Origin of the sequence: Streptomyces sp. NPDC102274 (genome assembly GCF_044766385.1) — a bacterium.
Classification (GTDB): Bacteria; Actinomycetota; Actinomycetes; order Streptomycetales; family Streptomycetaceae; genus Streptomyces.
Window position 1 is genome coordinate 1 of the sequence record NZ_JBIWLW010000009.1, and the last position, 109,669, is coordinate 109,669.

Below are 109,669 nucleotides of genomic sequence, written 5' to 3' on the forward strand. Positions count from 1 at the left end.
TGGCGTTGACTTTTGGCACGCTGTTGAGTTCTCAAGGAACGGACGCTTCCTTTGTACTCACCCTCTCGGGCTTTCCTCCGGGCTTTTCCCTTCGGCATTTCGTGTTTCAAACTCTATCAGGCCTTTTTGCTCTTCCTGACCACTCGCTCCACAGGCATACCAAAGGAGAGATCAGGTTGGGATCGAGGCTTGATAGGTGCCGCCGACCCCCGACTCAAAGTCGCGTTGGGGTCAGGCAGGAGTACGACACTACATGCGGTCGGCCGACGCAGGCAAATCGGTTTCGGTGTCCCCCATGGCCCGTCAACCCGCAGCACTCACGCGGAACCGTCACTTCCTATGACTTACCCTTCTGAACAGCACGTTGCCCCCTCACGGACGGTGACGACGGCCCCGTACTTCTCCGCCTCTGGAGGCTCCCCATGACCATCGTGACGGCCCCGCTCGCCGGACGCGCCATTGGATTGCCCGCTGTACCCGACCCGGTGTTCGCCGGTGCGATGGTGGGGCCCGGCATGGCCATCGATCCCGTGCGGGAGCCGGGCGAGGCCGTCTCCCCGGTGGACGGTGTGGTGATCTCCTTGCATCCGCACGCCTTCGTCGTGGTCGACTCGGACGGGCACGGAGTGCTGACGCACCTCGGTATCGACACCGTGCAGCTCAATGGCGAGGGGTTCGAGCTGCTCGTCAACAAGGGCGACACGGTCACGCGCGGTCAGGCCGTGGTGCGCTGGAACCCCTCTGCCGTGGAAGAGGCGGGGAAGTCGCCCATCTGTCCCGTCGTGGCGCTCGAGGCCACCGCCGATTCCCTCTCCGATCTCCGTTTGGACGGCGACGTGAAGACCGGCGACACACTTTTCGGCTGGCAATGACGCCGTCGACGTATGTCAGGGACGGGCGCGGTGCGCTCGTCGTACATCCCTCGCGGCGACCGGGTCGTCGCATAACCGGAGACGGGTGAAATGGAGACAACGCTGCGAGGCGTCGGGGTCAGCCACGGAGTGGCGATCGGCGAGGTCAGGCACATGGGGACCGCGATGCTGGAGCCCCCGGCCAAGTCGATCCCGGCGGAGGAGGCGGAGCGCGAACAGGGGCGTGCTCACCAGGCCGTCGAGGCGGTGTCGGCCGATCTGATCGCCCGCGGCAATCTGGCCGGCGGCGAGGCGCAGGCGGTGCTTGAGGCGCAGGCGCTGATGGCGCAGGACCCGGAGCTGATGGCCGATGTGGAGCGGCGGATCGCCGTCGGGAGCACGGCCGAGCGCGGGGTGTACGACGCGTTCGCCTCGTATCGCACGCTGCTCGCCGGTGCCGGGGAGTATCTGGCGGGGCGGGTCGCGGACCTGGACGATGTGCGGAATCGTATCGTCGCCCGGCTGCTGGGCGTTCCGATGCCGGGTGTGCCGGACAGTGATGAGCCGTATGTACTGATCGCGCGGGATCTCGCGCCCGCCGATACGGCGTTGCTCGACCCGACGCTGGTTCTCGGCTTTGTGACCGAGGAGGGCGGACCGACGAGTCACAGCGCGATTCTGGCGCGTGCGCTCGGGGTGCCCGCTGTCGTCGCGCTGCCGGGCGCCGGTGAACTGGTCGAGGGCACCGTGATCGCGGTGGACGGCAGCACCGGTGAGATCTTTGTCGACCCGAGTGCCGGGAAGCGTGCCGAGCTTGAGGCGGCAGCCGCCGCGCGGAAGGCCGCGCTGTCCGCCTCCACCGGGCCGGGTGCGACGTCGGACGGTCACAAGGTGCCGCTGCTCGCGAATGTCGGCGGTCCCGCGGATGTTCCGGCGGCCGTCGAGGCGGGTGCGGAGGGCGTGGGGCTGTTCCGTACCGAGTTCCTGTTCCTGGATGACAGCAAGCAGGCGCCGTCGGAGGAGACGCAGATCGCCGCGTATCGCGCGGTGCTCGAGGCGTTCCCCGAGGGCCGGGTGGTCGTGCGGGTGCTGGACGCCGGCGCGGACAAGCCGCTGGACTTCCTGACGCCCGCCGATGAGCCGAATCCGGCGCTGGGCGTGCGTGGTCTGCGGAGTCTGCTGGATCACCCGGATGTGCTGCGGACGCAGCTGACCTCGCTGTCGAAGGCGGCCGAGGGTCTCCCGGTGTATCTGGAGGTCATGGCGCCGATGGTGGCCGACCGTACGGATGCGAAGGCGTTCGCTGACGCCTGTCGTGAGGCGGGGCTGCACGCGAAGTTCGGGGCCATGGTGGAGATTCCGTCGGCCGCTCTGCGGGCGCGCTCGATTCTTCAGGAGGTCGAGTTCCTTTCGCTGGGGACCAATGACCTGGCGCAGTACACCTTCGCCGCCGATCGGCAGGTGGGCGCGGTGTCGCGGCTCCAGGATCCGTGGCAGCCGGCGCTGCTGGATCTGGTGGCGCTGTCGGCCGAGGGTGCCAAGGCCGAGGGCAAGAGCTGTGGGGTGTGTGGTGAGGCCGCCGCCGATCCGCTGCTCGCCTGTGTACTGACCGGGCTGGGTGTGACGTCGCTGTCCATGGGCGCGGCGTCGATCCCGTATGTGCGGTCGGCTCTGGCGAAGCACACGCTGGCGCAGTGTGAGCGTGCCGCCACCGCCGCGCGTGCCGCGGACACCGCTGAGGGTGCGCGGAAGGCCGCGCAGGCGGTGCTGTCCGGCGAGTGATCCGAGAGGGCCGGATTCCGGTCCGGGTTCTGGAGGGGCTTCCCGCCGCACAGGGCGGGAAGCCCCTCTGTCGTTGGCTCCGTTCAGTGGTGGGTCCCGGTGCCGTCCGGGCCGAGGTCGAATCCGGCGCAGTACTCCACGCCGGATTCGGGAGAGACCGGCTCTCCCGTGTCCGCGTCGGTGCAGTAGGCGCTGAAGACCTCGCCGACGGTGAGCGGAACGAGGCCGCCGCGCTGGAGGCGCCAGCCGTGCAGCCGGTCGGGGTCGCCGGTCCGGGTCGTACGGAGCACCACTCCCCCGGCGCTCTCCAGGGCGATTCCGACGGCCAGCACGCTCACGAATTCGGTGGCTTGTGAGTCGAACCGGGCGGGCGCGCCACCGGGGTCGTCCGCGCGGTCTGGACCGTCTGGGCCGTCTGGACGGCTTGGGCGGTCCGGACTGTCGTCGGGATTCTCGGGGCGCTCGGTGCGCAGGACCGCGAGGAGTTGCTCGTGGGCGGCGGGGACGCTGCAGACAAGGTGGTGTGTGCCGGAGCCGGCTCCTTCGAGCAGCCGGAGCAGCAGGTGGGAGGCGCGGTCGAAGGCCGCGCGCCCGATGTCCTGTCCGCAGTCGGCGCACTCCCCGAGGTCGGCGAGGACCGTGGTCGCGTACTCCCAGGTGGCCCTGCGGACAGCGGTGCTGATGAGCTGTGGGACGAGACTGTCGAGGGGCTGGCCGGTATAGGCGATGGCGGCGCCGCTCCCGGGGATACGGGCCGTGAAGCGGCCGCGGCTGTCCGCGGTGTCGGGGTCGAGGCCGGATTCCGCGCAGTACTCGGCGTACTCCTCCGGGTCGAAGAGGGCGACGGTGGTGTGGACACCCCGGGATGCCAGGAATTTCAGCAGCCCGTCGATCTGTCGCAGATAGACGGCGTGGTCCTCGAAGGTGAAGGTGCGGTAGCGCCGCATCGCGGTGAAGTCCCGCTCGTCGGCCAACAGGCCGACGGTGCTGGGGACTTCGCGGCGCAGTCTGCGTCGCGAAGTCCTGGCCGTCCCGTGTGGTGTGCGGTGTGGTGTCCGGTCGCTGTGGTCGGTGTGCGCCATGGCTCCCCCTGAGCACGGTCGATCATTGCTCACTCAGAGTAACCAGAGGGTCTGACAACGCGGTCAGTGGCGCTCGCGGGCGAGATTCTCGTAGAAGCGGAGGAGTTCGAGATTGTCCACGGACCCCGCGTTGACCGCTTTGTCGAGCGCCACGCCCTGGAGGAGACGCTTGACCGGCACTTCGATGCGCTTGCCGGTCAAAGTGTGCGGAATGCCGGGGACTTCGATGATCTCGTCCGGCACATGGCGTGGCGAGAGCTGTTCGCGGATCGTCGCCTTGACGCGGGCACGGAGTGTGTCGTCGAGGACGGCGCCCGGCGCGAGATGGACGAAGAGCGGCATCCAGTAGCCGCCGTCCGGCTCCTCCAGGCCGATGACGAGGGATTCGCGGATCTCGGGGAGCCGTTCGACGGCTTCGTAGATGTCGGCGGAGCCCATACGCACGCCCTGCCGGTTCAGGGTGGAGTCGGAGCGGCCGTGGATGATGACCGAGCCCCGGTCGGTGAGGGTGATCCAGTCACCGTGGCGCCAGACGCCGGGGAACATCTCGAAGTAGCTGTCGCGGTAGCGGCTGCCGTCGGGGTCGTTCCAGAAGCGGATCGGCATGGACGGCATGGGGTTGGTGACGACCAGTTCGCCGACCTCCCCGATGACGGGTTCGCCCTGCGGGTCCCAGGCCTGGAGGTCCGTCCCCAGACAGGCCGCCTGGAGTTCGCCGATATGGACGGGGAGGGTGGGTACGGCGCCCGCGAAGCAGCTGCACACGTCGGTGCCGCCGCTGACAGAGGCGATCCACAGGTCCTCGGCCACCTCGTCGTGGAGCCAGCGGAATCCGTCGGGCGGCAGGGGTGAACCGGTGGTGGCGACGCACTTCACCCGGGAGAGGTCGTGGTCACGGCCAGGGTGCGCCTCGGCCTTGCGGCACGCCATGACGTAGGCGGCCGAGGTGCCGAAGAAGGTGGCCCCGGTCCGTTCGGCGATGCCCCACTGGGCGTCGACCGCGGGGAAGCCGGGGCTGCCGTCGTACAGCACGACCGTGGTGCCGGTGAGCAGGCCGGAGATGAGGAAGTTCCACATCATCCAGCCGGTGGAGGTGTACCAGAAGAACCGGTCCTCGGGACCGAGGTCGCAGTGCAGGCCGAGCTGTTTGAAGTGCTCCAGGAGGATGCCGCCCTGGGACTGGACGATCGCCTTGGGCAGGCCGGTGGTGCCGGAGGAGTAGAGGACCCACAGGGGGTGGTCGAAGGAGACCGGTTCGAAGACGGGCCGGTCGGTGTCGGCCGCGGCGGTGCCCGCGGTGAGGTCCGCCCATGCGAGGGCGCCTTCGGGCGCCGGGGTGCCGAGGAGCGGGACATGCACCACGGCCCGCAGGGTGGGCAGTTCGCGCCGGAGTTCGGCGACGGTCTCCGTGCGGTCGTGCTCCTTGCCGCCGTAGCGGTAGCCGTCGACGGCGAACAGGACGACGGGTTCGACCTGCTGGAAGCGGTCCAGCACGCTGCGGGCGCCGAAGTCGGGGGCGCAGGAGGTCCAGACTCCGCCGACGGCCGCGGTGGCGAGCAGTGCGGTGACGGCCTGCGGGATGTTGGGGAGATAGCCGCTGACGCGGTCCCCGGGGCGTACGCCGAGGGCGCGCAGCTCGGCGGCGAGTGCTACCACCTGGCGGCGCAGCTCGGCCCAGCTGACCGGGGTCACGTCATATGTCTCGTCGACATGGAGGAGCGCCGGGTCATGGGCGCGCGCCGGGTCCTCCGCGGTACGGAGTGCGTGTTCCGCGTAGTTCAGGGTGGCGCCGGGGAACCACTGGGCGCCGGGCATGGTGCGCTCGCCCAGGACTCGCTCGTAGGGAGTGGTGAACCGTACGTCGAACCAGTCGGCGACGGCGGCCCAGAAGGCGTCGGGCTCGTCGACGGACCAGCGGTGCAGCGTCGCGTAGCCGCCCTCGGCCGGAGCGCCGTACCGGTCGGCGGCCCAGCCCTGGAAGCGGGTGATCCGGGCGGCGGCGATACGGTCGGGATCCGGCTGCCAGAGGGGGGCGGGGCTTGCTGCTGCGGTCATGGGGCGGCTCCCGGGCTGACTCGGCGCTGAGATGATCGACGCTGGTGCACTCGACGCTGGTGTGCGTCGGCCGCGCGCACGTGCGGGGTGTGCGTGTGTACGCGACTGGGACGGACGATGCCATGTGATCGTCTTTCGCACCAGGGTTGCTCCCCCATGGTCGGCCAGGCAGATATGTGCTCCCACCACAGGTGAACGGGAGTTGAACGGAATACCGGAGACTCCGGACGGATGGCAGGCTGAGCAGCATGGACGGTCGTGAACTGGTGCGTTCGATGAAAGTGGTCGGTTCGGTGCAGGGGCTGCGGGCGGTGCGGTCGGCCTGGCGCCAACGACGGACGGACGCCAGAGAGCTGGTGCCGCGCGGTCCCGAGCGGGCCCGGGTACCGGGGCCGGTCACGGGCGCCGAGCCGCTGCCCGGCGGTGGCACCGTACGGTTCGCGCGCGCGGAGCTGCATGTGTGCGTCATGGTGGGCGGCGCCGTCTTCTGGGGATGGGACGGTGCGGAGCCGCTGCCCTCGTACGCGCTCGCCGATGTTCCGCCGGAGCCGGATCCGCGGGCGGGGCTCGAACCCGACAAGGACGGCGGCTGGCGGGTGGTGTCGGAGCGGGTGACGGTCGCGGTCTCGCGCAACGGCGGGGTGGAGGTCCGTACGCCGGGGGGTGTCGTGCTGCGCCGGGAGCTGCCGCCGCGCTGGTGGGAGCCGGTCGCGGGCGGGCCCGCGCGCTGGGTGCAGCGCACCGAGGTCGCCGCCGACGCGCGCTTCTTCGGTCTGGGCGGGCGCGGTTCCGGGCCCCGGCTGCGGGACGCTACGTACCGGCTGTGGAACACCGATCCGGGCGGCGCTTTCGGCCCTGACGACGATCCGCTGTACGTGACGATGCCCGTGCAGTTGGTGGTGGCCGACGCCGGGACGCATCTGGCGTTCCACGACAACTCCTGGGACGGCCGGGTCACGCTCCGGGAGGGCGAGGAGGGCGCGGGCTCGGGGCACGACCGGCCCGGCACGAGCGAGCTGCGGATGGACGGCGGGCCGCTGCGCTGCTGGGTGGTGACCGGTACGCCCGCGCGGGTGCTGCACAGCTGGACGGCGCTGAGCGGAGCGCCCGTACCGCCGCCGTCCTGGGCGCTGGGGCCGCAACACGCGCGCTGGGGGTTCGGCAGCGAGCGGGAAGTGCGGCGGGTCGTCGCGGGGTACCGGGAGCGGGGGCTGCCGCTGTCCGCGCTCCATCTCGACATCGATCACTACGACGCGCATCAGGTCTTCACCGTGGACCGTGAACGCTTCCCCGATCTGCCGGGGCTCGCCGAGGAGTTGCGCGCGGACGGGGTCCGGCTGGTCTCGATCGTCGATCCGGCGGTGAAGGCGGAGCGCGGTAACGATGTGTACGAGAGCGGGCGCGCGGTCGGTCCGGCCGGCGCGTTCGTACGGGACGGGCGGGGACATGAGGTGATCGGTGTCGTCTGGCCCGGGGAGTGCGTGTATCCGGACTTCACGGATCCGGCGGTGCGCGACTGGTGGGGCGGGCTCTACGAGGAGCGGCTGGCGCAGGGGTTCGCCGGGGTGTGGCACGACATGAACGAGCCGGTGTCCTTCGCGCCGTTCGGGGACACGACCCTGCCGCGCTCGGCCAGGCATCAGCTGGAGGGCAGCGGCGGAGACCATCGCGAAGCCCACAATGTGTATGGCCTCACCATGGCGCGGGCCGGTTATGAGGGGCTGCGGCGACTGCGGCCGGACGAGCGGCCCTTCCTCTTCTCACGCTCCGGCTGGGCCGGGATGCAGCGGTACGGCGGCAGTTGGTCCGGCGATGTGTCGACCGGCTGGCCGGGGCTGCGGGCGTCGCTCTCGCTGGTGCTGGGGCTCGGGCTGTGCGGCGTGCCGTACTCGGGCCCGGACGTGGGTGGTTTCGACGGGAATCCGACGCCCGAGCTGTATCTGCGCTGGTTCCAGCTGGGTGCGTATCTGCCGCTGTTCCGTACGCACGCGGCGATCGACGCGGGGCGCAGGGAGCCGTGGGAGTTCGGCCCCGAGGTGCTCGAACACGCGCGGGCCGCGCTGAGCGGGCGGGAGCGGCTGCGGCCGTACTTCGTGACGCTGTCCCAGCTGGCCCGGCTGACCGGGGCGCCCTACGTACGTCCGGTGTGGTGGGGCTCGCCGGAGGACCGGGCGCTGCGTGACTGCGAGGACCAGTTCCTGCTCGGCGACGCGCTGCTGGTGGCGCCCGTGCTGGAGCACGGTACGGACCGGCGGGCGGTGCGGCTGCCGCGCGGGCGGTGGTACGACACGGCTACGGAGAAGGCGTACGAGGGCCCCTGCCAGGTGCTGCTTGACGCGCCCCGGTCACGTATCCCCGTCCTGGCACGGGCGGGTGCCGTGATTCCGGTGCGGGGCGAGGACGGCCGGCCCGAACTGGAGGTGTGGGCCCCCGCCGCCGGGCGCTCGGGGGGCGGTCTGGTGGTGCGGGACCCGGGCGACGGGCTGCGGGAGGCGGAGGTGGAGCGCTACACCTCGCGGCTGGTGAACGGCGAGGTCCGGGTGGAGCGGGTGACGGACGAGGGCGCGGTGGAGCCGGAGTGGACGGTCCGGGTGCGGGGTCGCTGAGCCGGTACCGGTACGGGTCGCTGAGCCAGGACCGGTACCGGTTCCGGTCGCGGGGGGTACGAGTCCGTCGTGGCGCTCCGCGCTCAGGGACGTACCGCCGTGCCCTCCGTACCGTAGCGGCCCGCGAACCAGGCCCGTACGGCCTCCGTGTGCAGCGGGAACGCCAGCTCGGCCGGGCCGCGCAGCAGTTGCCGGCCCGCGGTCTCGTCGGTCGGGACCGAGGGCGGCAGCAGGGCCGCCGGGCGCTCCGGGAGCAGCCCGAAGAGCAGCAGATGACCGTCCGGAGAGCTGAGCGCGTCGGCGAGCCGTACGTCGTGCGCCGCTGCCTCGATGCCGGTCTCCTCCCTCAGCTCCCTTACGACGGCGTGCCGCCAGTCCTCCGTGCGGTCGATGAAACCGCCCGGGAGGGCGAGACCGCCGTACGCGGGCTCGATGGCACGGGTGATGACGACGAGCGCGGTGCCCTCGTCGTCGGTCACCGGTACGAGCGCGACGGCGACAGGCAGCGGGTTGAGGTAGGCGGTGGCACCGCAGGCCCCGCATGTACGGGGCCAGCCGGCTCCGGGCGGGTACGGCGTGCCGCAGCTGCCGCAGTGCGCATGCGCCACCGCGGGCTTCTTCCGGGACTCGGACACGCGCGGACTGTATCCGATCGCTCTTCCGCGCGGTCCCCGGAACTGATAGACGAAGGTGTCCATGACACGTCTGACATCCGCACTGCGCGTCCTGACCGCCTCCGCCGCCGCCCTGCTGACCGTCGCCGCCACCGCGCCCGCCGCGCGGGCCACGCCCGAACCGGTGGCGCCGAAGGAGTTCGTGGCCCTGCGCACGGTCGCGCCGACGATCATCCAGGAGATGCGCTACCTCACACCGCACAACTTCGTGGGCGAGCCCGTGGACGGCTACCGGCAGCCGGTCTGTCTCGTCACCCGCCCCACCGCCGAGGCGCTGCGCACCGCGCAGCGAAGCCTGCTGCGGCAGGGGTATTCGCTGAAGGTGTACGACTGCTACCGGCCGCAGCGGGCCGTCGACCACTTCGTTCGGTGGGCCTCGGATCTCCAGGACGAGCGCATGAAGCCGGAGTTCTATCCGCGCGTCGACAAGTCGCGGCTGTTCGCGGACGGTTACATCGCCGAGAAGTCCGGGCACAGCCGGGGCAGCACCGTCGATCTGACGCTCGTCAGACTGCCGGCCCCGCCGACGCGGCCGTACCTGCCGGGCGAGAAGCTCGCTCCCTGCTACGGGCCGAAGGCAGAGCGGTTCCCCGACAACTCCGTCGACATGGGCACCGGCTTCGACTGTTTCGACACGCTCGCGCACACCGATGATCCACGCGTCCAGGGCGAGCAGCGCGTGAACCGGCAGCTCCTGAAGTCGACGCTGGCCGCAGTGGGGTTCACCAATCTGCCCGAGGAGTGGTGGCACTTCACGCACAAGCCGGAGACCTTCCCGGACAGCTACTTCGACTTCCCGGTGGCGTGGCGTTCGGTCCTGGGCGGCTGAGCGGGACAGCGGGACGGAAGCACGACGGCCGACCGGGGCCACCCCCGTGGGCTCCGGCAGGCCGTCTCCCCGTGGGACGCACGGAACCCGTTTCCGGTTCACGGGAAAGCGGTTAACGTGCCCGTATGGCGCAGCACACAGGCGAGCAGCGAACAAGTGAGCGGCAGACGAACAGGCAACAGCCGCCCGAGCCACTGACGTTCGATTCCTACGAGGAGTTCTGGCCCTACTACGTCGCCATGCACTCCAAGGCGGCGACGCGCTGGATCCATCTCACCGGCACGCTCACCGGCCTCGCGGTCAGTGTCTACGGGCTGGCGCGCGGACGGAAGCGGTACGCGGCGGCCCTGCCGCTGATCGGGTACGGGACGGCCTGGCCCGCCCACTTCCTCGTCGAGAAGAACAATCCCGCCACGTTCGGTCATCCGGCGTGGTCGCTGCGCGGCGACGCGCGGATGATCGGGATGATGCTGGCGGGCCGCGACAGGGAGCTGGCGGAGACCGCCGCCAAGTGGCTCGCCGCGAACCGTCCCTGACCCGCCGGCGTCCGGTCGTGCGGTGCCGGGCTCAGGTCGTGGCCACGTGCTCGCGCTGCCGCGCCGCCAGGGTCATCGCGTGCTCGACGACCGCCACCAGCACTTCCTTGACGGACTCGCGTTCGCGCGCGTCGCACATCACCAGCGGGACCTCGGGGTCGAGATCGAGCGCCGCCCGTACGGTCTCGCTCGGGAAGCGGTCCGCGCCCTCGAAGCAGTTGACGGCGACGGTGAACGGGATGCCGCGCCGTTCGAAGTAGTCGACGGCGGCGAAGGAGTCCGCGAGGCGGCGCGTGTCGGCCAGCACGACCGCGCCCAGGGCGCCCTGGGCCAGCTCGTCCCAGAGAAACCAGAAGCGGTCCTGGCCCGGGGTACCGAAGACATACAGCACCAGGTCCTCGCGGAGCGTGATCCGGCCGAAGTCCATGGCGACCGTGGTGGTCGTCTTGGCCTCGACCCCGTCGACGTCGTCGACCGGCCGGCCGGCCTCGCTCAGTACCTCTTCGGTACGGAGCGGTCTGATCTCGCTGACCGCGCCCACGAGAGTGGTCTTGCCCACTCCGAACCCCCCGGCGACCAGGATCTTCAGCGTCACCGGATCGGCCGGACGCTGCCTGTGGCTAGAGCGCCCGAAGACCATTGATCACCTCGCGGAGAATGCTCACGTCCGGCAGTTCGGCCGGCGGAACGGGACGGGTTACACGCACGATTTCGTCCTCCACCAGATCGCCGACGAGGACCCTGACCACCCCGACGGGGAGATCGAGGCCCGCGGCCAGCTCGGCGATCGACTGGGGGCTGGTGAAGCAGCGTTCGACGATCTCCACGTGCTCGGGGGAGAGCGTCTGGTCCCGGCCGGGGTCACCGGCCGCGGGTTCGCAGACGACGAGCGCGATCAGGTCGAGCCGGTGGCGCGTCGCGCTGCTGGTGCGGCCACGCGTCATCGCGTACGGGCGTACGACCGGTCCGGCTTCGCCGTCGAACCAGTGCTGCTGATCCTGATCCCCTTCGCTCATCGCAGCCCGCTCACCCTCCGGCGGGCAGGCCGGTTCGCGGGGCCGTACCCAGGTGGACGCCGACCCGCTTGACCATGAGCGTCATCTCGTAGGCGACCTGTCCGACATCGGAGTCCGCGTCGGACAGGACGGCCAGACAGCTGCCGTCGCCCGCCGCGGTGACGAAGAGGAAAGCGTCGTCCAGCTCCACGACGGTCTGCCGGACCTTGCCCGCCTCGAAGTGCCGGCCCACGCCCTTGGCGAGGCTGTGGAATCCGGAGGCGACGGCCGCGAGGTGTTCGCCGTCCTCACGTGTGAGGTCCTTGGACGTCCCGGTGGCGAGCCCGTCACCGGAGAGCACCACCGCTTTACGGATGCTGGCGACCCGGTCCACGAGCTCGTCGAGGAGCCAGTTGAGCTCTCCGACGACGTTGGGGTCCAAGGAGTGGCGTGCTGCGGCGTTCGGTGCGGTCATCGACCGTCCCCCTCCGATGTGGTTCCTTGTATCTCGCCGGGGACGGTGGGGTCCTCGGCATCGTTCTGCCGACGGCCACGCTGCCAGCCCCGCTGGAGCGAAGCCATGCGGCTGCGTACTTCGTCCGCGTCCCGCTCGGCGTCCTGGCCCGTGACGGGTGTGAGGTCGGTGCCACGGTCCTGAGCGGTGTCCCTCAGCTGGGGGGCCAGACTGGCCTGCCGGATCCGGCGGGGCAGTCCGTCGATCGTGGGCGGGCCCCCGTCGGACGTCTGCCCGCCCGGTGCCGAGGAGCGTGAGGGCTGCGCCGGTACGCCGGACCAGGTACGGCCCGTTCCGCCAGCCGCCGGATCCGGCGCCGCCGCGGGCAGGGCGCGGCCCGGCTCGTCCACGCGCCGGCCGCGGTCCACGACCAGGATCGGGGGCTTGCGGCGTGGCAGTCCGGCCGGGCGCTCGGACGCGGTGGCGTCCACGGGGCGCCGCGGCTGTTCGTGTCGGCCGCGCGGCGGCGGGACGGGTCGGCCGTCACGCCGGTCGCGGAAGTCCCGGGCGTCGTCCCGCGCACCGCGCGCGTCGTCGCGGCCCAGCAGTCCGTCACGGGCGTCGCCGGTGTCCCGGCTGCCGTACGGGTCGCGTCCGTCGTCGCCGGCGTACGGAACCTCAAGGCTGGAGTCGCGGAGATGTTCCCGCGCGCGGAACAGTCCGCCGCGTTCGCTCTCCGTGTCCTCGATATCGCTGATGCCGTCACCTCCGCCGAGCAGCGGCCCGCTCTCCCTGTCGAGAGCGCGTACCGGAGGTTCGAGTTCGACCGGGCCGTCGAGCACGGACGGGTCGCCGCCGAGTCCCGCGGGGACCTGCGCGAGCGCGGTGCGCCGGCCGCCGCCTCCGCCGTCGGCGCGATGGCGGCCACGCTCCGCGGTGGTCTTGCGGTCGAGCCGGAAGCCGGTGCCCTCGGTCTCGGGCGCGTCGGTGAGCAGCGCGACCGGCAGGAACACGATCGCGGTGGTCCCGCCGTACGGCGAGGGCTGGAGCGAGACGCGTACGTTCTGCCGCTGGGCGAGCCGGCTGACCACGAACAGCCCGAGGCGGTCGGTGTCGGACAGCTCGAACTCGGGGGTCTCCGCGAGCCGCAGATTCGCGTCGAGCAGCACTTCGGGCGCCATACCGAGACCGCGGTCGTGGATCTCCAGGGTGAATCCGTTGGCGACCCGCTCGCCGTGCACCTGCACCGCGGTGTGCGGGGGCGAGAACACCGTGGCGTTCTCCAGGAGTTCGGCGATGAGGTGGGTGAGGTCGGCGACCGCGGGGCCGCCGACACCGATGCGCGGCAGCCTGCGGACCTCGATGCGCTCGTAGTCCTCCACCTCGGCGACCGCCGCGCGCACCACGTCCATGAGCTGGACCGGCTTGCGCCACTGCCGGGAGGGAGCGGCTCCGGAGAGGATCACCAGGCCCTCGGCGTGCCGTCGCATACGGGTGGTGAGGTGGTCGAGCCGGAAGAGGTCGGCCAGTTCCTCGGTGTCCTCCGTACGGCGCTCCATGGTGTCCAGGAGCGTGAGCTGACGGTGGAGCAGGACCTGGTTGCGGCGGGCGAGGTTGACGAACACCTCGGAGACACCGCGCCGGAGGTCGGCCTGTTTCACGGCGGCTTCGACGGCGGCGCGCTGGAGCGTGTTGAGGGCCTGGCCGACCTGGCCGACCTCGTCCCTCTCGTAGTCGAGCCGGGGCGCCTCGGTCTCCACGTCGACCGGTTCGCCCGCCGCGAGCCGGCGCATGACGCTGGGCAGGCGTACGCCGGAGACCTCATGGGCCTCCTTGCGGAGCCGGGACAGGTCACGGATCAGTTCACGGCCGACGCGTACGGACACGATGATGGAGACGAGAAGGGCGACGAGACCGAGCGCGGCGGCGAAGCCGACCCGTACGAAGATGTCGTTGCGTACGGGGTCGATGTGGGCCCGGTACAGCGTGGTGGCCTCGTCGCTCTCGCGGGTCAGGTCCTCCAGGACCGAGGCGGTCATCTTCAGCCAGCCCACGGCGTCGACCGTCTTCGGGCTCTCGGTGGCGCCCGCCGAGACGAGACGGTTCTCCGCCTCGCGCAGAGCGAGGGTGGCGGGGGTACGCCAGTACTGTTCGAGCGTCGCGCGGTCCGAGAGCGGCAGGTCGGCGAGGTTGGACTCGTAGAGCAGCGTGCGGTTGGCGACGAGGTCGGAGGTGGCGCGGACGTCCTCGGGGGTCATTCTGTGCGCGATCAGCGCGGAGGCGACGAGCGCGTCCTCGCGGGAGAGCATCTCCCGCGCGCGGTCGAATCCGATCAGCGCCCGGCCCCAGTTGTCGCCGTCGACATCCTCGTGTCCGTACAGAGAGGACAGAAAGGTGTGGCTGGGGTCGACGAGTCCGTTGTAGAAGGCGAGCGCCTTCTCACGGGTGACCGTGCTCTCGTCCACGGAGCGGCGCATCAGCCCGAGGCCTTCGAGGGAGTCGACGAGCCGGTTGAGCCGCTCGGCCGAGATGTCGTCCAGCCGGTCGCGTACCGCTGATTCGGCTTTCGCGACCGTGGCCAGGGCCCGGTCGGTGTCGCCACGGCGGGCGCGGAGTTCGGTCAGGGAGTCCGAGGCCGTGGGGTCGGCCAGGAAGATGAGTGTCTGCCGTCGTTCGCTCTGGAGAGCACCGGCAGTCTCCTCGACGGGGTTGCCGACGGTTTCGATGACATGTCTGACATCGATGAGCTGCTTGGCCTGGCTGCCGGCGAGCGTGGTGGCCAGTCCCCAGAGGAGGGTCAGCGCGACGAGCGGCACGAGCAGCAGCGCCACGATCTTCCGGCGGATGGATTTCCCGCGAAAGCGCATGGCCTCCCCCAGCTCGATCTCCCGCCCGGTTGCGGGAGATTCTCCGTCAACAAACGGCGCGAGCCTACTACTGTCGCACCGGCAACTCGAAGACGCATCCGGATGTTTTTCGGCCGCCCCTTGGCACCTTGATCATGAGTTGTCCTGGTATTCGGCGAGTTGGCCTCCTTGACGCGCAAGGCCAAGAGCAGACGCGACGGTAGATATCCGGCCGGAACAGATGGCTGAAACCTTATGTCCGTCGGTCGTTCGGGGAATCTTTCCGCGCTCCCATTCGTCCTTGTGTGCGGGGTTCAGGGGTTAGTTGGGAGAACTGCGGGCGGTTTCGCGTATCACATTCGGTTCCATGGCCGGCGTGAAGCGGAGCGAGCCGGGCAGTCACCCTTGAGACGGACACGGGTGGGGAGTGACGGTCCATGGAGACGGACGGGCGGCGGGGCGCGGCGTCGACGGAGGGGTTCACGGAAGTGTCCCGTGGGCTCTGGGTCGAGGAGCCCGCGAAGCGGTATCGCATGCCGGACGCGGTCAGAACGGCCGCTGTACGCGCGGTGATCATCGCCGCGATCACACTGATTCAGGCCACGATCGCGTTTCTCAGCACGCTCGCCGGTTCCTGGCTGGCGTTCCCGATGGTGCTGAGCAGTGTGGCCTCCACGGTGGTGGCGACCTGGGGCGTGCTGGACGTATGGGTGACGCGCCAGATGTGGCGTCAGCGCAACGGCGTGGTGTCCGTACCGAGCAGCACCGCGCGCCAGTTGCGCCGGGAGCGGCGCAGGGCCAGGCGCGCGGCGCGTGCCGCCGCGCGGAGTGCGGACCGCGGAGGAGCCCGGATACGACGCGGGGCCCGGACCGCAGGAGGGTCCGGCGCTCCGGCAACCGGCACGTCGGAAACCGGCGCCCCGGATCCTGGCGCTCCCGGCCCGGTCGCCGCGGCGACCGGGCCCGCGGAGGCCGGCGCCGAGATGGCCGGTGTCACCGCTCCGCGACGGGCTCCGGCGTCCGTTTGAACATCCGCGTCGCGGTGATCTCCCCGTGTACCGTCTCGCCGTCCGGGTCCTGCTGCGGCAGGCCGGGGCGCAGATGCTCCTCCACACTGATGTACTTCAGCCCCGCGCGCAGATCCGCGTCATTGCGCAACCGGATGACCAGCGGGAATTCCGCGAGCGCGGTCGTGTCGAAGAGACCCGTGGTGTAGAGGAGCTGCACCCCCAGGGCATCGGAGACCGCCCGCTGGAGCTCCAGCAGATAGGTGGCGTTGGCGCGGCCGATCGGGTTGTCGAGGAAGAGCGTGCCCGCGTGACGGTGCTTGTCCCGGCCCCGGTCATTGCTGCGCAGGGCCGCCATCGTGCAGTAGAGGGCGATCGCGGCGGTGAGCAGTTGGCCGCCGGAGAAGACATCGCCCATCTGTCCGACCGGGACCCGCTCGGCGCGCAGTACGGCGTCGGGCTTGAGGATCTCGACGACGACGCCCCTGGGCTGGAGCGCCGCCTGAACTCCGCGCAGCAGCAAGGACATTCCGTCCCTGCGCAGATCGGAGTTCTTCTTGAGGGCCGCACGGGTCGCCTCGTCGACGACCTCGCCGAGCCGTTCGGTGAGCGTCGTACGGTCCGGCTCCTCGAAACGGATCCGCAGGAACTCCTGGCCCGACCACTCCCCCAGCCCTTCGGGCAGCCGGGAGAGCCGCTGTGCCGAACGGAGCGTCGTCAGCGCGGATTCCACCAGCCCGCGCAGCCGGTCCACGATGGAGTCGCGGTTGCGCTCCAACTGCGCCAGCTCGTCCGTCAGTACGCGCAGCCGGGGCGCGAACGCCTGGGCCCACGCGGCGGCGTGCTCGGGCAGCGCGGACGCGGGCAGCTCGCGGATCTGCTGACGGGCGGGGGTACGGACCTGCTCGTACCGGGTGGCGTTGGCATGCCGGACGAGCACGTCGCAGGCTTCCCGTACGCCCGCTTCCGCCGCGGAGAGGTCGGCCGCGCAGGCGCGCAGTGAACGGCGGGCCTCGGCCGTGGAGTGCCGCGCCTCCTCCAGCGTGCCGGGGTAGGGCTCGGGCTCCTGGGGCGTCTCCTCGTCGCCGCGCTTCGGGTCGTGGTCGTCGGCCGCGCCGCGCAGCAGATCGCGCAGGAGCGCGGCCGTCTCGTCGAAGCCGCCCGCCCCGTCCTCGGCGGCGCGGTGCGCGTACAGCAGCTCGCCGTGCGCGGACCGCGCGGTCTCCAGCGCGTCGGTCCGTACGGCCAGTTCGGTGGTGGCGGTACGCAGCAGGGTCTGTGCCTGCTCGGCGTCGGCCGGGACCAGCTCGGCGGGCAGTTCGGTGTGCGCGTCGCCGTCCTCGGGGGCGAGCCGCTCGGCCTCGCCGCGGAACCGGCCCAGTTGCTCGCTCGCGGTGGAGGCGCGCGACTCCAGCATCTGGACGAGCGACTCGGCGCGGGCGGCGGCGGCCTGCCGGGACGGGCCGTCGGCGCCGTCCGTGGATTCGAGGAGCTGGGCGGCGCGGGTGCGGACCTTGTTGATGAGCCGGTCCAGCTCGGCGAGGGCCGCGCTCTCGTCGCTCTCCGCGCGCGCCTGCTCGGCCCGCAGATCCGCGCCGACGCCCACCTTCTCGTAGAGCTGGGAGGCGGCGCGGTAGGCCTCGCGCAGGGCGGGCAGCGCGGCGCGCGGGGCGTCCGCGTCCGGCTCGGGGATGTTCTCCGGGGCGCCGGCGATCTCGGCGCGTTCGGCGCGCAGGGCACGGGCGGTGCGGCGGGCGTCGTCGGCGGCGCGCTGGGCGGCCCTGCGGTCCTCGTCGGCGGCGCGCGCCCGTTCCAGGCAGACGCTCGCGCGTGCCTCGAACTCCGTGGCGTCGTCGGCCAGTTCACGGAGCTTCGCCTGCCATCCCGACCGCTCCCGGAGCCGGAACGCGAGACCGGCCAGAGCGTCGGCGGCGCGGCGGGCGCGCTGGGCGGCCTCCTGCCGTTCGTCGCGCACCCGCGCGGTGTCGGCGGCGGCCTCGTCCGCCTCGGCACGCGCCGTACGGGCCTCGGCGAGGCTCGCGGCGGCCGTCTCGGCCGATTCCCTGGCGGCCCCGGCGGCGGCTGCCAGCTCCAGGAGCATGCCGGGCGGGCAGTCGGCACGCCAGGAGCCGAGCCGGGCGGCGAGCGAGCGGTCGCCGGTGAGCCGGGCCGCCAGCGCCCGGATCTCCTCGTCGCGGTCCGCCGCGCGGCCGCGCAGCGCCTGCCGTTCCTCGTCGGCGGCGTGTTCGTCGTGCATGGCCGGGTTCGGCGGTACGAGGAACACCCCGCTGTCGGCCGGGCCTTCGGAGCCGGGGCCCGGTACGGGGGCCAGCAGCGCGGCGGCGGTGCCCACGGCGACGGCGGAGCGCGGCAGCAGGGCGGCGCCCGCGAGGGTCTCGCGGGCGCGGGCGTGCGAGGCGGGGTCGGTGATCACGACGCCGTCGACCAGCTCCGGCCTGGCGGCCAGCACCGCGGCGTGGTCGCCCGGGTCGACGGCCTGCGCCAGATAGCGCCAGCCGGGGAGGGCGGGGATGCCGTGCTCACCGAGGTACTCGACGGTGGCGAGGACATCGGGCCCCGGCGGCAGCAGCCCGCCGTCGCCGAGCGCGCCGAGGATACGGGAGTCGTCGGCCGCGGCGGTGCGCAGATCGAAGAGCTGCCGCTCGGCGGAGGTGATGCCCTGGTCGAGCAGTTCGCGCAGCTCGTCGGCGTACTGGTCGAGGTCCTCGGGGCTCAACGGACCGTCGGCGGGGCGCCGGGAGGGGTGCCGGGCGGAGGTGTGCCGGGCCGGGGGATCGGTCTCCCGGGCGCCCGTGCCGTCCCGTGGCGCGGGGACCACGGCCGGGACAGCGGCCGCCGCGGGCAGGCTGAGCAGTTCGGCCAGGCGCGCGTCCTGGGCGATCGACTCCGCCGCGCGGCGCTCCGTGTCGTACGCGTGCTCCGCGGCCTGTGCGGCGTCGGCGGCGCGGGCGGCGGCCAGTTCGGCGCGGGACTCCGCGGAGGCCGCCTCCCTGGCCCGGTCGGCGGCCGTGCGCGCGGCCTCGCGTGCGGTGTCCCAGCCGGCGACCGCGGACTTCTCCGCGTCGCTCGCGGCCAGCGCGGCGCGGGCCGGATCCGCGTCGGGCGCCGTGTCGTCGAGCCACCCCGCACGTACGGCCTCGGCCGTCTCCTGTCCGACCTCCGCGAGACGCTGGCGCAGATGCCCGGCCTCGCTGCGGGCACGTTGTGCCTCGGTGGCGGCGGAGGTCGCGTCGCGATGGGCGGCCTCGCCCGTCTCCTGGAGCGTGGCGGAACGCTCCTCCTCCTCGTTCGCCAGGCGCTCACCGTCCTCGGCGGCGGCGTGCAGCGCGCGCACGAGATCGGCCGCCGCGGTGGCCCGCGCCGCCAGCGCGGGCGCGGCGTCGCGCTCGGCCTCCCGGATCGCGACGGCCACGCGGGCGGAGCGGTCGGCCGCAGCGCGGTGGCGCAGCACGGCCTCGGCGGCCTGCCAGGCGGAGTGCAGCGTCCGGGCGTCGGTCAGCTCGCGACGCTGCGCGGCGGCGCGCTTCTCGGCGACGGCGAGGGCCAACGAGGCATGCCGGTAGGCCAGTTCGGCGGCGATCAGCGCACCTCGGCCGCGTTCCTGCTCGGCCGAGGTCACCGTATGGGCGGCGGCGGACACCTGCTGGGCGAGGTCGGCGGCCCGATCCCGCTCCTCGGCGGCGCGGGCCGTGAGCCGCCGTACGAGCGTACGGGCCCGGCGCTCGGCGCCCGCGTGGACGTCACGGGCGCGGGCGCGGGTGTCGGCGGCCTCGACGATCCGGCCGAGCAGATCGACCGAGCCTGCTGTGAAGTCGCGCTCCGCGGTGAGTTCGGCGCGGCGGCCGAGCTTGTTGCCGAAACCCCCGACGAGGTCCGCGAGCCCGTCCGTGTCCCGGGTGTCGGTGACGGCCCGCAGCAGCAGATCGGTGAAGTCGGAGTCCTTCTTGACCGCGAAGAGGCCCGCCGCCTCGCCCTCGTCGGCGTTCATCTCGCGCTGGTAGCGGAAGAGTTCGGGATCGAGGCCCAGATCGCCGAGGTGCTCGTTCCAGCGGTCGTGGATCTCCTCCCAGTGGACATCCAGATGCGGATAGAACTTGCCCGCCTCGGTCAGGGCATCCCGGAAGCCCTTCATCGTGCGCCGCCTCCCCCGCGCGCCCGAGGCGCCCTCCACGGGCGGCCGGACGGCGGTGGACTCGGCGACGGGCAGCGAGTCGAGGCTGAGCCCGGGGCCCGGCCGGAAGGAGTACCAGCCCTCAGCGAACTTCCGCGGGTCGTTGGAGACCTGACGGCCGCGCCACTCACTGGCCTTGCCGACCACCACGAGTTCGCCGGTGAGCGTGTGCTGCCACTCCAGCGCGACATGTCCGCAGTCGTCCGCGAGAAGGAACTTCCGCAGCACACCGGAGCTGGCACCACCGAGCGTATTGCGGTGTCCCGGCAGCATCACCGAGAAGATCAGCTTGAGCAGCACGGACTTGCCGCCGCCGTTCTCCAGGAAGAGCACGCCCGCGGGGGCGGGGCGGCGCGGCGGGCCGACCGGCTCCTCCTCGAAGAACTCCGCCTGGGCAGGGGCGGGGTGGGGCACGGGCGCGCCCACTCCGCGCAGATCGAGCACGGTGTCGGCGTAGCGCGCACCGGCGGGGCCGATGGAGTAGAGGCGGACCCGGGACAGCTCGTACATGGCGGGACTCTCGTCGTGGTGGGGGGCGGGTTCAGGCGTGGAACGGCAGGCCGGCGTCGGCGGCCAGCTCCAGATCGTCGCCCTCGGGCGGCGGCAGCAGGGTGGCGGAGCCGTCGGTGACGGGGACGACGCCCAGCTCCAGCAGCTCGGCCATGGCCGCGTGGCCCGCCATGTCGCGGACCTGGAGCTGGTAGCGGGCGGTGGTGCGGTAGGCGCCGCCGGCGTCGTCGCCGGTGCGCTGGAGAAAACCGGAGTCGGTGAGGAACGCGACGGCCTTGCCGACGATGCCGGTGGTGGAACCGGCCAGTCTGCGGGCGTCCTTGGTGGCGCCCGTGGCGCTGCGCCGTGCGTAGATCCGCCACGCGGCTTCCAGGCCCGGTTCGCCGGTCGACGGGTCGGTGTTCTCCCCCTGCTCCTCGGCGCGCACCTCCAGCCGGCGGCACGCCTGGCGTACGAACGCGTCGACGCCGTTGACCGTGATCCGGCCGATGTATCCGTCGTCGGCGAGGTCGGCGGGGCGGGGGAACGCCATGGCCGCGACGGCGAGATGGGCGAGGCCGTGCAGGAAGCGGTCGGCGGAGTCGGTGGCGGCGCGGCGGGCGTAGTCGCCCATCCGGACCGCGAAGACCGAGTCCTCGCCCGCGGTCACGGCCATGCCGGCGCGGGGGGAGACCTCCAGGACGACGAGGTCGAAGCCGGTGGCGATGGCGTCGGCGACGCGGGCGAAGGCGGGGTCTTCGCGGTAGCGGCGGAGGAGTTCGGCGTACTCGGCGTCGCGGGCGGGGAGCAGCTTGGGCTGGAGGCCGAAGGAGACGAGGCGGGCGGCGTCGGCCGCGTCGGCGGGTGTCACGTGGCCGGCGGAGCCGGCGGGGATCGCGGGTGCCGTCGTGGTCGCGACCGTAGCGGTCTCGGCCGTCGCGTCGGCGCCGGTCTCGGTCCACGCGGCGGGGTGCTCGGCGTGGTGGTCGCTCACGGTGTCTCCTCGTGCGGGGCGGGGCGCTGTGCGGGTGCGGGTGCGGGTTGCGGTCGTCGTGGCTGGTGCCGGGGTCCGGGGCCTCCGGAGGTACATGTCCGGACGGCATGATTTACGGCGCGAGTCCGGCCATAGGCAGGATGCGGGCGTTCGCGCCGTACGGGGGTCCGGGGGTGTCCCCCGGGAAAGCACAGCATGCCGTCCCGGGCGCGAGCCCCGGAGCGCCACCTCGCAGCAACCCGCACCGCACCACCCGCTCCGGCCACAACTCACGCGTCCCCGACGCGCACCGCGCCAAGACGGGCCGTGCCCAGTATCAGGTCCGCCCCGCCGAACTCCCGGTCGTCGAGCTGCGTTCCGTCGTCGACCGCGAACAGCACGCTCTCCTCCCCCTGCCGGTACGCCGTCCCCACCGGCGGGCTCGCCGCGTGGATGGCCAGCAGCGCCACCAGATACGGCAGTTCGGGATCGCGACGGCGCGCCTCCGCGAGCAGCCCCGAGAGGCGGCGCGGCGCGTCGTGTTCCAGGTCGAGCAGTTCCTTCGCGCTCGCCAGCTGTTCTTCGCTGAAGCGGCTGTCGTCCGGGGTCGCGATCAGGTCCGGTTCCGGCATCTCCGCGCCCAGGTGTTCCCGCTCGACCGGTGGCGTCAGCAGCAGGTCGACCAGGTCGCCGAGGCGGACGGAGACGGGCGTGCGCAGGCCGGTGCCGCGGGCGAAGAACGCGTCCGTCACGCGTGCCGCCCGCTCGACGGGGAGCGGCAGCAGCGGGGCGAGCAGCTGTCCGTACAGGTCGAGGCCCGTGTGGGCGGTGGGCCGGGCGAAGGCCTGCCGGTCCTGTTCCGCGCGGAAGAGCGGGCCCGCCTCCAGCAGCCGGGACTGGAGCTGGGTGTGCCGGCGGATGCAGTCCTTGACGATGTCGACCAGCTCGGCCGCGCGCCGCTTGTGCTCGGCCGTCTTGGTGTCCGTGCCGGTCTCGGCCTCGTCACGTGCCTTGCGGATGTTGGTCAGGATCGCGTTCTCGTGGCGGTACCGGTCGGCGACATGGTCGAGGGCTTCGTCGATCAGGTCCGGTACGGCGTTGAGCCAGTCGACCGCCCGTACGTTGCGGCGGGTCGCCTCCAGCGTCCTGCGGAGCGTCTCCGCGTACTGGACGGTGCGGTATCTGGCCTGTTCGGCGGCGAGCTGGGCGTCGGCCAGTCTGCCGCGGTTGATCAGCACTTCGAGCTTGACCTCGGCGGCGATCTGCGCGCTGGTCACGTCCGTGTCGAGCGCGCCGACCAGGACGTTGACCGCTTCGTCGGTGGTCCGCAGGTAGACGCTGCCGCCGTGCCCGGGGACCTCTTCGATGAGCTTGAAGTCGTAGTCCCTGCGGGTGTAGACGCCGTCGGTGCCGAACGTGCCGTACACCGCGCGGAATCCGCGGTCCACGCTGCCGACGTTGATCAGATTCTCCAGCACCCAGCGGGCGACGCGCTCATGCTCCGCGACCGGGCGGCGGGGCGCCTGCGCGGCGACGCGTGGCAGCAGTCTGGAGACGATCTGCTCATGGTCGGCGCCGGTGTCGAAGTCCATGTTCAGCGTGACCAGATCGATGGCGGAGAGCGCGACCTCGGCCATCGCGTAGCCGGAGTACTCACCCGCGAGATTGGCCTTGCGGGTGTCCAGGTCGTGCAGCGGCGCGGTGCAGGCGAGCGCGCGCAGCCGCCGCGCGAGCCCTTCGTCGGCGGCCGGGCCCTGTGCGAGCCGCGGCCCCGCGCTGAGCTGGGGCGGAACGAAGTCCGTCGGGGCAGGCGAAGTCACGCTGCACAGATTATGTCCTCGCGCTGACAACGGGCGAAACGGTGCGGAAGCGGCCTCCGTCTCACTCCGTCCCGTCCTCGGTGACGAGCCTCGCGTACACCTCCACGAGCTGCTCGCGCGAGTCGTCCAGATACGAGGCGAGCATCCGTTCCGTGCCTTCCCTGTCCCCGGATCCGAGGGACTCCAGTAGCTGCCGGTTCCGTACGAGGTACGGCTCGTGCAGCAGGCGCGGGTCGTCCACCATGTGGAAGGCGAGCCGTAGTTCGGCCAGTACGGCGCTCATCAGTTCGTCGGTGCGTACGCTGCCCGCCAGCGCGACCAGTTCGCGGTGGAAGTGGATATTCGCCGTCGAGACGCCCTTCCAGCGCCCCTCGCGGGCCGCCAGTAGGCCGTTGGAGACCGCCTTCTCCAGGCCGTCGAGCTTGAACGGGGGCTCGCCGAGGCCGCGTACGACGGCGCATTCGATCAGCCGGCGCGTGCGGTAGATGTCCTCGACGTCCTCGACGGCGAGCACCCGCACGAAGACTCCGCGGTTGAGCTCATGGATGAGCAGCCGCTCGTGCGTGAGCAGCCGGAACGCCTCGCGCAGCGTGTTGCGGGAGACGACCAGCGCCTTGCCGATGGACTCCTCCGAGAGCCGTTCGCCGGGCTGGAAATAGCCCTCCGCGATACGGGTCCGCAGGATGTCCGCCACCCGTTCCGCCGTGCTGGTACGGCCCAGCAGGGGGCGGTCGTCCGCCAGCTCGCCGAGTTCGGTCCCGCTCGTCGCCACAGCGCCCTCTTCCGTCTCCGTTCGCGTACGGAATCCGTCTCCGTTCGCGTACGGACTCATCGTAGAAGCAAGAACGAAACAACAAGAGTCTTGTCGGATCGTTGAACAATCCCCTACGGTCTTCTCAGCTCACGGTCCCAGCACGCTCCCCTTCCTGCGAGGTGCAGATGAGCACGACCCAAGCACGTCTGAGCAAGGACGGACTTCCCGAGGACACCGGTGCGTTCGCCTGGCTGCGGGCCCTGGGGCCGCAGGGGCGCCGGGCCTTCGCCGGCGCGTTCGGCGGCTACGGCCTGGACTCGTACGACTTCTTCACGCTGCCGCTGTCCATGGTGGCGATCGCCGCGTACTTCAGCCTCGACAGCGGCCAGACGGGGCTGCTCACCACCGTCACCCTCGTCGTCTCGGCCATCGGCGGGGCGATCGCCGGGGTGCTCGCCGACCGCATCGGCCGGGTCAAGGCCCTGATGATCACCGTCATCACCTACGCGGTCTTCACCGTGCTCTGCGGATTCGCGCCCAACTACGAGACGCTGCTGGTCTTCCGCGCCCTCCAGGGGCTCGGCTTCGGCGGCGAGTGGGCGGTCGGCGCGATCCTCGTCGCCGAGTACGCCTCCGGCAAACACCGCGGCCGTACGCTCGGCGCCGTCCAGAGCGCCTGGGCGGCCGGCTGGGCGCTCGCGGTCATCGTCTACACGCTGGTCTTCCAGTTCATGGACGCGGACACCGCGTGGCGCGTGATGTTCTGGACGGGCGCGCTGCCCGCCCTGCTGATCGTCTACGTACGGCGGAACGTCCACGACGCGCCCGAGGCCGCCGCACAGCGCCGCGAGAGCACGGAGAAGGGCTCGTTCACCGCGATCTTCCGCAGGGATCTGCTGCGTACGACGTTCTTCGCGACGCTGATGTCCACCGGCGTACAGGGCGGCTACTACACGCTCGCCACCTGGGTGCCGACCTATCTCAAGACAGAGCGCGGGCTCACGGTGGTCGGCACCGGCGGCTATCTGACCTTCCTGATCAGCGGGGCCTTCATCGGCTATCTGACCGGCGGCTATCTCACCGACCGGCTGGGCAGGAAGAAGAACATCGCGATCTTCGCCGTCCTGTCCGCCGCCTCCATCCTGGCCTACATCAATATCCCGGCGGGGGCGGACGGTCTGCTGCTCGTCCTCGGATTCCCGCTCGGCTTCTGCATGTCGGCCATCTTCAGCGGCTTCGGCTCGTTCCTCAGCGAGCTGTATCCGACGGCCGTACGCGGTACCGGCCAGGGCTTCACGTACAACACCGGGCGGGCCGTGGGCGCGCTCTTCCCCACCCTCGTCGGCTTCCTGGCGACCAGCTGGGGGGTGGGGGGCGCCCTGGTCTTCGGCGCGGTCGGTTACGGTCTCGCGGTACTGGCGCTGATCGGGCTGCCCGAGACCCGCGGCCGCGAACTGCTCACACCCGAACCGATCGGAAGGTGACTCCATGACCTGGGCGTCCATCGATCTCAACGCGGACCTGGGCGAGGGCTTCGGCCGCTGGCGGCTGACCGAGGACGAGGAGCTGCTCTCCGTCGTCACCAGCGCCAATGTGGCCTGCGGCTTCCACGCCGGGGACGCGGCCACCATGCGGCGGGTCTGCGGCTGGGCCGTCGAGCGCGGGGTCCGGATCGGCGCCCAGGTCTCGTACCGCGATCTGGCCGGCTTCGGCCGCCGCTCGATGGAGGTGCCCGCGGACGAGCTGGCGGCCGAGATCGCCTACCAGATCGGCGCGCTGGAGGTGTTCGCGAAGGCGGCGGGCGCCCGGGTCGCCTATGTCAAACCGCACGGCGCCCTCTACAACAGGGTGGTCCATGACGCGGAGCAGGCCGAGGCCGTCGTGGAGGGCGTGCTGCTGACCGGCGAGCGGCTGCCGCTGCTCGGCCTGCCGGGCTCCCTGGTCCATGACGTGGCGGAGAAGGCCGGACTGCCCGTCGTCACCGAGGCGTTCGCCGACCGGGCCTACACCTCGGAGGGCACGCTCGTGCCGCGCGGGCAGGAAGGCGCCGTGATCACGGACGTCTCGGCGGTGGTGGAACGGTCCGTGTCCATGGCCCGGTTCGGCGTGGTGACCTCGCTGTACGGACGGTCCGTCGGCGTCCGCGCCCGCTCGCTGTGTCTGCACGGCGACACCCCCGGCGCCGTGGATCTCGCCCGCCGGGTGCGCAGCCGACTGGAGGCGTCCGGTGTCCGGGTGGAGTCCTTCGTATGAGGGCGCTGCCGGTCGGGGACCGGGCGCTCCTCGTCGAACTGGCCGACGGCGAGGAGACCGCGGCGTTCCACGCCGAGCTGCTGCGCCGCCGCGCCGCGGGCGTCCTGCCGCCGGTGCGGGAGATCGTCCCCGCGGCCCGCACCGTACTGCTCGACGGGCTGGACGATCCGGCGGGCTTCGCCACGGGGCTGGACGGCTGGCGGGTCGAGGCGCCGGACGCGCGCGCGCCGGACACCGTGGAACTGCCGGTCCGTTACGACGGTCCGGATCTGGAGGAGGTCGCCGCGCTGTGGGGCGTGCGGCCCGAGGAGGTTGCGGAAATCCACTCGGCGGCCGAATTCCGGGTCGCCTTCTGCGGGTTCGCGCCCGGCTTCGGCTATCTCACCGGGCTGCCCGCGCGGTACGCCGTACGGCGCAGGCCCACTCCCCGGACCGCCGTACCTCCGGGTTCGGTCGCCCTCGCGGGCCCCTACACCGGGGTGTATCCGCGCTCCTCGCCCGGCGGCTGGCAGCTGATCGGGACGACGGACACCGTCCTGTGGGACCCGGCACGGGTGCCGGCTGCGCTGCTCGCGCCCGGGACGCGGGTGCGCTTCGTGCCGACGGCGGCCGGCCGATGACGGACCGGGCTCTCTCCGTCGTACGGTCCGGGGCGCTGACCACCGTGCAGGACCTCGGCCGGTACGGGCACGCCCATCTGGGGGTGCCGCGCTCCGGGGCCCTCGATCCGGCGGCGCTGCGGCTGGCCAACCGGCTGGTGGGCAATCCGGAGGGCGCCGCGGCGCTGGAGACGACGCTCGACGGCTGTGCGGTACGGCCGCGCTGCGCGGTGACCGCGGCGGTCGCCGGAGCGCCGTGCCCGGTTCTGGTCGACGGACGCCCCGCCTCCTGGGGCGCTCCCGTGCGGGTGCCGGCGGGCGCGCTGCTGGAGGTGGGAAGGGTTGTCTCCGGGGTCCGGAGTTATGTGGCGCTCGGCGGCGGGTTGGCGGTGGAGCCGGTGCTCGGCAGCCGGTCGACGGATCTGCTGTCGGGTCTCGGGCCGGCGCCGCTGCGCGACGGCACGGTCCTGCCGCTGGGCCCGATGACGGAGCGAGCGGCCCCGGTCGACGGGGTGCCCACGCAGGCCCCGCCCGCCGAACTGGTGCTGCGGATACGGCTCGGGCCGCGCGACGACTGGTTCACGGGCACGGCCCTGCGCACGCTGGCCACGCGCGCCTACCGGGTCTCGGCCGCGAGCAACCGTATCGGGCTGCGTACGGAGGGCCCGCCCCTGGAGCGTGCCGTCTCCGCCGAACTGCCCAGCGAGGGCATGGTGACGGGGGCCGTGCAGGTGCCGCCCGACGGCCGGCCGCTCGTGTTCCTCGCCGACCATCCGACGACCGGCGGCTATCCGGTGATCGCGGTCGTGGCGGAGCGAGACCTCCCGGCGGCGGCGCAGGCCGCGCCGGGGACTCCCGTGCGGTTCGTCGTGGTACGGCGCCGGTCCTCCGGGTGACGCCGAGAGGGCCGGCGGCCGACGTGAACATGACCGAGATCCCGTGTGCGCGGCGGCACGATCCGGGCAAGTTCACCGTCCATCTCATCAACCCCCGCAAAATCAAGAGTAGTTGTAAGGCTCTCCGATAGACTTGACGGTGTCGCCCCACTTGTGTGGGGCGCATGGCTCGGGGGGGCTGATGCGCGTGGCGGAGTCCGGAGTGCGCATGGGCCTGAGGGGCCGCAACGGCATCATCTCCCTCGTCGGGGAGTGTCTGAGACAGCAGCCCACCGCGGAACGGCCGGTGACGATGCTGCTCGGCCCGCGCGGCAGTGGTGCCAGCGAGGCGCACAGCGCGCTGATGGAGCAGTTCGGCCCTGAGAACCCGTTCGCCTATGTCAATCTCGCCGCCGAGCACGGGCTGCTGCCGCGCTACGGTCTGGCGCTGCTCGCCCGGCAGCTCGAACGGAAGCTGCCGCGCTACCGCCGCTCCCACTTCCCCCGGCTCACCCTCGGGCTGCTCGCCTCCGACCACGATCTGCGGATGACCAGCCTGGCCGAGGGGCGGCGCAATATCCGGCGGGAGCTGGACGCCTTCCAGGAACGGGCCGAGGCGCGGTACGGCGATTATCTGGCCGCCTTCTTCGAGGTGGCGGGCGGCGCCGTGGGAGCCCCCGACGGCGCGTCGACCGCAGCGCTCGCGCTGCTGCGGGACGGCCTGCGGCGCGGCCGTCGCCGGCTGCCCGGCCGCAAGTTCACCGGGAGCGCCGCGTGGTACGGCGGCCATCCGCTCATCCGGAGCCACGACCCGTGGGAGGCGCTGGTCGAGCTGAACCTGTGGCGGCACGACGGCGACGCGGAGGACGAGGAGCGGCTCGACCGCGTGCTGTTCTCGGCGTTCCTGGCGGATCTGCGGGGCAACGCGGACCACTCGTTCATGCCCCGCTCGTATCTGCTGCTGCTCGACAACTCCCATTCGGAGTACGGCCGTCGGTTCCTCGATCTGCTGATCCGCGCCCGGCACGACGACACCGTGGTGGCGGGGCTCTCCTGCGACCCGCTGACCATCGTCGCCAGTTCCAACCGCTGGCTGCCGCGCTGGGGTCCGGCCACCGGCGACCAGTGGCCCTGGCAGCTGCGCGGCCCGGACCGGGCCTCTCTCACGGACTGGAGCGAACACCGGCCGACCCGCGACAGCGACGACACCTGGTGGTATCCGCTGCGGCTGCGGGATCTCAACCTCGACGAGGTCCGTATCCGTATCGAACTGGAGCTGCGCCGCCATCCGGATCTGGCGCCCTTCACCCGCCTCGCGCCGTTTGTGCACCGGCTGACCCGCGGCCTGCCGAGCGCGGTGCACCAGGTCCTGGAGGTGCTGCGGCACTCCGACGTACCGGCGGAGGACGGTCCCGAGCAGGACCGCTGGCTGCGCGGTCTGCCCGACCGGACGCTGCGCGACGGCGAGGAGACGCTCACGCTCGCCGACGCCGCGCTCGACCATCTGCTCCAGGGCATCGACGAGCCGCGGCGCGCCACGCTCGCCGAGTGCGCCGCCGCACGCGATCTGTCGACAGGTACGCGGGTGCTCAGCCCGGGGGACTCGCTCTTCGGCGAGATGCGCTCCCGGTGGCTGCTGCTCGGTCCGGGGGGCATGACACCGGCCCTCCACCCCTGGCCGCGGCGGCTGCTGCTGTGGCGGCTGGCCCGGCGTCCCGACGACTGGGACACCGTGCACGAACTGCTCGCCGAGCACTTCGGATCCGTGGGGCACCCGGTCCAGGAGATGTACCACCGGCTGGCCTGGGGCCGGATCGACGAGGTGACCGCCCATCTGGTCGGGCGTTTCCCCGAGGTGCCCGCGGCGCAGTGGATCAGCGAGTTCAACGCGATCACGGCGGCGCCCAACCGGCTCGTCTCCCTGGGCGGTCCGCTGGACCTGCTCGCCGGGCTCGGTCCCGGCGCGCCCGGCGAGGCGGTCACCACCACGGCGGTGATCCGGGAGCTGATCATCACCCGCTGGGTGTGGAGCGATCCGCTCGCCGACCCCGGGATGCGGCTGAACGATCTGATCGCCGACGGGTTCAACCAGTTGTCGCGGCTGCGCAGGAACGATGTCGTGGCGCTGTTCAACGAGGCGGAGCGCTATCGCCACTGGCGCCATCCGCTGACATCCACGAACGAGGGGTGAGCGGGATGCGCAGACTCGAATGGCCGCTGCACATCGTGCGCCGCGTGGTGATCGGGGTGGTCGTCGCCGCCGTACTCGCGGTGGCGGTCCCGCTGGGCGTCCACTGGATCGGGGACGTCCGGGCGCGGTGCGACGACGGTGTCGTCAAGCGCGGCGACGACAAGGAGTGCGTCGGCGTCACCGACGGCTCGTTCCACTTCGAGGACCATCTGGCCGCCGTGGTGAAGAAGATCAAGGACGAGAACGACCAGGTCAGCAAGGAGGCCAAGAAGGAGCCGTATGTCAGCGTCGCGTATATGACCTCCTTCACGCTCACCAACGACGACAGCAATTCCGAGGATTCGGTGCGGCACGAACTGGAGGGCGCCTATCTCGCGCAGTACCGGCACAACCGCGGCGATCTCGCCTCCTCGCCCAAGATCCGGCTGCTGATCGCCAATACCGGAAGCAGCTCGGCGCACTGGAACTACACCGTGGACGAGCTGATCGCCCGGAAGGACTCCGACGACAAGCTGGTGGCCGTCACGGGTCTGGGCCCCAGCACCGGCCCGAATCTGAAGGCGCTCAAGAAGCTCTCCAAGAGCGGCCTCGCCACCGTCGCCAGCACCATGACCGCCACCAATATCCAGGGCATCCCCGGCTTCGTACGGGTCTCGCCCACCAATGTGGACGAGGCGTACGCCGCGGCGGCCTATCTGAAGCGGTCCACGAAGCTCCGTACGGCGGTGGTCGTCCAGGACGCGGCCAAGGCGAATCTGTACGCCGCCACCCTGGGCACCGCCTTCACCGAGGCGTTCCCCGACGAGAAGACCGGCCACCGGCTGGTGGCGGAGCGGATGACGTTCGACTCGTCGGTGCCCGGCGGCGCCTGGAAGAACGAACTGCGCTATTTCCCCGCGCAGCTCTGTGACACACGGCCGCAGGTCATCTACTTCGCGGGCCGCGGGCGGCACCTCACCAATTTCCTCGACTCGCTCGCCAACCGCAGCTGTACGGACCACACGTTCACGGTCCTCGCCGGTGACGACACCTCGAACCTGGACCGGGAGCAGATCGCCCACGCCGTCGAGAACGACGTCACGGTGCTCTTCACCGGGCTGGCCCATCGCGACATGTGGCGGGCCGATCCCGGGCGGGTCTCCGAACGTTCCGCGCGGTACTTCCAGGAGAACGGCCAGCTGGACAAGTGGTTTCCGGAAGACGACCGCTACGACGGCCAGGACCTCATGGCCCATGACGCGGTCCTGACCGCGGCCGAGGGCGTCCGGATGGCGGCGGGCGGCCCCGGCGCGGTGACCGGGGGCGCGGTGGGCCGGATGTTCCAGCAGATGAACGGGCCGCAGCAGGTGGCGGGGGCGAGCGGATTCATCTCCTTCCAGATCAATGGAAATCCGCGTGACAAGGCCGTCCCGATCCTGAGCTTGAACGCGCGGGGCCGCGCCGAACTCGTCGAGGTCTCCTCCGCCCAGGGCAAGCCACCCGAGGGGCAGTGACGCGGCGTCAGCGGGGCACCGTCCCGTAGCCGCCACCGCCCGGTGTCCGCATGACGAGTACGTCGTCGGGCCCCACTTCCGCCGAGTCGACGCCCCGCAGAGGCGTGACCGTGCCGTCCGCGCGCTCCACCGCGTTGCTCCCGAGCGCGCCGGTCCCGCCGCCCGCCATGCCGTACGGCGGGACCCGGCGGTGCCCGGTCAGCAGCGTCACCGTCATCGGCTCCAGGAATCGCAGCCTCCGTTCGACGCCGTCGCCGCCGTGCCAGTGCCCGCCGCCGCCGCTGCCGTCCCGTACGGCGAACGCGTCGACCCGTACCGGATAGCGCCACTCCAGCACCTCCGGGTCGGTGAGCCGGGAGTTGGTCATATGGGTCTGTACGGCGTCCGCGCCGTCGAAGCCATCGCCCGCGCCGGAGCCGCCGGCCACGGTCTCGTAGTACTGCACCCGGTCATTGCCGAAGGTGAGGTTGTTCATGGTGCCGGAGCCCTCGGCCTGGACGCCGAGGGCCGCGTACAGCGCGCCGGTGACGGCCTGGGAGGTCTCGACATTGCCCGCGACGGTGGCCGCCGGAGGTGCGGGCGCGAGCATCGATCCTTCCGGTACGCGCACGTCCAGGGGCTCCAGACAGCCGCTGTTGAGCGGGATGTCATCGGCGACGAGCGTACGGAAGACATAGAGCACGGCGGCCATCACCACGGACTTGGGCGCGTTGAAGTTGCCGGGCAACTGCGGCGAGGTGCCGGTGAAGTCGAGGACCGCGGCACGCGCTTCCCGGTCGACCCGGACCGTGACCTCGATCACCGCGCCGCCGTCGGTCTCGTAGCGGTACGAGCCGTCGTGCAGCCCGGCGACGATCCGGCGTACGGACTCCTCGGCGTTGCGCCGTACGTGCCCCATGTACGCCTGGACGACGTCGGTGCCGAACTCGTCGGTCATGCGGCGCAGTTCGGCGATGCCCTTCTCGTTCGCCGCGATCTGGGCCCGCAGATCGGCGAGATTGGTGTCCGGGTCGCGGGAGGGGTGACGGGCGGTGGTGAGCAGTTCCCGGGTCTCCTCCTCGCGCAGCCGGCCGTCCCTGACGAGCAGCCAGTTGTCGAAGAGCACGCCCTCCTCGTCGATGGTGGTGCTGAAGGCGGGCATGGAGCCGGGGGTGATGCCACCGATCTCGGCGTGGTGGCCGCGCGAGGCCACCAGGAACTCCAGCGTTCCGCCCTGTTCGTCGAAGACGGGTGTCACGACGGTCACATCGGGCAGATGGGTGCCACCGTGGTACGGGTCGTTGATGGCGTACACGTCGCCGGGCCGCAGCGCCCCCTCGTTGCGCCGGAGCACTTCCTTGATGGATTCGCCCATCGATCCCAGATGGACGGGGATATGGGGCGCGTTGGCGATCAGATTGCCGTCGGAGTCGAAGAGCGCGCAGGAGAAGTCGAGCCGCTCCTTGATGTTGACGGAATGGGCGGTGTTCTCCAGGCGCACGCCCATCTGCTCGGCGATGGCCATGAAGAGGTTGTTGAAGACCTCCAGCAGGACGGGGTCGACGTCCGTGCCGACCGCGACCCGCGTGGGGCGTGGCCGTACGCGCGTGAGCAGCAGATGCCCTCGCTCGCCCGGGGCCGCCTGCCAGCCCGGTTCGACGACGGTCGTGGCGTCGGCCTCCGCGATCACCGCGGGCCCGGTCACGGTGTCGCCCGCGCGCAGGTCCTCGCGGCGGTGGAGCGGGGTGTCCCGGACCCGGCCGTCGGTGAACATCCCGACGGTCGCGTACGGTTCGCACCCGCCGGTCCTGGCGGACGGCGTGGGCGCGTACGGGACGTGCGGGCCCGACGCGCCGACGGCCTCGACCGATACCGCCTCCACCACCAGCGGTTTGTCCATGGTGAAGGCGTAGCGCGAGAGGTGTTCGGCCACGAAGGCCGCGGTCATGGCCGCGACCCCGTCCAGGGGTACGGGCAGGCTCGCGTCCGTACCGGCGTACCGCAGCAGCACACGCGCGCGCGTGGTGATCGCGTCGTCCGGGACGGAGTCGGCGCGCAGCTCGGCGCGGGTGCGCTCGGCGAGGGAGTCGCACAGCTCGCGCACCCGGCGCAGGGCCTGTTCGGTAAGCTCGGCCTCGACGGACCGCTCCCGCATGGCGGTGGCGTCGGCGAGCCCAATGCCGTACGCGGAGAGCACGCCCGCGAGCGGCGGGACGATCACGGTGTCGACGCCCAGCGCGTCGGCGACCGCGCAGGCGTGCTGGCCGCCGGCGCCGCCGAAGCTGCTGAGGGCGTAGCGGGTGATGTCGTGGCCGCGCTGTACGGAGATCTTCTTGACGGCGTTGGCCATGTTCACGACGGCGATCTCCAGATAGCCGGCCGCGACCTCCTCCGGGGTACGGCTGACGCCGGTGGCCTCCCTCACTTCCTCGGCCCGGCGCGCGAAGCGCTCCCGTACGACCTCCACGTCCAGCGGCTGATCGCCGTCGGGGCCGAACACGGCCGGGAAGTGGGCCAGCTGGACGCGGCCCAGCATCACCTGCGCGTCGGTGACGGTGAGCGGGCCGCCGCGCCGGTAGCAGGCGGGGCCCGGCACGGCGCCCGCCGAGTCGGGGCCGACGCGGTAGCGCTGGCCGTCGAAGTGCAGCACGGACCCGCCGCCCGCCGCGACGGTGTGGATGTTCATCATGGGCGCGCGCATCCGCACCCCGGCGACCTGCGTGCCGAGTTCACGCTCGAACTCGCCCGCGTAGTGCGAGACATCGGTGGAGGTGCCGCCCATGTCGAAGCCGATGACCCGGCGGAAGCCCGCCTGTCCCGACGTACGGGCCATCCCGACGACCCCGCCGGCCGGTCCCGACAGCACGGCGTCCTTGCCGCGGAAGTGGGCCGCCTCCCGCAGGCCGCCGTTGGACTGCATGAACATCAGCCGGATGCCCCGGAGTTCACGGGCGATCTCGTCGACGTAGCGGCGCAGGATCGGTGAGAGATAGGCGTCGACGACAGTGGTGTCGCCGCGCGGTACCAGCTTGATCAGCGGGCTGACCTCGTGGGAGCAGCTGACCTGCGTGAAACCCGCCGTGCGCGCGGCGTCGGCGACGGCGCTCTCGTGCGCGGGATGGCGATAGCCGTGCATCAGAACGACGGCGGCGCTGCGGAAGCCGTCCTCGTGGGCAGTGCGCAGGGCGGCGGCGACGGCGTCCGTGTCGAGCGGCCGTACGGTGGCACCCTGCGCGTCGATACGTTCCGGGACCTCGATGACGCGTTCGTAGACTGCCTCGGGCAGCACGATATGGCGGTCGAACAGCCGGGGCCGGTTCTGGTACGCGATGCGCAGGGCGTCGCGGAAGCCCTCGGTGATGAGGAGGACGGTCGGCTCACCGCGCCGCTCCAGGAGCGCGTTGGTGGCGACGGTCGTGCCCATCTTGACGACATCGATCCGGTCGGCGGGCACCGGATCACGGGAACCGAGGCCGAGCAGCAGCCGGATGCCGGCCACCGCCGCGTCCTGGTACCGCTCGGGATGGTGCGAGAGCAGTTTCCGTGTGACCAGCTCTCCGTCGGGGCGCCTGCCCACCACATCGGTGAAGGTGCCGCCCCGGTCGATCCAGAATTCCCAGCGCCCGGTCATTCCCCCATTCTGGCAAGGGGAGCGCCCGGTGACAGCGCGGCGAGCGCGCGGGAGAGGGCGAGTTCGGCGTGCAGATCGAGCCGGGCGCCGGTGCCCCGGGCCCAGTGCGTCACCTCGTTGCCCGCCAGCCTCAGCAGTTCGGGCAGGAGATCCCGGCAGCGGCGCGCCAGCCATCCGGTGCCCGAGGTGGCAAGCCACAGCAGCGTGGCCGCGCGGCTGGGCGGGGGCTGGTCGGCCGCCAGGGAGGGCTCGGGCCCCAGGGCCAGTCCCCGTTCGGCGAGCAGTGCGTGGAAGCGCGCGGCGATCATCCGGTGCCCGCACTCGGCGGGGTGCAGCCGGTCGGCGCTCCACAGGGACCGTTCGGCGACCCAGGACGCCTCCGCCATGTGCAGATGGACGGTGTCGTAGCGTGCCGCCAGGGCGTGGACGACGGCGTTGACGGCGCGCTGCCGGCGGGCGAGTGGCATGGCGAGCGGCGCGGGCAGCCCGAGCATGCTGCCGGGGTCGGGCAGACAGGTGGTCAGCAGTACGGTGCCGCGCGCGGCGAGTGCCCCGCAGGCACGGTCGAGGCGCAGGGCGAGGTCCTGGATGTCGAAGGCGCGCCGCAGGGTGTCGTTGACGCCGACGACCACCGAGGCGATGTCGGGGGCGAAGGCGAGGGCGGCGGGGGTCTGCTTCTCCTCGACATCGCGGGTGAGCGCGCCGCTGACGGCGAAGTTGTGGAACCGTACGCCCGTCCCCGGGTCACCCACACCGGCGCCGAGCAGGGCGGCCCAGCCCCGCCATCCGCCGTCGACGGGGTCGCCGATCCCGGCGCTGAGCGAGTCCCCGAGCGCGGCGTACCGCAGCGCCCGCGGCGGCGCGGCCATGTCCACGTCCACGGCTACGTCCACGTCCATGTCCGGAGCCTGGTCCTGCTCCTCGACCCGTTCCTGGGCCCGCTCCTCAGCCCGTTCCTGGGCCTCGGCAGCGTCCGCAGGCAGCGCGCCGCTGTCCGCCTCCGTCGTCATCTCGCCTCTCCCTCCGGGTGGTGGACCTGCTGGAGCTGCGACGGGACCTTGTTCAGCACCGGTACGTCGAGCGGGACATCATGGGCGGCGAGGAAAGCGGCCACCGCGTTCTCCCAGCTGAAGAGCTCCGCGCGGGCGCGGGCCGCGGCACGGCGCGAATCCTCGGGGCGGGCCAGCAGCTCCTGGATCGCGTCGGCGAAGGCCGTGGCGTTGTCCCGGGCGGCGATGCCCGCGTCCCCGATCACCTCGGGCAGCGCCGACGACGCGCTGGCCACCACCGGTGTGCCGCAGGCCAGGGCCTCCAGGGCCGACAGCCCGAAGGTCTCGGCCGGACCCGGCGCCAGACAGATGTCCGCGGCGGCCTGGAGATCGGCCATCGCCGCGCGGTCGCCGACATGGCCGAGGAAGAGCGCGGGCAGCCGCTCGGCACGGGCCCGGCGGACCAGCCCGGCCCGCAGCGGACCGTCGCCGGCGACGACCAGCACCGCCGGTACGCCCCGCTTCCGCAGTTCGGCGAGCGCGTCGAGCGCGGTGCCAGGACGCTTCTCCACCGACAGCCGGGAGCCGAGTACGAGCAGTGCTTCATCCGTACGCGCGTACCGGGAGCGCAGTTCGGCGTCGCGTCGCTCCGGCGTGCACCGGCACAGATCGACACCGAGCGGTGCGCGCACCACATTGCGGGCCCCGATCCGGAGGAACTCGCGCTCCGCCCACTCCGTGGTGCAGACGATCCGCGAATACGCCCAGGCGGTGCGCAGATTGAGCCGGTCGGCGGCCCGTCCCGCGGCGGCCCCGGGCACGCCCCAGGTGCGCAGCACCCCGTCCGCCGTCTCGTGGGAGACCATCACGGACGGAATGCGGTGGCGGCGTGCCCACTCCCCCGTCCAGCGCAGGGTGGTGCGGTCGGAGACTTCGATCCGGTCGGGCCCGATCTCTTCGAGCAACTCCCGCAGCCGCCGCCGCGCGCTCAGCACCCGGTATCCGCCGGTGCCGGGGAGTACCGGACCGGGCAGGGTGATCACCCGTCCCTGGAAGGTGTCCGCGTGGGACTCCCGCTCCCCCGGCACGATCAGCACCGGCTTGTGCCCGGCCGCGAGATAGCCGCTGCCCAGCTCCTGGAGCGCGGTCCGCAGCCCGCCCGAGGCGGGGGTGACGAAGTTGGCCAGCCGTACGATCTTCAGCGCGCTCACGCGACCACCGCCGTACGCGCGCCGAGCACCTCCGTGTAGTGGCCGAGCAGCTGGTCCCCGACGACGGCCCAGGTCCTGCCCTCGACGGTGGCGCGTCCCGCCTGCCCGTAGGCCGCACGGAGCGCGGGGGCGAAGGCGAGTTCCTCCACGGCGGCGGTGACGGCGTCGGTGTCGTGCGGGGCGACCAGCAGTCCGGTGCGTCCGTGGTCGACGAGGTCGAGCGGTCCGCCGGCGGCGGGCGCGATCACCGGCACCCCGCTGGCCATGGCCTCCTGCACGGTCTGGCAGAAGGTCTCGTAGGGGCCGGTGTGCGCGAACACGTCGAACGAGGCGAAGGTCCGCGCCAGGTCATCGCCGGTCGACCGGCCGAGGAAGACCGCGCCGGGCAGCGCCCCGCGCAGCGAGGTCTCGCTGGGGCCGTCCCCGACGATCACGACGCGGACGCCGGGCAGCCGGGAGACCCCGGCGAGGAGTTCGACATGCTTCTCGGGGGCCAGCCGGCCGACATAGCCGACGATCAGCTCGCCGTTGGGCGCGAGGCGCCTGCGCAGCTCCTCGTCGCGCAGTTCGGGCCGGAACCGTACGGTGTCCACGCCTCGCGGCCAGAGCCGCACCCGGGGGATGCCGTGCTCGGCGAGATCGTTCGCGGCGGCGCTGGACGGCGCGAGGGTGAGGTCGGCGGCGGAGTGCACGGCACGGATCCGCCGCCAGGCCGCGGCCTCGCCCGCGCCCACGTAGGTACGGGCGTAGCCCGCGAGGTCGGTCTGGTAGACGGCGACGGCGGGGACGCCGAGCCGGGCGGCGGCCGTCATGCCGCGTACGCCGAGCACGAAGGGCCCGGCCAGATGGACGAGTTCGGCGCGGTGCGCGGTGATGGCCGCCGCGATGCGCCGGCTGGGGAGCGCCACCCGGACCTGCGGATAGCCGGGCAGGGGGAGTGAGGGCACGCGTACCACGGGGCACGGTGCGTCGATCTCGGCATCGCCGGCGACCGCCGGGGCGATGACGAGCGGATCATGACCGCGGGCGGCGAGATGCCGGGCGGTCTGGAGGGCGCAGTGTGCCACCCCGTTGACATCGGGCGGGAAGGATTCGGTGACGATGACGACGCGCATATCCGTGTTGTCGTCGCACCGAGCGTGTCCCTGCCAACGTGGATCTTTCCGCGTGGGGAACGTCCCGTGAGCATTGGACGCGGGACGTCCCCCGGATACGACGAAGGCGCACAGACCGTACCGACCGGCTCACGGAGCGAAGGTTTCCGGCCGTACGCGACGGTGGGCGGCGGTGGCCGCCGGTCTCACCGCGCGGCGGCGTCCGGGCCCATCCTGCTGCGTACCGCGGTCTGCACCTCGGCCTCCTCGGCCGGATCGGCGGCCAGCCGCCGCAGCCTTTCCGCCACGCGTACATCCCCGGTCTCGGCGTGCAGCGCGGCGACCTCCCGGGTGGTCTCCTCGCAGTCCCACAGACATTCGACGGCGAAACCGGTGGCATAGGAGGGATCGGTGGCCGCGAGCGCCCGCGCCGTCCGCCCGCGCAGATGCGAGGAGGCGGTCTCCCGGTAGACATGGCGCAGCACGGGCGCGGCGCAGACGATACCGAGGCGCCCCGCGCCGTCGACGAGGGTCCACAGCCGCTGGGTGTCGGGGCCCTCGGCCCGTACGGTCTCCCGCAGCGCGCCGAGCACCAGCGCGGTGTCCTTCGTGCCGCCGCGGCAGGCGAGCACGCCCGCGGCGGAGGCGCCGAGCGCGTCGGGCCTGTGCACCCAGCCGCGGGCCCGGTCGACCGCCTCGTCGCCGCACATCCGCTCGAAGGCGGCGACGGCCGCGACGGCGACGGTGCGGTCAGGGCCGCCGGCCGCCGCCTCGATCAGATCGAGGACAACGGGGTCACGAACCTCGGCGAGATAGTGCAGCGCCGCGCTGCGGGCGCCGTCGGGTCCGTTGCGCGCGGCCTCGACGATCAGCGGGCGGTCGTCGGGTCCGGCGACGGCGGTGAGGCAGCGGGCCGCGGGCCCGTGCATCTCCGTGCCACGCTCCAGGGCCTGCTGTGCCCAGTCGAAGACGGCCTGCACGCTCCAGCCGGGGCGCGGGCCGCTCGGCCGCAGCTGCCGTTGCCAGCGGTCGAAGGAGCCCTGTTCACCGGCGGCCCTGATCCGCGCGCCGACCGCGGGCCGTGGATCGTCGGCCCAGAGCCGCCAGGGCCGGGGCTCGAAGGCGTCCCGTACGACCGACGCCAGTTCGGCGTCGCCCTCGGGTCCCGCCGGGAATCTGGCGAGGACCGGCACGGCCAGGGAGCGCAGACCCGTGTCGTCGTCGCGCAGCGCCAGCTCGTCCAGGGCCCAGGCCCAGTTGGCGCCGGTCGCCGCGTACCGCCTGAGCAGGTCGAGCGCGTCGCGCCTGCCGTACGCGGCGAGATGGCCGAGCACGGCGAGCGAGAGCCCGGTCCTGGACTCCTCGGTGTCGAAGTGGTCCTCGACCCGGAAGAGATGGTGGTCGATGGCGTCGAGACCACCGTGGAGATCCAGATACAGGCGTGCGTAGTACAGCGAGCGGTTCTCGACCTGCCAGTCGTGGCGGGGGTCGTTCAGTACGCAGTGGTTGAGGGCGGCGAGCGCCTCGGCGCGGGGTGCCGCGAGCGCGTGCAGCGTGCCGTCGCCGCGGCCTCTCTGCAACAGCCCCAGCAGAGTGCCGCTCGGCGCTATGACTGGATCGAACATGGGGAAAGCCTCACATCAAGCTGTCGACGCAACCGGGGGTGCGACCGGGGGACGTGGCACCCTTCCCGCCCTGGTAGGGCGTGTTGCGAAAGTCCCGCCCGGCTCGCGGTGTCGGACGCCGCGAGCCCCGCCCTGCGGGCGGACGGCGCTACTTTCACCACACGCCCTAGACAGCGCGGCAACATGATCGGCCGACCGTCGTCTTCCGCTTAATGCAGACCATCTTCCCTGCCTCTCGTTGATGACCCGTTGTGGGCCCGACGTCATGATGACCCAGCCATTTCGCCACCGCGACCACATTTACGACGTCTCTCACCCAGGGCATCACTGGGCGCCAAACAGCTCCAGAAGGTCCGTCTTCCCAAACATTCGCGCGGTATCCACCGCGGAGGGGTTTCCTCCGCTTGGATCCGCGCCGCCGGCCAGCAGTGCGCGGATCACGGCGTCCTCACCCTTGAAGACAGCCCCGGCGAGCGGGGTCTGACCGCGGTCGTTGACCCGTCCGGCGTCGGCGCCGCGTGCGATCAGCGCCTCGACCGCCCCGGCGTGGCCGTGGTACGCGGCGAGCATGATGAGGGAGTCGCCCCGGTCATTGGTGAGGTTCGCGGGCACACCGGCGTCGACGTAGGCCGCGAGCGCCTCGGTCTCACCGCGCCGGGCCAGATCGAAGATCTTGGTGGCCAGCTCGACCACTTCGGGATCCGGTGTCTCACTCATCGGTGGACCGCCTTTCAGACCGGCTCGCACGCCGGCTCGCACGCCGTTGACCTGGTCCGTACGGCCTGGGCGCCGTACGAGTAAACCGAAAGGGTACTGCGGACCGCGCCCCGCGCGGGCGCCACCGGCTCCTGGGCTAGCACAGTGAAATACCTGGCATTTCACTCATTTGCACCTTTTATCGCATAGATACTTTCGGTGATCCTGGAAGAACTCATGGTGACTGTCCCCTCAAACCAGGAGAATTCTCATGATTCTGTCCATGTCAGGCGTGGTGCTGCTCGGAATCATCGTCTTCCTCTTCTTCCGGAAGGACGGCCTCAAGCTTTCGCACGCCATGGTCTGCGCCCTCTTCGGCTTCTATCTCGCGGGCACGGCCATCGCGCCGAGCATCACGGCCGGAGGCGCGAGCCTCGCCGGGCTCATCGGCGGGATCAAGTTCTGACGCCCGCCCGCCCCCCCTTCCGCACCATCAGGAGACACACGTGGCCCGGCGACCACTCCCCCGCATTCTGACCAGCGGCAGCGCCCAGATCGCCCGCAGTCGCGAGCTGGCCCGCACGGCCGCCGACAGCGCCACCGATGTTCTCCATCCACTGATCACCGTCTCCCGCGGGCTGCGGATGCTGGCCACCGCGGCACGCCACAAGTGGGCCGGCACCCCGAAGGACCGGCGTGGTCCCGCGCTGTTCCTGGTGGCGGCCTGCGTCCTGGTGGTGGCGCTCATCCCGTACGGGCCGCTGCTCGGCCTGATCACCTTGATGGGTGTGGCCGGCTGGAAGGGGCGCGACACCGCTCCCGTACCGACCGGTCCCGACGACACGGAGGTGAAGCGGCTCCAGTCCCTCTACGAGGCGCTGGTGCCGTACTTCGCCGTACCGGAAGACCCGAATCCGCTCTACGCCCACGGCGGCGCCTGGAGTGCGGCGTTCGACGACCACGCCTTCGACACCGGCGGACGGCTCACCCGGCTCCAGCTGAGATACCCCCCGTACTTCCCCGACAGCGATCCCGATGTGCGCGCCCGGATCGAGCAGCTGCTCCAGGCCAAGTGCGGGCGCGGGCGCGAGTACCTCTTCGAGTGGGAGGAGGAGGCCAACCAGCTCACGGTCACCGTGCTTCCCGCGCTGTCCACCGCCATCGCCGCCCAGTCCTTCGTCACCGCCCCCGGCGAGTCCGTGCTCGGCTTCACGGACGACAGCGCGGTACGGCGCACCATCCCGGTCGTGGCGGACGGCGAGAGCCGGGACGAGCCGCCGGTGCTCTGGCGGACGGGGCCGCGCTCCACCGAGCCGCATCTGCTGGTCACGGGTCTGCCGGGCAGCGGCGCCACCAGCCTGCTGCGCTCCCTCGCGCTCCAGGCCGCCCAGCACGGTGAGGTCCTGATCGTGGAGGGCGGGGGGACCGGAGAATTCAGCTGTCTGGCCGGGCGTACGGGTGTACTGGCCGTGGAGTGCGGACTGGCCGGGGCGCTGACCGGTCTGGAGTGGGCCGCCAGCGAGACGGAGCGCCGGCTGATCGCCGCCAACCGGGCCGGACAGTCGGGCCGTCCCGCGCCCGAGGACACCAAGCGCCCGCTGTGGATCCTGCTGGACCGGCCGAGCGTCTTCGGTCATCTGGCCGCCGCCGAGGGACGGCCCGATCCGCTGGAGCTGCTCAAGGTGCCGCTGCGGCACGGCAGATCAGCCCATGTGACGGTGGTCGTGGCCGACCATCTCGACAGTCTGGACACGCTCGGCGAGGCCGTACTGACCTGCACCCGCGCGCGGGTGATCCTCGGGACCGCCGCGCCCGCGCAGGTGGAAGCGGTACTGGGCGCGCCGCCGCGCTCCACGCCCCCGGCGGACGTCCCGCCCGGCAGGGGGTACGCGCGGCTCGGCACCGGACCGGTCCTCAGGCTCCAGGTCCCGGCGACGCCCGACCCGTACGACGACGCGACGAGCGACGCGCACCGCCGTGCCGTCCTCGGTCTTCTTCCGGAGCGTCAACCGGCGGTCGCGGCCCCCTCCGAGGAGGACCCGGCCGACGCGGAACGGAACACCGCGCGGTCGGTCCCCGACCAGGAGCGCGAGCCGGGTCACGGGCGCGCGCCGGCCGCGGCGGTGGGACCGGTCGGCGCCGTCGTACCCGCCGAGGGCTGACGCCGTCCCGGACGACGCTCCTACGGACTCACTCGTCCAGGCCGTCAGGCGACAAAGGTGCGCGGCGCGTCCGTGCCCGTGCTCGCCCCGGTCTCCACGAGCCGTGCCGCCGCCGCAAGCCGCGCCGCCGCCTCGACGGCGACCGGGCCGCCCACGGTGAACGGCAGCCGTACGTACCCCTCGAACGCCCCGTCGACCCCGAAGCGGGGCCCCGAGGGCACCCGTACGCCGACCCGTTCGCCCACCTCGGCCAGGCGTGATCCGGACAGGCCGCCGGTACGTACCCACAGGGTCAGCCCGCCGCCCGGCACCTCGAACTCCCAGCCGGGCAGCTGTTCACGTACCGCCGCCACCAGCGCGTCACGGTTCTCGCGCGCCTGGGCCCTGCGCAGGGCGACGGCCTCCTCCCAGCCACCGGTCCGCATCAGCCAGTTGACGGCGAGCTGCTCCAGCACCGGGGTACCCATGTCGGCGTACGCGCGCGCGGAGACCAGCGACCGGATCACATCGGGCGCGGCGCGTACCCAGCCGATCCGCATGCCCGCCCAGAACGCCTTGCTGGCCGAACCGACCGTGACCACCGTGCTGCCCGCGGGGTCGAACGCGCAGACCCGCCGCGGCATCCGCAGATCCGCGTCCAGCCGCAGTTCGGACATGGTCTCGTCGACGACCAGCACCGTGCCCGCCGACCGTGCGGCGTCGACCAGCTGCCGCCGCTGGTCCTCGTCGGCCAGCGCGCCCGTCGGATTGTGGAAGTCGGCGACGACATAGGCGAGCCGGGGGGCCGCCTCCCTGAGCACCTGACGCCAGCGCCCCAGATCCCAGCCGGTCAGCCCCTCCGCCATGGCGACGGGCACCAGTCGCGCGCCCGCCTCCCGCATCAGCTGGAGGATATTGGCGTACGAGGGCGACTCCACCGCGATCCGTTCGCCCCGGCCCGCGAAGAGATGGCAGATCGCGTCGATCGCCCCCATCGCGCCGGTGGTGACCATGATCTGCTCCGGCATGGTCGGGATGCCGCGTTCGGTGTAGCGGTCGGCGAGCATCTGGCGCAGCGCCGGCAGCCCGGCCGGGTAGTCGCCATGGGTGTGCGCGTACGGCGTCAGCTCCTCCAGCGCGCCCTGGACAGCCCGGGTGAGCCATGGCTCGGGGGCGGGCAGCGCGGCGGTGCCGAGGTCGATCATCGAGCCCAGCGACTCGGGCGGCAGGGGCTCCAGACCGCGCGCGGGCAGCGGATTGCCCGCCGGTACGGCCGTCCAGCTGCCGGCGCCCCGACGGGACTCCAGAAACCCTTCCGCGCGCAGTGCCTCGTACGCGGCGGCCACCGTCGTACGGCTCACGGTCAGGGCGAGCGCCAGCTCGCGCTCGGCGGGGAGCCGGGCCGCGACGGGGACACGGCCTTCGAGGACGAGCAGCCGGATACCGTCGGCGAGGGCCCGGTAGGCGGGCGGTCTGCGGGTGCCGGGGCCGATGGGCCCGCGCTGCTGAGTCTTGAGCTGCCGGGCGAGCTGAGCCGCGCCGACGGCGGAAGTCCACTGCGCCATGGAAGTCAGTCCACCTTCCCCGAATTGGCCATGGTTGACATCTGCCACCCCGCCACAGAGTGTCATGTATCAGTCCACCATCGCATCAGGGGGCACCACCATGTCCATCACCTCCGGCCGCCGGGGTCCACATCTCACGCGGCGGCTGCTCCAGCTGTACGCGGGACTCGCGCTGTACGGGGCCAGCTCGGCGCTGCTGGTGCGCGGTGGCCTCGGTCTGGAGCCATGGGGTGTGCTGCACCAGGGGCTGGCGGAGCTGACCGGGCTGACGATGGGGGTCGTCTCGATCATCGTCGGCGCTGTGGTGCTGCTGCTCTGGATACCGATCAGACAGCGCCCCGGGCTCGGCACGGTCTCCAATGTCTTCGTGGTCGGCGTCGCCATGGACGCCGCGCTCGCCCTCGTCCCCGAAGGCCACGGCCCGGCCGTCCGTATCCCGCTGCTGATCGCGGGCATCGTGCTCAACGGAGCGGCCACCGGTCTCTATATCGCGGCCCGGTTCGGCCCGGGGCCGCGGGACGGTCTGATGACCGGGCTGCACCGGCTGACCGGCCGCTCGGTACGGCTCGTCCGCACGGGGATCGAGGTGGCGGTCGTCGTCACCGGCTTCGTCCTCGGTGGGTCGGTGGGCATCGGGACGGTCGCCTACGCCCTGGCCATCGGACCGCTCGCCCAGCTGTTCCTGCGTGTCTTCGCCATCCCGGCGGCGGGCAACGGCAGCACGGTGGTCGCCACCGGGTCACCGGAGCAGGCCATACTGCGGCGGTGACTCGCGTACCCCACCCCTATCTGGACCACCCGGCCCCGATCCCGTTCGCCCATCGCGGCGGCGCGGCGGACGGCCTGGAGAACACCGCCGCCGCGTTCCGCCGCGCCGCCGGGCTCGGATACCGCTACTTCGAGACCGATGTGCACGCCACCGCGGACGGCCGGCTCGTCGCCTTCCACGACTCGACGCTGGACCGGGTGACCGACGCCCGCGGCCGGATCGCGGACCTGTCCTGGAAGGACGTGCGCCGGGCGAGGGTGGCGGGGACCGAGCCGCTGCCACTCTTCGAGGAGCTGCTCGAAGAATTCCCCGACGCGCGCTGGAACGTGGACATCAAAGCCGCCCCCGCCCAGCTCCCCCTGGTCGAACTGATCCGCAGGACCGGCAGCTGGGACCGGGTGTGCGTGGGCTCTTTCTCCGAGGCCCGGGTGGCCGGCGCGGCCCGTATCGCGGGGCCCCGGCTCGCCACCTCGTACGGGGTACGGGGCGTGCTGGGCCTGCGGCTGCGCTCGTACGGCATCCCGGCCCCCGTCCGGCGGGGCGCCGTCTGCGCCCAGGTCCCCGAGACCCAGAACGGTGTCCGGGTGGTCGATGAGCGCTTCATACGGACGGCGCACGCGCGCGGTCTCCAGGTGCATGTCTGGACGGTGAACGATCCGGATCGGATGGAGGCGCTCCTCGATCTCGGTGTGGATGGCATCATGACTGATCAACTGGAGACGCTGCGCGCGGTGTTGATCGCGCGGGGAGCCTGGCATTGACCGGGCGGGGCGTCCGCCGGGGAAGGCTGGGAGCAGCGACGGGGAGAGCGAGGACGCACCGGTGACCGCTGACACCGTGGACCGTGCCGACGGTTCGGCCGACGGGGCGACGGAACGCAGACGCGAGCAGCGCGGCTGGTACTTCTACGACTTCGCGTGCTCGGTCTACTCGACGAGCGTGCTCACGGTCTTCCTCGGCCCCTATCTGACCTCGGTGGCGAAGGCGGCGGCGGACGCGGACGGCTTTGTCCGTCCGCTGGGCATACCCGTCCGCGCGGGCTCGGTGTTCGCGTACACGGTCTCCCTCTCCATCGTGGTGGCGGTGGTGGTGATGCCGCTGGTCGGCGCCGCCGCCGACCGCTCGGGACGCAAGAAGCCGCTGCTCGCGCTCGCCGCGTATCTCGGCGCCGGCGCCACGGCGGGCATGTTCTTCCTGGACGGTGACCGCTATCTGCTGGGCGCGCTGCTGTTGATCGTGGCGAACGCCTCGCTGGCGGTCTCGATGGTGCTCTACAACGCGTATCTGCCGCAGATCGCGGGGCCCGAGGAGCGTGACGCCGTTTCCTCGCGCGGCTGGGCGTTCGGCTACACCTCGGGCGCGCTGGTACTCGTCCTCAATCTCGTGCTCTACACCGGCCATGACTCGTTCGGCGTCTCGGAGTCGACGGCCGTCCGTATCTGTCTGGCCTCGGCCGGTGTCTGGTGGGGCGCCTTCACGCTCGTCCCGCTGCGCCGGCTGCGCGACCGCCGGGTGGTGCGGGAGGGCGCGGGCGCGGTCGGCACCGGCTGGCGGCAACTGATCGCGACCCTGCGGGACATGCGCCGCCATCCGCTGACGCTGTCCTTCCTGCTCGCCTATCTCCTCTACAACGACGGCATCCAGACGGTGATCTCGCAGGCCTCGGTCTATGGCTCCGAGGAGCTGGGCCTGGACCAGACGACTCTGATCACCGCCGTGCTGCTGGTGCAGATACTCGCGGTGGCGGGCGCACTGGGCATGGGCCGGATGGCCAGGTCCTACGGGGCCAAGCGGACGATTCTCGGCTCGCTCGCCGTCTGGACGCTCATCCTCGGCGCGGGGTACTTCCTGCCGTCCGGGGCGCCGGTCGCGTTCTACGCGCTGGCCGCGGCGATCGGCCTGGTCCTGGGCGGCAGCCAGGCGCTCTCCCGCTCGCTCTTCTCGCATCTGGTGCCGAGGGGCAAGGAGGCCGAGTACTTCTCCGCGTACGAGATGAGCGACCGCGGCCTGAGCTGGCTGGGCCCGCTGGTGTTCGGGCTCGCGTTCCAGCTCACCGGGAGCTACCGGGATGCGATCATCTCGCTGGTGATCTTCTTCGCGCTCGGTTTCGTCCTGCTGGCGAGGGTGCCGGTGCGGCGGGCGATCGCCGCCGCGGGGAACCCCGTGCCGGAACGGATTTAGGCGTTGAAGTCAAAGGGCGGTAGTGTACGCGTTTGGCCTGCCAGGCGGACCGTTACTGCGTAGTCGAGAAACGAAAACGCTGGGTGACATCTCCCGTTAGATGTGACAAACCGGGCGCTGGTGGGTACGCAATCCTGGAATGACCAGCGGCACAGACGGGCGACGCATGACCCGGAGCGGGAATCTTTACCACCGACCGGACGTTGACCGGATGACGACGACAGCGACACCTGTCCTGTGGGCGACAAGCCCGGGAGGCACGATTCATGAGTGAGCGAGCTCTCCGCGGCACGCGACTCGTGGTTACCAGCTACGAGACGGACCGCGGCATCGATCTGGCCCCGCGCCAGGCGGTGGAGTACGCATGCCAGAACGGCCATCGATTTGAGATGCCGTTCTCGGTAGAGGCGGAAATTCCGCCGGAGTGGGAGTGCAAGGCGTGTGGCGCCCAGGCACTCCTGGTGGACGGGGATGGCCCCGAAGAGAAGAAGGGCAAGCCTGCGCGCACGCACTGGGACATGCTCATGGAGCGGCGCACCCGCGAGGAGCTGGAGGAGGTGCTGGCCGAGAGGCTGGCCGTCCTGCGCTCCGGCGCCATGAACATCGCCGTGCACCCGCGGGACAGCCGGAAGTCCGCCTGACCGCGTAACCACCGCACACGACAAGCGAACAGCACCAAAGCCGCGGGCCGCGTCACATTCCACTGTGTGACGCGGCCCGCGGCTTTGGCGTCCGCCGGCTCCGGTGTCCCCTGCCGGGGAGCACCGGTGTCCCCTGCCGGGTGAGGCTCACGGGGTGAGCGGCGGGCGCGGGCCCTCGTCACCGGGGTGGCGCGTGCCCTCCCGCTCCTCGTCGTGCGTGATGACCTCGCCCTGGACCACCTTGCCGTCCGGCTGGTGCATCCGGGCCTGCTGGAAGGCGTCGCCGAGGGTGCCGGGCACGGCCGGGGCGCGCATCCTGCGCTCCAATGACCGCTCCGCGTACCGGCCGAGGGCCATCCGTACCGGCGGGATGAGCAGGAGCAGCCCCAGCACGTCGGTGATCAGCCCCGGCAGCATGATCAGCAGGCCCCCGAGCATCAGGAACCCATTGCCGGTGCTGCCGGTGCTGCCGGTGCCGGTCTCGGGCGCCTCGCCCGGCTGTTGCTGCTGCTGCCGTTGCAGGGTCTCGGTGAGATTGCGGAAGGCACGGCGGCCGGCGCTCTTGATGACCACCGCGCCGAGCACGACCGCGCCCACGAGGAGCAGCAGGACGGTCAGCCCGCCCGCGACATCGGCCACCACGGTCAGCAGCCAGATCTCCAGCACGAGCCAGGCGGCGACGCCCAGCGGGATGAAGGTGCGGGCGCGTGAGCGCTTGGGAACGGTCCGGGGCGAGTGCGCGGTCGTCATACTCCCAGTGTGCCTGGCGACGCGACCGGATGGCGTATGGGAACGGCCGGAATGATCAAGCGGATCCGGCGGTTCCGGTCCCGTCGGGTCCGGCGGACTTCCGGCCGAGCAGCCTGTTCGCCCGGGACTCGATGCCCCAGGCCGTGACCCGCCACAGCGCCTCGACGAGGATGTCCTTGCTCATCTTGGAGTCGCCGAGTTCGCGTTCGACGAAGGTGATGGGCACCTCGACCACATGACAGCCCGCCTCGACGGCGCGCCGGGCCAGATCGACCTGGAAGCAGTAGCCCTGGGAGGAGACGGCGTCGAGGCCGAGCCGCTCCAGGGTCTCCCTGCGGAACGCCCGGTAGCCGCCGGTGACATCGCGGATCGGGACGCCGAGCAGGACACGGGAGTAGGTGCTGCCGCCGCGGGAGATCAGCTCGCGGGTCCTGGGCCAGTTGACGACCCGTCCGCCCGGCACCCAGCGCGAGCCGAGCACCAGATCGGCGCCCTTGAGCGCGGTCAGCAGCCGGGGCAGTTCCTCGGGTTGATGGGAGCCGTCGGCGTCCATCTCGACGAGTACGCCGTAGTCGTGCTCGATCCCCCAGCGGAAGCCCGCCAGATAGGCGGCGCCGAGCCCTTCCTTGCCCCTGCGGTGCAGGACCTTGACATGACTGTCCTCGGCGACCAGTTCATCGGCGATCTTGCCGGTGCCGTCGGGGCTGTTGTCGTCGGCGATGAGGATGTCGGCCTCCGGCACCGCGGCGCGCACGCGGGTGACGATGGTCCTGATGTTCTCGGCCTCGTTGAAGGTCGGGATGATCACCAAGGCTGTACCGAGCGGGCCGTACCGCCTCTGGCCACCGTCGTTCACTGCTGCCCCTTAATCGCCGTACGCAGGTGCTCCAGCTTAGCGAGCACGCCATGGCCGACGACCACCGTGGTGATCCTGTGTCGGTGGGGATGGGCGGTGATGTCCGGAGATGGAGGACGGAACCGGAGATCTTGTTACGTAACACGTACCGGCGAAGGGAAACCCGAGGGAAACGGAGGGAGACACCTACTGCGGATCGGGACCCGGCGTCCTTCGGGCCGACCTGGGACCCGCTGGCTGCGGGTCGACCGAAAGCCGTTGTCTACTGAACGCCGGGCCCCATCCGGGGTCGCACCTGCCGACCGGCTGAAACCTTCCCCTCGCCCCCGAGACGCGACTGCTGGGCCTGGCTCCCAGTGGTGGTGCGCCGGTGCGGCACACCGCCCCATGACCCAGTGGCGTTCGACGACTGCGTGGAGGCTGCCGGACGGACGTCCTGTGGTGGACCCGGCCGAACCTACCCGCCGGTGGCTGCTTACTGTCAATAGTCGTTTGACCTGCGGTGTTGACCCAGATCACCAGGTCAGTGGAGAAGATCCGCAGGTCGCGGCAGAGGCCGGCGGGCATCGGGTGGCGGCACGAAATGTCCGTACGTCACTCGTTCGGTCGCAGGAAGACCGTTTGCCCGGAGACGACGGTCCGCAGGCATTCGGGCAGCGGGCGGCCGGGCGTCAGATCCGGCAGGCCCGGCGTCCCCGAGCGCGGATCGGTGGACCAGCGGGCCACCCGGTCGTCGGGGGCCTGGACCACCAGCTCCTCCGTCCGCCACACCGCGTAGTCGGCGGGGGCGCCGGGCACGAGCGTACCGGCGTCGTCACGGCCCATGGCCCGTCGGCCGCCACGGGTGTGGGCGGTGAAAGCCGCCCGTACCGAGATCCGGTGTTCGGGGGTGCGGTGGAAGGCGGCGGCCCTGATGGTGCCCCAGGGATCCAGCGGGGTGACGGGGCTGTCGGAGCCGAAGGCCAGCGGCACGCCGGCGCGCAGCAGCGCGGCGTACGGATTGAGGGTACGGGCGCGGTCGGCGCCGAGCCGCTGGGCGTACATGCCGTCGGCGCCGCCCCAGAGCGCGTCGAAGACGGGCTGTACGGAGGCGGTGAGGCCCAGCTCCGCGAAGGCCGCGACGGTTTCGGGGGTGAGCATCTCGGCGTGCTCGACACGGTGCCTGGCTCCCCGGATACGGGCCAGGCCCAGGCGCTCGGCGGCGGCGCGCACGCCCTCGACGACGGTGCTGATCGCGGCATCGCCGATGGCGTGGAAACCGGCCTGGAGCCCGGCCTCGGTACAGAAGGCGACATGGGCCGCGACCGCGGCGGCGTCGAGCTGGGCGGTACCGGTGTGGGCGGCGTCGGCGTAGGGCTCGCGCAGGGAGGCGGTGTGGGAGCCGAGGGAGCCGTCGACGAAGAGATCACCCGCGGCTCCGGCGGCGCCCAGCTCCTGGACGCGCCGGGCGCCCTTCTCGTCGGTGATCCGTTCGGCCCAGTAGCCGTGGATCCGTGGTCCCCGCTCGTCCTCGGCCAGTCGCAGCAGTGCGGTGAAGTCCTCCTCGTCGGAGATCTCCGGCCCGCCGCACTCATGGAGCGCGCCGATGCCGAGCGAGGCGGCGCGGGCGCGCGCCGCCCGCTGCGCCTCGGTGCGCTGGCGTGCGCTGATGGACCCGTGGGCGGCCGCGCGCACGGCGTGGTGGGCGGCGGCCGTCAGCGGCGCGTCCGGGTGGTAGCCGGTCAGTGAGGTGACCCCCGGGACCAGATCGAGCAGTGCGGTGGTCACGACCGCGGAGTGCACGTCGATCCGCGTCAGATAGAGCGGCCGGCCGCCGGCCGCGTCGTCGAGCTCGGCACGGGACGGGGGGCGCTGCTCGGGCCAGCGGGCGGAGTCCCAGCCGTGGCCGAGCAGGATCCGGTCGCCGGGGTGGGCGATGCGGTGGTCCCGTACGAGGTTCAGCGCCTCCGGCAGGGTCCGGGCGCCGGACAGGTCGAGACCCGTGAGCGCGAGGCCGGTGGCGGTGGTGTGCACGTGGGCGTCGGTGAACGCGGGGGTGACGAGCGCGCCTTCGAGGTCGATGACCTCGTCGACACCGGAGGCGAAGGAGTCCGCGGCGCCTTCGGAGCCCACCCAGGCGATGTGGCCGCGTTCTACGACCATGGCGGTGGCGAAGGGGTCGGCGGGGCTGTGGACTTCGCCGCGGCGGAGGAGGGTGGTGCGGAGGTCCGGGGCGGTGCGGTTGGTCATGCGGACAGTGTCGCGCGGTGCGGGGCCGGCCGGGGGCGCGGGGTCGTGGTGCCGGTGGTCGCCCTCGGCCTCCGCCCTGGTGGGGAGCGGGGTGATGCGACTCCGTGGGCGTTCCGGTCAATGATCAGAGCCTCGGTGGGCGGGACTCGTAGGGGGTGGAGAGGACCACCGTGGTGCGGGTGGAGACTCCGGCCAGGCTGCGAATGCGGGTGAGCATGTTTTCGAGCGCCAGGGGGGTCGCCACCCGGACCTTGAGGATGTAGTTCTCGTCGCCCGCCACGCTGTGGCACGCCTCGATCTCGGGGATTTCGGCGAGCCGGTCCGCGATGTCGTCGGGGGCGCTGGGGTCGAACGGTTTGACCGAGATGAACGCGGTGAGGGGGAGGCCGACCTCCTCCAGGTCGACCACCGCGGCGTAGCCGCGGATGACGCCTCGCTGCTCCAGCCGGCGTACGCGCTGATGCACCGCCGAAGTGGACAGGCCGGTGGCCTTGCCCAGGTCGGTGTAGCTCATGCGGCCGTCCTTGACAAGCAAATCCACGATCTGACGATCCAGCTCCTCCATACGGATCAACCTATTGCCCCGGGCCGCTTCCAGCACAGTCGGGAGTGAGCCGAAGCAGCGCGCGGGGGGCCGTGTGACGAAGACCACAGGCCTCTGGGCGGGTCCGTCGAGACCTTACGGTTACCTGGCTCGCGCGACGGGAATTGCTTGCTGTGGTCGAGACCATAAGAGCCTGGTCGGCCCACCCGAGGGGGAATGTCTCCATGCAGAGCCTGAAGCGCGCCGGACGTACCGAACCGGAGCCCGTTGAGCTTGTCGACGCCGACGAGCCCGACTTCTACGACACCTTCGAGATGTACCGGGTCGTCTGCCCGGACTGTGCGCAGCCAATCGCGTTGCTGGCGGACGAGGATGTCCTGCCGGAGCACGCGCTGTGCCCCTCCCCGTGGAATCCGTTCGTGCTCTCGGTGTGTGCCGGTACGGGCCGTTCGGCGTCGGAGGCTCCGGCCGCCGACGCGTCGTCCGAGGCTCAGGAGCAGGACACGGCGCTGCTGCTGACGCTGCCGCAGGGGCTCGACTGGCGGACGCAGCCGTTCTCGCATGTCGGCGGTCCCGGCTCACGTCCGTTCAAGGTGCCGACCCTCCAGCGGCACGCGGCGTAGACACCCACGCACGCTGACGGTCCGTCGGCGTGCGCGCGGTGGTGTTCAGCGGGTTTCCGGGCCCGTCAGATGACGGGCGATCACCATGCGCTGGATCTGGTTGGTGCCCTCGACGATCTGGAGCACCTTCGCCTCACGCATATAACGCTCCGCCGGGAAGTCCGCGGTGTAGCCGTAGCCGCCGAGTACCTGTACGGCGTCGATGGTGACCTGCATCGCGGCGTCCGTGCAGAACAGCTTGGCCATGGCGGCCTGTTGGGAGAACGGGCGGCCCGCGTCGCGCAGCCGGGCGGCGGCGAGGTAGAGCGAGCGGCCGGCCTCGATCCTGGTGGCCATGTCGGCGAGCAGGAAGCGCAGTCCCTGGAAATCCGCGACGGGTCTGCCGAACTGCCGCCGCCCTGTGGCGAATTCGACGGCTTCGTCCAGGGCCGCCTGGGCGAGTCCGACGGCGCAGGCGGCGATGCCGAGGCGGCCCGAGTCGAGGGCGGAGAGCGCGATGGCGAAACCCTGGCCCTCGTCGCCGACGCGGCGGTCGTCGGCCACCCGCACGCCGTCGAAGTGGATTTGGGCGGTGGGCGATCCCTTCATACCCATCTTCTTCTCGGGGAGCGCCGTGTTCAGTCCGGGGACGTCGCCGGGGACGAGGAAGGCCGTGATGCCCCGGGCGCCCTCCTGGCCGGTGCGCGCGAGCACGGTGTAGAAGTCCGCGATGCCGCCGTGGGTGATCCAGGCCTTGGTGCCGGTGATGACCCAGTCGTCGCCGTCCCGTACGGCCTTGGTGCGGAGCGAGGCCGCGTCCGAGCCCGAGGCGGGCTCGGAGAGGCAGTACGCGCCGAGGAGGCCGCCGCCCAGCATGGCGGGGAGGTGCTCGGTCTGCTGGGCCTTCGTTCCGTAGCCGGCGAGGGAGTGGCAGGCGAGGGAGTGGACGCTGACACCGAGGCCGACGGTGAGCCGGGCGGCGGCGAGCTCTTCGAGTACCTGGAGATAGACCTCGTACGGCTGACCCCCGCCGCCGTAGGCGGAGTCATAGGGGAGGCCGAGCAGTCCGGATGCGGAGAGGAGGGTGAAGAGTTCGCGGGGGAAGTGTCCGGCGTCCTCCTCCTCGGCCGCCTTGGGGGTGATCTCCCGCTGGATGATGTCGCGTACGAGGGCGACGAGGTCCTGGGACTCCTCGGTGGGCAATTGGCGTTCCACCGGTCGCGGGGCGCGGTCGGACATGGCGGCGCTCTCCTCCCTGTCGGGCGCTGCGGCGGTCGCGCGCGCAGGGTGTGGCGGCGCCGCCGGCTGGAGTCCGGGGGTGCCCCCGGACGGCAGTGGTGCCCAGCCGATGCTGCCCCTCCGGATCGCGGAAGCGGCTGATCAGTGGCTGTGGCGCGTTGAGTATGCCCGATCGGGCGCCTTTCGTCACGGGTCGGAAGGGTCCGCGGGCACGGTGCAACTTGGTTCGAACCATTGACCTCACTGGTCTAGTCCTTCTAACGTCCACCTCAACGCATTTCGCGTTCATGCCAAGTCAACGCCATGGCATCGCTGTCCCCCCACTCGCTCTTCCTCCCCCACGAGGAGATCCCGTGCTCAGACTCCACCGTCCCCGCGCCCGGTTCCGCGCGCTGATCGCCGCCGCGTGTACCGCCGTCCTCGGCGTGACGCTGCTCTCCGGAGCGGGCAGCGCGTCCGCCGGCGAAGCCTCCCCCACCACGGCTGCCGCGGCCGGTGACAAGGTGATCGGCTACTTCACCAACTGGGGCGTCTACGACCGCAATTACCACGTCAAGAACATCGAGACCTCCGGCTCCGCCGCCAAACTCACCCATATCAACTACGCGTTCGGCAATGTCACCGGCGGCAAGTGCGTGATCGGCGACTCGTACGCCGACTACGAGAAGGCGTACACCGCCGACCAGTCCGTCGACGGCGTCGCCGACACCTGGGACCAGCCGCTGCGCGGCAACTTCAACCAGCTGCGCAAGCTCAAGGCGCAGCACCCCGGTCTCAAGGTGATCTGGTCCTTCGGCGGCTGGTCCTGGTCCGGTGGCTTCACCGAGGCGGCGAAGAACCCGGCGGCGTTCGCGCAGTCCTGCCGCGCGCTGGTCGAGGACCCGCGCTGGGCCGATGTCTTCGACGGTATCGACATCGACTGGGAGTACCCCAACGCCTGCGGTCTGACCTGCGACTCCAGCGGTCGTGACGCGTTCAGGAACCTGGCTTCCGCGCTGCGTACCGAGTTCGGTTCCGACCTGGTGACGGCGGCCATCACCGCCGACGGCTCGGACGGCGGGAAGATCGACGCCGCGGACTACGCCGGCGCCGCGCAGTACCTCGACTGGTACAACCCGATGACGTACGACTTCTTCGGCGCGTTCGCGGCGCAGGGCCCCACCGCCCCGCACTCGCCGCTCACGTCCTACCCGGGCATTCCGACCGAGGGCTTCAACTCCGACGCGGCCATCACCAAGCTCAAGGGGCTCGGTGTCCCGTCCGAGAAGCTGCTGCTGGGCATCGGCTTCTACGGGCGCGGCTGGACCGGCGTCACGCAGAAGGAGCCGGGCGGCACCGCGACGGGTGCGGCGCCGGGCAAGTACGAGGCGGGCATCGAGGACTACAAGATCCTGAAGACCTCCTGCCCGGCCAACGGCACGGTCGGGGGCACCGCGTACGCCTTCTGCGGCAACCAGTGGTGGAGCTACGACACCCCCGCGACCATCGCCGGGAAGATGGCGTACAAGAACCAGCAGGGGCTGGGCGGCACCTTCTTCTGGGAGCTGAGCGGGGACACCACCGACGGTGAGCTGATCAAGTCGATCAACTAGGGCGTGTTGCGAAAGTAGCGCCGTCCGCCCGCAGGCCAGGCGGGACTTTCGCAACACGCCCTGGTGCCGCGATCGGCAATGTTTGCCCGTCGAGGAGCGGCACTAGGCCCGTCGGGGGCGGGGAGCCTCAGCGGCCCCCGCCCCCGGCGACTTCATGCCCCCGGCGACTTCATGCGCCCGGGGGCTCCTGGTGGCTCTCGTCGAGGCCCGTGAAGGGGCGCCAGTCGAGGTCCGGCGGCGGCGCGGGGCACTCGGGGGAGAACTCCTCGATCGTGTTCAGCGTGTGGCGCAGCATCCGTACCAGCAGATCGCGCGGGATCTCCCTGGGCAGGTCGTGCTGGTACTCCAGCCATTCGAGCGTGAGCCACTCGACGCCGCTGAGCCAGCCGAGCAGTGCGAGCCGGGCGATCGGCGGGATGTCGGAGCGGCCGTACGCGCCCTGGGCGACCGTGGAGACCAGCCCCGTCCGTACGGCGTCGCGGATCGCCTGGACCTGGGTGTCGAAGCCGACGCCGCCGGTGATGATGGTGCGGTACGCCGCCTCGTTGTACTGGGCGAAGCTCAGATACGCCTCGACCGTGCGCTGTACGCGCTGGGTGCGCGGGAGATCGGCGCCGCCCGAGGCGAGCGAGACGAGTTCGGCGACCGAGTCCTCGACGATGGCGAGGTAGTAGCCGCGCTTGTTCTTGAAGTAGTAGTAGATCAGCCCCTTGGCGACTCCGGCGTGCTGGGCGATGTCGTCCATCGACAGCGCGTCGTACGAGGTGTCGGCGAACAACTTGCGGCCGATCGCGATGAGTTCGGAGCGCCGGACCTGGGAGCGTTCGGAGCTGCCGCGCTGTTCACTGCGATTCACATTCGCGTCCTGGTCTCCGGCTGCCACGGGGTGTGCGCACGATCGCCCGCAGTATCGCAGAGCACCCCCGGGTCGGCGCCACGGGCGGCCGGAGGAGATCATTCCTCCGGCCGCCCGGGAGGATGACGCGTCAGAGCAGGCCCACCGACCGCAGGGCCCGGCGCTGGGCCGCGTCCGGCACGGCGGGCCAGTAGACGTAGCAGACGCCGCCCGTGCCGGAGGCCACCTGGCCCGAGGCGTTGTACCGCTTGGTCCTGAGCCAGATCGTCTCCCATTCCGGACGCCGGTAGACGCGGCGAACGGCGGGGTTGTCCGGCGAGGCGGGGTCATTGGCGATCACATCGCCGTCGGCCGTGAAACCGATCACGGTCATCAGATGACCCGCGGTGCCGTAACCCGCCCCCGTCAGCTCCTCCTTGAGGAAGGACTGCGAGGTGATCACGGGGATACCCGCGCGGATGAGGGTCTCCACGTCGGTGAGCGAGCCCAGCCGGGTCACGGCCGCGCTCATGTCCCGGTAGGTGGCGGCGTACGCGGCGTTGAAGGGCCAGTTGCCGCAGCCCTCGTACTGGTAGTCGTAGGTGAACCGGGCCGCGTGGCAGACCTGGGGGTCGGCGAAGTCCGGGTTCACCCAGGCGAGATCCCCGGCGGTGGGCCGGCGCCCCCAGTACTCGATGATCATCTGTGAGGAGGTGGGGCTGCACCAGGCCTCGCCGCCGTTGTCGTACTCGGGGTACTGCCCGGCATGGGTGTTCTGCGAGTAGCGCGGCACGATCAGCTCGCGGGCGAGCCCCGGCGTGGACGCGGGGACGGTGAACCGGTCCGGGACGTCGGAGGCCATCGCGCCCGCCCGGTGCACCACCGGTGTGAGCGTGCTGCCCGGCCTGCGGTGGAGAGTGAGCCGCAGCCGGTACGAGGCGAGGCGCAGCCCGCTCGCCGGGGCGTCCACCGAGAAGGTGTCGGTCCAGACGCTGCTCCGCCCGTCGCTCTGGCCGTCGACGGACGTACGCCGGATGTCGCCCGCGCCGTCGCCCGCGGTCCAGCGGCCCATCACGTACCAGGGCGTCTCGGTGCCGTCGGCATACTGGCCGCGCAGTTCGATCTGGAGCCAGGTACCGGCCGGGGTCCGTGCGTTCCAGGAGGCGATCACCTCGGTGGCGGGCACCTTCGAGCGGTGCAGGGGTGAGGTCCAGGTCCCGTACTCCCAGGTGGTGGTCGTACCGGTGTGCGGATCGGCGTAGTCGGTACGGCCCGCGGGGGTGCCGATCACCAGCGAGGGCCGGGCGCCGGACACCGCACGGGTGCCCTTCGCGGTACCGGCGCGCCAGTCGGCGTACGAGGTCCAGAAGGCGTTGTCCACGAGAGGGTTCGCCCCGTTGGGAGCGGTTGAGGGGGGTGGGGCGGGGGTCCGGTCCGGGGTCGGGGCGGAAGCGGCGGCGGCCGGGACCGCGCCCGCCGCACCGGTGCCCGCGACGGCCGCGAGCGCGGCGGCCAGCACGGTTCTGCGTGAGGAGGGGCTGGTCATGAGAACCTCCGGTCGAAGGCGGAGAGAGCGGTGAGAACGGTGGAGAAACGGGAGAGCACGGAGAGATGACGGGCTGTTCGACAGTCGTCCACTATCGCGGTTCACGGTGGGCCCCTGCCAGCGATTCGGACCGCGTCGGCACACCAATATTGGTCTTCACCACTGGCGTGACCTGCGGCGGCGACCGCGCCCGGACGCGTGGGGCGCGGCCTCGTAGGGTGGGACAGATGAACGACCTGACCGAACCGGCCGCGGCGCTGCGCGCTCTGCCGCCCTCCTGCGGCCCCGTCCGGCTGATCGCGGTCGACGGGCACGCGGGCTCCGGCAAGAGCACCTTCGCGACGCGGCTGTCGGCGGAGCTGGCCGGGGCGCCCGTGCTGCGGCTCGACGACCTGGCGACCCACGAGCAGTTCTTCACCTGGGGGGAACGGCTGAGGGCGCAGGTCATCGAGCCGCTCTCGCGCGGCGCGAGCGCGCACTACGCGCCGTACGACTGGACGCTGCGGCGGTTCACCGCGCCGCGTCCGCTGCCGCCCGCCCCCGTGGTGATCATCGAGGGCGTGGGGGCCGGGCGGCGGGCGCTGCGGCCGTGCCTTGCCCGGCTCTTCTGGATGGACCGGGGCCCGGAGGAGTCCTGGGAGCGCGGCCGGCGGCGTGACGGACCCGCGCTCTCGGCCTTCTGGGACGAATGGACAACGGCGGAGACACGCCATTTCGCGGCCGACCCCTCGCGGTCCTTCGCCGATGCCCTGGTAACCGAGCGACAGATGGGGTACGAGATACGCACGGGGCCCCGGACGACCGCGAGAGCGGACCAGACCATCACGCAGCGTGATCAGCTTCGGCCTCCATACTGACCAGTCGGAAATCGACCCCGGGAGAGTGCCCAACTCGGCTTGACCGAGGGGCCGGACAGGTCTTACGTTCTTAATGTGCGGCTTTTCGGAGCCGCCCCAGACGCGAAGCCCCCGGTTGTTCCCCCGTGATCGGGGGCTTCGTTCTGCCCTTCGCACCTGTTCGCCGCCGCCTCCCCCGCGCCGTACGCCTCCCGCGCTCACCCTGGGTCACCGCTCCGCCCACGCTGCGGTGCCCTTAGTCGCACACCCTCTGCGCAGGTACGATGCCTCTCGGTGCGGTCAATTCCCGTCCGCGACAAGGTGGTTCGGCACGCTGCCGGCGGGCGCCCGCCCGGCGGGACATTCCGGGGGCACGGTTTGTGGGGGACCTGATGGATATCGGCACGCAGGGCACGCAAGCCCCGGCCGACCTCGCCTGGGTGCGCGGTGTGGACGCCTACACGATGGGGGCCTATCCCCAGGCGGAGGAAGAGTTCAGGACCGCCGTACGGCTCGATCCCGGGATGGCCGACGGCTGGCTCGGGCTGCACGCGCTGCGGGTCGACACCACCACCGCCCTGCTGCGGATGTACCGCCACCGCGACCGCTTCGGCGAGCAGCGCTCCCGCCACCGCCGCACGCTCAACTCCTGGTACTGGCTCGGCTGGTGGGTGCAGCCGGTGCTGGAGAGCGGGCGCGATCTGTTGCTCGCCCATGCCTCGCACTGGCTGGACGGCCGCCATGTACCGGAGCTGGACCGGGCCCTCGCGGGTCTGCCGCCGGTGGACGCCGATCCGCAGGTGCGCTTCCTGCACGCCTGCCGCGCTTATCTGGTCAAGGACTGGGACCAGCTGGTGCGCCACACCGAACCACTCGTCCAGGACCCGCTGCTGGGGATCGAGGCCGGACTCTTCGGCGGGATGGCGCGGGTGCGGCTGGAGATGTACGGACAGGCGGAGCCGCTGCTGTCCACCGCGCTGATGCGCTGCCGCAGCGAACAGCCGCAGCGCAAGGAGCTGCGGTACTGGCTGGCCCGCGCCCACGAGGGCACCGGCCGCAGCGCCGCCGCGCTGCCGCTCTACCGGGCCGTGCACCGGCTCGATCCGGCGTTCATGGACACCGCGGCCCGGCTCGCCGCGATCACCGATTCCGACGGGTACGAAGGGCCGGACGATCCGGTGGGGATGGCCTCGGTCACGCGGGCGGGGCTCGGCCAGGACGTGGCGGACACGGCGGGCGTGGCGGAGTCCGGGGGCGAGCCGGAGGGTTCGGCCGGCTCCGACGTACGGCTCGGCAACGGGGCGCAGCCCCAGCTGGGCGGTGTCGCCCCGCCTCCGGCGCCCGAAGGCGTACGGGAGAAGTCCCCGCCGCCCCCGCCACCCGCTCCGCCGCGCTTCCCGGACGGCCCGACCGATCCGGCGCTGCTCGCCGAAGCGCTCGCCGAACTGGAGCGGATGGTCGGTCTGGAGCCGGTGAAACGGCAGGTCAAGGCGGCGACGGCGCAGCTGCACATGGCACGGCTGCGGGCCGGCCAGGGGCTGCCCGTCCAGCCGCCGAAACGTCACTTTGTCTTCTCGGGCCCCTCCGGCACCGGCAAGACCACCGTCGCCCGGATTCTCGGGCGGATCTTCTACGCCCTGGGGCTGCTCGGCGGGGACCATCTGGTCGAGGCCCAGCGGGCCGACATGGTGGGCGAGTTCCTGGGCCAGACCGCCGTCAAGGCGAATGAGCTGATCGACTCGGCGATCGGCGGGGTGCTCTTCGTCGACGAGGCGTACAGCCTCTCCAACTCGGGCTACAGCAAGGGCGACGCGTACGGCGACGAGGCCCTTCAGGTGCTGCTGAAGCGCGCCGAGGACAACCGCGACCATCTCGTGGTCATCCTGGCCGGCTATCCGGAGGGCATGGACCGGCTGCTCGCCACCAATCCGGGCCTCTCCTCACGCTTCACCAGCCGGGTCGACTTCCCCAGCTACCGGCCGCTGGAACTGACCGCCATCGGCGGCGTGCTGGCCGCGGAGAACGGCGACGTCTGGGACGAGGAGTCCGCGGACGAGCTGCGCTCGATCAGCGGACATGTCGTCGACCAGGGATGGATCGACGAGCTGGGCAACGGCCGCTTCGTGCGGACGCTGTACGAGAAGAGCTGCGCGTACCGCGATCTGCGGCTGTCCGGGTACAGCGGGACACCGACCCGCGACGATCTGGCGACGCTGCGGCTGCCCGATCTGATGCAGGCGTACGGCGAGGTGCTCTCGGGGCGCGGCCCGGCGAACCGCGGCCCCCAGGACATACCGCCCGTTTAGGTCCTGTCCGGTCGGACAGGACCTAGGGCGTGTCTGATAAATAGCGCCGTCCGCCCGGAGGGCGGGGCTCACGGCGTCTGGTGCGTGCGATCGCAAGGCGGAGGGTCGTCCTCGTAGCGGAGCTACGTGGACGAGCCCGACAACGCGGCGAGCGCGCGTGCCAGACGCCGCGAGCCAGGCGGAATTTGTCAGACACGGCCTAGGGCGTGTTGCGAAGCCCTGCTTTCGCAACACGCCCCCGGAGCTCGGTTCGGCGGAGCCTGGGCGGCCCTGTCAGCGTGCCAGGACCTGGTCCGCCTGGTCCGTGCGCTGCTCACCCACCAGGGCCGCCTTCGGCGCCGTCGCGCGGTGGGACGGGTCGCGTACCTCACCGACCAGCATTTCCAGTACGTCCTCCAGGGCCACCAGGCCGAGCACCCGGCCGGACGCGTCCGCGACCTGCGCCAGATGCGTGGCCGCGCGGCGCATCACGGTGAGCGCGTCGTCCAGTGGGAGTTCCGCACGCAGCGTCGCCATCGGCCGCCAGATGTGCTGCGGCACGGCGCGCTCGCCGGCTTCCAGATCGAGGACGTCCTTGACATGCAGATAGCCCATGAAGGCCCCGCCGCCCTCCGCGCAGACCGGGAAGCGGGAGTAGCCGGTGCGTACCGTCAGCTCCTCGATCTCGCGCGGGGTGACCGCGGGGGTCACCGTCACCAGGGAGGCGCGGGTCAGGAGCACGTCCGTGACCGGGCGGCTGCCCAGTTCCAGGGCGTCCTCCAGCCGTTCCTGCGCCTCCGGTTCGAGCAGTCCCGCCTGGCCCGAGTCCTCGACGAGCCGGTTGAGCTGCTCGCTGGTGAAGACCGCCTCCACCTCGTCCTTGGGCTCGACATGGAAGGCCCACAGCACCAGCCGGGCGCAGGCGCCAAGTCCGGCCGTCACCGGGCGGCACAGCCGGGCGAAGCCGACCAGGCCGGGGCTGAACCAGAGCGCGGTCTTCTCGGGCGCGGCCATGGCGAGGTTCTTCGGGACCATCTCGCCGATGACCAGATGCAGGAAGACGACCAGCGCGAGGGCTATGACATAGCCCAGCGGATGGATCAGCCCCTCGGGCATATGGGCGGCGTGGAAGACGGGCTCCAGCAGATGCGCCACCGTGGGCTCGGCGACCGCGCCGAGCGTCAGGGAGCAGATGGTGATGCCGAACTGCGCGGCCGCCATCATCTGCGGCAGATTCTCCAGACCGTGCAGCACCTGTCTGGCCCGCGCGGAGCCGCGTGCGGCGTGCGGTTCGATCTGGCTGCGGCGTACGGAGACGAGGGCGAACTCGGCGCCGACGAAGAAGCCGTTGGCCAGGACGAGGAGCAGGGCGAAGACGAGTTGCAGGGCGCTCATCGGGCGCCCTCCGCCATCGCCGGGACGCAGTTCCGCTGATCGGCCGGGGTGCCCGCCGGAAGCTCGGCGGTACGTACCAGCCGGACCCGCTCGGCCCGGTAGCGGTCCACCTGGCGTACGGAGAGCCGCCAGCCCGGCAGCTCCGCCCGGTCGCCGGGGGCCGGGATGCGGCCCAGCAGATCCGCGACGAGGCCGGCGAGGGTCTCGTACGGTCCCTCGGGTACGTCGAGTCCGATCCGCCGCAGGGTGAGGACCCGGGCGCTGCCGTCGGCGTCCCAGGCGGGGCGGCCGTCCTCGGGCGCGACGGGGGCCAGTTCCGGCCGTCCGTCGCCCTCGGCGTCGTGCTCGTCGCGTACCTCGCCGACCAGCTCCTCGATGATGTCCTCCAGGGTGACGACGCCGGCCGTACCGCCGTACTCGTCGACCACGATGGCTATCGGCTGCTCGCTGCGCAGCCGCTCAAGGAGCTGCTGCACGGGCAGGGTCTCGGGGACCAGCAGGGCCGGCACGGCGATCCGGCCGGCCGGGGTGCTCAGCCGCCGCTCCACCGGCACCGCGAGCGCGTCCTTGAGATGCACCATGCCCACGATCTCGTCGATGCGCTCCCGGTAGACGGGGAAGCGCGACAGACCGGTGGCGCGGGTGAGGTTGAGGACGTCCGCGGCGGTCGCGTCGGCCTGGAGCGCGCTCACCTTCACCCGGGGGGTCATCACATGCTGTGCGGTGAGCCGGCCGAGTGAGAGGGTCCGTACGAACAGATCGGCGGTGTCCTGTTCGAGGGTGCCCGCGCGGGCGGAGTGGCGGGCCAGGGAGACCAGTTCACCGGGGGTGCGGGCCGAGGCGAGTTCATCGGTCGGTTCCACGCCCAGCAGCCGGACGAGCCGGTTGGCGACGGTGTTGAGCAGGGTGATCACCGGCCGGAACACGGTGGCGAAGAGATGCTGGGGCCCCGCCACGAACCGCGCGACCTGGAGCGGCCGGGAGACCGCCCAGTTCTTCGGAACGAGTTCGCCGATCACCATCTGGACGGCGGAGGCGAGCAGCATGCCGATCACCACCGCGACCCCGGAGACGGCCTCCTCGGGCAGTCCGGTCGCGGAGAGCGGGGCGTCCAGCAGCCGGGCGAGCGCGGGCTCGGCGAGCATGCCGACGACCAGCGAGGTGATCGTGATGCCCAGTTGGGTGCCGGAGAGCTGGAAGGACAGTTCCCGCAGGGACCTGACGACCGTACGGGCGCGGCGGTCGCCCGCGGCGGCGGCGCGTTCGGCGTCGGGACGGTCCACGGTGACGAGGCCGAACTCGGCGGCCACGAAGAATCCGTTGGCGAGGATCAGAAGGAATGCCGCGGCGAGCAGCAGAAGGGGGATGGTCATGCCGCCGCCTCTTCGAAGGGGGCGGCGCAGGTACTACCGGACGATCCGTCCATTGCTGGAGGGAGTCACTCCTCGGGTCGCAGGTGCCCCGCGGGCCGGATACGGCCGTCGAATGCGGAGCGGGGCGCACTCGGCGCCTCCGGCACCAGAGTAATCAAGACAGCGGCGAAGGGGGCAGTGCTGTACGGCCGTGGATGGGGCGCCGTGCGGTCAGCCGTGGTCGGCCGCGGCGGAGCGGGAGTCGGCGAGCGCACGCAGGGCGCGCGCGTCACGGATGGCGTGTGCCCTGGCGATTCCGGGCTGGATGGCCAGAACAGGCAGGCTGCTGCCGTCGCTGAGGTCGAGGAAGACCCAGGGGTCACCTGGCCGCAGATTGACGCGCAGGATCTCCGCCCACTCCAGTCGGCGGGTGCGCGTGATATTGACGACAGTCACTCCTGTGTCGTCGGCCACGGCCTTGGGGCGGCTGAGCAGCGCCAGCACCCCGAGGAACAGCAGGGCCGTGAAGATGAAGCTCATCCGCTCCCCCGCGCTCAGCTGGTCGAGTGCCAGGCCGATGGCCGTGATGACGGCGAACATGACCACGCCGACGGTCAGCAGCACGGCCCGGGTACGGGTCGGCCGGAAGGTGACCGGAAGGGCGGGCGGACCGGACTGACCTGACGGACCGGGCTGGGCGGGAGCGGACATACGTTCTCGGACTTCCGGGAGTGGGTGCGGCGGCCGGGCGACCGGCGCGGGATCAGAGGCGGCAGGCGTGGATGGCCGTGGTGAGGATGGCGCGGGCGCCCAGCTCGTACAGATCGTCCATGATCCGCTGTGCCTCCCTGGCCGGAACCATCGCGCGGACGGCGACCCACCCCTCGTTGTGCAGCGGGGAGACGGTCGGTGACTCCAGGCCCGGGGTGAGGGCGACGGCGCGCTCCAGGTGTTCGGCGCGGCAGTCGTAGTCCATCATCACGTACGTACGGGCCACGAGGACGCCCTGGAGCCTGCGCAGGAACTGCCGCACCTTGGGCTCCTCGCCGTCGGCGTCACTGCGGCGGATGACGACCGCCTCCGAGGTCATGATCGGCTCGCCGACCACCTCCAGGCCCGCGTTGCGCAGCGAGGTGCCGGTCTCCACCACATCGGCGATGACCTGGGCGACACCCAGCTCGATGGCGGTCTCGACCGCGCCGTCCAGGTGGACGACCGACGCGTCGATGCCGTTGTCCGCGAGGTGCTTGGCGACGATGCCCTCGTACGAGGTGGCGACGGTCATGCCGCCGAAGTCCGCGACGCCGCCCGCGGTGCCGGGCTTGGTGGCGTAGCGGAAGGTGGAGCGCGCGAAGCCGAGCGGAAGGATCTCCTCCGCGTTGGCGCCGGAGTCCAGCAGCAGATCACGGCCGGTGATACCGATGTCGAGCCGACCGGAGCTCACATAGATCGCGATGTCACGCGGGCGGAGGTAGAAGAACTCCACCTCGTTGTCCGGATCGACCAGGACGAGCTCCTTGGACTCCTTGCGCTGCTGGTAGCCGGCCTCATGGAGCATCGCCGACGCAGGTCCCGAGAGTGAACCCTTGTTGGGAATGGCGATGCGCAGCATGAGGTCGGATTCCTTTGTGCGAAGGGGCGGTGGTACGGAACAAGTGATACAGGACGAAACGGGACGCGTGCGCCCGGAGGCGGACGTATCGGACTTGGAGGCGGGCGTATCAGAGATGGGCGTACACGTCGTCGAGGGAGATTCCGCGCGCGACCATCATCACCTGAACGTGGTAGAGGAGCTGAGAGATCTCCTCGGCGGCGGCTTCCTTGCCCTCGTACTCGGCGGCCATCCACACTTCGGCCGCCTCTTCGACGACCTTCTTGCCGATGGCATGGACGCCCTTGCCCACCAGCTCGGCGGTGCGGGAGGTGGCGGGGTCGCCCTCGGCGGCCTTCTGCTGGAGCTCGGTGAAGAGCTCCTCGAACGTCTTCTTGGACATGGTGAGGGTCACTTTACGCGGCCGGACGTGGCCCCCTGGCGCCAGGGTTCGGCGATGGTGCGCAGGGTGGTCGCGGTGGCGACGGCGGCGGTGACCGCCTCGTGCCCCTTGTCCTCGTGGGAGCCCTCCAGCCCGGCCCGGTCGAGCGCCTGCTCCTCGGTGTCGCAGGTCAGCACGCCGAAGCCGATCGGCACGCCCGTGTCGACGGAGACCTGCGTGAGGCCCTGCGTCACGCCCTGGCACACATACTCGAAGTGCGGGGTGCCGCCCCTGATGACGACGCCGAGGGCGACGACCGCGTCATACCCGCGGCCGGCCAGCACCTTGGCGACGACCGGAAGCTCGAAGCTGCCCGGCACGCGGAGCAGGGTCGGCTCGTCGATGCCGAGGTCCCGCAGGGCCCGCAGGGCGCCGTCGACGAGACCGTCCATCACCTGCTCGTGCCACTGCGCCGCGATCACGGCGACCCGGAGGTCTCCGCAGTTCTTCACACTCAGTTCGGGTGCGCCCTTGCCGCTCACGTCTCTCCTCGAAGCTGTTCTCTGGTGGTCTTTTGGGATGTTGTGGTTACTGGTTGTCGCAGGTGGACGCGGTGGCCGCGTCCAGCCAGGGCAGGTCGTGCCCCATCCGGTCGCGCTTGGTGCGCAGATAGCGGAGGTTGTGCTCCCCCGCCTGGACGGGCACCGGCTCGCGTCCGGTGACCCGCAGCCCGTACCGGACGAGCGCCGTCGTCTTGTCGGGGTTGTTGGTCATCAGCCGCAGCCCGCGGACCCCGAGGTCGTCGAGGATCCGCGCGCCCGCCGCGTAGTCGCGGGCGTCGGCGGGCAGGCCGAGTTCGAGATTGGCGTCCAGCGTGTCGTGGCCGCGCTCCTGGAGCTCGTACGCGCGCAGCTTGGACAGCAGCCCGATGCCCCGGCCCTCGTGGCCGCGCAGATAGACGACGACCCCGCGGCCCTCCTTGGTGATCCGTTCCATGGACGCCTGGAGCTGGGGGCCGCAGTCGCAGCGCAACGAGCCGAAGATGTCGCCGGTGAGGCATTCCGAGTGGACCCGTACGAGCAGATCCTCGCCGTCGCCGATGTCGCCGTGGACGAGCGCGACATGCTCGACGCCGTCGACCGTGGAGCGGTAGCCGTACGCGGTGAACTCCCCGTAGGCCGTGGGGAGGCGTACCTTCGCCTCGCGGCGGACCGTGGGCTCCGAGGTACGGCGGTGGGCGATCAGATCCTCGATGGAGATGATCGTGAGGCCGTGCTTGCGGGCGAACGGGATCAGCTCGGGCAGCCGCAGCATCACCCCGTCCTCGCCCGCGATCTCCACGATGGCGCCGGCCGGCCGCAGACCGGCGAGGCGCGCCAGATCGACGGCGGCCTCGGTGTGACCGTTGCGTACGAGCACGCCGCCGGCCTTGGCGCGCAGCGGGAAGACATGGCCGGGCCTGACGAAGTCGCCGGGCTCCGCGTCGCCCGCGGCGAGCAGCCGGAGGGTGGTGGCCCGGTCGGCGGCGGAGATACCGGTGGTGACCCCATGGGCGGCCGACGCGTCCACGGAGACGGTGAAGGCCGTACGCATCGATTCGGTGTTGTGGGCGACCATCTGCGGGAGTTCGAGCCGGTCCAGCTCCGCGCCCTCCATCGGGGCGCAGATCAGTCCGCGGCACTCGCTCATCATGAAGGCGATGATCTCGGGGGTGGCCATCTCGGCCGCGATGACGAGATCGCCCTCGTTCTCCCGGTCCTCGTCGTCGACCACCACGACCGGGCGGCCGGCGGCGATATCGCGTACGGCCTGCTCCACGGGGTCGAGCGAGAGGTCCTCGGCATTGTCGGTGGAGTACCAGGTGGGCTGGGCCGGCAGTGCGGTCATGCTGCTGCTCCTTCCAGAGCCGGGGCGTTTGCGCGGGAACGGAGCCACCAGTCGCGCATCCCCCAGAGGACGAGGGCGAGATAGATGACGTACACGAGGCCGGAGAAGGCGAGTCCGCTGCTGAAGGCGAGCGGTACGCCGACGATGTCCACGAGCAGCCAGGCGAACCAGAACTCGACCAGACCACGGGCCTGGGCGACCATCGCGGCGAGCGTGCCGACGAAGATGTACGCGTCGGGCCAGGGGTTCCAGGACAGGTCGGGGACGGCGACGAAGAGACCGCCGACAGCCAGGGTGCCCAGCGCCGTACCGCCGAGCAGGATCCCGCGCTCGCGCCAGGTGGCGAACCGTACGGCGATCGAGCCGTCCTGCGCCTGCCGCCTGCCGCGCTGCCACAGACGCCAGCCCCACAACGCCACACCGATGACCAGCAGTTGCTTGCCGACACCACCGCTGAGGTGGGCGGAGGCATACGCGCCGACGAGGATGACGCCGGACAGGAACTGGGCGGGCCAGGTCCAGATCGAGCGCCGCCAGCCGAGCGCGAGAGCGGCCAGACCGATGGTGTTGCCGATCATGTCGGACCACAGGATGTGCTGGCCGAAGGCCGTGAACGCCTCGCCGTTCAGCCAGGACAGGGTGTTCACCGGTCCAACTCCTCGGTCCGCGCCGTGCCGGTGCCGAGCAGCCGCTCGACGTATTTCGCGAGAACGTCGACTTCGAGGTTGACCGGGTCGCCGGGTCCCTTGATGCCGAGTGTGGTCAGGGCGAGGGTGGTGGGGATGAGGCTGATGGTGAAGTGGTCGGGCCCGGCGTCGACGACCGTGAGGCTGACGCCGTCGACGGTGATCGAGCCCTTCTCGACGACATAGCGCGACAGGGCGGCGGGGAGCGCGATCCTGACCAGCTCCCAGTGCTCGGACGGGGTGCGCTCGACGACGGTGCCGGTGCCGTCCACATGGCCCTGGACGATATGTCCGCCGAGCCGGCCGCCGACGGCCACGGGCCGCTCCAGGTTGACCCGGGAGCCGGTCGCCAGCGCGCCGAGGCTGGAGCGCTTCAGCGTCTCGGCCATCACATCGGCGGTGAACTCACCGTCCGCGAAGTCCACGACCGTGAGACAGACACCGTTGACGGCGATCGAGTCACCGTGCTGGGCGTTCTCCGTGACCACGGGTCCGCGGAGGCGGAAGCGGGAGGAGTCACCGAGGTTCTCGATGGCGGTGACCTCACCCAGTTCTTCGACGATTCCGGTGAACACTCAACGCTCCTTCGTGGTGGGGACATTCGTGGCGAGCGCGGGCGCGGGCGCCGGTCCGGGTTCATGTCCGGGCCCGGGGACCGCGGTGATCCGCAGGTCGGGCCCGATCCGTACGGTCTCCGTCATCCGGAGTCGCAACGCCTCGCCGAGGGTGCTGATTCCTGCGTCGCCGAGGGCCGTACGGCCGGCGCCGAGCAGAACGGGGGCGATATAGCCGACGACCTTGTCGACGGCTCCCGCGGCGACGAAGGAGCCGGCCAGGGCCGGGCCGCCTTCGAGGAGCACGGAGCGGACGCCGCGCTCGTGCAGCGCGGCCAGCAGGGCGGGAATGTCCAGACCGCGTCCGGCCCGCGGCAGCCGTACGACCTCGGGCAACTCCCCCGCGTCGGCGTCCTCGGCGATCGCGATCAGGGTGGGCGCCGCGCCGTCGAGCACCCGGGCGCCGGGCGTCACGGCCGTCGCGTCGGTGTCGACGACGACCCGCAGCGGCTGGACGGCGCCCTCGATGCCGCGTACGGCGAGATGCGGATCGTCGGCGCGCGCGGTGCCCGAGCCGACCACGACCGCGTCGGCCTCGGCGCGCAGCCGGTGGACATCCGCGCGCGCCTCGGCGGAGGTGATCCAGCGGCTGGTGGAGTCGGCGGCGGCGATCCGGCCGTCCAACGTGGCCGCGTACTTCCACAGGACGTGGGGACGGCCCTGGCGTACGGAGGTGAGCCAGGCGGCGTTGCCCGCCTCGGCCTCCTCGCCGAGAAGCCCGCCGGTGACGGTGAGTCCGGCCGCGCGCAGAGTGTCGGCGCCGCCCGCCGCCTGGGGGTTCGGGTCGGCGACGGCGTAGCTGACATGGGCGACACCGGCGTCGATGAGTGCCTGGGCGCAGGGTCCCGTACGGCCGGTGTGGGCGCAGGGTTCGAGGGTGACGTACGCCGTGCCGCCGCGGGCCCGCTCACCGGCCGCGCGCAGGGCGTGGATCTCGGCGTGCGGACCGCCCGCGCGCCGGTGGAATCCCTCGCCGGCGAGGTGGCCCGAGGCGTCGAGTATCACGCATCCGACGACCGGGTTGGGGCTGGTGGAACCGAGTCCACGAGCGGCGAGCGCGATGGCGCGGCGCATGGCATCGGCCTCGCCCACGACGTCGGTTTCCTTGGCCACCGGGTCCTCCTGCCTCTTCGGGCACGGACTCCGGGGCCTGTCGATGACGACAGAGAAGCGGGAACGCACAAGGGAACGCCGAGGCCGAAGATCCGGCTCGTCCGAGGACGAACCACCGACGGCGGCGTACCTGTAAGGGCCCGCCGCGCACTGCCTCCCATCCGGACTTTCACCGTCGGTCCAGGAATCTCACCTGGTCAACCGGCCGCTGGATGCGGACGGGTCGCGGACTATAACCGCCGGTTCGGAATTACACCGACCCCGGAGTGCGCTGCTTCTGGTACCCGACCAGTGTGCCACGGCTGATCGCGGGGCAAGCGGGCGAGGGTTGTGGGCTGACTCACAGGACCTGGGGGGCGAACAGCTCGTCCTGTGCCGCGTCCCGCGCCGTCAGCAGGGCGCCGCGCAGGACCGCCGCACCGCCGAGCGCCCCGGCTCTGACCTCCGTACGCAGCGGGGACATCGCGGCCAGCCGGTCCTCGACCCGGGCCGCCAGCGCCTCGCCGCCCGCGTGGCCAGCCTCGCCGGCCAGCACGATCCGGCCGGGGTCGAGTACGGCACTGACCGCCGCCGCACCGAGGGCGAGCCGGTCGGCGAGGTCGTCGAGAAACGCCGCCGCGGACCTCGCTTCCTCCGCCGCCGCACCGAGGGCGAGCCGGTCGGCGAGGTCGTCGAGAAACGCCGCCGCGGACCTCGCCTCCTTCGCCGGGGCGCCCCCGACGGCTCTCACCGCCGTGCGTACCAGCGCGGCGGAGGGCGGTTCCTGTGGCGCGGGAACGGCCGCGATGCCGTAGCGCGCGGCGAGTTCGGCGATGCCCGTCGAGCCCGCCAGGGTGTGGAAACCGCCGTCGCAGGCGACCGCCGAGGGCAGCCGCGAGGTGCCGGGCACGGGCAGGAAGGCGATCTCGCCCGCTCCCCCGGAGGCGCCCCTGCGGAGCTTGCCGTCGAGCACGACCGCCGCGCCCACTCCGTGGCCGAGCCAGAGCAGGACGAAGGTGTCCTGGCCACGGGCCGCGCCGAGGCGCTGCTCCGCGAGCGCGGCGAGATTGGTCTCGTTCTCGACCAGGACGGTGGCGGGCAGCCGTTCCTGGAGCACGGCGACGAGCCTGCGGTGCCAGGCGGGCAGTCCGCTGGAGTCGCGGAGTTCGCCGGTGACCGGGTCGACCAGGCCCGGGGCGCCGATGCCCACGCTGTGCAGCGGGACGGAGCCCGCCTGCCCGGCCGTACGCTCCAGCAGCGCCACGGCCCGCTCGACGGCGGCTTCCGTGGCGGTGTCGCTGCCGATGGGCAGGACCGCCTCGGTGAGGGTCTCGCCGAGCAGATCGGCGACCACGACGGAGACGCTGTGGGTCCGTACGTCGAGAGCCGCGAGATGGGCACGGTCCGCGACGATCCCGTACAGCCGCGCGTTCGGGCCGCGCCGCCGGTCGCCCGTCTCGCCGACCACCCTGACCAGTCCCGAGTCCTGGAGCCGCTCCACCAGATCGGCGACGGTGGGCCGGGAGAGCCCGGTCAGCGTCTTCAGCTGTCCCGCCGTCAGCGGGCCTTCCTGCTGGAGCAGTCGCAGGGCGAGCCGGTCGTTGATGGCTCTGGCGGTGCTCGGAGACGCGGCCATACCGGAATCCTTCCAGATCGCCGGGGCCGCCCAAGCGTGCCCAGCTCATTAAGGCCTATTTATCAGGCAGGGTTCCTGATAATTTACTCCGGCACCGACGAAGGTGCGTCACCGGGTGCTCGGTGAACGGGCACCCCCAGGGGAGGAACAGGACGCTGATGTCGGCTGAAGTGGTCTACGACAAAGAGAGGTTGCGGCGGGCCAGATTCGCCGTCGCCGCTGTCTTCTGCGTACACGGAGCCGTCACCGGCAGCTTCGCCACCCGTATCCCGTGGATCCAGGATCACGCCGGGATCAGCGCGGGACAGCTCGGGCTCGCGCTCGCCTTCCCCGCGATCGGTGCGTCCGTCGCGATGCCGCTGGCGAGCGGGATCAGCCACCGCTTCGGCTCGCGCAACGCGCTGCGTGCCCTGCTCGCCCTCTGGACGCTCGCGCTGACCCTGCCGTCCCTGGCGCCGAATCTCGTCACGCTGTGCGCGGCCCTGTTCGTGTACGGCGCCGCCTCGGGCCTGTCGGACGTGGTGATGAACGCCCTCGGGGTGGAGGTCGAGAACCGGCTCGACAAGTCGATCATGTCGAGTCTGCACGGTATGTGGAGCACGGGTGCGCTGATCGGCTCCGCGGCCGGCACCCTCGCGGCCCATCTGGGCAGTGACGCCCGGCTGCATCATCTGCTCGCCGCCACCGTGCTCACGGTGCTGGGCCTGCTGGTCTGCCAGGGCGTACTCGACCTGCGCAGCGCACCCGAGGAGGACCCGCCGCCGCGGTTCGCGCTGCCGCCGAAGTCCGCGCTGCTGATCGGCGCGATCGGGTTCTGCGCGGTCTTCGCGGAGGGCGCGAGCCTCGACTGGTCGGCGGTCTATCTCCGGGACGTGCTGGACACCTCACCGGGCGTCGCGGCGGCGTCGACCACGGCCTTCGCGCTCACCATGGCGGTGGCGCGGCTCGCGGGCGACCGGGTGATCGACCGGTTCGGCGCGGTACGGACCGTACGGACGGGCGGCGCGCTGGCCGTGGTGGGCGGCCTCCTGGTGGTCACCGCGCCGCAACCGGTGGTCGCCATGGGCGGGTTCGCGTTCCTCGGGCTCGGCGTGGCCGTGGTCGTACCGCTCGCCTTCGCGGCGGCGGGCCGCGCGGGGCCCAACCCGAGCCAGGCCATCGCGGGTGTCGCCACCATCACCTACACCTCGGGGCTGATCGCGCCCTCGGCGATCGGCGCGGTCGCGGACGCGACATCGCTCGTGGTCTCGTTCGGTCTGGTGACGCTGCTCGCCTGCGGCCTGATGGTGGGCGCGGGGGTGCTCCGCACGGGCGACCGCCGGACCGTGCCGGCCGCCGCCGACCCCACCACCGAGCCCGCACCGGCCCCGGCACCCGAGGCGTGAGCCCCGGGTGCCCCTACGTCCCGGGCGCGGTCTCTCCGATGGGCGAATGACGAGGGACACGGCAAGCGCCCGGAGGCGAACCGAGCGCCCCCGACAAGGAGGGGCTCAGCCCGCGATGGAGTCCAGTTGTTCCGCGGCGGGCCGCAGCGCCCAGAGGTCACCCCCCGGCGGAGTCTCCAGGCGCGGGACCGCGGCGCGGGCCTTACGGTCCCCCGCGTCGGCCGCCGCGTGGACGATGTCGCTCGCCGCGAAGCGCTGGAACTCCAGCTCGGGGTGCGGCCAGGGGGCGGCGCCGGTCGCGGCCGGCAGCAGATAGTCGACCGCCTTGAACAGGCTCTGCCCCTGCGGGCCTTCGTAGGCCCAGAGGTTCACGCCGACCTTTTCCCCGATGGCCGCGAGGCGCGTGTAGGCGACCAGATCGAAGGTCGAGTAGTGCCAGCTGCGCGTACGCGCCAGTTCCTGCGGCTGGCTGCCGTCGCCCGCGATCTGCGGGTCGATGCGCTTCCTACGGGCGTCGAGGACGATCTTCCGCGCGAGACCCCGGTCGCCGGTGGCGAGCGCGAGACCGGCGACCTGCATGTCCATGAACGTGCCGTGGTTGTTCTCGGCGGCCGACTCCTCCTGCCCGAACGGCGAGTTGACCAGCCAGTCCAGGAACTCCTCGTTCCAGGTGCGCATCCCCGCGCGGTCGCCGCCGGTCCACCCCGGGGCGCCGGTGCCGAGGATCGCGAGGGCGTCGAGGACGCTGGTGTACTGCTGTAAGAACTCTCCTTAGGGGTACTTGTTTTCAGTATCGTTCCAACATGCCCATCGCACCTGAGTACCTGCACCTCGTCTATCCCGGCGAGGAGTTCTTCGCGTACCTGTATGGCCGGGCCAGCCACGACCCCACGAAGCGTGGGAACAGCGTGGACACCCAGCTCCAGGAAGGCCGCGGGCTGTGCGAGCAGTACGCGTGGCCGATCGTCGGGGTCTTCGACAAGGACGTGGACCGCTCGGCATCCCGCCACTCGAAGACCGTCAGGTCCGACTTTGAGTCCATGCTCGATGGCATCCGCGCCGGCAAGTGCCGCATCGTGGTGGCCTGGGAGGCGTCCCGCTACTACCGGGACTTGGAGGCGTACGTAAGGCTGCGCGCTGCCTGTCTCGAAGGGAACGTGCTGCTCTGCTACAACGGGCAGATCTTCGACCTGTCCAAGCGGGAGGACCGGAAGGCGACAGCGCGCGATGCCTTGGACGCCGAGGACGAAGGCGAAGGCATTCGGGACCGGAACCTCCGTACGCATCGCAGGCTCGCAGCCGAGGGTCGTCCCGTCAGCCGGATTCCGTGGGGCTACGCACGCCGCTACGACCCCAACACCGGAGACCTGATCGACCAGGTGCCGCACACTGTCCTCGGCCCATACGTTACCGAGCTGTTCGACCGGTTCGTCTCTGGGCAGACCACCTACCGCCTCGGAGCGTGGCTCGACGCGGAGGAAGACACGGCGCTGCCTGATGGCGTCAAATGGGACATCGACCGCGTCACCGTGGTGTTGCGGAACCGTGCCTACGCGGGGCTCCGGGTCCATCAGGGCAAGGTCGTGGGGAAGGCGTCGTGGCCAGCGCTGGTGAAGGACGAAGTGTTCAACCAGGCACAGGTCATTCTGGATGACCCGAGCCGCCAGACAACGCGCGATACGAGCGTGAAGCACGTGTATTCCCATGTCACGTACTGCGGCGAGCACGGCGACGATTTGCCATTCCTGAAGGTGGGAAAAGCCAGCTACGGACGGAAGTACCACTGCTCGGATTCCCCTCACGCGTCGATCCGCAAGGAGTGGTTCGAGGCGTACATGGAAGAGGCGATTCTCCAGTGGCTAAGTTCCCCTCAGGCCGCCGCCGCTTTCCAGGCGGACGGGCAGGACGAGAAGTTGAAGACCGCGAAGGTGCTGGTAGCGCGGCTGAAGAAGCAACTGGACGACGCGCGGGAGTTGGCCGGGGAATTCGATGAGGAGGGAAACCCGCAGCTGACTGCCGCGTCCCTGGCGTCCTTGGAGCGCGGCCTCACGCCGAAAATCAAGAAGGCGGAAGAAAAGGTGCGGTCTCTCTCCCCCACCCTGCCGCCAGCAGTAGCCACGCTTATCGGCGCCCCGGACGTGCAGGCGGTGTGGGATGACCTCGTGCTGGAGCAGAAGCGCACGGTGATCCGATCGATCGTCACCGTGCGCCTGCATAAGGCTCACGCCAAGGGGATCAAGCGGATCGAGCCTGGCCGCATCACGCTCAGTTTCGTGGGCGAGCCGGGTTTCAAGGCTGGCTGACTCCGCGGTCGCGGTCGCAGGCTGCCTCTTCGCGGGCGCGGGCGGCGTGGCTGGGGAAACCGATGACCTTGCCGTGCCCTGCCGGCCGGTCTTCGAAGAGCCCGGCGTTGATCATACGGAACGCGGTCTCCAGGCTTTCGCAGGCCATCTTGGCTCGTTCTTCTTCGAGTTGGGCGCGCATCGCCTGGCGCTCGGTCTGCAACCGGGCTTCTATTCGTGCCCACTCCGCGGCCGCGTCACGCTGGATCCGACTGCGCTCGACCTCCAGGGCGGCTTGCGAGGCAACGCTGCGGCTGCGCTCAGTGTCTGCTTCGCGTTGTGCGTCAGCCAGGCGCTGGCGCTCCTCGCGTGTGTCCGTGGTCCAACTCCGAATGGCCACAAGGGCGATGAGGGTGAGCGCGGTCATAGTGAGGCAGGCTCCCCCGAGACTCCGGGAAAGTTCGTTTTGAGCCACTCCGTAGAGGACTACGGCCATCCCCAGGGCCATAACTACAGCTGCTGCTATGGCGGTTGCTCGTGTGCCGGCCGTGAGATCCATCGCGTACCCCCGCTACATCTGTGCCGCCGTGCCCCCATCGTCGTCAGCGTGGCCAGCAGCGTCCTCGCCTTGTAGACGCTTGAGTCGCTCAATGGTCGCAGTGAGCATCTCGCGCCCGATGGGGTCCGTGATGCCCCACTGGTCCGCTGCCTCTGATGGGGTGATAGGCCGCGAGCCTACCTGTGACCGTCCGGTTTCGGACAGTGCAGTCAGGGAATCGGCCGGAATGCCCATCTCCACGAGCAGGTCGCGCAAGGGGATGCCGAGCTTATCCGCGATCGCGGGGAAGAACTTCGGCTCGGGGATGGACTGTCCTTTGAGCATGCGGGAGACGCTGCTGGGGGACATGCCGGTGTCATCAGCCAGGCGCTGTTGAGAACCGTGGCCTGTGTAGCCGGAGCGCTCGGCCGCGGGTACGACGAGCGCCGCGAACTTTTGCGCTCGCTGGGCTGTGGGGGAATCGGTCATGTCCGCAAACTTTAGCTCCCTAGGTAGGGAGTAGCCAGAAAATCCCTCCCCCGCAAGAGTGGCTATCAGGCCACCCACCTGCGTAGATACTGCTCAGAGCGCAACTCGAACACACGTACGACAGTAAATTCACCCCTCCCTCACAAGCAAGCTCCCTTGCTCGGGAGGGATTTTCATGCCAGAGTCTCCCTCGTGAGCAAGGAACCCCCTGCTACCAGCAACGGGAGGAGTGAGTACATGTTCCGCCTGAACGTCAGCAAGCTGCTGGAGAAGACCCTCAGCCTCGGCGACAGCACCGGGTACGCCATCTCCCGCCGTACCGGAATCAGCGAATCCTCCGCATACCGGATCCTCGCGGGCGAGGCACAGCCTGACCTGAACACGGCCATGCGTCTCGCCGAGGCATATGACTTCGACCTCCGCAAGGTCATGAAGCGGATCGAGATCGAAAGCGTCGCAGCGTGACGCGCGAGGAGCGCCAGCGCCTGCTTGGTGACGACGTGATCGCTCAGATTCACGCCCGGGTCGCGGAGGCTCCGGCCCCGACGGCGGATGTGATCGCGGATCTGCGCCGGATTTTGACCCGGCCGGCTGGCCGTTCGGCCGTGGCTGCGGCGCCTGTTCAGCGCGCGGCCTGATCCCCACATGTAAGCGGGGCCGCCCGGACCGGGCCAGGTCCAGGAAGCCCCTTCGGCACACCTCAACCACTGAAAGAAGAGGTCACCGTGACAACAGAGATTACTGCTCCCGTCAGCGCCTTCCGGGCGCGGCAGGAGTTGAGGCGGCGGAACGAGTCCGCTGTTGAGATCACAGCTGCTGACCACAACTTGCCGACGGCCCGTATGGAGGCCCGGCACGACGCGGTTCGCATTGTCAGCCCGGAGATCGATGTCCTCGCGGCGTGGCTGGACGAGATGGGTGGCACCGTCTCCCGTCTGCCGGTCGGGGATTTGGTGCTGTGGACGCTGCGGACGCAGACGGAGCCGTGGGATGACGGGTCGCGGGCTGTGGTGCTGGTGTCGGTGCTGTTGCTGGATGACGAGTCGGTCATGCCTGAGATCGTTGCGGCGGTGGCGGCATGACGCTCATCGTCCGAGTCCGGTTGGACTCCAAGCAGACGCAGGTGTATGTCGAGATCCCCGACGTGGCCCGCGCCTCGTATCTCCTGCACGCCGACTTGTACGGCCAGCTCCGTGACAAGGAGTGGGGTCACGTCTTGAACGTGGCGCACGCCGAGAGTGCGGGGTGGGTCTCCGACTCAGCGTCGATGGCGGCGAGGAAGGCAGTTCGGGACTGGCTGGCGGTCGATGAGAACGGGGACGAGTTGCAGGCCGCTTGGGAGGCGGACCGGGCTCGTCGGGATCCGGTGTCGCGGAAGCTTTTGAAGGATCGGGAGCGGCTGACCGAGGAGAACGCTGGGCTGCGGGCCCTGCTGAACGCGGAGCCCGCAGAGCTGACGGCTGAGCAGGTTGATGCGCTGGCCGCCGCTGGGAACCGTGCGGTGAACGATGCGAGCCACGAGGACCTGTGCGCGTGTGATGCGTGGCCGGAGAAGTGCCTGTCGTCCGGTCGGTACTTCCAGGGCTATTGGGACACCGGTGTGTTGGATACGGCGATGCCTGCGGTCATCAGCCTGTGGGAGGTCATGCGCAACGGCCGTGACGCGGCGAAGGTGACCGAGCTGCGGGCCGAGTTGGTCGGGCTGCGTGCGGTGGTGGCTGATGCTGCGGTGGGGAATGTGGCGGCGGCGGCTGAGGTGCGGAAGCTGCGGACCCGGGTCGCCGAGTTGGAGGCCGAGCGGTCCGAGCTGAACCGCATGCTCCGCACGGTCAACGCGAGGGCGGCTGACGCCTTCACCCAGGTGGCCGAGCTGAAGGCCGCTCCTCTGTACCTCGCCGAGTTCGACGGTATGGCCCCGGAGTTGCACCGCACGCTCGACGGAGCGAAGGAGTACATCGCCGACGGCGCGAGTGCCGATGGGCATCCCTGGGAGCTGTTTCAGGAAGAGGACGGCTCGTTCCAGATGGTGCTGACGGATCCGGATACGGACCGGCCCAGGTGGGAGGGTCCGGGGCGGATCACGCCGCTGCGTCCTGTGGCGCCCGGCCCGGTCGCCGTGGCGGATGGGATCGCGCCGACGCAGGCCCCCCGCGAGAACGAGGCCGCCGCCCCCGATCCCCTCGCGTACGGCCCGAGTGGCTATCGCTGCGGTTGCGGTAAGAACGCCCACTCGAACCTCGTCCCGTGCCAGGACGAGGCGGTCGAGGCGCCGCATCCGGGTCCGTGCCGGTGGCCGTCGTCGCCGGACTGCGTGTGCGGTCCGAACGGCGGACCCCGCCCGCTGGATGCGCTGCGCTCCGCGTTCGACCAGGGCGAGCCGTGCGACGCCGACGGTAACCCGCTCCCCCCGGGTGGTGGGTCGTGATGTACGGCCCCTGGCTGATCGCCGCCGCCGCTGCCACCGCCTGGGGCCTGGGCTGGGCCGTCGTCCGCGTGGCTCTTGAGGGCCGTGAACACCCGATTGCTCGTCTGCTGAGCCGCCCGACTGGAGGCCACCGTGCCCGCTGACCTGAACCCGAGCGCGAAGCCGCCGCTGTCCGTCCGGCTCCGCTCCGACTGGCTGCGCGGCATTCTCCGCGCCGACCTCATCCGCCACGACACCCTGCTCGGTCTCGTCGCTCACTGGTCCGACGACGACGCCAAGCACGACGTGCTGCTCCAGCTCGACGCGCTTGCTGACGCCATGTCCGGCCCGCGTGAGGGCGAGTTGGACGCGCTGGTGGAGCGGGTGGAGGACGCGGCGGCGCTGGACACCGCCGAGATCGAGATCGGTCTGAGTGATGCGCTGCGGCTGCGGGATGAGCTGGACGCGGTGATCGCCTCGCTGTCCCGGTTCAACCCGCAGCGGGTCCGGCCGGTGGTTGTGCCGTCGCAGCGTGAGCGGAGGACAGCATGAGCGCCCGCGAAACGCTGCACTCGGATCTCCTCACCACCCCCACGGCCGCCGCCCTGCCGCACCCCGAGGGGTGGGCCAGTATCCGGATCGAGCGGTACCGCGACGAGGTCCGCGCTGAGGTGCTGGCCGAAGCGAAGGCCGAGATCGTGGCGTGGCTCGTCAAGAAGGCCCACGAGAGGACCGACATCGGAGTTCTGGCGTCCAAGGTCGACCGGGGCGCCGTCCGTATCTTCCTCGGGACAGGCCACTTCCAGGACGCCAGGGACGCTCACCGCGCCGAGGTGCTGCGCGAGGCCACCGACATGCTCACCCGAGTCGGGCACCCCGCCGCCGCGCTGATCCTCCGCTACGCCGACGAGCCCGGAGAGAAGGCCAGCACCAGCGCGGTGCCGACGGCCACTCCCCAGCCCGATCCCGCGAACCAGTGGACCCCCGAAGAGCGGCAGCACCGCCTCCTCATCGAAATCCACACCCGGTCAGGCCGCTGGCGCACCGCCCGCGTCGAACAGCTCTACCAGAGCTGGGGCGTCCACTACCCCCGCAGCCGCGCCCGCAAAGACCTCAAAGCCTTGGCCACCACCGGCCACCTCACCGTCCACGGCCCGGATGACGGCCGCTTCTACACGCCCAACACCCGGAAGGACGGCCAGCGATGACCGAACCCAAGCCCACCGCGCCGACCATCCCTGCACACACCGCCGCACACGTCCTCTGGCACGAGAACCGGGGCGGATACCCCGCCGGGACCTTCATCACCAAGCTGCTGGAGACCTGGTCCTCGGCCGACGACGAGAACGCCGCCCGGCTCGCGGCGGGTTGGCCCGACTACGCCGCCGCCATGGCCCTGTTCAACCAGCGCGACGGCATCGATCGGCTCCTCGCGATCGCTGCGGGTGGCGATGCCGCGTGACGAACACCGTGCTGGCCGGGGCGACCACCGCCCCGGCCGCCGGCCGCCGCCGCAAGGCCGCACCGGCACCCACCGGACCCGACCGCATCCCCAAGCCCTCCCAGGGCTGGTACCGCGACAAGGCCACCGGCGACAAGCTCCGCCGCGTCACGACGATCCTGTCCCAGGGCTCCACCAAGGGCGACGTCCTCGCCCTCTGGGCCGCGAACCTCGTCGCCGAGACCGCGCTCAACAACCTGCCCGCCCTCGTCTCCGCGTCCCTGCGGACCGAGCAGCGCACCGAGATGTACGACTGGCTGCGCCGCGCCCCGCTCCGTAAGAAGGACGAACGCGCCGACATCGGCAGCGCCGTTCACTCCATCATCGAAGCGCATGTCCTCGGCCAGCCCATCCCGGCCGAGCTGACAGACGACCCCGAGATGGTCCCGTACCTCGACAACTTCCTTCGCTTCGTCGAGGAGTGGCAGGTCACCTTCGAGGCGTCCGAGATGGTCGTCGGCAACCGAACAGCCGGGTACGCCGGCACGCTCGACTACCTGCTCCGCTCGCCGCTGATCGCCGCTGAGTTCAACGTCCCGGCGAGCACGGTCCTGATGGGCGACACGAAGACCGGCGGTGAGCTGGACGTCAAGGGCGTCTACCCCGAGGCCGCGTTGCAGATGTCCGCGTACCGCCGGGCCGAAGTGGCCTGGCTCCGCGACGGGTCGACCGTGCCGATGCCCGCGACCCACTCGACCGGGGTGGTGCTGCACCTGCGGCCGGAGGGCTACCGGCTGATCCCCGTGGCGTGCGGCGACGACGTGTTCGCCGCGTTCCGGATCGTGCAGCAGGCCGCAGCGTGGGTGTCCGGCCTATCGAAGACCGTCGTTCATCCCGCCCTCACCCTCCCGACCACGAACAGCGAAGAGAGGGCTGCCTGATGCCCATCATCGACCTCCAGCGCCGCATGCGTCAGCTCGGCGAGATCCGCATCGGCCACGTCGTGCCGACGGGCAAGACCCGCCGCGACGGTAAGCCCGGCACCCGCCCGGCCAAGCTCAACGAGTTCCGCTTCACGTCGCCCTCACGGGAGATCCTCACCAGCGTCGCCGAGTTGTACGGCGGTGAGGTCAAGCCCTGGACCCCAGCCAACGGCGGCCCCACCGAGTTCGAGGTGTACTCCACCACCAACCGGCTGCCTGTCCTCATCCCCCCGCGCGACGCCGTATCCCAGTGGTACGAGCTGTACGCCGGATCGAAGTGCCAGCGCCGATGCGACGGCGTCACCGAGCACAAGCGGGACCGGCCGTGCATGTGCGACCCGGACAACCGCGAGTGCTCGATCACCACCCGCGTCAACGTCATGCTCCGCGATGTCCCCGCGCTCGGGCAGTGGCTCCTCGTCAGCAAGGGGTTCTACGCCGCGGTGACCCTTCCCCCAGCTGCTGAGCTGCTGGCGCAGGCCGGCGGATACGTCGCCGGGTGGCTCGGCATGGAAGAGAAGCTCGTCCAGCGTGAGCAGGGCCCAGCCCGGTTCATGGTCCCCACCCTGGACGTAGAGATCACCCCGGCCGCGCTGATGGCCGGACAGATCACCGGCGCCCCGGCGGTCGCCCAGGGCCCGGAGCGCGTCGCGATCACCGGCGGGCGCCCGGACTATGCGGCGCTCGCCGCCGTGGCCAAGACCCCGACGGAGGTCGGCGCCCTGTGGAAGCAGGCCGTCGATGCCAAGCACATGGACGACGCGCTCGCCGCCACGCTCAAGGCCCGCGGTGAAGCCCTGCGGGCCGAGGAAGTCTCGGACGCCGCCGGGGAATCCGGCTGGAAGGACGAGCCGCATCAGGACGGCCCGGTCCCCGACGAGGACGGAGCGGTGGAGGCCGAGGTCGTCGAGGACGACGACACCGAGGGCCTGTGGTTCCAGATCATCGCCGCCGCCGGACCCCTCGGCCTCACCACCGACCAGGTCGAGCAGCGCTTCGCCGAGGCCAACGGCGGACTCCACCCCTCCACCGCCAGCTCCGCACTACTGCGCGCCTTCCTCACCGCTCTGAAGGGAGCCCGCGCATGAGCCGCACTCCCCGCATCATCCCCACGGGCGAGCGCCACGGCCGCCTCGTCGTCACCATTCAGCGCAACGCTGGTGAGCGCTACGTCCAATGCCTCTGCGACTGCGGGCAGCCACATGCGGTCCCACTGAGCGAGTGGGGCAAGACGAGGTCCTGCGGATGCTTCCGCCGCGAGGAGACCATCCGGCGCAACACCAAGCACGGCTACAGCGGCACGTCGATCTACATGACGTGGGGCGACATGATCAACCGCTGCACCAATGCCACCCATAAGCGCTGGGCTGACTACGGCGGCCGTGGCATCACAGTCTGCGAGCGCTGGCGAAAGTTCGAAAACTTCCTCGCCGACATGGGCGACCGGCCCGAGGGCCTGACCCTCGACCGCATCGACAACGACGGTCCGTACACCACCGACAACTGCCGCTGGGCCACCGCTGTCGAGCAGCGCCACAACCGTCGTGACTCCCGGAGGTACGCAGCATGAGCTGGCACACCAGCCGCATGTGCGGCTTCGACATCGAGAGTTCCGGGGTCAACCCCGAGACCGCCCGCATCGTCACCGCGTGCATCGTCCAGTGCGGCGGGGGCGCCCCGGTCGACTCCGCGACGTGGCTGTCCGACGTGGACGGCGAGGAGATCCCCACGGGCGCCTCCGCCATCCACGGCGTCACCACCGACCGGGCTCGCGCCGAGGGCGCGCCGCTCCGCGAGGTCGTCGCCGAGCTGCTCGCCGGGCTCGGCCAGGCGGTCGCCGCGGGCCTGCCGATCGTCGCGATGAACGCCCGCTACGACCTGACCCTGTTGAACCGCGAGGCCGAGCGGTACGGCCTCGACCCGCTGCCCGCCGGGCCCGTGATCGATCCGTTCGTCATCGACAAGGCCGTCGACAAGTACCGGCGCGGATCCCGCAAGCTCACTGCCCTGTGCGAGCACTACGCAGTACCGATCGGTGACGCGCACCAGGCCGACGCCGACGCAATCGCCGCGTGCCGCGTCGCCTGGCGGCAAGGAACCCGGTACGAGCGGCTGGCTGGCATGTCGCTGACCGAGCTGCACACCGCGCAGATCGGGTGGGCAGCCGCGCAGGCCGCCTCACTTCAGGAGTACTTCCGCAAGAAGGACCCGGCCGCGGTCGTCGAGGGCGCGTGGCCGCTCATCCCCCGCCAGCAGGACGGTGAGCGCTGATGCCCTGGATCTCCCGCACCCGCCTGGCCGACATGCGCGCCCGCATCGAGCAACTCGCCGAGCAACGCGACGAAGCACGTACAGACGCACGCCGGGCGTTCGGCGCTTCCGCTCGTCTCGCCGGCGGAACTCTCGAACTCGACGAGCAGGTAGCCGACCTGCGATCGCGGCTCACCGCCGCACAGCAGGACCTCACGGCCGAGAAGCGCCGCGCGGACCGCCTCCAGCAGCGCCTGGACGACGCGGTCGGCATCAACGGGCCGGCCGTCGACTCCGGCGCCATGTGGCAGCAACGCCGCGCCGACAAGCCCATCACCGTCAAGGGAGAGCAGCGATGACCGCTCTCATCGATCTCACCGCCGCGCCCGCAGCCTCCGTCCCGGCCCCCGTGGCCGGGGCGGGGGCCACCCCCCGGCCCCTCGTCATCGCTCTCGACGCAGCCACGATCACCACCGGCATCGCAGGCGAAGGCTGGACCGACCACGTCCACGCCAAGGGCAGGGACCTCCACAGCCGCTTCGCTCAGCAACTCGACGGCTGCGCCTCCTTCTACCGCAACGCCGAGTTCGTCGTCATCGAGGGCCCCGCGTTCTCCAAGAACAACCAGGGCGCCGACGCCCTCGCCGCAATGCGGTGGATGCTCCGTCAGGACCTGTGGAAGCGCGGCATCCCCTACGCCGTGATCAACCCCCAGTCCCGCAACGTCTACGCCACCGGCAAGCTCCGCCCGGCCGCCGACCGCCCGGCGAAGGAGCGGTCCGACGTCGCCAAGGGCATGGTCCGTGACGCGGTCCACCAGCGCTACGGACTCCTGACCGAGGGCAAGCACCGGTACGACGAGTCCGACGCGTACATCCTGCTCGCGCTCGGGCTCCATTCACTCGGCCACGTGCTCGCTGACGTGCCGGAGGCGTGGTCGAAGCAGGCGCTGCGCGGAGTCGAGTGGCACAACCTTCCGGCGGTGGCTCGGTGAAGATCCGCGCCGACATCGCCGAACTCCTCCACGCCGGGCTGTCCGACCGGGCGATCTCCCGGCAACTCCAACTCCGCACCAGCCGCATACGGGCCGCACGCGAGATCCTCGGGCTTCCTCCGCACCGGCCCGGCCCGACACCGGCAGCCACCCCCGAAGACCTGTTCTGGCGCCGCGCTGTTCCGACCGACGACGGACACCTTCTGTGGCCCGGGGCTACTCAGGGAAGCGGGGCACGCATCCGCCACGGCCAAGAGCGGTACTCGCCGTACCGGATCGCGTTCCGCCTCCGGTACGGCCGAGAGCCCGTCGGCAAGGTCACGTCGGGCTGCACCCACGCAGGCTGTGTCGCCCCGGACCACGTCGAGGACCGGCCGATGCGCGAGCAATACGCCGCGATCTTCGGGGGTGCCCAGTGATCTTCCGACACGACAGCGATGTCGACTTCACCGACCTGTTCTGCGGGCTCGGCGGATTCGGACGCGGCCTCAGCGAGGCCGGCATGCGCCTGCGCCTGGCCATGAACCACAACCGCGTCCAGGTCGACGCGCACCGTGCCAACCACCCGCACGCCGACCACCTAACCGAGGACATCAACGCCTTCGACAAGCGGTCGCTCCCCCGAACCCGCGTCCTTTCGGGCTCTCCAATCTGCACCGAGATCGCCCCGGCCGGGGGGCGGAAGCGAACGTACGGGCAGATGTGCATCATCGGCCCGGACGGCGAGAAGGTCCGCGTCGACGAGTACGGCAACCCGATCCAGCCCGGCTTCGAGCGGACCAGAGCGACCGCGCTCGACATCATCGCCGCGACCGAGGTCCACCGGTACGACGCGGTCATCTGCGAAAACGTCCCGGAGTTCTTCATCGACTGGGAGCTGTTCGACTGGTGGCTCGGCGGCTTCAAGATTCTCCGCTACAACCACCAGATCGTGTGTGCTTCCAGCGCGCACCTCGGTGGCGAAGACAACGAGTTGGCTCCTCAGCACCGCAACCGTGGCTACGTCGTCTTCACCCGTGAGGGCATCCCACTGCCTGACCTGGAGGTCCGGCCTGACGCGCTCTGCCCGGAGTGCGGGCCCGTGCAGGCACGGCAAGTGTGGCGCAACCCGCGCCGCCGCAAGATGGGCAGCTGGGGCGTCCAGTACGACTATCGCTGCCCCAACCGCCAGTGCGGGCACCTCATCCTCGACCCGACCGTACGGCCCATCGCTGATGTCATCGACTGGTCGCTGGAGGGCACGCGTATCGGGGACGGGCGTCCCGACCGGAAGCGGTTCACCCCGTACGCCGCGTCGACTCGGGCCCGCGTCGCGGCCGGCCTCGACCGGTTCGGGTACGCGCCGCACGTAACGATGCTCCGACGCAACACCACGGCGGTCGCTGCCGCGGGGCCCGTACCGGCGGTCTCGGCGCAGGGCAGGCATCACGCGCTCATCGTGCCCAACGGCCGCAAGGGCGCGGTGCGTACGACGGCGGAACCGCTCACGACCATCGCGTGCAAGCCGCACCACAGCCTGGTCCGCCCGGCGCCGGAGGTCGACGACTGCACACTGCGGATGCTGAACCCGCGCGAGTTGGCGAGCGCGCAGCGGTTCCCGGCGGATTACATCCTGCCAGCCGCCAGTCAGGAGCAGCAGATCCTCGGCATCGGCAACGCGGTGTCGGTCAACGCGGCTCGGTGGATCGGCGAGCGCGTCATGGCGGTGCTGTCATGACGAACCGGGCCTGGCAGGACGCCGCCGCCTGCCTCAATCACGTCCAGGTGTTCTTCCCCCACAAGGACAACGAAGCCGACACCACCGCCGCCAAGAAGATCTGCGGCATCTGCCCCGTACGGCAAGCCTGCCTCGAAGCCGCCATGACCGAAGAACGCGCAGGCGAACACATCATCCGCGCCGGCATCCGAGGCGGCCTCACCCCGCGGCAACGCGCGGCACTCTCCCGCCGCCTCCGCCGCCGGGCCGCAGCGAAGGGGTCGGCGTGAGCACCCGCCGGCCGCGCCCGCAGCCACCGCCTGGCGGACTCCTCGACTGGCGAGACCAGACGCACTGGTCCTGGACCCCGAAGCCGTGCCGGTACTGCGGCCGCGACACGAACCTCCGCGACTCCCGCCGCAGCCCGGCGCACAAGACGTGCGCGGAAGCCGCCCTCCAGCAGCAGGCCGACGAAGCCGCCGACGCCTACCAGAACGGACAACTCTGATGGACCACGACCAGCTTTACCCGCTCGTCATGACCACCATCGGCCACGCCCTCGACGGCAACTCCACAGCCGCCGCCAGCTCGCTGATGGAAATCGGCCAGGCAGTCGACGAGAACGCAATGTACGGCGTCTGCTGCGCGTTCGCCGAGGTCGGCAAAGCCGCGCTGAAGAAGTCCTACGGCGACCAAGCCCCCGACCTCAACCGTGGCGACATGTGGGCCATGGCCACGCTCAAGCCGGAAGAAGCACGCCCGGCGGACGTATTCGCTACCCGCTTCATCGTCGCGTACGCCAACGACGACCGGGACGCCACGCTCGCCCTGTTCCAGTCCGCGCTGGACGCCAGCGACGACGAGTACGTCAGCTCCACGGCCGCTCTCCTCGCCACCGCAGCCGGGCTCGCTCGCCTCGCCTTGGACCAGGCCGCCTCCTGACCCACCCCGCAGCACCGTCCGGGGCGGCCGGCCCCGAGCCCCGCCCCGGACGAGACACCGCACCACCCCGCACTCGTGAAGGAAGACGCACATGCCCTGGGTCCGCCTGGACGACAGATTCCCCTCGCACCGGAAGGTCGCGTTGCTGTCGGATCGCGCGTTCCGGCTATACGTCTCCGCCCTCTGCTGGTCCTCCGAGAACCTCACCGAAGGCAAGCTCACCGACCGCGAATTGACGCTCGTGGCACGCGTACGCGACATGAAAAAGACGGCCAAAGAACTTGAAGACGCTCGGCTGTGGGACCGGGTTGAAGACGGCTGGATGATTCACGACTTCCTTGAATACAACCCCGACCGCGCGAAGGTGAAAGCCGACCGCGAAGCCAACGCCGCACGTCAACAGGCATACAGGGAGCGGAAGAAGGCCGAGCAGGACGCGAAGCGGAACGCCGACAAGATCGAAAGTAACGGCGTTACTAACGCATCACGTAACGCGTCGCGTAACGGGGGGAGTAACGACACCCCGTCCCCGTCCCCGTCCCGTCCGGTTCCTCCTACGGAGGAACCTCCTCCCCCTCCCCCCTCCGTGAACACGCCTGGCACCGACGTAGCCACCGTCAGCGGAAGAGGAGAAGTCCAACCCCTCATCGAAGCCATGGCCGCCCGCCAGATGAACGTCTCCTGGACCTTCAGCGGCCCGGAATGGATCGACCTCCGCGACGCCATACGCCGCGTCGGCGTACCCGCCCTCGTCGACCACGCCGCCCGCGCCTGGACCGCCGCGAAAACCACCCCCTACAGCGCCCGCTACTTCCTCACCGGCTGGACCGGCCTCCAAGACGCGCCCGCCTACACCGGCCCCCGCGCGGTCGGCCCGCCGTCGCCTGCCTCCGAGTACCTCGCCGACATGGCCAACATCGCCGCCGAACTCCGCGCCGCCGAAGACGCCGAAGAGAGGAACGCCCAGTGAAACCCTCCGAACTCCCCCAGCTCCTCGCCGAAATCGCCCTCGCCGACCCCCGCGTCCGCCGCACCGACGAGATCGAACGCCGCGCCCAGATCCTCATGTGGGCCGGCATCCTCACCGACGTCCCCTACGACTACGCCGTCCGCGCCGTCCAAAAGCACTACGCCAAATCGACGTGGCCGATCCTCCCCGCCGACATCGCCACCAAGTGGGCCGCCACCGTCCGCGACCGCATGCTCCGCGACGTCGACCCCACCCCACCCGTCGACCCCGACAACGCCACCGCCTACCGGCACGCACTCGCCGCCCACCGCCGCGCCGTCATCACCGGCCAGCAACCCGTCATCGAACACCAAGCGCTCACCACTGGCCCCGAAGCCGCTGAAGTCGAAGCCCGCATGGCCAAGTTGGGCGACTACCTGACCACCGAAGCCCGCGACGCGCTCGCCGCATACCGCCCGGCCGCAGCCGCCCGTGCCTCCGCGATCCGCGCCGGACAGCCCGACGCACTCGCCGTCGCCTGCCCGGTCGAAACCTGCCGCGCGTACGCCGGACGCCCCTGCACCCGCCCCGGCCGCGGCGGCACCCGCCACACCCTCACCGAGGGAGCTCACCCCTCCCGCACGGAAGCCGCCACGGCGAAGGCGAGAACAGCCGCATGACCCACCGGTGCCCGCCCAACTGCCACCGGTGCCCCGACCTCGACGACGACGTCATGCCCGCCTGCATGGGCACCGCCTCCAACCAGAGCCCCAACACCCTCCAACTCCTCACCTGGTGCACCTGCTCCGCCAACCAGTCACTGCCCACCGAGGACAACACCAACGCCCGCATCGCCGCCCTCGAAGCACGCATCACCGAACTGGAGGCCCGCCTGTGAACCACATCCCCCAGGCCGCCGTCGCCACCATCGCCGCCGCCCTCGACGACTACCGCACCACCACCCCCACCGACCAGCAGACACCCGAAGACGCCGCCCGACACATCAGCGAGTACCTCCTCTCCACCGGCTGGGGACTCCACATCACCGACGAACCAGCCGCCGCCTGACCGGCCAACCGTCCGCCGGGCCAACTGCTGCGCCCCACCTACGCCAATCGTTAGCCAGCCTAAGGAACCCGACATGACCGGCCTGATCTTGAAGCCCCAGACGGAAGACACCCACTACGGCATCCCCGTCGTACACATCGGCGAGGACGGCGCAATGCTCGCTCTCGGCCATCACACCCCGCGCCGCGCCCTTGCCGCGTTCAACCGGCACGCCCGCGTCTTCGTCGGCCTGGCCAACCTCGCCGACGACCGGTCGGTCCGCGCCGCCGACTACATCCCGCTTATCAGCCAGCGGCACGGCATCTTCCGCAAGCCGGACCGGGCCAGCGAGTGGGAGGACCCGGACTGGGAGTGGGTCGTCGTGTGGTCCGTCCCCGAGCACCCCGACGCCCAGCCGATCACCGTCCTCGACATCTGAGCGCAGTACCCGACCTGAGGAGCCCGGCATGCCCGACATGCCCACCCGCATCCAACGCCGCCGCACCAAAGGCTGGCGCAAGCCCGAGAACTGCGTGATCGTCACCCGCCCGTCCCGCTTCGGAAACCCGTTCACGATCAGCGGCGCGCTGGAGAACGGCTACGGCGAGACACCCGAGGAAGCACGCGGGTACGCCTTCGAAGCCTTCCGGTCCTGGCTCAGGGGAAGCGAAACGTGGTGGATGGGCCCGCGGGCCGAGACGACCCGTAAGCGGCTCCTGGACGCGCTTCCGGAGCTCCGGGGCAAAGACCTCGCGTGCTACTGCCCTCTGCCTCCCGAGGGCAAGCCGGACTACTGCCACGCCGCTGTCCTGCTGGCCCTGGCCAACCCCACCCCGTGACCACCCGACCCGAGGAGACCCCGATGCCCGACCAGCCCGCCCGCCCCGCGATGACCATGCGCGAGATCCGTGAAGCCCTCGGACACGTCCAGCCTGGTACGCCGGAGCCCACCATCCAGCCGATCGGATACCTCGTGACCTGCCTCCCCGAAGGCCACGACGACCGGTGGACCTTCACCATCCAGGTCCGCTACAGCGGCCACGGCTTGTGGGCCGTCAAGCACGGCAGCCGCCACTACGGCACTGACGGCACTTGGTCCTACGAACCGGATCACGGCGAAGACGACGGCGCTGAGACCGCGTGGCTGGCGGCGCATCGCTTCGACCACGACACCGCGCTGAAGCTGGCGCGCGAACTGGCGCCGGCGCTGACGTACCGAGGCCATTCCGTCGCCGACGCCCTCGGCAACCCCACCCCGTGACACGCAGTACGCCCCGCCCGGGACTCAGCCGGCGCGCACACCTACCGCACCAACCCACCAGGAAGGCCCAACCATGACTTATCTCGATCGGCGGGAGTGGGCGATTGTGTCCCGCCGCGAGTACGACCACCTCCGCGACTGCTACCTGTCGCCGCTGTCCGGCATGCGCGACCTCGGCGCCGTTCTGGTGCGCGAGTGGGGTCACGACCCCGATGAGCACCCGGAGCTACTGGCGCAGCTCGAAGTCGAACTGTCCGCTGCCCACGTCGAGACTGCGGCCGACCTGATGCGCGAGCACGGGTTGCGGGACCTCCGCGTCGAGCCCTGTGCCGAGCAGCCCATCGCGCCGTGACCGACGCACGCATGGCGGGGCCCGTTCGACCCGGGCCCCGCCACCCCACCACCTCATCACACGAGAGGCCACACCACATGACCCAGCCCACCCAGCCCGAGACCGAGTACACGTACACCGACCCCACCGACGCCTTCGGCCACACCCTCACCGTCATCCCGCTCGACGCCAGCACCTACGACGGCACGATCCCCGTCGTCTCGCTGTCTATCCAGGTGCCGCCGGACGCTACGGATCCGGAGAACCCGATCGTCTACATCCCGATCGCCGATGTGGAGCGGGTGGTGGCCGCGATCCGTACCGCCGCCGACCGGGCCGAGGTGGTCGCCGGGGACGCGGAGCGGTGCGAAAGCCGCTCGATGCCGAACCAGCAACACGGGGTGGTGCACTGCGTGCTGACTGCTGGGCATGCCGGGCAGTGCCAGAGCGCCACGGAATACCCCTACGTGTCGTGGCCCAACCCGTCGGACGCCCGGCGCGCCCGGTACGCGGACCCGCTGTTCGAGATCATGCGGGAGCACGGCGGGTGGGACGGCGTGCGGTCGGAACTGGTTGACCGCGAGATGAACATGATGGTCGACGCAGTCATGGCCGTGGCGGACGAGGAGATCAGCGAGCGCACGTACAACGAGCGGACCGCGACCGTAGACATCGACGTCACTCTGCCCGGCGTCGAGGGGCCCCTACCGATGGAAATCCCGCTCAGCGAGGCGCACATCCTGCACCAGCTGCTCGGCGAGGCCATCGGCATCCGGCCGGCCCCAGTCCAGGAGTGCCAGACGTGCCGGGCGGGCTACACCTACGGGCAGCCGTGCTCTGCCTGCGAGTACCGGGCGCTGATGGCCGTCACCGTACAGCCGGGCCCGGTGTCCGAGGACGAGGCGCAGCAGTGAGCGCCGACCAGCTGGACCTGTCCGCCCTCCGCCCGCTCGCCGAGGTCATCGCCAAGACGGTACGCACCACGCCAATCCGCCTCGGTCCCGGCGGCGCCGACAACCTGATCTCCGACCTGACCATCGCTGTCGCGGTCTACATGGGCCGCGAAGTCATCCCTACTGCCACCCCGAAGGAGAACTGACCATGCCGTACCCGGAGCTCGCCGATGCGAAGACCGCGCTGGGCATTCCGACGATCGTCTGCATCTGCGGCAGCACCCGCTTTATGGCCGAGATGACCGAGGCCGACCTGCACGAGACTGCGGCCGGTCGGATCGTGGTCCGGCCGGGCGTCAACATGAAGGCCGAACACCCACTGTGGGCTGACCCGGTGGAGGCCGAGGCACTCAAGGTGCGGCTCGACGACCTGCACCGGGCGAAGATCCGGCTCGCGGACGAGGTCCTGGTCGCCGGGGACTACATCGGCACGTCCACCACGGCGGAGATCCGGTACGCGCGGTCGCTGGGCCTGCCGGTGCGGTTCACGCACCCCGAGGTCGACCCGGACGCCGAGCCGCGGCAGTGACCGGCATGTCGTCGGCGCCCCGGGGCGAGCACACGCCTCGCCCCGGGGCGGCCTGGGAGGCCGTGCTCGTGCGGGTCGAGACCGTGGTGGAGGACGGGCAGCCGGAACTCAAACCGAACCGGGCGGCACGACGGAGGGCCGCACGCACCCGAGAACGGCGCCAGACGGCCGTCTCCCGCGATAACAACCCGAGTGCGCCCCTCGCCCCCGCTCCAACCTGCCCACGAACGGGCGCCACAGAGCCGTACAGCCAATCCGACCGAAGGACCATCACATGACCAGCCCAGCAAACGAACTCCGCACCGCCGCAACACTCCTCAAGAAACGCCTGGCCGACCCCGCCCTCACTCCCGGCCCCTGGCTGTCCCACGACCATGGCGACCGGATCCTGTACGACGGCCCCGACACCGAGACCGCCCCGCCCATCTACGTGGTGGACGAGCCGATGAGCAACGGCGCCAACGCACAGTGGATCGAGACCATGCACCCCGGCGTCGGGGCCGCCCTCGCCGCCTGGCTGGACAGCGCCGCCGACGACGCCGAGCAGATCGGCCCCGACCACCACGCCCTCGCCGTGGCCCGGCAGATCAACGCGCGCACCCCATGACCGCCGCGCGCTGGATCGGCGCCGGCATCCCCCTGCTGCTCCTCACCATTGCGGCCACGCTCATCGCGATGCTCCACGCCGAACAGCAGCGGAACCGCCGGCGCCAGGCTCGCACTGCGGAGCAGCACTCCCGGCCCGCGTGCGGCTGCCCGCACCGGGCCGCACTCGACGAACTCGCCCGCTCCGGGCTGGCGGGGCGGGCTGACGCACACTGTGGGCCCCCGAGTCGGGCAAGATCACTACCAAGGGGTCCTGGCGAGCACTAACCCTGAAACATCCGCCGCCCCGCCCTTCTCAATGAGGAACCTGGACACGGTGACAAACTGGGCGCCGGTGGTGAATACGTCATCCACCAGAAGTAATCGCTTGCCGTTGACGCTGGCACATAACTCCAGTGCGTCTGCGTGAGACTTAGCCGCAGCCATTTTTTCTTGCCAGGTTGGCCTTGAACTGGCTGACTTTTCTGTCTGACGCGTCTTCACCAGCACGGGACGATTCGGAGGAGGCAACGGCCAACGATCAAAGCGATCTTCCGTCCACGCGGCCTGCATCATGGCTTCAATATGCTGTAAGGGCTCGCGCTCAGGCGACGTAGGGTTCCCGAGGACTAGGTCTATGCCATCCATTCGGTGTGGGTTAGCTTCCATCCAACCCAGAATGAGCCGTCCAAATATGGAAGCCCAACCCGCCCCACGCGGATCGTACTTGAAAGTCTTGATCGTCCTTTCCAGATGACCAGAGAAGAGGGCGATCGCATCAACCCGGCTGAAGTATCTAGTCCCTTGAGGCCAATCACAGATCACGTTCTGACACCGAGTCTGCGGCGGCCTGATGCTCTGGCCGCACCTCGGGCAGTGATGGTCCGCCAGAGGGCTCACGTTCTGCGCCGCGCAGGCGGCGCACACCTTCGGCGTACCGACGTTCACGTAAGGGCAGCGAGCGCATGAGGGGAAGTCCAGCCGTCTAGGAAGATCTCTAGCAACAGTCACAGGCCCGCCAGTGCTAACTGAAGCCGCTGCTGTCCGGCACGGTGTATACGTTTCGCATCCCCTAGGCGGCAAATCACATCGTGAATCTCTGTCACTTCAACTGCACGGCCGTCCTCGATCATCTTTGCGGCCCATGGCTCCTGTGTCGCCAACGACCGCAGCAGAAAAACGTGTTTGTCGTGCTCCGCGGCGATACGTGCTTGCATCTTCGCTCCGGATGTTGCTGACGCTTCGATAACGACGCTGCCGAGCGTTGCGCCTGAAGTCACTACATTGCGGCGTGGAAATGTCCATGTCGCCGGAGAGGAGGAGGGCCAGAACTGCGAAAGAAGAGCCCCTCCTTCTTCAAGGATCCGGGCAGCCAGCGGCTTATTCTGGGCAGGATAGATACGCGCGGCAATGCCCGTACCCATCACTGCGACAGTACGGCCGCCGGCATCAAGCGTGGCAGCGTGCGCCGCAGCGTCGATCCCCTTGGCGAGGCCGCTGAAGATAACGACATCCTCCTTCACCAAGCCCCGGGTCATCCGGTCGGCACGTTTCACGCCATCCTCTGTGGCGGCCCGGGTACCCACGACTGCCGCAGACCGCGCGTCCCTCTCCTCCAGGCTCCCCAGGTAAAAGAGGAACGGAGGCAGGTTCGGGATCAGTCGGAGATTCGCGGGGTAGTCGGCGTCCAGGACAGTGACCAGCCTTGCCCCGGCTTGCTCGGCCGCTCCGACCTCATCGCGCACGCGTTCCCGCGCTTCCTCTAGCTGGCCAAGCCCTTTGCGCAGGAGCGACAGGTTTATGCGTGCGATTGCCGAGTCCTCCGGGATGTCTCCCCCCATCACGACATCCAGCGCGTCGCGAGACTGGCAGGTGCGTGCCAGGAGGCTCCAGTCGAGTGACTTCTTCCCTATGCGCAAGGCGCAAAGGGTGAGTAGACGTTCCTGCTGTGCTGTTAGAGCGAGCATGAGTATGGCTTCCTTCTACTTGCGGTCCCCTGTGTTCGAAGGGTGTGCGATTACTTGGACCGCTGCCATCATCGCGTATTTGACGGACCGTCCGCAGCCGGAACGCGACTTTCCGCGCGGGACCACTCGACCGAATGATCAGACTCCGGGTGCAGCAGCGCGCGGGCCGGGGCCGACGCGGCGCGGGACTGGGCTGCCGAGAAGTCGATGTGGTGGCCTGTCCAGATGACCGCCTCGCCATCGAGGACCGTTCCGGGGAGCAGCTGCTTACCGGCGCGGGCAAGGTCCTGCCACCAGGGCGTGACGATCCGGCCCGAGCGGGCGTACAGGACTACGGCCTCCGGGTTGCGGGCCATGATCGTGCGGTGTCCGTCGAACTTGGGCTCGTACCACCAGCCCTCACCAGCGGGCAGTACCGGGACTGCCTTCGCCAGCGCCACATCGACCGGGAGATCCACACCTCCAGGGTGCGCCCGGCCGATCAGCCGAGCACGCCGAGGGCTGTGTCCGGCCGGCACAGCGGACACGGCCGGATCCCGCGCTCCACCAGGGCCGCCACCGCCTGCTCCCGGGTGATTGGCCTCTTCACCTTGCCCGCCATCCCGCAGTCCCCGGCGTGTACCGCCACTGGGGAGCGGCGGGCGTCGATGCCGCGCTCGATGAGCCACTCGGGCGGTGGGGGCGGCGGCCGGCGCGCGGCGATCTCAGCTGCCCGTCCTTCCTCTTCGGCGATCCAGCGCCGCGTGCGCGCGAGGTCCTGCTCCTGGACGCGCTCCAGGAAGCGGAGCGCGGCGAGGCGCAGCGACGGATTATCGGACATGCGTTCGATATTAAGCTGTCGACACGCCGCGCCGCGTTCGCCCACCAGAAGGCGCCCGACGGACTATGGTGATCACACGACGCGGGTACGGATCCCGCCGCCGCCCACGGCGTAGTCGAGCAGGCAACACGAGGCCCCCATCCCGAGCGATCCGGGTGGGGGCCTTCGTCGTACGGGCTACTCCTCAGCGGCTTTCCTGGGCCGATGGGTGCCCGAGCCGGAGTACCCCCGCAGGATGTCCTGCACGGTGCTCGGAGAGGTGCCGATGCGGGCGGCGATCTTTCGGATCGAGACATCCTCGGCCTTGAGCTTGAGGACCAGTTCGCGGCGCTCCTCCTTCCACTTCGCAGTCCGCTTCACCTGCGCGGCCATCGCCTGACTCATGGCATGCACGCGCTCTTCCGGATCCGCGATCCGCTCAATGGCGTCAAGGGCTTCAGACACCCGCCGCACCTCCTCGTTGCTCACACCCGGCCCCTTCCCTTCGGGTGGGCCACTTGCCAGGAGTGTATGGGTCCCATACGCTCCATGGAAGTGACCCCGTGTCACTGATGCAGAACGGCCCCGGCCGGAGTTCGCAGCTCCACATGGCCGGGGCCAGACCTACCCACAACCACGAAGGGGTAGATCCGCCATGGATCGTATCCACAGCCTCACCACGCTGGCAGTCCCCGCCGCCAGCACCACCCACGAACGCTGCGAAACCTGCCGGCAGGCCCCCTGCCGCTGCGAGCCGAATATCAGCCTCACCGCACTCGCTGTCGCGGTCGGCGTCCTGCGCCCCAGCAGCCTCACGCCGCTGCTCCGCCACCTCCCCACCAGCTACCCGCAGGCCATCGGCCGCGTCGCCGGGGTGAACCGCTGATGGACGCTGCGACTCTCGCCATCGTCCTGCGCGCCACCGCCGACCGGCTCACCGCCATGAACCCGGACACGACCATGAGCGCCAACAGCCTCCACTCCGAGGTGCAGCTCAGCGTCTGGGACTGGCACGGCATCTACAACGACGCCGCCGTCGGCCGCGACATCACGAACACGCTCACCGCCGTCGTGGACCTGCCGCTCACCGGGACCCGCGCCGCCTACGCGGAGCGCCTGCGCGAGCAGTACGGGGCGGTGACCCGCTGATGGGCAAGCCGAAGAGCATCAACGCCAAGGACGCCGCCGACGCGTACAAGAAGGGCCAGGCCGCCGCCCGCGCCGAAGCCGACCGCCGCAAGGGCACCCCCGCCCCGGCACCCGCTGGCAACGACGACGCCCGCTGACCCCACCTGACCGGCCGGGCCGCGCGTGCCAAACCAACCGCGCGGCCCGGCCCCCTCACTCGGGAGCCGAACCGTGAACGCCCGCCCCCCGCTGACGACCGTTCAACGACGCCTCATCTACACCGTCACCGCCGGCGGCGTCCTCCTCGCCGGAATCGGCTTCGTCGGCTCCTACGGCGCCGTCCGCAAACTCGCCGAGGCCAAAGGCTTCGGCCGCTTCGCGCTGGCGTTCCCGATCGGTATCGACGCGGGCATCATCGTCCTGCTCGCGCTCGACCTCCTGCTCACCTGGGTCCGCATGCCATACCCCCTGCTGCGCCAGGTGGCCTGGCTCCTCACCGCAGCGACGATCGCGTTCAACGCCGCCGCAGCGTGGCCCGACCCGCTCGGCGTGGGCATGCACGCTGTAATCCCGGTCCTGTTCGTGGTCGTCACCGAGGCCGCGCGCCACGCGACCGGCCGAATCGCGGATATCACCGCCGACAGGCACATGGAGCCCGTACGGCTGATCCGGTGGCTCCTCGCCCCGCTGGCAACTTTCAAGCTCTGGCGCCGGATGAAGCTGTGGGAGCTGCGCTCGTACGAGGACGTCATCGCGCTCGAACAGGAACGGCTGATCTACCGGGCGCGGTTGCAGATGCGGTACGGCCGGATGTGGCGGTGGCGTGCACCCGTGGAGATGCGGATGCCGCTGCGGCTGACCCGCTACGGGCGCGCACTCGCCCCACTCACGGATGCGCCTGCTGCGCCCGCACTCACCGGCGCTGCGGACACGGATACGGATGCGGAGTTCGACCGGGTGGTGGCCGACGCAACCGCACTTGCCGGACCGACCACGGATACGCCCGCACTCACGCCGCATCCGAATGCGCGCGCACTCGCCGCACCGGATACGCACCCGGCCTCAGATGCACCGCACCTGGACAGCGCACTCGTCCTCGACCTCAAGCCCATGCTGCCCGCGATCCACCAGGTCACCGCAGATGCGCATCCGCCAGCACCTCCCGCATCCGTGCCAGAGCGGTCCAGTACGGCAGCATCCGATGCCGACTTGATCGAACAGGCACGCGCACTCGCCACCACCGGGCCGCTCTCCCTGCGCCGGATGCAGCGCGAACTCGGTATCGGCCAGGCCCGAGCCACCCGCATCCGCAACGCACTCGACCGGGAGGCCAGCTGATGCACGCTGCGTTCGCCGCACTCGCATCCGCATCCATGGTTGCCGCCTACTGCGCACTCGATCGGATGCGTCCCTCGCACTCCACCGCACTCGCCGTCGCGCTCGGCTTCATCGCCGGATGCGCACTCGCCACCGCACTCGCCTGAGGACCTCATGTCTGACAAGCCGATCACTCCAACTCGGATCATCCCCGCGGGCGCAGCCCTGCCCGACCGGCCGCCCGCGCCCGACGACATCCCGCCCTGGCGACAACCACCACCCCCGCCGCCCGCACCGCCGGCCCCGCCCGCCGTACCCGCACCACCCCCGCCGGACCTCGGGCCCATCGAGGTGTACGTCACCTTCCTGCCCGCACCCCTCCCGCCCGAGCCGACCCGCTGGGAACGGCTGCGGGCGTGGCTGCGGACCTTCGCCACGCCCCTCCAGGCCACCGCGGGCCTGGTCCTCGCCGTCGCGCCGATCCTGCCGCGCGGCCACTCCTGCGCCACCACCTGGCTCGCCACTGTCGCTCAAGCACGCGACATGGGCACCGGCTGGGGCTACGCCATCGGCGGAGGCGCTCTCCTCCTCGCCGGGTGCGCGCTGGTCCGGAAACGCGAACAGCGCCGCGACGGGAGCAGCTTCCTGCGGGTGTTCTTCCTCGCCACCACATTCGTCGGCGCATTCGGCGCCATCCACCTGTACGACCCCGTCACCTGGATCACTGGAGTCACCCCATGATCGGCACAACCCTCGCCGGAGCCGCCATCGCGCTGGCCATCCTCTTCCTCAACCTCCGCAAGTGGTGGACCGGCGGCCGGGCGCTGAAAGACCTCATCCCCACAGGCCAGGGCCTGATCACCGGCGCCATGAGCACCGTGTGCGTCGGCGGCCTCGCAGGCTGGCTTTCCGGATGCACACGCCAGGCCACCAACTTCGGTGGCAGCAAGGCGGTGTCGGGCACGACCGGAACCGACTCCGGCAGCACCATCGCCACAGCCTCCCTCGGCTCCCTCACCCCCGAGGGCGGCGTCGTCGTGTTCCTCCTGTTCGTCGCCACAGTCGCCGCGTACAAGGCGTTCAACAAGGAGGAGAAGGGCCGACTCCTCGGCGCAATGGCCGCGGGCGCGATCCTCTGTGCGACCGCCGGCATCGCCGGGATGCTTCACGGACTCCCCGAGATCGCCAACAGCCTCGGCGCCAGCGGCCGGGCGCTCCTCGAAGGGCACGGCCTGTGACCCGGCTCCAGACCCTGGCGCGCCGCCTGTGGGACGGCTCCACCATCCGGGCGCGCCGGCTGGCCGACACGGTCACCACGTGGATCAGGAAAGGCCGCCGGGAAGATCTCACCGGTTTCGTCGCGGTCCTCGGCTGCTGGCTCCGTGTCGCCCTAGTCGCCCTCGGCCTGTACGTCCTGTGGCGTCTCGTCCGCGCGATGCCCGCGCTGCTGTGGCTGATCGTCCCCGTGTGGTGCTGGAAAGCAGTCCGCGCCGCACCCGCGGGTGAGGCCCCGGCCGACGGGCCGGACCTCCCCGAGGACGACGCGGAGGACCATCTCCGGGACATGCTGTCCGACCTCATCGGCGACCGCCCCGGAGTGCACCTCTCCACCGTCTTGGACCACCTTCAGAAGCAGGGCCAGGGAGAGGGCTGGGAAGTGGCCGATCTGCGCTCCCGGCTGGAGGCGCTCGGGGTGCCCGTCCGGCGCTCCGTGAAGGTGGCCCGCCGGGTGGCGTACGGGGTCCACCGGGACGACCTCGCAGCCCCTTCCCCGCAGCCGGTTGAGGAGGCCGCCGCGTAGGGCGTCTACCCCCTCGTCTACCTGCGGGTCTACCGCTCAACTACCCCTCATCTACCGGCCTATCTACCGCCGGTCTACCCCTACCGAGAGAGGCGCCGTCATGGCGAAGAAGAAGCACAAGAAGTGCCAGACCTGCGGCACGCGCGACAGCACCGTGACGAGGATGCGCGACCCGTTCACGGAAGCGCTCTACCCGGACGAGGAGCACGAGGAAGTGACGCTCTGCGCTCCTTGCGCCGTCGCTCGGTTCGAAGAGAGCTGACCGGTTGCCCGCTCCGCCCGTCTCGTACGGACGGAGTCGAGGGGAGTCGGGACAGCCCCGAACGAGAGAGGAACCCGCGATGAACGACGACATGACCACCGCCGACCTCTTCACCGGCGACGAGCTCTACGAGATGGACCAGGCCGACGAGGCGCGCCTTGACGCGGAGGACGACGCCCACAACACGGCCGCGGTCGAGGCCGAAGAAGCAGACGACGGTGAGCCGTGGCTCGGTCTCGCCGACGGCGAAGAGCGCTGACCAACCATTCACCCCGGGGCGGCTGTTCGCTGCCAGGCATCCCAGCCGCCCCGGCCCCCATCCCGCACACGAGACAGGACGGCCATCGTGGCACGCACCGAGAAACAGAGCAGCACCACCTCCAACTCCCGCAGCTACCTCCGGCCACGCGGACAGGAGACCACCCCCACCCCCGGCGCCGGCCGAACCGACGGACGTCTCCGCCGCGGTGACGAAATGCTTCCCAAGCCGCGCCGCTGACCGCTGTCAGTGCCGCGCCGTACGCTGTTCTCATCCCATTCGCGCATCTGGCTGCTGCGCTGCGGACCGAGCCCCCACCGTCACCCGTCGGTGGGGGCTCACCCATACCCGCCCACACCGCGCGCCCGCTGCGTCATCATGAATTCATGTCCATCCTGTCCCGCGTGCTCCGCCGCCTACGCGTCCACCACAGATCAGACCGAGCCAGACGCCGCCACCCCGTATGCCAGTGCGGCCGGTTCCACCCGGGCCCACGCGGCACATGACCGAATGGGAAAAGTGATGGCCGAGCCCACCCCTAACACGTGGTCAAACTGCACGGCGGACCACTCGACGGCATGACGGCACCACGCAGCCGGGACCCCGGCATGTCACGAACCCATCACCCGTCGGACACGCCACACGCACATCCGCCACGATGTCCCCTCATCCACACAGTCCTTGGGGGGACCATGCACACCCGCACCCGAATCCGCACCGCCATCCTGGCCACCACAGCCGCCGCGCTCCTCCCCCTCACCGCAGCATGCAGCAGCAGCGAACAGGGCACCGCCGAGCGCGGCGTAGCGCCGCAGCAGTCGGTGACGGGAGACGCGGCGCCGGCCGAAGAGCCCATCGAGGAGAAGGCGCCGGACACCGAACTCGCGGTTGGCGACGGCTTCCGCTACAAGGACGGTGTCCTGCTCGCCGTCACCGGGATCAACCGGCTGACCGCCGCTGATTTCGGGGAGTTCGACCTCAAGCCCGGCGCCGACAAGACCGGGTTCCGCGTCTCACTGGACGTAACGAACAACGCGAAGAATCCGTTGGACCTCGACGCGTGGGGGGTCAACGCGCAGGGCGCGACTACGGGCGGCCAGACCGAGTTCGTGTCTGCGGAGAAGGGGTCCCGGCAGATGACGGGCCGTCTCGCGCCGGGCAAGAAGGGCTCGTTCACCTTCGAGTACGCGCTCGCCAAGAAGGACGGGGCGGAGGTCGTGTTCACCATGACCCGCGTGGACGACAGCGTCGACCTTCTTGCCGAGGACCCGCACTGGACCGGCACCATCAAGTAGAGGTCTGCGCGTCGCCGCTGTTGTGGTGTACATGAGCTGAAGGAGTTGAGAAGGGGCCCGCCATCGCGTGGGCCCCTTTTGCATGCCTGACGCCTCCCGCACTACAGATGTAGTGAATTAGAACGTGTTCCAGTTATGCTCAGCTCAGAACTGGCCGAAACAGGGGGCACGCATGGCTCAGCCGCTATCCGCGTCAGCAGCGCTGTCAGCGCTCCGCGCCGAGGGCGTGGAGATCGTTGAGGTCGGCAACTGGCGCACACACAACCGTGATCACATGGGCGAGTGGGGCCCGGTCCACGGCGTGATGATCCACCACACCGTCACCAAGGGCACCGACTCCACCGTCCGGCTCTGCCGCGACGGCCACAGCACCCTCCCCGGCCCCCTCTGCCACGGCGTCATAGCCAAGGACGGCACCGTCCACATGGTCGGCTGGGGCCGCGCGAACCACGCGGGCAGTGGCGACGACGATGTCCTGCGCGCGGTCACCGCAGAGTCGGCCCTCCCGACGGACAACGAAGCCAACACCGACGGGAACGCCCACTTCTACGGCTTCGAGTGCGAGAACCTCGGCGACGGCCGCGACCCTTGGCCCGCCGCGCAGCTGGAGGCGATCGAGCGCGTCGCGGCGGCGATCTGCCGGGCGCACGGCTGGACGCAGCGCTCGGTGATCGGGCACCTGGAGTGGCAGCCCGGGAAGGTCGACCCCCGCGGCTTCACCATGGCGTCCATGCGAGCCCGGATCGGCGAGCGCCTGGCCGGAGCGAAGCCCAAGCCCCCGGCACCCAAGCCACCGGCGAAGACGTACGAGCCGTTCCCCGGCGCCGCGTTCTTCGCCGTCGGCCGGCGCAGCGCCGTCATCACGGCCATGGGCAAGCGCCTCGTGGCGGAGGGATGCGGCCGGTACCAGGTCGGGCCCGGTCCGGGATGGACGGACGCTGACCGGAAGTCCTACTCCGCCTGGCAACGGAAGCTCGGCTACTCGGGCAGCGACGCCGACGGCATCCCCGGCAAGACCTCCTGGGACCGACTCCGAGTTCCCAACGTCTGACCGCTTCGGTTTTGAAGCGGCATCTCCCCGCAGAACGGAGCATCACCATGGCTGCACCCGTAGAGACCAAGGTCAAGGCCGCGAGCGCCGCGAGCTTCCTGGTCGGTATCGTGATCGCCCTCCTGAACGCGATCGCGGCCGACAGCTCGTTGCTCGGCCCGCTGCCCGCGTGGGCCCAGGCGGTCATCCTGCCGCTCATACCGACCGCGCTCACGTTCCTCGCCGGATACCAGGCGAAGCCCGCCCCGCGCACGGGCCTCCTGCGGTGACCGCCCCGCAAGTCCCCGGGGTCCACATAGGAATCGGGGAGATGTACCAGGAGGTACAGAAACTGGGCAGATCCGTCGACCGCATCGAGCTCAAGTTGGATGAGGTCCTCCGGGAGACGACGGATATTCGATCCGACGTCTCCGACCATGAAACCCGCCTACGCGCCCTCGAACAGACCGTGTGGCGCGCCGCCGGAGGCGCCGCCGTCCTGGGCGCGGGCGCGGGGATCCTTGCTCAGTTCATCATGCGATAGCCGGGGGGGTGCTGTGGCTAACGTCGATCCGTGGATGAGGCAGGACGCCGAAAGCGATCCGGCCTATGAGGCGTTCGCCGTGTACCGGGACATGGGATCGGCCCGCACTCTCGGAGAAACCGGGCAGACTGTCGGCAAGAGTCTTGGCCTGATGAAGAACTGGTCGTTCACGCACGGCTGGGTGGAACGCGCCCGCGCATACGACCAGCATCTGACCGGTGTAGCTACCGAGTCGTACGCGGTGATGGTCCGCAAGACCACGGCGCAGCAGTCCGCGCTCACCGACAAGCTGTTCGACCGACTCAACGAGAGCCTTGACCAACTGGAATCGGGCGAGGACCCGACGATGCGGTGGACACAGGCATTCTCCGCAGCGTGCAAGGCCCGTACGACCCTCCTCGACTACAACAAGCCGGAGAGCCCCAAGCACACGGAACTCTCCGAGAAGATCACCGCGATCATCGAAAAGCTCGGGGGAGGCGACTGATGTCCCTCCTTTCGCGCGAGGAGATCGCCGCATGGCCCCTCAAAGCCCAAGAGCAGCTCCTCGTACGGCTGGAGCAGATCGAGCAGGACCACGACGCCGGGAAAGTCCCCTGGCTCTGCGACCGCGAGAACTGCGACGGCATGCCCCACCCCGGCCGACAAGGACGCCACGCCCGCGCACCCCAGCGCGCGCCCAAAGGCGACGGCTGGGACGTGTGGCTGCTCCTCGCCGGCCGCGGCTTCGGAAAGACACGGACCGGCGCGGAGTGGTCCATCGACCAGGCCCGCACGTACGAACGTGGTGCGCTCGTCGGCCCGACCGCCGCGGACGCCCGCGACATTCTGGTAGAGGGTGAGTCGGGGATCCTCGCCTGCGCGCCGGCCACGTTCCGCCCGGTGTACGAGCCGAGCAAGCGGCGTCTCGTCTACCCCAACGGCGCCATCCAGACCGTCTACAGCGCGGACGAACCAGATCGGCTCCGCGGGCCCCAGCACCACTACGGCTGGTTCGACGAACTCGCCGCCTGGCGGCGCCTCCAGGCGTGTTGGGACATGGCGCAGCTCGGCATGCGCCTGGGTGACCACCCCCGCATCTGCATCACGACGACTCCACGCCCCCTGCCCGTGATCAAGATGCTCATCAAGGACCCGATGACGCACCTCGTCAAGGGCTCCACATACGACAACCTCCACAACCTCGCGCCCACCTTCCAACGCGCAGTCGTCTCCAAGTACGAGGGGACCACCCTCGGCCGGCAGGAGCTTGACGCCGAGGTCCTCGACGACATGCCCGGCGCCTTGGTTGCCCGTTCCGTCATTGAGGCGAATCGCGTCCAGGAGGCGCCCGAGCTGATGCTCACTGTCGTTGGTATGGACCCTGCGGGCACCGGCCAGGGTGACGAGACCGGACTCGTTGCGGCTGGCCGTGGTACGGACGGCCACGACTACATCCTGGCCGACGTGTCGAAGCGCATGACCCCGCGCGACGCGTCGCACCGTGCGTGGGCTCTGTGGGACGAGGTCTCAGCCGATTTTCTGGTGGTGGAGGACAACGGCGGCAAGGACTGGATTGGCCAGGTCCTGAAGGACGCGTGGCGCGAGATCTACGGCGACGACGCGGGCGTCCCACCGATCCGCCGAGTCAACGCCTCGCGTGGGAAACAGCTGCGTGCGCAGCCTGTGGCGATGCGGTACGAGCAGGGCCGCGTACACCACGTTGGCGTCCACGCAGAGCTGGAAGACCAGCTCACCTCGTGGATCCCCGAAGAGGACCCGAACAACAGCCCGGACCACATCGACGCCATGGTCCACGCCGTCGCCCTGCTGATGAAACGCGACCGCGCCCGCATGGTCCTCGCCTCACCCCACGCCACGCAGAGGCCCGCATAGAGATGACGATGACCATGGACACCCTGACGCTCGTGCTCGCCGCGCTGGCCACCGCCCGTATCACCCGGCTGATCACCGCCGACCGGATCACCGACGCGCCACGCAACTGGATGATCCGCCGCCTGCCCCGCGAATCGCTGGCCGCGTACCTGCTGGTCTGTGCCTGGTGCTCATCCGTCTACGTGGGCGCGGGCATGGGCGCCGCATGGTTCGCGTGGGGCGGCGAGCGCTGGTTCGCCGCGGCGTGTGCCGCTCTGACGTTCAGCTACATCACCGGATGGCTTGCTTCACGAGAGGGCGGTGAGTGATGGCCCTGCTCAAGCGTCGCAAGGGCACAGAGGAGCGCGACACAAAGCCCCGCGTCGTTCTCGCCGCAGCGATCCCTGTCACCGGTCCGGACGCGCGTGAGGCATGGAGTGCTCGGCAGGGAGACACCGCCTGGCAGAAAGAGGCGTGGTACTTCTACGACGCGATCGGCGAACTCCGCTCCGCCGTCACCTGGATCGCCAACGCTGTCAGCCGGGCCGAACTGTACGCGGCCGAGGTCGACCCCGACACGGGCATGCCGACCGGGCCAACAGACAATGCGAAGGCCAAGGCCGCCGTAACGGCAGCACTCGGCGGCGCGGCGCATCGTGCCCAGCTTCAGTACACGATGGCCGTGAACTGGCAGATCCCCGGGGAGGTTTTCGTCCTCGTGCGGCCGGGGAAGGCCGCCCGAGGCGGGGCCCCGGCGCCGGATGAATGGATCGCCCTGTCCGGGACAGAGGTGGATTACAGCGGCGCCCGCTGGTCATACAAGGACCCAATGACCGGGGTCAAAAAGGACCTCGCCCTCGATGACCTGCTGATGCGTGTCTGGTCACCACACCCACGGATCCAGTACCACGCGGACAGCGCGGTCCGGCCGGCGCTTCCGGTGCTGCGGGAGATTGAGAAGGCCAGCCAGAACATCGCTGCTCGCCTCGACAGCAGGCTCGCGGGCAACGGGGTCATGTTCCTTCCCGAGGAGATCAATTTTCCGGAGCAGGAATCTGGTGCCACCGGCGCCGAAGGTTTCATGGAGTATCTGGCCGGCATTGCTGCCCGTTCCATGCAGACCCCGGGCACAGCGGCGGCGCAGGTCCCGGTGATGGCCCAGATCCCGGCCGACATGATCGATGCGATCAAGCACATTGATCTGGCTACCGCCTTCGACGCGGCGGTGGTCGCGCTACGTGCCGACGGGATCAAGCGGCTTGCTGAGTCGCTGGACATGCCGAACGAGGTCGCGACCGGGTCCACAGCGGCTGCGAACCACTGGGGTTCGTGGAAGGTGGAGGAAGACACCTACAAGATCTACATCGAGCCCCTCCTCGACCGCCTTGGAGACGCGCTCACCACGCACTGGTACCGGCCGACACTGACACGCATGGGGGTCACTGATCCGGACAGGTACCGGCTCGCCTGGAACACGTCAGAGATCGTCCAGCGGCCCAACCGCACGGAGGACTTGAAGTGGCTGCACGAGCATGACCTGATTTCCGACGAAACGATGCGAGCCGAAGTCGGCGTCGGCGAGGACGACATCCCTGACGTGGAACAGGTGCAGCTCCGCCGCCTTGAAAGGATCGTTGTCGCGGCTCCATCTCTGGCAGATGACCCGCAGGTCGCACAGCGTCTGTTCGGATTCGAGATCACCAGCACACCCCCGGCTAGTCAGATCGAGAGCGGACCTCCGCCGGCGCCCGCTGCTCCTGAGCGGGACCCGCGCGCGCTGCCCGCGACGCAGAACGATCAGCCCCCAGCCCTGGCCGCGTCCGCCGGCCCGGTCCTGCCGGACGGACTGCTTCCAGCATGCGAGCTGGTCGTATTCGACGCGCTCTCCCGGGCAGGCGGTCGCCTCCTGACGAACCAACTCCGAGGCAAGTTCAAGGACACCCCCAAGCACGAGCTGTACCGGCACATCCCATACGAGGCACAGACAGTGCCGCGGCTGATGGAGGGCTCGTTCCAGTTCACAGCGAACGTCGCCGATGCCTTCGCACTGTCCACGCACGCGTTGGACGCCACGCTGATGACGTACACGAGTGGGCTACTGGGTGGGCGAGTTGAGCATCGTCGGGAGTTGCTGGCTGAGGCGCTGGCGGCGACGGGCGGAAGTCGGTGAGTACGCCGCCGGAGGATGAGAACCTGCCCGCGCGGCTGCGCGCGCAAGCCATCGTCCGGGGCGGTGAGCAGCGGATCGGCCGCGCCTGGTTCCGGTCGCTGACCCGGATCTTGGACCGTGTACGGCCTGCCGTGGCGCCCCCGGACGGTCCCCTCGACCCCAACCGGGTCTCTGACGAAGCCCAGTTCTGGACGGACGAGGTCAACGTCCAGATCGTGCCCGAGGTTGCCAACGTGCTGCGGCACGCCTGGCGGCGGGTGACGAGCGCGGGCGATCCGGTCACCGACCCGTACGTGGCCGACTACCTCAACGACGCGGGGAACAGGCTCGTACGGGTGCCGGATGAGGTGTACGCGCGGGTCGTGGTGGAGATCGAGCGGGGCATTCGTGAGGGCCGGCCGATCCCGGATGTGACGGCGGACGTGCAGCGGATTCTCACGGCGTCCGGGTCGGAGTTGTGGCCGAACCGGGCGCGGGTGGTGGCGCGTACGGAGACGATGGGCGCCGTCAACGCGGGCGTGTTCCGGAGTGCGCAGCTGGATGCGGAGGCGCGTGGGGACATGGCGCCGATGAAGGTGTGGCTGGCGACTGAGGATCAGAGGACACGGCCGTCGCACCGGCAGGCGGACGGGCAACGGACTTTGCTGGGCGCGCCATTCGAGGTGGGCGGGTCCCGGCTCTTGTTTCCCGGGGACCCGCGCGGTCCGGCGCAGGAGGTCATTCAGTGCCGATGCACGCTGCTGCCGGTGGTGCTCGGCGAGACGCTCGATTGGACCGACCGACAGAACCCGAGAGGCTGACTATGCCCAGACGTTGGACATCCGTGCTCGCACGGTTCGGAGTACCCACCGGAGACGGCAGGATCATCGCCCCCGGCGCCCTCACCTCCCGCGACCTTCCCCGCCCCCTGTCATGGCAGCGCATGAGCCAAGACGGCCACACCGGATCCGAAGTCGTAGCCCGCATGGAGACCGTGTCGTTCGACAACGGCATGGTCGTGGCCACCGGGTCCATGCTCGACAGCGGCGAATACAGCGGCGTGATCGAGCTAATCGAGGCTGGGGTGATCGGCCCGAGCCTGGACCTGGACGACATGGAGTACGTCGTAGACGACGATGGCCGTGTCGTGATCACGAGAGGCCGGATCGCGGGGGCCACGCTCGTCGCCATCCCGGCCTTCGCTGACGTGTCAATCACCCTCGACCCGCTGCCCGCACCGCCTGCGGAGACGGAGCCCGAGTGGGACGCGTACGACGAGCCAGTGCGTGCGGCGTATGAGCCTGCGTACGCCGCACAGCTCGCCTCGTTCGCCTCGACGGCCACCGCGCAGCTGGCGCCCGCGCAGGTGCTCCCCCCGCTGGAGTGGTTCACACGTCCGGACCTGGACCGCCCTACCCCGCTCACCGTGTCCAACACGGGCCATGTATTCGGGCACATCGCAACCTGGGACACCTGCCATGTTGGGCTCCCCGGCTGCGTCACTCCGCCCTCGTCACAGACTGGCTACTCGTACTTCACGCTGAATGAGCAGCCCACTGCCGACGGGGTCACGGTGCCTGTGGGAACTCTTACCGTGGGCGGCGGTCATGCCGACCCCCAACTCGGATTCCGGGCCGCTGCGGCGCACTACGACGACGTTGCTGCGGCGGTCGCCAAGGTCTTCGCGGGTGAGGACGAGCACGGTATCTGGGTGGCCGGATGGATGCTGCCTGCGGCCGATCCGCTGCGTGTCGAGCAGTTCAAGGCGTCCCCGGTGTCCGGGGACTGGCGACGGATCGGCGGATCACTGGAGCTGATCGCCGTGTGCTCCGTGAACACCCCCGGCTTCCCGGTGCCGCGCACGCTGGTGAAGTTCGCGGCCGGAGCCCAGCGGACGCTGATCGGCACTTTCGGCCCCCTGCGCGGGCGCGTAATTGAGGGCACCGAACCGGCACCAGCCGCCCCGGTGTCCGAGCCGGAGAAGGGCCCCGACAGCACCGAAGCCCGCACCAAGTGGGCGCGGGCCCTGTGGAACGAGAGGAACTGATCATGGCTTGTGGCACCTGCGGCCGAGCCGCATCCAACGTCGACTACGAGGTCAAGCTGAACAGCGGCAAGACCCAGACCGTTTCCAGCATCGCCGAGGCCCGCATCCTCATCGCGCAAGGCGGAGGCGGAACCTACAAAGCCGTCCCTAAGAAGTAGACGGGGACAAGCCCCCACTTACGCGCTACCCTGTCCACAGCCTTACGGGTGCTGAGCTGAGAGCCGGCCCGGAGACGTGACAACTCACCGATCCGCGCCGACTCCCCACAGGAGCAGCACCATGCCCACCGAGCCCAACACCCCCGAAACCGAGCAGTTCGACGCTGCCGCGC

The 109,669-nt window shown here is 70.7% G+C and carries 119 protein-coding genes, 2 pseudogenes and 1 riboswitch (1 of these 122 cut by a window edge); of the genes and pseudogenes, 77 read left to right on the forward strand and 44 right to left on the reverse strand.

The genetic code is table 11. The features are described 5' to 3' along the window. Positions 1-422 precede the first annotated feature (422 nt). Positions 423-872 (forward strand): PTS glucose transporter subunit IIA, encoded by a 450-nt coding sequence (locus ACIRQP_RS14405; protein WP_403888635.1) that lies wholly within the window; start codon positions 423-425, stop codon positions 870-872. Between the two features lie 90 nt (positions 873-962). Continuing rightward, complete coding sequence (gene ptsP / locus ACIRQP_RS14410) at positions 963-2,633, forward strand: phosphoenolpyruvate--protein phosphotransferase (RefSeq protein ID WP_403888638.1); 1,671 nt, start codon at positions 963-965, stop codon at positions 2,631-2,633. Positions 2,634-2,716: 83 nt separating this feature from the next. Here ptsP and ACIRQP_RS14415 read toward each other — a convergent pair whose 3' ends face one another. Then, positions 2,717-3,715 carry a hypothetical protein gene (locus ACIRQP_RS14415; RefSeq protein WP_403888641.1) on the reverse strand — a complete coding sequence of 333 codons (999 nt, stop codon included), beginning with the start codon at positions 3,713-3,715 and terminating at the stop codon, positions 2,717-2,719. A 63-nt stretch (positions 3,716-3,778) separates the two neighbouring features. After that, complete coding sequence (locus ACIRQP_RS14420) at positions 3,779-5,770, reverse strand: acetoacetate--CoA ligase (RefSeq protein WP_403888644.1); 1,992 nt, start codon at positions 5,768-5,770, stop codon at positions 3,779-3,781. Between the two features lie 248 nt (positions 5,771-6,018). Between ACIRQP_RS14420 and ACIRQP_RS14425 the strand changes: the two genes are divergently transcribed. Beyond that, positions 6,019-8,376 (forward strand): TIM-barrel domain-containing protein, encoded by a 2,358-nt coding sequence (locus tag ACIRQP_RS14425; RefSeq protein WP_403888647.1) that lies wholly within the window; start codon positions 6,019-6,021, stop codon positions 8,374-8,376. Between the two features lie 83 nt (positions 8,377-8,459). Here the strand turns inward: ACIRQP_RS14425 and ACIRQP_RS14430 are convergent, their stop codons facing one another. Then, a complete protein-coding gene (locus ACIRQP_RS14430; RefSeq protein ID WP_403888651.1) occupies positions 8,460-9,011 on the reverse strand; it encodes an NUDIX domain-containing protein in 552 nt (183 codons plus the stop codon). Positions 9,012-9,072: 61 nt separating this feature from the next. On the opposite strand from ACIRQP_RS14430, the gene ACIRQP_RS14435 reads away from it, so the two are divergent. Together ACIRQP_RS14435 and ACIRQP_RS14440 are read left to right on the forward strand one after the other, a co-directional pair. Further along, the gene (locus ACIRQP_RS14435; RefSeq protein WP_403888654.1) at positions 9,073-9,879 is read left to right on the forward strand and encodes a M15 family metallopeptidase; all 807 of its coding nucleotides are present in this window, start codon (positions 9,073-9,075) and stop codon (positions 9,877-9,879) included. A gap of 125 nt (positions 9,880-10,004) precedes the next feature. Then, the gene (locus ACIRQP_RS14440) at positions 10,005-10,415 is read left to right on the forward strand and encodes an Mpo1-like protein (protein ID WP_403888657.1); all 411 of its coding nucleotides are present in this window, start codon (positions 10,005-10,007) and stop codon (positions 10,413-10,415) included. Between the two features lie 31 nt (positions 10,416-10,446). Here the strand turns inward: ACIRQP_RS14440 and ACIRQP_RS14445 are convergent, their stop codons facing one another. From ACIRQP_RS14445 to ACIRQP_RS14460, 4 genes are read right to left on the reverse strand one after another with little or no spacing between them, the layout of a single operon-like run. Further along, positions 10,447-11,055: a GTP-binding protein gene (locus tag ACIRQP_RS14445; protein WP_403888660.1), complete on the reverse strand. Its 609-nt coding sequence runs from the start codon at positions 11,053-11,055 to the stop codon at positions 10,447-10,449. Continuing rightward, positions 11,036-11,431, reverse strand: coding sequence for a DUF742 domain-containing protein (locus tag ACIRQP_RS14450; protein ID WP_403888664.1), 396 nt, complete (start codon positions 11,429-11,431; stop codon positions 11,036-11,038). The genes ACIRQP_RS14445 and ACIRQP_RS14450 overlap by 20 nt, the downstream gene beginning before the upstream one ends. A gap of 10 nt (positions 11,432-11,441) precedes the next feature. Further along, complete coding sequence (locus ACIRQP_RS14455; protein WP_403888667.1) at positions 11,442-11,885, reverse strand: roadblock/LC7 domain-containing protein; 444 nt, start codon at positions 11,883-11,885, stop codon at positions 11,442-11,444. Continuing rightward, positions 11,882-14,731, reverse strand: a complete 2,850-nt coding sequence (locus ACIRQP_RS14460) for a nitrate- and nitrite sensing domain-containing protein (protein ID WP_403888670.1) — start codon at positions 14,729-14,731, stop codon at positions 11,882-11,884. The genes ACIRQP_RS14455 and ACIRQP_RS14460 overlap by 4 nt, the downstream gene beginning before the upstream one ends. A 416-nt stretch (positions 14,732-15,147) precedes the next feature. Between ACIRQP_RS14460 and ACIRQP_RS14465 the strand changes: the two genes are divergently transcribed. Then, positions 15,148-15,738 (forward strand): hypothetical protein, encoded by a 591-nt coding sequence (locus tag ACIRQP_RS14465; protein ID WP_403888673.1) that lies wholly within the window; start codon positions 15,148-15,150, stop codon positions 15,736-15,738. Here ACIRQP_RS14465 and ACIRQP_RS14470 read toward each other — a convergent pair. The 4 genes from ACIRQP_RS14470 to ACIRQP_RS14485 all read right to left on the reverse strand — a co-directional run bounded on the left by ACIRQP_RS14470 (position 15,704) and on the right by ACIRQP_RS14485 (position 23,963). Next, positions 15,704-20,419 carry a hypothetical protein gene (locus tag ACIRQP_RS14470; protein WP_403888676.1) on the reverse strand — a complete coding sequence of 1,572 codons (4,716 nt, stop codon included), beginning with the start codon at positions 20,417-20,419 and terminating at the stop codon, positions 15,704-15,706. The two genes, ACIRQP_RS14465 and ACIRQP_RS14470, sit on opposite strands and share 35 nt — an antisense overlap. Before the next feature lie 31 nt (positions 20,420-20,450). After that, a complete protein-coding gene (locus ACIRQP_RS14475) occupies positions 20,451-21,392 on the reverse strand; it encodes a hypothetical protein (protein ID WP_403888679.1) in 942 nt (313 codons plus the stop codon). 269 nt (positions 21,393-21,661) lie between these two features. Next, a complete protein-coding gene (locus tag ACIRQP_RS14480) occupies positions 21,662-23,191 on the reverse strand; it encodes a hypothetical protein (RefSeq protein ID WP_403888682.1) in 1,530 nt (509 codons plus the stop codon). A gap of 61 nt (positions 23,192-23,252) precedes the next feature. After that, a complete protein-coding gene (locus ACIRQP_RS14485; RefSeq protein WP_403888685.1) occupies positions 23,253-23,963 on the reverse strand; it encodes a GntR family transcriptional regulator in 711 nt (236 codons plus the stop codon). Between the two features lie 167 nt (positions 23,964-24,130). Here ACIRQP_RS14485 and ACIRQP_RS14490 point away from each other — a divergent pair, with 167 nt between their 5' ends. The 6 genes from ACIRQP_RS14490 to ACIRQP_RS14515 all read left to right on the forward strand — a co-directional run bounded on the left by ACIRQP_RS14490 (position 24,131) and on the right by ACIRQP_RS14515 (position 31,356). Beyond that, positions 24,131-25,429, forward strand: a complete 1,299-nt coding sequence (locus ACIRQP_RS14490) for an MFS transporter (RefSeq protein ID WP_403888688.1) — start codon at positions 24,131-24,133, stop codon at positions 25,427-25,429. A gap of 4 nt (positions 25,430-25,433) precedes the next feature. Beyond that, positions 25,434-26,198: a LamB/YcsF family protein gene (locus ACIRQP_RS14495; protein ID WP_403888691.1), complete on the forward strand. Its 765-nt coding sequence runs from the start codon at positions 25,434-25,436 to the stop codon at positions 26,196-26,198. After that, positions 26,195-26,818 (forward strand): allophanate hydrolase subunit 1, encoded by a 624-nt coding sequence (locus ACIRQP_RS14500; RefSeq protein ID WP_403888694.1) that lies wholly within the window; start codon positions 26,195-26,197, stop codon positions 26,816-26,818. Before ACIRQP_RS14495 ends, ACIRQP_RS14500 begins: the two co-directional genes overlap by 4 nt. Then, positions 26,815-27,693, forward strand: coding sequence for a biotin-dependent carboxyltransferase family protein (locus tag ACIRQP_RS14505; RefSeq protein WP_403888697.1), 879 nt, complete (start codon positions 26,815-26,817; stop codon positions 27,691-27,693). The genes ACIRQP_RS14500 and ACIRQP_RS14505 overlap by 4 nt, the downstream gene beginning before the upstream one ends. Before the next feature lie 208 nt (positions 27,694-27,901). Then, positions 27,902-29,863, forward strand: coding sequence for a hypothetical protein (locus tag ACIRQP_RS14510; RefSeq protein ID WP_403888700.1), 1,962 nt, complete (start codon positions 27,902-27,904; stop codon positions 29,861-29,863). A 5-nt stretch (positions 29,864-29,868) separates the two neighbouring features. After that, positions 29,869-31,356: an ABC transporter substrate-binding protein gene (locus ACIRQP_RS14515; RefSeq protein ID WP_403888703.1), complete on the forward strand. Its 1,488-nt coding sequence runs from the start codon at positions 29,869-29,871 to the stop codon at positions 31,354-31,356. Between the two features lie 7 nt (positions 31,357-31,363). Here ACIRQP_RS14515 and ACIRQP_RS14520 read toward each other — a convergent pair whose 3' ends face one another. The 6 genes from ACIRQP_RS14520 to ACIRQP_RS14545 form a co-directional block, all read right to left on the reverse strand. Then, positions 31,364-34,966 (reverse strand): hydantoinase B/oxoprolinase family protein, encoded by a 3,603-nt coding sequence (locus ACIRQP_RS14520; protein ID WP_403888706.1) that lies wholly within the window; start codon positions 34,964-34,966, stop codon positions 31,364-31,366. After that, on the reverse strand, positions 34,963-35,865 hold the full coding sequence (locus ACIRQP_RS14525) for an SGNH/GDSL hydrolase family protein (RefSeq protein WP_403889421.1): 903 nt from the start codon (positions 35,863-35,865) through the stop codon (positions 34,963-34,965). The genes ACIRQP_RS14520 and ACIRQP_RS14525 overlap by 4 nt, the downstream gene beginning before the upstream one ends. Positions 35,866-35,972: 107 nt before the next feature. Then, positions 35,973-37,166 carry a glycosyltransferase gene (locus ACIRQP_RS14530; protein ID WP_403888709.1) on the reverse strand — a complete coding sequence of 398 codons (1,194 nt, stop codon included), beginning with the start codon at positions 37,164-37,166 and terminating at the stop codon, positions 35,973-35,975. Beyond that, complete coding sequence (locus tag ACIRQP_RS14535; RefSeq protein WP_403888712.1) at positions 37,163-38,281, reverse strand: glycosyltransferase family 4 protein; 1,119 nt, start codon at positions 38,279-38,281, stop codon at positions 37,163-37,165. The genes ACIRQP_RS14530 and ACIRQP_RS14535 overlap by 4 nt, the downstream gene beginning before the upstream one ends. Positions 38,282-38,466: 185 nt before the next feature. Next, positions 38,467-39,885 (reverse strand): HEAT repeat domain-containing protein, encoded by a 1,419-nt coding sequence (locus ACIRQP_RS14540; RefSeq protein ID WP_403888715.1) that lies wholly within the window; start codon positions 39,883-39,885, stop codon positions 38,467-38,469. 324 nt (positions 39,886-40,209) lie between these two features. Next, complete coding sequence (locus ACIRQP_RS14545) at positions 40,210-40,602, reverse strand: ankyrin repeat domain-containing protein (protein WP_403888718.1); 393 nt, start codon at positions 40,600-40,602, stop codon at positions 40,210-40,212. A gap of 250 nt (positions 40,603-40,852) precedes the next feature. Between ACIRQP_RS14545 and ACIRQP_RS14550 the strand changes: the two genes are divergently transcribed. Both ACIRQP_RS14550 and ACIRQP_RS14555 read left to right on the forward strand, forming a co-directional pair. After that, positions 40,853-41,047, forward strand: a complete 195-nt coding sequence (locus tag ACIRQP_RS14550; protein ID WP_403888721.1) for a hypothetical protein — start codon at positions 40,853-40,855, stop codon at positions 41,045-41,047. A 40-nt stretch (positions 41,048-41,087) separates the two neighbouring features. Continuing rightward, positions 41,088-42,743: a hypothetical protein gene (locus tag ACIRQP_RS14555; RefSeq protein WP_403888724.1), complete on the forward strand. Its 1,656-nt coding sequence runs from the start codon at positions 41,088-41,090 to the stop codon at positions 42,741-42,743. A 44-nt stretch (positions 42,744-42,787) separates the two neighbouring features. Here the strand turns inward: ACIRQP_RS14555 and ACIRQP_RS14560 are convergent, their stop codons facing one another. Continuing rightward, complete coding sequence (locus ACIRQP_RS14560; protein ID WP_403888727.1) at positions 42,788-44,287, reverse strand: PLP-dependent aminotransferase family protein; 1,500 nt, start codon at positions 44,285-44,287, stop codon at positions 42,788-42,790. A 100-nt stretch (positions 44,288-44,387) separates the two neighbouring features. On the opposite strand from ACIRQP_RS14560, the gene ACIRQP_RS14565 reads away from it, so the two are divergent. The 4 genes from ACIRQP_RS14565 to ACIRQP_RS14580 all read left to right on the forward strand — a co-directional run bounded on the left by ACIRQP_RS14565 (position 44,388) and on the right by ACIRQP_RS14580 (position 47,878). Beyond that, on the forward strand, positions 44,388-45,056 hold the full coding sequence (locus ACIRQP_RS14565) for a YitT family protein (RefSeq protein ID WP_403888730.1): 669 nt from the start codon (positions 44,388-44,390) through the stop codon (positions 45,054-45,056). Further along, a complete protein-coding gene (locus ACIRQP_RS14570; RefSeq protein ID WP_403888733.1) occupies positions 45,053-45,817 on the forward strand; it encodes a glycerophosphodiester phosphodiesterase in 765 nt (254 codons plus the stop codon). Before ACIRQP_RS14565 ends, ACIRQP_RS14570 begins: the two co-directional genes overlap by 4 nt. Positions 45,818-45,878: 61 nt before the next feature. After that, on the forward strand, positions 45,879-47,237 hold the full coding sequence (locus ACIRQP_RS14575) for an MFS transporter (protein WP_403888736.1): 1,359 nt from the start codon (positions 45,879-45,881) through the stop codon (positions 47,235-47,237). A gap of 266 nt (positions 47,238-47,503) precedes the next feature. Next, a complete protein-coding gene (locus ACIRQP_RS14580) occupies positions 47,504-47,878 on the forward strand; it encodes an RNA polymerase-binding protein RbpA (RefSeq protein WP_003959706.1) in 375 nt (124 codons plus the stop codon). 147 nt (positions 47,879-48,025) lie between these two features. Here the strand turns inward: ACIRQP_RS14580 and fxsA are convergent, their stop codons facing one another. The 4 genes from fxsA to ACIRQP_RS14600 all read right to left on the reverse strand — a co-directional run bounded on the left by fxsA (position 48,026) and on the right by ACIRQP_RS14600 (position 52,278). Beyond that, a complete protein-coding gene (fxsA, locus tag ACIRQP_RS14585; protein WP_403888739.1) occupies positions 48,026-48,628 on the reverse strand; it encodes an FxsA family membrane protein in 603 nt (200 codons plus the stop codon). Between the two features lie 55 nt (positions 48,629-48,683). Further along, positions 48,684-49,484: a polyprenol monophosphomannose synthase gene (locus tag ACIRQP_RS14590; protein WP_403888742.1), complete on the reverse strand. Its 801-nt coding sequence runs from the start codon at positions 49,482-49,484 to the stop codon at positions 48,684-48,686. A 594-nt stretch (positions 49,485-50,078) separates the two neighbouring features. Further along, entirely contained in the window at positions 50,079-51,713 is a 1,635-nt protein-coding gene (locus ACIRQP_RS14595) for an amidohydrolase (protein ID WP_403888745.1), read from the reverse strand. 124 nt (positions 51,714-51,837) lie between these two features. After that, entirely contained in the window at positions 51,838-52,278 is a 441-nt protein-coding gene (locus tag ACIRQP_RS14600) for an Lrp/AsnC family transcriptional regulator (RefSeq protein ID WP_403888748.1), read from the reverse strand. A 203-nt stretch (positions 52,279-52,481) separates the two neighbouring features. Between ACIRQP_RS14600 and ACIRQP_RS14605 the strand changes: the two genes are divergently transcribed. Further along, positions 52,482-52,880, forward strand: coding sequence for a hypothetical protein (locus ACIRQP_RS14605; protein WP_403888750.1), 399 nt, complete (start codon positions 52,482-52,484; stop codon positions 52,878-52,880). A 45-nt stretch (positions 52,881-52,925) separates the two neighbouring features. Here the strand turns inward: ACIRQP_RS14605 and ACIRQP_RS14610 are convergent, their stop codons facing one another. Beyond that, positions 52,926-54,098, reverse strand: coding sequence for an acyl-CoA dehydrogenase family protein (locus ACIRQP_RS14610; protein ID WP_403888753.1), 1,173 nt, complete (start codon positions 54,096-54,098; stop codon positions 52,926-52,928). A 353-nt stretch (positions 54,099-54,451) separates the two neighbouring features. On the opposite strand from ACIRQP_RS14610, the gene ACIRQP_RS14615 reads away from it, so the two are divergent. Further along, positions 54,452-55,690 (forward strand): glycoside hydrolase family 18 protein, encoded by a 1,239-nt coding sequence (locus ACIRQP_RS14615; RefSeq protein ID WP_403888756.1) that lies wholly within the window; start codon positions 54,452-54,454, stop codon positions 55,688-55,690. Positions 55,691-55,859: 169 nt separating this feature from the next. Here the strand turns inward: ACIRQP_RS14615 and ACIRQP_RS14620 are convergent, their stop codons facing one another. Together ACIRQP_RS14620 and ACIRQP_RS14625 are read right to left on the reverse strand one after the other, a co-directional pair. Beyond that, a complete protein-coding gene (locus tag ACIRQP_RS14620) occupies positions 55,860-56,546 on the reverse strand; it encodes a TetR/AcrR family transcriptional regulator (RefSeq protein ID WP_403888759.1) in 687 nt (228 codons plus the stop codon). A 130-nt stretch (positions 56,547-56,676) separates the two neighbouring features. Then, entirely contained in the window at positions 56,677-58,071 is a 1,395-nt protein-coding gene (locus tag ACIRQP_RS14625; protein WP_403888762.1) for a peptidase C39 family protein, read from the reverse strand. A gap of 227 nt (positions 58,072-58,298) precedes the next feature. Here ACIRQP_RS14625 and ACIRQP_RS14630 point away from each other — a divergent pair, with 227 nt between their 5' ends. Beyond that, positions 58,299-58,928: a uridine kinase gene (locus tag ACIRQP_RS14630; protein WP_403888765.1), complete on the forward strand. Its 630-nt coding sequence runs from the start codon at positions 58,299-58,301 to the stop codon at positions 58,926-58,928. Between the two features lie 371 nt (positions 58,929-59,299). Next, positions 59,300-61,213 (forward strand): AAA family ATPase, encoded by a 1,914-nt coding sequence (locus ACIRQP_RS14635; protein WP_403888768.1) that lies wholly within the window; start codon positions 59,300-59,302, stop codon positions 61,211-61,213. Between the two features lie 273 nt (positions 61,214-61,486). On the opposite strand, the gene ACIRQP_RS14640 is transcribed toward ACIRQP_RS14635, so the two are convergent. The 11 genes from ACIRQP_RS14640 to ACIRQP_RS14690 all read right to left on the reverse strand — a co-directional run bounded on the left by ACIRQP_RS14640 (position 61,487) and on the right by ACIRQP_RS14690 (position 71,827). After that, positions 61,487-62,587, reverse strand: coding sequence for a hemolysin family protein (locus tag ACIRQP_RS14640; RefSeq protein WP_403888771.1), 1,101 nt, complete (start codon positions 62,585-62,587; stop codon positions 61,487-61,489). Beyond that, on the reverse strand, positions 62,584-63,960 hold the full coding sequence (locus tag ACIRQP_RS14645; protein ID WP_403888774.1) for a hemolysin family protein: 1,377 nt from the start codon (positions 63,958-63,960) through the stop codon (positions 62,584-62,586). Before ACIRQP_RS14645 ends, ACIRQP_RS14640 begins: the two co-directional genes overlap by 4 nt. A 210-nt stretch (positions 63,961-64,170) precedes the next feature. After that, entirely contained in the window at positions 64,171-64,650 is a 480-nt protein-coding gene (locus ACIRQP_RS14650) for a PH domain-containing protein (protein WP_403888777.1), read from the reverse strand. 52 nt (positions 64,651-64,702) lie between these two features. Next, complete coding sequence (gene hisG / locus ACIRQP_RS14655) at positions 64,703-65,551, reverse strand: ATP phosphoribosyltransferase (RefSeq protein ID WP_403888780.1); 849 nt, start codon at positions 65,549-65,551, stop codon at positions 64,703-64,705. Positions 65,552-65,660: 109 nt separating this feature from the next. Continuing rightward, positions 65,661-65,933 carry a phosphoribosyl-ATP diphosphatase gene (locus ACIRQP_RS14660; protein ID WP_030355539.1) on the reverse strand — a complete coding sequence of 91 codons (273 nt, stop codon included), beginning with the start codon at positions 65,931-65,933 and terminating at the stop codon, positions 65,661-65,663. An 8-nt stretch (positions 65,934-65,941) separates the two neighbouring features. Beyond that, positions 65,942-66,454: a 6,7-dimethyl-8-ribityllumazine synthase gene (ribH, locus tag ACIRQP_RS14665; protein ID WP_365976250.1), complete on the reverse strand. Its 513-nt coding sequence runs from the start codon at positions 66,452-66,454 to the stop codon at positions 65,942-65,944. Positions 66,455-66,500: 46 nt separating this feature from the next. Further along, positions 66,501-67,790, reverse strand: coding sequence for a bifunctional 3,4-dihydroxy-2-butanone-4-phosphate synthase/GTP cyclohydrolase II (locus ACIRQP_RS14670; protein WP_403889424.1), 1,290 nt, complete (start codon positions 67,788-67,790; stop codon positions 66,501-66,503). Between the two features lie 5 nt (positions 67,791-67,795). After that, the gene (locus ACIRQP_RS14675) at positions 67,796-68,377 is read right to left on the reverse strand and encodes a nicotinamide riboside transporter PnuC (protein ID WP_403889427.1); all 582 of its coding nucleotides are present in this window, start codon (positions 68,375-68,377) and stop codon (positions 67,796-67,798) included. A 65-nt stretch (positions 68,378-68,442) separates the two neighbouring features. Beyond that, positions 68,443-69,060, reverse strand: coding sequence for a riboflavin synthase (locus ACIRQP_RS14680; RefSeq protein WP_403888783.1), 618 nt, complete (start codon positions 69,058-69,060; stop codon positions 68,443-68,445). Further along, entirely contained in the window at positions 69,061-70,173 is a 1,113-nt protein-coding gene (ribD, locus tag ACIRQP_RS14685; RefSeq protein ID WP_403889430.1) for a bifunctional diaminohydroxyphosphoribosylaminopyrimidine deaminase/5-amino-6-(5-phosphoribosylamino)uracil reductase RibD, read from the reverse strand. A gap of 182 nt (positions 70,174-70,355) precedes the next feature. Then, positions 70,356-70,486, reverse strand: a riboswitch (FMN riboswitch). 66 nt (positions 70,487-70,552) lie between these two features. Then, positions 70,553-71,827 (reverse strand): ROK family transcriptional regulator, encoded by a 1,275-nt coding sequence (locus tag ACIRQP_RS14690; RefSeq protein ID WP_403888786.1) that lies wholly within the window; start codon positions 71,825-71,827, stop codon positions 70,553-70,555. 158 nt (positions 71,828-71,985) lie between these two features. Here ACIRQP_RS14690 and ACIRQP_RS14695 point away from each other — a divergent pair, with 158 nt between their 5' ends. After that, a complete protein-coding gene (locus tag ACIRQP_RS14695; protein ID WP_403888789.1) occupies positions 71,986-73,212 on the forward strand; it encodes an MFS transporter in 1,227 nt (408 codons plus the stop codon). Between the two features lie 105 nt (positions 73,213-73,317). Here the strand turns inward: ACIRQP_RS14695 and ACIRQP_RS14700 are convergent. Beyond that, a pseudogene (locus ACIRQP_RS14700) lies at positions 73,318-73,980 on the reverse strand (alginate lyase family protein); the annotation flags it as partial. A 35-nt stretch (positions 73,981-74,015) separates the two neighbouring features. Here ACIRQP_RS14700 and ACIRQP_RS14705 point away from each other — a divergent pair. After that, entirely contained in the window at positions 74,016-75,515 is a 1,500-nt protein-coding gene (locus ACIRQP_RS14705) for a recombinase family protein (RefSeq protein WP_403888792.1), read from the forward strand. Here the strand turns inward: ACIRQP_RS14705 and ACIRQP_RS14710 are convergent. Both ACIRQP_RS14710 and ACIRQP_RS14715 read right to left on the reverse strand, forming a co-directional pair. Then, positions 75,502-75,921, reverse strand: a complete 420-nt coding sequence (locus ACIRQP_RS14710) for a hypothetical protein (RefSeq protein ID WP_403888795.1) — start codon at positions 75,919-75,921, stop codon at positions 75,502-75,504. The genes ACIRQP_RS14705 and ACIRQP_RS14710 overlap by 14 nt on opposite strands. A 144-nt stretch (positions 75,922-76,065) precedes the next feature. After that, positions 76,066-76,521 carry a helix-turn-helix domain-containing protein gene (locus ACIRQP_RS14715; protein ID WP_403888798.1) on the reverse strand — a complete coding sequence of 152 codons (456 nt, stop codon included), beginning with the start codon at positions 76,519-76,521 and terminating at the stop codon, positions 76,066-76,068. 237 nt (positions 76,522-76,758) lie between these two features. Between ACIRQP_RS14715 and ACIRQP_RS14720 the strand changes: the two genes are divergently transcribed. The 30 genes from ACIRQP_RS14720 (at position 76,759) to ACIRQP_RS14865 (ending at position 92,908) form a co-directional block, all read left to right on the forward strand. Then, entirely contained in the window at positions 76,759-76,986 is a 228-nt protein-coding gene (locus ACIRQP_RS14720; RefSeq protein WP_403888801.1) for a helix-turn-helix domain-containing protein, read from the forward strand. Continuing rightward, on the forward strand, positions 76,983-77,159 hold the full coding sequence (locus ACIRQP_RS14725; RefSeq protein ID WP_403888804.1) for a hypothetical protein: 177 nt from the start codon (positions 76,983-76,985) through the stop codon (positions 77,157-77,159). The genes ACIRQP_RS14720 and ACIRQP_RS14725 overlap by 4 nt, the downstream gene beginning before the upstream one ends. 204 nt (positions 77,160-77,363) lie before the next feature. Continuing rightward, positions 77,364-77,603 (forward strand): hypothetical protein, encoded by a 240-nt coding sequence (locus ACIRQP_RS14730; protein ID WP_403888807.1) that lies wholly within the window; start codon positions 77,364-77,366, stop codon positions 77,601-77,603. A gap of 140 nt (positions 77,604-77,743) precedes the next feature. After that, positions 77,744-78,946 carry a hypothetical protein gene (locus tag ACIRQP_RS14735; protein ID WP_403888810.1) on the forward strand — a complete coding sequence of 401 codons (1,203 nt, stop codon included), beginning with the start codon at positions 77,744-77,746 and terminating at the stop codon, positions 78,944-78,946. 132 nt (positions 78,947-79,078) lie between these two features. Then, on the forward strand, positions 79,079-79,477 hold the full coding sequence (locus tag ACIRQP_RS14740; protein WP_403888813.1) for a hypothetical protein: 399 nt from the start codon (positions 79,079-79,081) through the stop codon (positions 79,475-79,477). Beyond that, positions 79,474-80,133: a hypothetical protein gene (locus tag ACIRQP_RS14745; RefSeq protein WP_403888816.1), complete on the forward strand. Its 660-nt coding sequence runs from the start codon at positions 79,474-79,476 to the stop codon at positions 80,131-80,133. The genes ACIRQP_RS14740 and ACIRQP_RS14745 overlap by 4 nt, the downstream gene beginning before the upstream one ends. Continuing rightward, positions 80,130-80,387 carry a hypothetical protein gene (locus ACIRQP_RS14750; RefSeq protein WP_403888819.1) on the forward strand — a complete coding sequence of 86 codons (258 nt, stop codon included), beginning with the start codon at positions 80,130-80,132 and terminating at the stop codon, positions 80,385-80,387. The genes ACIRQP_RS14745 and ACIRQP_RS14750 overlap by 4 nt, the downstream gene beginning before the upstream one ends. Next, positions 80,384-81,307 carry a hypothetical protein gene (locus ACIRQP_RS14755; protein WP_403888822.1) on the forward strand — a complete coding sequence of 308 codons (924 nt, stop codon included), beginning with the start codon at positions 80,384-80,386 and terminating at the stop codon, positions 81,305-81,307. The genes ACIRQP_RS14750 and ACIRQP_RS14755 overlap by 4 nt, the downstream gene beginning before the upstream one ends. Beyond that, positions 81,307-82,437, forward strand: a complete 1,131-nt coding sequence (locus tag ACIRQP_RS14760; protein WP_403888825.1) for a hypothetical protein — start codon at positions 81,307-81,309, stop codon at positions 82,435-82,437. Before ACIRQP_RS14755 ends, ACIRQP_RS14760 begins: the two co-directional genes overlap by 1 nt. Beyond that, positions 82,434-82,919 (forward strand): hypothetical protein, encoded by a 486-nt coding sequence (locus tag ACIRQP_RS14765; RefSeq protein WP_403888828.1) that lies wholly within the window; start codon positions 82,434-82,436, stop codon positions 82,917-82,919. Before ACIRQP_RS14760 ends, ACIRQP_RS14765 begins: the two co-directional genes overlap by 4 nt. Continuing rightward, positions 82,916-83,620: a 3'-5' exonuclease gene (locus tag ACIRQP_RS14770; RefSeq protein ID WP_403888831.1), complete on the forward strand. Its 705-nt coding sequence runs from the start codon at positions 82,916-82,918 to the stop codon at positions 83,618-83,620. Before ACIRQP_RS14765 ends, ACIRQP_RS14770 begins: the two co-directional genes overlap by 4 nt. Then, positions 83,620-83,958: a hypothetical protein gene (locus tag ACIRQP_RS14775; protein WP_403888834.1), complete on the forward strand. Its 339-nt coding sequence runs from the start codon at positions 83,620-83,622 to the stop codon at positions 83,956-83,958. The genes ACIRQP_RS14770 and ACIRQP_RS14775 overlap by 1 nt, the downstream gene beginning before the upstream one ends. Further along, positions 83,955-84,593 carry a hypothetical protein gene (locus ACIRQP_RS14780; RefSeq protein ID WP_403888837.1) on the forward strand — a complete coding sequence of 213 codons (639 nt, stop codon included), beginning with the start codon at positions 83,955-83,957 and terminating at the stop codon, positions 84,591-84,593. The genes ACIRQP_RS14775 and ACIRQP_RS14780 overlap by 4 nt, the downstream gene beginning before the upstream one ends. Then, positions 84,563-85,012, forward strand: coding sequence for a hypothetical protein (locus tag ACIRQP_RS14785; RefSeq protein WP_403888840.1), 450 nt, complete (start codon positions 84,563-84,565; stop codon positions 85,010-85,012). The genes ACIRQP_RS14780 and ACIRQP_RS14785 overlap by 31 nt, the downstream gene beginning before the upstream one ends. After that, on the forward strand, positions 85,009-86,310 hold the full coding sequence (locus tag ACIRQP_RS14790) for a DNA cytosine methyltransferase (RefSeq protein ID WP_403888843.1): 1,302 nt from the start codon (positions 85,009-85,011) through the stop codon (positions 86,308-86,310). The genes ACIRQP_RS14785 and ACIRQP_RS14790 overlap by 4 nt, the downstream gene beginning before the upstream one ends. Then, positions 86,307-86,579, forward strand: coding sequence for a WhiB family transcriptional regulator (locus ACIRQP_RS14795; protein ID WP_403888846.1), 273 nt, complete (start codon positions 86,307-86,309; stop codon positions 86,577-86,579). Before ACIRQP_RS14790 ends, ACIRQP_RS14795 begins: the two co-directional genes overlap by 4 nt. Further along, positions 86,576-86,797 (forward strand): hypothetical protein, encoded by a 222-nt coding sequence (locus tag ACIRQP_RS14800; protein WP_403888849.1) that lies wholly within the window; start codon positions 86,576-86,578, stop codon positions 86,795-86,797. Before ACIRQP_RS14795 ends, ACIRQP_RS14800 begins: the two co-directional genes overlap by 4 nt. Then, the gene (locus ACIRQP_RS14805; RefSeq protein ID WP_403888852.1) at positions 86,797-87,231 is read left to right on the forward strand and encodes a hypothetical protein; all 435 of its coding nucleotides are present in this window, start codon (positions 86,797-86,799) and stop codon (positions 87,229-87,231) included. Before ACIRQP_RS14800 ends, ACIRQP_RS14805 begins: the two co-directional genes overlap by 1 nt. Before the next feature lie 91 nt (positions 87,232-87,322). Continuing rightward, positions 87,323-88,201: a hypothetical protein gene (locus ACIRQP_RS14810; protein ID WP_403888855.1), complete on the forward strand. Its 879-nt coding sequence runs from the start codon at positions 87,323-87,325 to the stop codon at positions 88,199-88,201. After that, entirely contained in the window at positions 88,198-88,860 is a 663-nt protein-coding gene (locus tag ACIRQP_RS14815) for a hypothetical protein (RefSeq protein ID WP_403888858.1), read from the forward strand. Before ACIRQP_RS14810 ends, ACIRQP_RS14815 begins: the two co-directional genes overlap by 4 nt. Beyond that, positions 88,857-89,078: a hypothetical protein gene (locus tag ACIRQP_RS14820; RefSeq protein ID WP_403888861.1), complete on the forward strand. Its 222-nt coding sequence runs from the start codon at positions 88,857-88,859 to the stop codon at positions 89,076-89,078. Before ACIRQP_RS14815 ends, ACIRQP_RS14820 begins: the two co-directional genes overlap by 4 nt. Continuing rightward, positions 89,075-89,248, forward strand: coding sequence for a hypothetical protein (locus ACIRQP_RS14825; protein ID WP_403888864.1), 174 nt, complete (start codon positions 89,075-89,077; stop codon positions 89,246-89,248). Before ACIRQP_RS14820 ends, ACIRQP_RS14825 begins: the two co-directional genes overlap by 4 nt. Before the next feature lie 73 nt (positions 89,249-89,321). Further along, positions 89,322-89,666 carry a hypothetical protein gene (locus tag ACIRQP_RS14830; protein WP_403888866.1) on the forward strand — a complete coding sequence of 115 codons (345 nt, stop codon included), beginning with the start codon at positions 89,322-89,324 and terminating at the stop codon, positions 89,664-89,666. 28 nt (positions 89,667-89,694) lie between these two features. Beyond that, complete coding sequence (locus ACIRQP_RS14835; RefSeq protein WP_403888869.1) at positions 89,695-90,066, forward strand: DUF4326 domain-containing protein; 372 nt, start codon at positions 89,695-89,697, stop codon at positions 90,064-90,066. A gap of 23 nt (positions 90,067-90,089) precedes the next feature. Then, positions 90,090-90,488, forward strand: a complete 399-nt coding sequence (locus ACIRQP_RS14840; RefSeq protein ID WP_403888872.1) for a hypothetical protein — start codon at positions 90,090-90,092, stop codon at positions 90,486-90,488. A gap of 73 nt (positions 90,489-90,561) precedes the next feature. Beyond that, positions 90,562-90,840: a hypothetical protein gene (locus tag ACIRQP_RS14845; protein ID WP_403888875.1), complete on the forward strand. Its 279-nt coding sequence runs from the start codon at positions 90,562-90,564 to the stop codon at positions 90,838-90,840. A gap of 77 nt (positions 90,841-90,917) precedes the next feature. Further along, a complete protein-coding gene (locus tag ACIRQP_RS14850) occupies positions 90,918-91,733 on the forward strand; it encodes a hypothetical protein (protein ID WP_403888878.1) in 816 nt (271 codons plus the stop codon). After that, complete coding sequence (locus ACIRQP_RS14855) at positions 91,730-91,918, forward strand: hypothetical protein (RefSeq protein WP_403888881.1); 189 nt, start codon at positions 91,730-91,732, stop codon at positions 91,916-91,918. The genes ACIRQP_RS14850 and ACIRQP_RS14855 overlap by 4 nt, the downstream gene beginning before the upstream one ends. Positions 91,919-91,920: 2 nt before the next feature. Beyond that, positions 91,921-92,301 carry a hypothetical protein gene (locus tag ACIRQP_RS14860; RefSeq protein WP_403888884.1) on the forward strand — a complete coding sequence of 127 codons (381 nt, stop codon included), beginning with the start codon at positions 91,921-91,923 and terminating at the stop codon, positions 92,299-92,301. 274 nt (positions 92,302-92,575) lie between these two features. After that, positions 92,576-92,908, forward strand: a complete 333-nt coding sequence (locus ACIRQP_RS14865; protein WP_403888887.1) for a hypothetical protein — start codon at positions 92,576-92,578, stop codon at positions 92,906-92,908. Positions 92,909-93,147: 239 nt separating this feature from the next. Here ACIRQP_RS14865 and ACIRQP_RS14870 read toward each other — a convergent pair whose 3' ends face one another. The 5 genes from ACIRQP_RS14870 to ACIRQP_RS14890 all read right to left on the reverse strand — a co-directional run bounded on the left by ACIRQP_RS14870 (position 93,148) and on the right by ACIRQP_RS14890 (position 96,141). Next, positions 93,148-93,462: a ComF family protein gene (locus ACIRQP_RS14870; protein ID WP_403888890.1), complete on the reverse strand. Its 315-nt coding sequence runs from the start codon at positions 93,460-93,462 to the stop codon at positions 93,148-93,150. Between the two features lie 431 nt (positions 93,463-93,893). Beyond that, a complete protein-coding gene (locus tag ACIRQP_RS14875) occupies positions 93,894-94,853 on the reverse strand; it encodes a DNA-processing protein DprA (protein WP_403888893.1) in 960 nt (319 codons plus the stop codon). Positions 94,854-94,921: 68 nt separating this feature from the next. Then, positions 94,922-95,311, reverse strand: a complete 390-nt coding sequence (locus ACIRQP_RS14880; protein WP_403888896.1) for a hypothetical protein — start codon at positions 95,309-95,311, stop codon at positions 94,922-94,924. Positions 95,312-95,334: 23 nt separating this feature from the next. Next, a complete protein-coding gene (locus ACIRQP_RS14885; protein WP_403888899.1) occupies positions 95,335-95,673 on the reverse strand; it encodes a DUF6233 domain-containing protein in 339 nt (112 codons plus the stop codon). Positions 95,674-95,850: 177 nt separating this feature from the next. Further along, on the reverse strand, positions 95,851-96,141 hold the full coding sequence (locus ACIRQP_RS14890) for a helix-turn-helix domain-containing protein (RefSeq protein ID WP_403888902.1): 291 nt from the start codon (positions 96,139-96,141) through the stop codon (positions 95,851-95,853). Between the two features lie 166 nt (positions 96,142-96,307). On the opposite strand from ACIRQP_RS14890, the gene ACIRQP_RS14895 reads away from it, so the two are divergent. The 23 genes and pseudogenes from ACIRQP_RS14895 to ACIRQP_RS15005 form a co-directional block, all read left to right on the forward strand. Then, the gene (locus tag ACIRQP_RS14895; RefSeq protein ID WP_403888905.1) at positions 96,308-96,538 is read left to right on the forward strand and encodes a hypothetical protein; all 231 of its coding nucleotides are present in this window, start codon (positions 96,308-96,310) and stop codon (positions 96,536-96,538) included. Next, positions 96,538-96,801, forward strand: coding sequence for a hypothetical protein (locus ACIRQP_RS14900; RefSeq protein WP_403888908.1), 264 nt, complete (start codon positions 96,538-96,540; stop codon positions 96,799-96,801). Before ACIRQP_RS14895 ends, ACIRQP_RS14900 begins: the two co-directional genes overlap by 1 nt. Continuing rightward, on the forward strand, positions 96,801-96,938 hold the full coding sequence (locus ACIRQP_RS14905) for a hypothetical protein (RefSeq protein ID WP_403888911.1): 138 nt from the start codon (positions 96,801-96,803) through the stop codon (positions 96,936-96,938). The genes ACIRQP_RS14900 and ACIRQP_RS14905 overlap by 1 nt, the downstream gene beginning before the upstream one ends. 73 nt (positions 96,939-97,011) lie before the next feature. Further along, positions 97,012-97,663, forward strand: a pseudogene (locus ACIRQP_RS14910) (DUF2637 domain-containing protein); the annotation flags it as partial. 454 nt (positions 97,664-98,117) lie between these two features. Further along, positions 98,118-98,264, forward strand: a complete 147-nt coding sequence (locus ACIRQP_RS14915) for a hypothetical protein (protein WP_403888914.1) — start codon at positions 98,118-98,120, stop codon at positions 98,262-98,264. A 7-nt stretch (positions 98,265-98,271) separates the two neighbouring features. Continuing rightward, on the forward strand, positions 98,272-98,838 hold the full coding sequence (locus ACIRQP_RS14920; protein WP_403888917.1) for a hypothetical protein: 567 nt from the start codon (positions 98,272-98,274) through the stop codon (positions 98,836-98,838). Then, positions 98,835-99,335, forward strand: a complete 501-nt coding sequence (locus ACIRQP_RS14925; RefSeq protein ID WP_403888920.1) for a hypothetical protein — start codon at positions 98,835-98,837, stop codon at positions 99,333-99,335. Before ACIRQP_RS14920 ends, ACIRQP_RS14925 begins: the two co-directional genes overlap by 4 nt. Beyond that, complete coding sequence (locus ACIRQP_RS14930) at positions 99,332-99,898, forward strand: hypothetical protein (RefSeq protein ID WP_403888923.1); 567 nt, start codon at positions 99,332-99,334, stop codon at positions 99,896-99,898. The genes ACIRQP_RS14925 and ACIRQP_RS14930 overlap by 4 nt, the downstream gene beginning before the upstream one ends. A gap of 100 nt (positions 99,899-99,998) precedes the next feature. Then, positions 99,999-100,160, forward strand: coding sequence for a hypothetical protein (locus ACIRQP_RS14935; protein ID WP_403888926.1), 162 nt, complete (start codon positions 99,999-100,001; stop codon positions 100,158-100,160). Between the two features lie 79 nt (positions 100,161-100,239). Continuing rightward, positions 100,240-100,419 carry a hypothetical protein gene (locus tag ACIRQP_RS14940; protein WP_403888928.1) on the forward strand — a complete coding sequence of 60 codons (180 nt, stop codon included), beginning with the start codon at positions 100,240-100,242 and terminating at the stop codon, positions 100,417-100,419. 87 nt (positions 100,420-100,506) lie between these two features. Continuing rightward, the gene (locus ACIRQP_RS14945; RefSeq protein WP_403888931.1) at positions 100,507-100,659 is read left to right on the forward strand and encodes a hypothetical protein; all 153 of its coding nucleotides are present in this window, start codon (positions 100,507-100,509) and stop codon (positions 100,657-100,659) included. Between the two features lie 452 nt (positions 100,660-101,111). Beyond that, complete coding sequence (locus tag ACIRQP_RS14950) at positions 101,112-101,714, forward strand: hypothetical protein (RefSeq protein ID WP_403888934.1); 603 nt, start codon at positions 101,112-101,114, stop codon at positions 101,712-101,714. A 172-nt stretch (positions 101,715-101,886) separates the two neighbouring features. Then, positions 101,887-102,765 carry a peptidoglycan-binding protein gene (locus ACIRQP_RS14955; RefSeq protein ID WP_403888937.1) on the forward strand — a complete coding sequence of 293 codons (879 nt, stop codon included), beginning with the start codon at positions 101,887-101,889 and terminating at the stop codon, positions 102,763-102,765. A gap of 47 nt (positions 102,766-102,812) precedes the next feature. Continuing rightward, positions 102,813-103,034, forward strand: coding sequence for a holin (locus ACIRQP_RS14960; RefSeq protein ID WP_403888941.1), 222 nt, complete (start codon positions 102,813-102,815; stop codon positions 103,032-103,034). Between the two features lie 41 nt (positions 103,035-103,075). Then, a complete protein-coding gene (locus tag ACIRQP_RS14965) occupies positions 103,076-103,288 on the forward strand; it encodes a hypothetical protein (protein ID WP_403888943.1) in 213 nt (70 codons plus the stop codon). Between the two features lie 34 nt (positions 103,289-103,322). Continuing rightward, positions 103,323-103,775 (forward strand): hypothetical protein, encoded by a 453-nt coding sequence (locus tag ACIRQP_RS14970; protein ID WP_403888946.1) that lies wholly within the window; start codon positions 103,323-103,325, stop codon positions 103,773-103,775. Next, positions 103,775-105,163, forward strand: a complete 1,389-nt coding sequence (locus tag ACIRQP_RS14975) for a terminase large subunit domain-containing protein (RefSeq protein WP_403888949.1) — start codon at positions 103,775-103,777, stop codon at positions 105,161-105,163. Before ACIRQP_RS14970 ends, ACIRQP_RS14975 begins: the two co-directional genes overlap by 1 nt. An 8-nt stretch (positions 105,164-105,171) precedes the next feature. Further along, positions 105,172-105,471 carry a hypothetical protein gene (locus ACIRQP_RS14980; RefSeq protein ID WP_403888952.1) on the forward strand — a complete coding sequence of 100 codons (300 nt, stop codon included), beginning with the start codon at positions 105,172-105,174 and terminating at the stop codon, positions 105,469-105,471. Further along, the gene (locus ACIRQP_RS14985; protein WP_403888955.1) at positions 105,471-107,312 is read left to right on the forward strand and encodes a hypothetical protein; all 1,842 of its coding nucleotides are present in this window, start codon (positions 105,471-105,473) and stop codon (positions 107,310-107,312) included. Before ACIRQP_RS14980 ends, ACIRQP_RS14985 begins: the two co-directional genes overlap by 1 nt. Next, complete coding sequence (locus ACIRQP_RS14990; protein WP_403888958.1) at positions 107,309-108,112, forward strand: phage minor head protein; 804 nt, start codon at positions 107,309-107,311, stop codon at positions 108,110-108,112. Before ACIRQP_RS14985 ends, ACIRQP_RS14990 begins: the two co-directional genes overlap by 4 nt. A gap of 122 nt (positions 108,113-108,234) precedes the next feature. Continuing rightward, positions 108,235-109,338, forward strand: a complete 1,104-nt coding sequence (locus tag ACIRQP_RS14995) for a hypothetical protein (protein ID WP_403888961.1) — start codon at positions 108,235-108,237, stop codon at positions 109,336-109,338. 2 nt (positions 109,339-109,340) lie between these two features. Beyond that, positions 109,341-109,496 carry a hypothetical protein gene (locus ACIRQP_RS15000; protein ID WP_403888964.1) on the forward strand — a complete coding sequence of 52 codons (156 nt, stop codon included), beginning with the start codon at positions 109,341-109,343 and terminating at the stop codon, positions 109,494-109,496. Positions 109,497-109,617: 121 nt separating this feature from the next. Continuing rightward, a protein-coding gene (locus tag ACIRQP_RS15005) for a major capsid protein (protein ID WP_403888967.1) crosses the window boundary here: on the forward strand, positions 109,618-109,669 show its beginning. Its footprint extends 1,709 nt past the window's final position; the window shows 52 of its 1,761 coding nt (coding positions 1-52); it begins with the start codon at positions 109,618-109,620; its stop codon lies beyond the right edge, outside the window.

Bases quoted from the DNA above. Each gene is read 5' to 3' on its own strand.
- ACIRQP_RS14895 (WP_403888905.1), top strand. From the start codon at position 96,308: ATGGATCGTATCCACAGCCTCACCACGCTGGCAGTCCCCGCCGCCAGC.
- ACIRQP_RS14445 (WP_403888660.1), bottom strand. From the start codon at position 11,055: ATGGTCTTCGGGCGCTCTAGCCACAGGCAGCGTCCGGCCGATCCGGTG.
- ACIRQP_RS14580 (WP_003959706.1), top strand. From the start codon at position 47,504: ATGAGTGAGCGAGCTCTCCGCGGCACGCGACTCGTGGTTACCAGCTAC.
- ACIRQP_RS14490 (WP_403888688.1), top strand. From the start codon at position 24,131: ATGAGCACGACCCAAGCACGTCTGAGCAAGGACGGACTTCCCGAGGAC.
- ptsP (WP_403888638.1), top strand. From the start codon at position 963: ATGGAGACAACGCTGCGAGGCGTCGGGGTCAGCCACGGAGTGGCGATC.
- ACIRQP_RS14560 (WP_403888727.1), bottom strand. From the start codon at position 44,287: ATGGCGCAGTGGACTTCCGCCGTCGGCGCGGCTCAGCTCGCCCGGCAG.
- ACIRQP_RS14550 (WP_403888721.1), top strand. From the start codon at position 40,853: ATGATTCTGTCCATGTCAGGCGTGGTGCTGCTCGGAATCATCGTCTTC.
- ACIRQP_RS14780 (WP_403888837.1), top strand. From the start codon at position 83,955: ATGACCGCTCTCATCGATCTCACCGCCGCGCCCGCAGCCTCCGTCCCG.
- ACIRQP_RS14450 (WP_403888664.1), bottom strand. From the start codon at position 11,431: ATGAGCGAAGGGGATCAGGATCAGCAGCACTGGTTCGACGGCGAAGCC.
- ACIRQP_RS14460 (WP_403888670.1), bottom strand. From the start codon at position 14,731: ATGCGCTTTCGCGGGAAATCCATCCGCCGGAAGATCGTGGCGCTGCTG.
- ACIRQP_RS14970 (WP_403888946.1), top strand. From the start codon at position 103,323: ATGAGGCAGGACGCCGAAAGCGATCCGGCCTATGAGGCGTTCGCCGTG.
- ACIRQP_RS14635 (WP_403888768.1), top strand. From the start codon at position 59,300: ATGGATATCGGCACGCAGGGCACGCAAGCCCCGGCCGACCTCGCCTGG.
- ACIRQP_RS14640 (WP_403888771.1), bottom strand. From the start codon at position 62,587: ATGAGCGCCCTGCAACTCGTCTTCGCCCTGCTCCTCGTCCTGGCCAAC.
- ACIRQP_RS14810 (WP_403888855.1), top strand. From the start codon at position 87,323: ATGCCCTGGGTCCGCCTGGACGACAGATTCCCCTCGCACCGGAAGGTC.
- ACIRQP_RS14835 (WP_403888869.1), top strand. From the start codon at position 89,695: ATGCCCGACATGCCCACCCGCATCCAACGCCGCCGCACCAAAGGCTGG.
- ACIRQP_RS14715 (WP_403888798.1), bottom strand. From the start codon at position 76,521: ATGACCGATTCCCCCACAGCCCAGCGAGCGCAAAAGTTCGCGGCGCTC.
- ACIRQP_RS14695 (WP_403888789.1), top strand. From the start codon at position 71,986: ATGTCGGCTGAAGTGGTCTACGACAAAGAGAGGTTGCGGCGGGCCAGA.
- ACIRQP_RS14900 (WP_403888908.1), top strand. From the start codon at position 96,538: ATGGACGCTGCGACTCTCGCCATCGTCCTGCGCGCCACCGCCGACCGG.
- ACIRQP_RS14690 (WP_403888786.1), bottom strand. From the start codon at position 71,827: ATGGCCGCGTCTCCGAGCACCGCCAGAGCCATCAACGACCGGCTCGCC.
- ACIRQP_RS14650 (WP_403888777.1), bottom strand. From the start codon at position 64,650: ATGTCCGCTCCCGCCCAGCCCGGTCCGTCAGGTCAGTCCGGTCCGCCC.
- ACIRQP_RS14995 (WP_403888961.1), top strand. From the start codon at position 108,235: ATGAGCCAAGACGGCCACACCGGATCCGAAGTCGTAGCCCGCATGGAG.
- ACIRQP_RS14840 (WP_403888872.1), top strand. From the start codon at position 90,090: ATGCCCGACCAGCCCGCCCGCCCCGCGATGACCATGCGCGAGATCCGT.
- ACIRQP_RS14975 (WP_403888949.1), top strand. From the start codon at position 103,775: ATGTCCCTCCTTTCGCGCGAGGAGATCGCCGCATGGCCCCTCAAAGCC.
- ACIRQP_RS14470 (WP_403888676.1), bottom strand. From the start codon at position 20,419: ATGTACGAGCTGTCCCGGGTCCGCCTCTACTCCATCGGCCCCGCCGGT.
- ACIRQP_RS14545 (WP_403888718.1), bottom strand. From the start codon at position 40,602: ATGAGTGAGACACCGGATCCCGAAGTGGTCGAGCTGGCCACCAAGATC.
- ACIRQP_RS14565 (WP_403888730.1), top strand. From the start codon at position 44,388: ATGTCCATCACCTCCGGCCGCCGGGGTCCACATCTCACGCGGCGGCTG.
- ACIRQP_RS14765 (WP_403888828.1), top strand. From the start codon at position 82,434: ATGAGCCGCACTCCCCGCATCATCCCCACGGGCGAGCGCCACGGCCGC.
- ACIRQP_RS14875 (WP_403888893.1), bottom strand. From the start codon at position 94,853: ATGCTCGCTCTAACAGCACAGCAGGAACGTCTACTCACCCTTTGCGCC.
- ACIRQP_RS14435 (WP_403888654.1), top strand. From the start codon at position 9,073: ATGACACGTCTGACATCCGCACTGCGCGTCCTGACCGCCTCCGCCGCC.
- hisG (WP_403888780.1), bottom strand. From the start codon at position 65,551: ATGCTGCGCATCGCCATTCCCAACAAGGGTTCACTCTCGGGACCTGCG.
- ACIRQP_RS14520 (WP_403888706.1), bottom strand. From the start codon at position 34,966: ATGACCGGGCGCTGGGAATTCTGGATCGACCGGGGCGGCACCTTCACC.
- ACIRQP_RS14960 (WP_403888941.1), top strand. From the start codon at position 102,813: ATGGCTGCACCCGTAGAGACCAAGGTCAAGGCCGCGAGCGCCGCGAGC.
- ACIRQP_RS14915 (WP_403888914.1), top strand. From the start codon at position 98,118: ATGCACGCTGCGTTCGCCGCACTCGCATCCGCATCCATGGTTGCCGCC.
- ACIRQP_RS14455 (WP_403888667.1), bottom strand. From the start codon at position 11,885: ATGACCGCACCGAACGCCGCAGCACGCCACTCCTTGGACCCCAACGTC.
- ACIRQP_RS14920 (WP_403888917.1), top strand. From the start codon at position 98,272: ATGTCTGACAAGCCGATCACTCCAACTCGGATCATCCCCGCGGGCGCA.
- ACIRQP_RS14625 (WP_403888762.1), bottom strand. From the start codon at position 58,071: ATGACCAGCCCCTCCTCACGCAGAACCGTGCTGGCCGCCGCGCTCGCG.
- ACIRQP_RS14720 (WP_403888801.1), top strand. From the start codon at position 76,759: ATGTTCCGCCTGAACGTCAGCAAGCTGCTGGAGAAGACCCTCAGCCTC.
- ACIRQP_RS14980 (WP_403888952.1), top strand. From the start codon at position 105,172: ATGACCATGGACACCCTGACGCTCGTGCTCGCCGCGCTGGCCACCGCC.
- ACIRQP_RS14440 (WP_403888657.1), top strand. From the start codon at position 10,005: ATGGCGCAGCACACAGGCGAGCAGCGAACAAGTGAGCGGCAGACGAAC.
- ribD (WP_403889430.1), bottom strand. From the start codon at position 70,173: ATGCGCCGCGCCATCGCGCTCGCCGCTCGTGGACTCGGTTCCACCAGC.
- ACIRQP_RS14795 (WP_403888846.1), top strand. From the start codon at position 86,307: ATGACGAACCGGGCCTGGCAGGACGCCGCCGCCTGCCTCAATCACGTC.
- ACIRQP_RS14870 (WP_403888890.1), bottom strand. From the start codon at position 93,462: ATGATGCAGGCCGCGTGGACGGAAGATCGCTTTGATCGTTGGCCGTTG.
- ACIRQP_RS14630 (WP_403888765.1), top strand. From the start codon at position 58,299: ATGAACGACCTGACCGAACCGGCCGCGGCGCTGCGCGCTCTGCCGCCC.
- ACIRQP_RS14775 (WP_403888834.1), top strand. From the start codon at position 83,620: ATGCCCTGGATCTCCCGCACCCGCCTGGCCGACATGCGCGCCCGCATC.
- ACIRQP_RS14495 (WP_403888691.1), top strand. From the start codon at position 25,434: ATGACCTGGGCGTCCATCGATCTCAACGCGGACCTGGGCGAGGGCTTC.
- ACIRQP_RS14705 (WP_403888792.1), top strand. From the start codon at position 74,016: ATGCCCATCGCACCTGAGTACCTGCACCTCGTCTATCCCGGCGAGGAG.
- ACIRQP_RS14730 (WP_403888807.1), top strand. From the start codon at position 77,364: ATGGAGGCCCGGCACGACGCGGTTCGCATTGTCAGCCCGGAGATCGAT.
- ACIRQP_RS14925 (WP_403888920.1), top strand. From the start codon at position 98,835: ATGATCGGCACAACCCTCGCCGGAGCCGCCATCGCGCTGGCCATCCTC.
- ACIRQP_RS14965 (WP_403888943.1), top strand. From the start codon at position 103,076: ATGTACCAGGAGGTACAGAAACTGGGCAGATCCGTCGACCGCATCGAG.
- ACIRQP_RS14605 (WP_403888750.1), top strand. From the start codon at position 52,482: ATGCAGAGCCTGAAGCGCGCCGGACGTACCGAACCGGAGCCCGTTGAG.
- fxsA (WP_403888739.1), bottom strand. From the start codon at position 48,628: ATGACGACCGCGCACTCGCCCCGGACCGTTCCCAAGCGCTCACGCGCC.
- ACIRQP_RS14645 (WP_403888774.1), bottom strand. From the start codon at position 63,960: ATGACCATCCCCCTTCTGCTGCTCGCCGCGGCATTCCTTCTGATCCTC.
- ACIRQP_RS14525 (WP_403889421.1), bottom strand. From the start codon at position 35,865: ATGGACGTGGACGTAGCCGTGGACGTGGACATGGCCGCGCCGCCGCGG.
- ACIRQP_RS14540 (WP_403888715.1), bottom strand. From the start codon at position 39,885: ATGTTCGATCCAGTCATAGCGCCGAGCGGCACTCTGCTGGGGCTGTTG.
- ACIRQP_RS14425 (WP_403888647.1), top strand. From the start codon at position 6,019: ATGGACGGTCGTGAACTGGTGCGTTCGATGAAAGTGGTCGGTTCGGTG.
- ACIRQP_RS14420 (WP_403888644.1), bottom strand. From the start codon at position 5,770: ATGACCGCAGCAGCAAGCCCCGCCCCCCTCTGGCAGCCGGATCCCGAC.
- ACIRQP_RS14405 (WP_403888635.1), top strand. From the start codon at position 423: ATGACCATCGTGACGGCCCCGCTCGCCGGACGCGCCATTGGATTGCCC.
- ACIRQP_RS14675 (WP_403889427.1), bottom strand. From the start codon at position 68,377: ATGATCGGCAACACCATCGGTCTGGCCGCTCTCGCGCTCGGCTGGCGG.
- ACIRQP_RS14710 (WP_403888795.1), bottom strand. From the start codon at position 75,921: ATGACCGCGCTCACCCTCATCGCCCTTGTGGCCATTCGGAGTTGGACC.
- ACIRQP_RS14845 (WP_403888875.1), top strand. From the start codon at position 90,562: ATGACTTATCTCGATCGGCGGGAGTGGGCGATTGTGTCCCGCCGCGAG.
- ACIRQP_RS14760 (WP_403888825.1), top strand. From the start codon at position 81,307: ATGCCCATCATCGACCTCCAGCGCCGCATGCGTCAGCTCGGCGAGATC.
- ACIRQP_RS14750 (WP_403888819.1), top strand. From the start codon at position 80,130: ATGACCGAACCCAAGCCCACCGCGCCGACCATCCCTGCACACACCGCC.
- ACIRQP_RS14820 (WP_403888861.1), top strand. From the start codon at position 88,857: ATGACCCACCGGTGCCCGCCCAACTGCCACCGGTGCCCCGACCTCGAC.
- ACIRQP_RS14535 (WP_403888712.1), bottom strand. From the start codon at position 38,281: ATGCGCGTCGTCATCGTCACCGAATCCTTCCCGCCCGATGTCAACGGG.
- ACIRQP_RS14660 (WP_030355539.1), bottom strand. From the start codon at position 65,933: ATGTCCAAGAAGACGTTCGAGGAGCTCTTCACCGAGCTCCAGCAGAAG.
- ACIRQP_RS14745 (WP_403888816.1), top strand. From the start codon at position 79,474: ATGAGCGCCCGCGAAACGCTGCACTCGGATCTCCTCACCACCCCCACG.
- ACIRQP_RS14805 (WP_403888852.1), top strand. From the start codon at position 86,797: ATGGACCACGACCAGCTTTACCCGCTCGTCATGACCACCATCGGCCAC.
- ACIRQP_RS14935 (WP_403888926.1), top strand. From the start codon at position 99,999: ATGGCGAAGAAGAAGCACAAGAAGTGCCAGACCTGCGGCACGCGCGAC.
- ACIRQP_RS14985 (WP_403888955.1), top strand. From the start codon at position 105,471: ATGGCCCTGCTCAAGCGTCGCAAGGGCACAGAGGAGCGCGACACAAAG.
- ACIRQP_RS14885 (WP_403888899.1), bottom strand. From the start codon at position 95,673: ATGTCCGATAATCCGTCGCTGCGCCTCGCCGCGCTCCGCTTCCTGGAG.
- ACIRQP_RS14500 (WP_403888694.1), top strand. From the start codon at position 26,195: ATGAGGGCGCTGCCGGTCGGGGACCGGGCGCTCCTCGTCGAACTGGCC.
- ACIRQP_RS14600 (WP_403888748.1), bottom strand. From the start codon at position 52,278: ATGGAGGAGCTGGATCGTCAGATCGTGGATTTGCTTGTCAAGGACGGC.
- ACIRQP_RS14610 (WP_403888753.1), bottom strand. From the start codon at position 54,098: ATGTCCGACCGCGCCCCGCGACCGGTGGAACGCCAATTGCCCACCGAG.
- ACIRQP_RS14595 (WP_403888745.1), bottom strand. From the start codon at position 51,713: ATGACCAACCGCACCGCCCCGGACCTCCGCACCACCCTCCTCCGCCGC.
- ACIRQP_RS14515 (WP_403888703.1), top strand. From the start codon at position 29,869: ATGCGCAGACTCGAATGGCCGCTGCACATCGTGCGCCGCGTGGTGATC.
- ACIRQP_RS14860 (WP_403888884.1), top strand. From the start codon at position 91,921: ATGCCGTACCCGGAGCTCGCCGATGCGAAGACCGCGCTGGGCATTCCG.
- ACIRQP_RS14510 (WP_403888700.1), top strand. From the start codon at position 27,902: ATGGGCCTGAGGGGCCGCAACGGCATCATCTCCCTCGTCGGGGAGTGT.
- ACIRQP_RS14955 (WP_403888937.1), top strand. From the start codon at position 101,887: ATGGCTCAGCCGCTATCCGCGTCAGCAGCGCTGTCAGCGCTCCGCGCC.
- ACIRQP_RS15000 (WP_403888964.1), top strand. From the start codon at position 109,341: ATGGCTTGTGGCACCTGCGGCCGAGCCGCATCCAACGTCGACTACGAG.
- ACIRQP_RS14850 (WP_403888878.1), top strand. From the start codon at position 90,918: ATGACCCAGCCCACCCAGCCCGAGACCGAGTACACGTACACCGACCCC.
- ACIRQP_RS14465 (WP_403888673.1), top strand. From the start codon at position 15,148: ATGGAGACGGACGGGCGGCGGGGCGCGGCGTCGACGGAGGGGTTCACG.
- ACIRQP_RS14940 (WP_403888928.1), top strand. From the start codon at position 100,240: ATGAACGACGACATGACCACCGCCGACCTCTTCACCGGCGACGAGCTC.
- ACIRQP_RS14905 (WP_403888911.1), top strand. From the start codon at position 96,801: ATGGGCAAGCCGAAGAGCATCAACGCCAAGGACGCCGCCGACGCGTAC.
- ACIRQP_RS14830 (WP_403888866.1), top strand. From the start codon at position 89,322: ATGACCGGCCTGATCTTGAAGCCCCAGACGGAAGACACCCACTACGGC.
- ACIRQP_RS14505 (WP_403888697.1), top strand. From the start codon at position 26,815: ATGACGGACCGGGCTCTCTCCGTCGTACGGTCCGGGGCGCTGACCACC.
- ACIRQP_RS14865 (WP_403888887.1), top strand. From the start codon at position 92,576: ATGACCAGCCCAGCAAACGAACTCCGCACCGCCGCAACACTCCTCAAG.
- ACIRQP_RS14950 (WP_403888934.1), top strand. From the start codon at position 101,112: ATGCACACCCGCACCCGAATCCGCACCGCCATCCTGGCCACCACAGCC.
- ACIRQP_RS14770 (WP_403888831.1), top strand. From the start codon at position 82,916: ATGAGCTGGCACACCAGCCGCATGTGCGGCTTCGACATCGAGAGTTCC.
- ACIRQP_RS14415 (WP_403888641.1), bottom strand. From the start codon at position 3,715: ATGGCGCACACCGACCACAGCGACCGGACACCACACCGCACACCACAC.